Origin of the sequence: Nocardiopsis sp. TSRI0078 (genome assembly GCF_001905145.1) — a bacterium.
GTDB lineage: Bacteria > Actinomycetota > Actinomycetes > Streptosporangiales > Streptosporangiaceae > Nocardiopsis.
Genome location: NZ_LWLB01000034.1, coordinates 228902 through 343635, shown reverse-complemented (window position 1 = coordinate 343635; position 114734 = coordinate 228902). Strand labels below are relative to the sequence as shown.

The 114734-nt window shown below is 72.1% G+C and carries 101 protein-coding genes, 1 tRNA gene and 1 riboswitch (2 of these 103 running past the window's edge); of the genes, 34 read left to right on the top strand and 68 right to left on the bottom strand.

Translation table 11 applies throughout. The features are described from left to right. Positions 1 to 338: the 3' portion of a hypothetical protein gene (locus A6A08_RS22760; protein WP_073704656.1), read on the top strand. 109 nt of this gene lie to the left of the window's left edge; 338 of the gene's 447 nt are visible here — the last part of the coding sequence; its start codon lies beyond the left edge, outside the window; the stop codon is at positions 336 to 338. 74 nt (positions 339 to 412) lie between these two features. On the opposite strand, the gene A6A08_RS22755 is transcribed toward A6A08_RS22760, so the two are convergent. From A6A08_RS22755 to A6A08_RS22630, 26 genes are all read right to left on the bottom strand, one after another. Next, the gene (locus A6A08_RS22755; RefSeq protein ID WP_073704655.1) at positions 413 to 937 is read right to left on the bottom strand and encodes a hypothetical protein; all 525 of its coding nucleotides are present in this window, start codon (positions 935 to 937) and stop codon (positions 413 to 415) included. 49 nt (positions 938 to 986) lie between these two features. Further along, positions 987 to 1286, bottom strand: a complete 300-nt coding sequence (locus A6A08_RS22750; RefSeq protein WP_073704654.1) for an MTH1187 family thiamine-binding protein — start codon at positions 1284 to 1286, stop codon at positions 987 to 989. Positions 1287 to 1336: 50 nt separating this feature from the next. Further along, the gene (locus A6A08_RS22745; RefSeq protein WP_073704726.1) at positions 1337 to 1819 is read right to left on the bottom strand and encodes a DUF2550 domain-containing protein; all 483 of its coding nucleotides are present in this window, start codon (positions 1817 to 1819) and stop codon (positions 1337 to 1339) included. 30 nt (positions 1820 to 1849) lie between these two features. Further along, positions 1850 to 2239, bottom strand: coding sequence for a F0F1 ATP synthase subunit epsilon (locus A6A08_RS22740; protein WP_073704653.1), 390 nt, complete (start codon positions 2237 to 2239; stop codon positions 1850 to 1852). 87 nt (positions 2240 to 2326) lie between these two features. Further along, positions 2327 to 3769, bottom strand: a complete 1443-nt coding sequence (atpD, locus tag A6A08_RS22735; protein ID WP_073704652.1) for a F0F1 ATP synthase subunit beta — start codon at positions 3767 to 3769, stop codon at positions 2327 to 2329. Between the two features lie 5 nt (positions 3770 to 3774). Next, complete coding sequence (locus A6A08_RS22730; protein WP_073704651.1) at positions 3775 to 4665, bottom strand: F0F1 ATP synthase subunit gamma; 891 nt, start codon at positions 4663 to 4665, stop codon at positions 3775 to 3777. A gap of 3 nt (positions 4666 to 4668) precedes the next feature. Beyond that, positions 4669 to 6312, bottom strand: coding sequence for a F0F1 ATP synthase subunit alpha (gene atpA / locus A6A08_RS22725; protein ID WP_073704650.1), 1644 nt, complete (start codon positions 6310 to 6312; stop codon positions 4669 to 4671). A gap of 65 nt (positions 6313 to 6377) precedes the next feature. After that, positions 6378 to 7202, bottom strand: coding sequence for a F0F1 ATP synthase subunit delta (locus A6A08_RS22720; RefSeq protein WP_073704649.1), 825 nt, complete (start codon positions 7200 to 7202; stop codon positions 6378 to 6380). Next, positions 7202 to 7750 (bottom strand): F0F1 ATP synthase subunit B, encoded by a 549-nt coding sequence (locus tag A6A08_RS22715; RefSeq protein ID WP_073704648.1) that lies wholly within the window; start codon positions 7748 to 7750, stop codon positions 7202 to 7204. The genes A6A08_RS22720 and A6A08_RS22715 overlap by 1 nt, the downstream gene beginning before the upstream one ends. A gap of 29 nt (positions 7751 to 7779) precedes the next feature. After that, positions 7780 to 7998, bottom strand: a complete 219-nt coding sequence (atpE, locus tag A6A08_RS22710) for an ATP synthase F0 subunit C (protein ID WP_073704647.1) — start codon at positions 7996 to 7998, stop codon at positions 7780 to 7782. Between the two features lie 107 nt (positions 7999 to 8105). Further along, positions 8106 to 8960 (bottom strand): F0F1 ATP synthase subunit A, encoded by an 855-nt coding sequence (gene atpB, locus A6A08_RS22705; protein WP_073704646.1) that lies wholly within the window; start codon positions 8958 to 8960, stop codon positions 8106 to 8108. A 93-nt stretch (positions 8961 to 9053) separates the two neighbouring features. Beyond that, on the bottom strand, positions 9054 to 9275 hold the full coding sequence (locus A6A08_RS22700; protein ID WP_073704645.1) for a hypothetical protein: 222 nt from the start codon (positions 9273 to 9275) through the stop codon (positions 9054 to 9056). 60 nt (positions 9276 to 9335) lie between these two features. After that, positions 9336 to 9782 (bottom strand): hypothetical protein, encoded by a 447-nt coding sequence (locus A6A08_RS22695; RefSeq protein ID WP_073704644.1) that lies wholly within the window; start codon positions 9780 to 9782, stop codon positions 9336 to 9338. A 225-nt stretch (positions 9783 to 10007) separates the two neighbouring features. Further along, the gene (locus tag A6A08_RS22690) at positions 10008 to 11171 is read right to left on the bottom strand and encodes an MraY family glycosyltransferase (RefSeq protein ID WP_073704643.1); all 1164 of its coding nucleotides are present in this window, start codon (positions 11169 to 11171) and stop codon (positions 10008 to 10010) included. Between the two features lie 12 nt (positions 11172 to 11183). After that, positions 11184 to 11975, bottom strand: a complete 792-nt coding sequence (locus A6A08_RS22685) for an L-threonylcarbamoyladenylate synthase (RefSeq protein WP_073704642.1) — start codon at positions 11973 to 11975, stop codon at positions 11184 to 11186. Positions 11976 to 12065: 90 nt separating this feature from the next. Further along, positions 12066 to 12929: a peptide chain release factor N(5)-glutamine methyltransferase gene (gene prmC, locus A6A08_RS22680; protein ID WP_073704641.1), complete on the bottom strand. Its 864-nt coding sequence runs from the start codon at positions 12927 to 12929 to the stop codon at positions 12066 to 12068. After that, positions 12926 to 13996, bottom strand: a complete 1071-nt coding sequence (prfA, locus tag A6A08_RS22675) for a peptide chain release factor 1 (protein WP_073704640.1) — start codon at positions 13994 to 13996, stop codon at positions 12926 to 12928. Before prfA ends, prmC begins: the two co-directional genes overlap by 4 nt. A 111-nt stretch (positions 13997 to 14107) precedes the next feature. Next, entirely contained in the window at positions 14108 to 14317 is a 210-nt protein-coding gene (gene rpmE / locus A6A08_RS22670; RefSeq protein ID WP_073704639.1) for a 50S ribosomal protein L31, read from the bottom strand. Between the two features lie 199 nt (positions 14318 to 14516). Next, a complete protein-coding gene (locus A6A08_RS22665; RefSeq protein WP_073704638.1) occupies positions 14517 to 16349 on the bottom strand; it encodes an L-lactate permease in 1833 nt (610 codons plus the stop codon). A 249-nt stretch (positions 16350 to 16598) separates the two neighbouring features. Next, entirely contained in the window at positions 16599 to 18587 is a 1989-nt protein-coding gene (rho, locus tag A6A08_RS22660; protein WP_073704637.1) for a transcription termination factor Rho, read from the bottom strand. Between the two features lie 442 nt (positions 18588 to 19029). Then, positions 19030 to 19968 carry a homoserine kinase gene (gene thrB, locus A6A08_RS22655; RefSeq protein WP_242422831.1) on the bottom strand — a complete coding sequence of 313 codons (939 nt, stop codon included), beginning with the start codon at positions 19966 to 19968 and terminating at the stop codon, positions 19030 to 19032. Positions 19969 to 20209: 241 nt separating this feature from the next. After that, entirely contained in the window at positions 20210 to 21268 is a 1059-nt protein-coding gene (thrC, locus tag A6A08_RS22650) for a threonine synthase (RefSeq protein WP_199867017.1), read from the bottom strand. A 265-nt stretch (positions 21269 to 21533) separates the two neighbouring features. Further along, the gene (locus tag A6A08_RS22645) at positions 21534 to 22820 is read right to left on the bottom strand and encodes a homoserine dehydrogenase (protein ID WP_073704634.1); all 1287 of its coding nucleotides are present in this window, start codon (positions 22818 to 22820) and stop codon (positions 21534 to 21536) included. Between the two features lie 64 nt (positions 22821 to 22884). Continuing rightward, the gene (gene lysA / locus A6A08_RS22640; protein ID WP_073704633.1) at positions 22885 to 24270 is read right to left on the bottom strand and encodes a diaminopimelate decarboxylase; all 1386 of its coding nucleotides are present in this window, start codon (positions 24268 to 24270) and stop codon (positions 22885 to 22887) included. A gap of 121 nt (positions 24271 to 24391) precedes the next feature. After that, positions 24392 to 25480 (bottom strand): DALR anticodon-binding domain-containing protein, encoded by a 1089-nt coding sequence (locus tag A6A08_RS22635; protein ID WP_073704632.1) that lies wholly within the window; start codon positions 25478 to 25480, stop codon positions 24392 to 24394. After that, the gene (locus A6A08_RS22630; protein WP_073704631.1) at positions 25477 to 25863 is read right to left on the bottom strand and encodes a response regulator; all 387 of its coding nucleotides are present in this window, start codon (positions 25861 to 25863) and stop codon (positions 25477 to 25479) included. Before A6A08_RS22630 ends, A6A08_RS22635 begins: the two co-directional genes overlap by 4 nt. 130 nt (positions 25864 to 25993) lie before the next feature. On the opposite strand from A6A08_RS22630, the gene A6A08_RS22625 reads away from it, so the two are divergent. Further along, positions 25994 to 26065 (top strand) — tRNA-Arg (locus A6A08_RS22625). A 130-nt stretch (positions 26066 to 26195) separates the two neighbouring features. On the opposite strand, the gene A6A08_RS22620 is transcribed toward A6A08_RS22625, so the two are convergent. The 3 genes from A6A08_RS22620 to A6A08_RS22610 all read right to left on the bottom strand — a co-directional run bounded on the left by A6A08_RS22620 (position 26196) and on the right by A6A08_RS22610 (position 27741). After that, complete coding sequence (locus A6A08_RS22620; RefSeq protein WP_242422820.1) at positions 26196 to 26612, bottom strand: pyridoxamine 5'-phosphate oxidase family protein; 417 nt, start codon at positions 26610 to 26612, stop codon at positions 26196 to 26198. Positions 26613 to 26707: 95 nt separating this feature from the next. Then, positions 26708 to 27205: a helix-turn-helix transcriptional regulator gene (locus tag A6A08_RS22615; RefSeq protein WP_073704630.1), complete on the bottom strand. Its 498-nt coding sequence runs from the start codon at positions 27203 to 27205 to the stop codon at positions 26708 to 26710. A 125-nt stretch (positions 27206 to 27330) separates the two neighbouring features. Beyond that, entirely contained in the window at positions 27331 to 27741 is a 411-nt protein-coding gene (locus tag A6A08_RS22610) for a VOC family protein (protein ID WP_073704725.1), read from the bottom strand. A 251-nt stretch (positions 27742 to 27992) separates the two neighbouring features. On the opposite strand from A6A08_RS22610, the gene A6A08_RS22605 reads away from it, so the two are divergent. After that, positions 27993 to 28493, top strand: a complete 501-nt coding sequence (locus A6A08_RS22605) for an LURP-one-related/scramblase family protein (RefSeq protein ID WP_073704629.1) — start codon at positions 27993 to 27995, stop codon at positions 28491 to 28493. Here A6A08_RS22605 and A6A08_RS29405 read toward each other — a convergent pair. Both A6A08_RS29405 and A6A08_RS29265 read right to left on the bottom strand, forming a co-directional pair. Next, positions 28385 to 28978, bottom strand: coding sequence for a DUF664 domain-containing protein (locus A6A08_RS29405; RefSeq protein WP_073704628.1), 594 nt, complete (start codon positions 28976 to 28978; stop codon positions 28385 to 28387). The genes A6A08_RS22605 and A6A08_RS29405 overlap by 109 nt on opposite strands. Next, the gene (locus A6A08_RS29265) at positions 28962 to 29099 is read right to left on the bottom strand and encodes a DUF664 domain-containing protein (protein WP_338013138.1); all 138 of its coding nucleotides are present in this window, start codon (positions 29097 to 29099) and stop codon (positions 28962 to 28964) included. Before A6A08_RS29265 ends, A6A08_RS29405 begins: the two co-directional genes overlap by 17 nt. A 249-nt stretch (positions 29100 to 29348) precedes the next feature. Between A6A08_RS29265 and A6A08_RS22590 the strand changes: the two genes are divergently transcribed. Further along, a complete protein-coding gene (locus tag A6A08_RS22590; RefSeq protein ID WP_073704627.1) occupies positions 29349 to 30569 on the top strand; it encodes a sensor histidine kinase in 1221 nt (406 codons plus the stop codon). Beyond that, positions 30557 to 31201 (top strand): response regulator transcription factor, encoded by a 645-nt coding sequence (locus tag A6A08_RS22585; protein ID WP_073704626.1) that lies wholly within the window; start codon positions 30557 to 30559, stop codon positions 31199 to 31201. Before A6A08_RS22590 ends, A6A08_RS22585 begins: the two co-directional genes overlap by 13 nt. A 131-nt stretch (positions 31202 to 31332) precedes the next feature. On the opposite strand, the gene A6A08_RS22580 is transcribed toward A6A08_RS22585, so the two are convergent. The 3 genes from A6A08_RS22580 to A6A08_RS22570 all read right to left on the bottom strand — a co-directional run bounded on the left by A6A08_RS22580 (position 31333) and on the right by A6A08_RS22570 (position 34310). Continuing rightward, a complete protein-coding gene (locus A6A08_RS22580) occupies positions 31333 to 31887 on the bottom strand; it encodes an ATP-binding protein (protein WP_073704625.1) in 555 nt (184 codons plus the stop codon). A 220-nt stretch (positions 31888 to 32107) separates the two neighbouring features. Continuing rightward, on the bottom strand, positions 32108 to 33643 hold the full coding sequence (locus tag A6A08_RS22575; protein ID WP_073704624.1) for a glycerol-3-phosphate dehydrogenase/oxidase: 1536 nt from the start codon (positions 33641 to 33643) through the stop codon (positions 32108 to 32110). An 82-nt stretch (positions 33644 to 33725) separates the two neighbouring features. Further along, the gene (locus tag A6A08_RS22570) at positions 33726 to 34310 is read right to left on the bottom strand and encodes a TetR/AcrR family transcriptional regulator (protein WP_073704623.1); all 585 of its coding nucleotides are present in this window, start codon (positions 34308 to 34310) and stop codon (positions 33726 to 33728) included. An 83-nt stretch (positions 34311 to 34393) separates the two neighbouring features. On the opposite strand from A6A08_RS22570, the gene A6A08_RS22565 reads away from it, so the two are divergent. Further along, a complete protein-coding gene (locus A6A08_RS22565) occupies positions 34394 to 35968 on the top strand; it encodes an FAD-binding oxidoreductase (RefSeq protein ID WP_073704724.1) in 1575 nt (524 codons plus the stop codon). A gap of 74 nt (positions 35969 to 36042) precedes the next feature. On the opposite strand, the gene A6A08_RS22560 is transcribed toward A6A08_RS22565, so the two are convergent. Continuing rightward, on the bottom strand, positions 36043 to 36999 hold the full coding sequence (locus A6A08_RS22560) for a hypothetical protein (protein WP_242422819.1): 957 nt from the start codon (positions 36997 to 36999) through the stop codon (positions 36043 to 36045). Positions 37000 to 37172: 173 nt separating this feature from the next. Here A6A08_RS22560 and A6A08_RS22555 point away from each other — a divergent pair, with 173 nt between their 5' ends. Together A6A08_RS22555 and A6A08_RS22550 are read left to right on the top strand one after the other, a co-directional pair. Next, entirely contained in the window at positions 37173 to 39725 is a 2553-nt protein-coding gene (locus tag A6A08_RS22555) for an ATP-binding protein (RefSeq protein ID WP_073704622.1), read from the top strand. Then, entirely contained in the window at positions 39706 to 40401 is a 696-nt protein-coding gene (locus tag A6A08_RS22550; protein ID WP_073704621.1) for a response regulator, read from the top strand. Before A6A08_RS22555 ends, A6A08_RS22550 begins: the two co-directional genes overlap by 20 nt. Before the next feature lie 23 nt (positions 40402 to 40424). On the opposite strand, the gene A6A08_RS22545 is transcribed toward A6A08_RS22550, so the two are convergent. Both A6A08_RS22545 and A6A08_RS22540 read right to left on the bottom strand, forming a co-directional pair. After that, positions 40425 to 41354 carry an aminoglycoside phosphotransferase family protein gene (locus tag A6A08_RS22545; RefSeq protein WP_073704620.1) on the bottom strand — a complete coding sequence of 310 codons (930 nt, stop codon included), beginning with the start codon at positions 41352 to 41354 and terminating at the stop codon, positions 40425 to 40427. 378 nt (positions 41355 to 41732) lie between these two features. Continuing rightward, positions 41733 to 42410: a sirohydrochlorin chelatase gene (locus tag A6A08_RS22540; protein WP_073704619.1), complete on the bottom strand. Its 678-nt coding sequence runs from the start codon at positions 42408 to 42410 to the stop codon at positions 41733 to 41735. Positions 42411 to 43224: 814 nt separating this feature from the next. Between A6A08_RS22540 and A6A08_RS22535 the strand changes: the two genes are divergently transcribed. The 3 genes from A6A08_RS22535 (at position 43225) to A6A08_RS22525 (ending at position 45883) form a co-directional block, all read left to right on the top strand. Then, positions 43225 to 44040, top strand: a complete 816-nt coding sequence (locus A6A08_RS22535) for a nucleotidyltransferase domain-containing protein (protein ID WP_073704618.1) — start codon at positions 43225 to 43227, stop codon at positions 44038 to 44040. Between the two features lie 90 nt (positions 44041 to 44130). Next, positions 44131 to 44685, top strand: a complete 555-nt coding sequence (gene def / locus A6A08_RS22530) for a peptide deformylase (RefSeq protein ID WP_073704617.1) — start codon at positions 44131 to 44133, stop codon at positions 44683 to 44685. Positions 44686 to 44917: 232 nt separating this feature from the next. Continuing rightward, positions 44918 to 45883 (top strand): hypothetical protein, encoded by a 966-nt coding sequence (locus tag A6A08_RS22525; RefSeq protein WP_073704616.1) that lies wholly within the window; start codon positions 44918 to 44920, stop codon positions 45881 to 45883. 205 nt (positions 45884 to 46088) lie between these two features. Here A6A08_RS22525 and A6A08_RS22520 read toward each other — a convergent pair whose 3' ends face one another. The 3 genes from A6A08_RS22520 to A6A08_RS22510 form a co-directional block, all read right to left on the bottom strand. Beyond that, a complete protein-coding gene (locus A6A08_RS22520) occupies positions 46089 to 47339 on the bottom strand; it encodes an MFS transporter (RefSeq protein WP_073704615.1) in 1251 nt (416 codons plus the stop codon). A gap of 63 nt (positions 47340 to 47402) precedes the next feature. Beyond that, positions 47403 to 48197 carry an alpha/beta hydrolase gene (locus A6A08_RS22515; protein WP_073704614.1) on the bottom strand — a complete coding sequence of 265 codons (795 nt, stop codon included), beginning with the start codon at positions 48195 to 48197 and terminating at the stop codon, positions 47403 to 47405. Between the two features lie 17 nt (positions 48198 to 48214). Then, positions 48215 to 49378 carry a CPBP family intramembrane glutamic endopeptidase gene (locus A6A08_RS22510; RefSeq protein ID WP_083609233.1) on the bottom strand — a complete coding sequence of 388 codons (1164 nt, stop codon included), beginning with the start codon at positions 49376 to 49378 and terminating at the stop codon, positions 48215 to 48217. A 177-nt stretch (positions 49379 to 49555) separates the two neighbouring features. On the opposite strand from A6A08_RS22510, the gene A6A08_RS22505 reads away from it, so the two are divergent. Next, the gene (locus A6A08_RS22505; protein ID WP_073704613.1) at positions 49556 to 51703 is read left to right on the top strand and encodes an elongation factor G-like protein EF-G2; all 2148 of its coding nucleotides are present in this window, start codon (positions 49556 to 49558) and stop codon (positions 51701 to 51703) included. A gap of 7 nt (positions 51704 to 51710) precedes the next feature. Here the strand turns inward: A6A08_RS22505 and A6A08_RS22500 are convergent, their stop codons facing one another. Both A6A08_RS22500 and A6A08_RS22495 read right to left on the bottom strand, forming a co-directional pair. Further along, positions 51711 to 52514 (bottom strand): M48 family metallopeptidase, encoded by an 804-nt coding sequence (locus tag A6A08_RS22500; protein ID WP_199867015.1) that lies wholly within the window; start codon positions 52512 to 52514, stop codon positions 51711 to 51713. 6 nt (positions 52515 to 52520) lie between these two features. Then, positions 52521 to 54428: an amidohydrolase gene (locus A6A08_RS22495; protein ID WP_073704612.1), complete on the bottom strand. Its 1908-nt coding sequence runs from the start codon at positions 54426 to 54428 to the stop codon at positions 52521 to 52523. Positions 54429 to 54872: 444 nt separating this feature from the next. Between A6A08_RS22495 and A6A08_RS22490 the strand changes: the two genes are divergently transcribed. After that, entirely contained in the window at positions 54873 to 56033 is a 1161-nt protein-coding gene (locus A6A08_RS22490; RefSeq protein ID WP_073704611.1) for an acyltransferase family protein, read from the top strand. A gap of 110 nt (positions 56034 to 56143) precedes the next feature. Here the strand turns inward: A6A08_RS22490 and A6A08_RS22485 are convergent, their stop codons facing one another. Beyond that, entirely contained in the window at positions 56144 to 57097 is a 954-nt protein-coding gene (locus A6A08_RS22485; RefSeq protein ID WP_073704610.1) for a CDP-alcohol phosphatidyltransferase family protein, read from the bottom strand. Between the two features lie 223 nt (positions 57098 to 57320). Here A6A08_RS22485 and A6A08_RS22480 point away from each other — a divergent pair, with 223 nt between their 5' ends. Beyond that, a complete protein-coding gene (locus tag A6A08_RS22480; RefSeq protein ID WP_073704609.1) occupies positions 57321 to 58760 on the top strand; it encodes a GuaB1 family IMP dehydrogenase-related protein in 1440 nt (479 codons plus the stop codon). Between the two features lie 87 nt (positions 58761 to 58847). On the opposite strand, the gene A6A08_RS22475 is transcribed toward A6A08_RS22480, so the two are convergent. After that, positions 58848 to 59642 (bottom strand): endonuclease V, encoded by a 795-nt coding sequence (locus A6A08_RS22475; protein ID WP_073704721.1) that lies wholly within the window; start codon positions 59640 to 59642, stop codon positions 58848 to 58850. A 232-nt stretch (positions 59643 to 59874) separates the two neighbouring features. Between A6A08_RS22475 and A6A08_RS22470 the strand changes: the two genes are divergently transcribed. The 4 genes from A6A08_RS22470 to A6A08_RS22455 are packed head-to-tail and all read left to right on the top strand — an operon-like array spanning position 59875 to position 63809. Next, entirely contained in the window at positions 59875 to 60588 is a 714-nt protein-coding gene (locus A6A08_RS22470) for an ATP-binding cassette domain-containing protein (RefSeq protein WP_083609232.1), read from the top strand. Next, entirely contained in the window at positions 60575 to 62680 is a 2106-nt protein-coding gene (locus A6A08_RS22465) for a YhgE/Pip domain-containing protein (RefSeq protein WP_073704720.1), read from the top strand. Before A6A08_RS22470 ends, A6A08_RS22465 begins: the two co-directional genes overlap by 14 nt. A gap of 53 nt (positions 62681 to 62733) precedes the next feature. Then, a complete protein-coding gene (locus A6A08_RS22460; protein ID WP_073704608.1) occupies positions 62734 to 63378 on the top strand; it encodes a TetR/AcrR family transcriptional regulator in 645 nt (214 codons plus the stop codon). Between the two features lie 35 nt (positions 63379 to 63413). Continuing rightward, positions 63414 to 63809, top strand: a complete 396-nt coding sequence (locus A6A08_RS22455; protein ID WP_073704607.1) for a DUF3592 domain-containing protein — start codon at positions 63414 to 63416, stop codon at positions 63807 to 63809. Here the strand turns inward: A6A08_RS22455 and A6A08_RS22450 are convergent. Beyond that, on the bottom strand, positions 63772 to 64926 hold the full coding sequence (locus A6A08_RS22450; protein ID WP_242422818.1) for an antibiotic resistance protein VanZ: 1155 nt from the start codon (positions 64924 to 64926) through the stop codon (positions 63772 to 63774). The two genes, A6A08_RS22455 and A6A08_RS22450, sit on opposite strands and share 38 nt — an antisense overlap. Before the next feature lie 502 nt (positions 64927 to 65428). Between A6A08_RS22450 and A6A08_RS22445 the strand changes: the two genes are divergently transcribed. The 7 genes from A6A08_RS22445 (at position 65429) to A6A08_RS22415 (ending at position 73221) form a co-directional block, all read left to right on the top strand. Further along, the gene (locus tag A6A08_RS22445; RefSeq protein WP_073704606.1) at positions 65429 to 68020 is read left to right on the top strand and encodes a nitrate- and nitrite sensing domain-containing protein; all 2592 of its coding nucleotides are present in this window, start codon (positions 65429 to 65431) and stop codon (positions 68018 to 68020) included. 2 nt (positions 68021 to 68022) lie between these two features. Further along, entirely contained in the window at positions 68023 to 68478 is a 456-nt protein-coding gene (locus A6A08_RS22440; RefSeq protein ID WP_073704605.1) for a roadblock/LC7 domain-containing protein, read from the top strand. An 8-nt stretch (positions 68479 to 68486) separates the two neighbouring features. Then, complete coding sequence (locus A6A08_RS22435; RefSeq protein WP_073704604.1) at positions 68487 to 68927, top strand: DUF742 domain-containing protein; 441 nt, start codon at positions 68487 to 68489, stop codon at positions 68925 to 68927. Beyond that, positions 68908 to 69489 (top strand): ATP/GTP-binding protein, encoded by a 582-nt coding sequence (locus tag A6A08_RS22430; protein ID WP_073704603.1) that lies wholly within the window; start codon positions 68908 to 68910, stop codon positions 69487 to 69489. The genes A6A08_RS22435 and A6A08_RS22430 overlap by 20 nt, the downstream gene beginning before the upstream one ends. A 259-nt stretch (positions 69490 to 69748) precedes the next feature. Then, positions 69749 to 70756 carry an oxygenase MpaB family protein gene (locus A6A08_RS22425; protein WP_073704602.1) on the top strand — a complete coding sequence of 336 codons (1008 nt, stop codon included), beginning with the start codon at positions 69749 to 69751 and terminating at the stop codon, positions 70754 to 70756. Between the two features lie 120 nt (positions 70757 to 70876). Then, the gene (locus A6A08_RS22420; protein WP_073704601.1) at positions 70877 to 71857 is read left to right on the top strand and encodes an oxygenase MpaB family protein; all 981 of its coding nucleotides are present in this window, start codon (positions 70877 to 70879) and stop codon (positions 71855 to 71857) included. Then, the gene (locus A6A08_RS22415) at positions 71854 to 73221 is read left to right on the top strand and encodes an MFS transporter (RefSeq protein ID WP_378699528.1); all 1368 of its coding nucleotides are present in this window, start codon (positions 71854 to 71856) and stop codon (positions 73219 to 73221) included. Before A6A08_RS22420 ends, A6A08_RS22415 begins: the two co-directional genes overlap by 4 nt. A gap of 14 nt (positions 73222 to 73235) precedes the next feature. Here A6A08_RS22415 and A6A08_RS22410 read toward each other — a convergent pair whose 3' ends face one another. From A6A08_RS22410 to A6A08_RS28945, 3 genes are all read right to left on the bottom strand, one after another. Then, entirely contained in the window at positions 73236 to 74135 is a 900-nt protein-coding gene (locus A6A08_RS22410) for an NADP-dependent oxidoreductase (protein WP_073704600.1), read from the bottom strand. Between the two features lie 113 nt (positions 74136 to 74248). Beyond that, positions 74249 to 75502, bottom strand: a complete 1254-nt coding sequence (locus tag A6A08_RS22405) for a DHA2 family efflux MFS transporter permease subunit (RefSeq protein ID WP_242422815.1) — start codon at positions 75500 to 75502, stop codon at positions 74249 to 74251. Beyond that, complete coding sequence (locus tag A6A08_RS28945) at positions 75475 to 75693, bottom strand: hypothetical protein (protein WP_242422814.1); 219 nt, start codon at positions 75691 to 75693, stop codon at positions 75475 to 75477. The genes A6A08_RS22405 and A6A08_RS28945 overlap by 28 nt, the downstream gene beginning before the upstream one ends. 118 nt (positions 75694 to 75811) lie before the next feature. On the opposite strand from A6A08_RS28945, the gene A6A08_RS22400 reads away from it, so the two are divergent. Beyond that, the gene (locus A6A08_RS22400) at positions 75812 to 76471 is read left to right on the top strand and encodes a TetR/AcrR family transcriptional regulator (RefSeq protein ID WP_242422812.1); all 660 of its coding nucleotides are present in this window, start codon (positions 75812 to 75814) and stop codon (positions 76469 to 76471) included. Between the two features lie 6 nt (positions 76472 to 76477). Here A6A08_RS22400 and A6A08_RS22395 read toward each other — a convergent pair whose 3' ends face one another. The 4 genes from A6A08_RS22395 to A6A08_RS22380 all read right to left on the bottom strand — a co-directional run bounded on the left by A6A08_RS22395 (position 76478) and on the right by A6A08_RS22380 (position 80570). Beyond that, on the bottom strand, positions 76478 to 77230 hold the full coding sequence (locus tag A6A08_RS22395; RefSeq protein ID WP_073704599.1) for an SDR family NAD(P)-dependent oxidoreductase: 753 nt from the start codon (positions 77228 to 77230) through the stop codon (positions 76478 to 76480). 56 nt (positions 77231 to 77286) lie between these two features. Further along, positions 77287 to 78654 carry an FAD-binding oxidoreductase gene (locus A6A08_RS22390; protein WP_073704598.1) on the bottom strand — a complete coding sequence of 456 codons (1368 nt, stop codon included), beginning with the start codon at positions 78652 to 78654 and terminating at the stop codon, positions 77287 to 77289. After that, positions 78651 to 79574, bottom strand: a complete 924-nt coding sequence (locus A6A08_RS22385; protein WP_073704597.1) for a decaprenyl-phosphate phosphoribosyltransferase — start codon at positions 79572 to 79574, stop codon at positions 78651 to 78653. Before A6A08_RS22385 ends, A6A08_RS22390 begins: the two co-directional genes overlap by 4 nt. Before the next feature lie 72 nt (positions 79575 to 79646). Next, on the bottom strand, positions 79647 to 80570 hold the full coding sequence (locus A6A08_RS22380; RefSeq protein ID WP_073704596.1) for a DUF3068 domain-containing protein: 924 nt from the start codon (positions 80568 to 80570) through the stop codon (positions 79647 to 79649). Positions 80571 to 80741: 171 nt separating this feature from the next. Here A6A08_RS22380 and A6A08_RS22375 point away from each other — a divergent pair, with 171 nt between their 5' ends. Then, on the top strand, positions 80742 to 82052 hold the full coding sequence (locus A6A08_RS22375) for an acyltransferase (protein WP_073704595.1): 1311 nt from the start codon (positions 80742 to 80744) through the stop codon (positions 82050 to 82052). Here the strand turns inward: A6A08_RS22375 and A6A08_RS22370 are convergent. Continuing rightward, the gene (locus A6A08_RS22370) at positions 82049 to 84121 is read right to left on the bottom strand and encodes a hypothetical protein (RefSeq protein ID WP_073704594.1); all 2073 of its coding nucleotides are present in this window, start codon (positions 84119 to 84121) and stop codon (positions 82049 to 82051) included. The two genes, A6A08_RS22375 and A6A08_RS22370, sit on opposite strands and share 4 nt — an antisense overlap. Positions 84122 to 84298: 177 nt before the next feature. Here A6A08_RS22370 and A6A08_RS22365 point away from each other — a divergent pair, with 177 nt between their 5' ends. Further along, complete coding sequence (locus tag A6A08_RS22365) at positions 84299 to 85033, top strand: class I SAM-dependent methyltransferase (protein ID WP_338013137.1); 735 nt, start codon at positions 84299 to 84301, stop codon at positions 85031 to 85033. Next, positions 85030 to 85791, top strand: a complete 762-nt coding sequence (locus tag A6A08_RS22360) for a class I SAM-dependent methyltransferase (protein ID WP_073704592.1) — start codon at positions 85030 to 85032, stop codon at positions 85789 to 85791. Before A6A08_RS22365 ends, A6A08_RS22360 begins: the two co-directional genes overlap by 4 nt. A 54-nt stretch (positions 85792 to 85845) precedes the next feature. Here the strand turns inward: A6A08_RS22360 and A6A08_RS22355 are convergent, their stop codons facing one another. The 10 genes from A6A08_RS22355 to A6A08_RS22310 all read right to left on the bottom strand — a co-directional run bounded on the left by A6A08_RS22355 (position 85846) and on the right by A6A08_RS22310 (position 100140). Further along, positions 85846 to 87330: an aldehyde dehydrogenase family protein gene (locus A6A08_RS22355; RefSeq protein ID WP_073704591.1), complete on the bottom strand. Its 1485-nt coding sequence runs from the start codon at positions 87328 to 87330 to the stop codon at positions 85846 to 85848. Between the two features lie 562 nt (positions 87331 to 87892). After that, positions 87893 to 88771 carry a non-homologous end-joining DNA ligase gene (ligD, locus tag A6A08_RS22350; protein WP_073704590.1) on the bottom strand — a complete coding sequence of 293 codons (879 nt, stop codon included), beginning with the start codon at positions 88769 to 88771 and terminating at the stop codon, positions 87893 to 87895. A gap of 124 nt (positions 88772 to 88895) precedes the next feature. Next, on the bottom strand, positions 88896 to 89840 hold the full coding sequence (locus A6A08_RS22345) for an electron transfer flavoprotein subunit alpha/FixB family protein (RefSeq protein WP_073704589.1): 945 nt from the start codon (positions 89838 to 89840) through the stop codon (positions 88896 to 88898). Between the two features lie 33 nt (positions 89841 to 89873). Continuing rightward, positions 89874 to 90653, bottom strand: a complete 780-nt coding sequence (locus A6A08_RS22340; protein ID WP_073704588.1) for an electron transfer flavoprotein subunit beta/FixA family protein — start codon at positions 90651 to 90653, stop codon at positions 89874 to 89876. 419 nt (positions 90654 to 91072) lie between these two features. Next, positions 91073 to 93391 (bottom strand): protein kinase, encoded by a 2319-nt coding sequence (locus A6A08_RS22335; RefSeq protein WP_242422810.1) that lies wholly within the window; start codon positions 93389 to 93391, stop codon positions 91073 to 91075. 357 nt (positions 93392 to 93748) lie between these two features. Continuing rightward, positions 93749 to 94537, bottom strand: coding sequence for an enoyl-CoA hydratase/isomerase family protein (locus tag A6A08_RS22330; RefSeq protein ID WP_073704717.1), 789 nt, complete (start codon positions 94535 to 94537; stop codon positions 93749 to 93751). Positions 94538 to 94588: 51 nt separating this feature from the next. Continuing rightward, a complete protein-coding gene (locus tag A6A08_RS22325; protein WP_073704586.1) occupies positions 94589 to 95371 on the bottom strand; it encodes an energy-coupling factor transporter transmembrane protein EcfT in 783 nt (260 codons plus the stop codon). Continuing rightward, entirely contained in the window at positions 95364 to 96959 is a 1596-nt protein-coding gene (locus A6A08_RS22320) for an ABC transporter ATP-binding protein (protein WP_073704585.1), read from the bottom strand. The genes A6A08_RS22325 and A6A08_RS22320 overlap by 8 nt, the downstream gene beginning before the upstream one ends. A gap of 3 nt (positions 96960 to 96962) precedes the next feature. Further along, on the bottom strand, positions 96963 to 97577 hold the full coding sequence (locus A6A08_RS22315) for an ECF transporter S component (RefSeq protein ID WP_073704584.1): 615 nt from the start codon (positions 97575 to 97577) through the stop codon (positions 96963 to 96965). 112 nt (positions 97578 to 97689) lie between these two features. Beyond that, a riboswitch (TPP riboswitch) is annotated at positions 97690 to 97797 on the bottom strand. A gap of 96 nt (positions 97798 to 97893) precedes the next feature. Next, positions 97894 to 100140, bottom strand: a complete 2247-nt coding sequence (locus A6A08_RS22310; protein ID WP_083609228.1) for a transglycosylase domain-containing protein — start codon at positions 100138 to 100140, stop codon at positions 97894 to 97896. Between the two features lie 738 nt (positions 100141 to 100878). On the opposite strand from A6A08_RS22310, the gene A6A08_RS22305 reads away from it, so the two are divergent. From A6A08_RS22305 to A6A08_RS22285, 5 genes are all read left to right on the top strand, one after another. Then, positions 100879 to 102849 carry an alpha-1,4-glucan--maltose-1-phosphate maltosyltransferase gene (locus A6A08_RS22305; RefSeq protein ID WP_073704583.1) on the top strand — a complete coding sequence of 657 codons (1971 nt, stop codon included), beginning with the start codon at positions 100879 to 100881 and terminating at the stop codon, positions 102847 to 102849. A 112-nt stretch (positions 102850 to 102961) separates the two neighbouring features. Continuing rightward, on the top strand, positions 102962 to 105007 hold the full coding sequence (treS, locus tag A6A08_RS22300; RefSeq protein ID WP_073704582.1) for a maltose alpha-D-glucosyltransferase: 2046 nt from the start codon (positions 102962 to 102964) through the stop codon (positions 105005 to 105007). Between the two features lies 1 nt (position 105008). Then, positions 105009 to 106400, top strand: coding sequence for a phosphotransferase (locus A6A08_RS22295; protein ID WP_073704581.1), 1392 nt, complete (start codon positions 105009 to 105011; stop codon positions 106398 to 106400). 223 nt (positions 106401 to 106623) lie between these two features. Further along, complete coding sequence (glgB, locus tag A6A08_RS22290; RefSeq protein ID WP_378699555.1) at positions 106624 to 109044, top strand: 1,4-alpha-glucan branching protein GlgB; 2421 nt, start codon at positions 106624 to 106626, stop codon at positions 109042 to 109044. 207 nt (positions 109045 to 109251) lie between these two features. Continuing rightward, complete coding sequence (locus tag A6A08_RS22285; protein ID WP_073704580.1) at positions 109252 to 110679, top strand: APC family permease; 1428 nt, start codon at positions 109252 to 109254, stop codon at positions 110677 to 110679. A gap of 57 nt (positions 110680 to 110736) precedes the next feature. On the opposite strand, the gene A6A08_RS22280 is transcribed toward A6A08_RS22285, so the two are convergent. From A6A08_RS22280 to tsf, 5 genes are all read right to left on the bottom strand, one after another. After that, a complete protein-coding gene (locus A6A08_RS22280; protein WP_073704579.1) occupies positions 110737 to 111918 on the bottom strand; it encodes a pyridoxal phosphate-dependent aminotransferase in 1182 nt (393 codons plus the stop codon). A 114-nt stretch (positions 111919 to 112032) separates the two neighbouring features. Next, positions 112033 to 112965 carry a phosphatidate cytidylyltransferase gene (locus A6A08_RS22275; RefSeq protein WP_073704578.1) on the bottom strand — a complete coding sequence of 311 codons (933 nt, stop codon included), beginning with the start codon at positions 112963 to 112965 and terminating at the stop codon, positions 112033 to 112035. A gap of 3 nt (positions 112966 to 112968) precedes the next feature. Continuing rightward, positions 112969 to 113526, bottom strand: a complete 558-nt coding sequence (gene frr, locus A6A08_RS22270) for a ribosome recycling factor (protein WP_073704577.1) — start codon at positions 113524 to 113526, stop codon at positions 112969 to 112971. Positions 113527 to 113580: 54 nt separating this feature from the next. Further along, the gene (gene pyrH / locus A6A08_RS22265) at positions 113581 to 114306 is read right to left on the bottom strand and encodes a UMP kinase (protein ID WP_242422825.1); all 726 of its coding nucleotides are present in this window, start codon (positions 114304 to 114306) and stop codon (positions 113581 to 113583) included. A gap of 181 nt (positions 114307 to 114487) precedes the next feature. Next, on the bottom strand, positions 114488 to 114734 hold the 3' portion of the coding sequence (gene tsf, locus A6A08_RS22260) for a translation elongation factor Ts (RefSeq protein WP_073704575.1). The gene runs 590 nt beyond the window's last position; the window shows 247 of its 837 coding nt (coding positions 591-837); the start codon falls outside the window, past its right edge; it ends in the stop codon at positions 114488 to 114490.

Below are 114734 nucleotides of genomic sequence, written 5' to 3'. Positions count from 1 at the left end.
CCATGGAGACCGTCGGCTTCGTCGCCGAGGGCGCCCAGGTACCCACCTGGGCCGTGCTGACCGCCGCGGCCATCGGGCTGGTGTACGGTGCGGCGGCCGCCGTCCTGGGCGTCATGGTCGCCCGGAACCGCCCCCGCGCGCGGGCGGCGGTGGTCGCGGTCAACTTCGGCTACGCCGCCCTCATCCTCGCGCTGCTGTTCACCCCGGTCAGCGCCTTCCCCGAGATCGTCACGGCGGCCCTCGCCCTGACCGTGGCGAGCCTGGCCGACTCCGAGAGCGCCAAGGAGTACTTCTCCGGCACGCTCCCGGCCGACCGTGCCCGTCCAAGGGTCGGCTGACCGCCCCGAACCGCGCCCGGCCCGCCACCCCTCCCGCGGGCCGGGCGCGCCCCGCACCCAGGACGCACGGCGCCTCAGCACTCGGGCGGGAAGTCCTCACGGGGGGCGAACTCCGCCTCCGAGGCGCCCTGGGCCCTGGTGTACACGCCCTCGTCGCCGGCCAGCGCCCCGGTCGTGAACACGACCGTGCCGATGTCGTACTCGGTCTCCTCGCCCGGTCCGGCCTCCCCGGACCCCACCCCGACCACGTACTCCTCCCGCTCGGAGAGGGGGACCAGGCGGTAGACCTGGTCGCCGTGGTCGTCGGTGATCCGCCAGTCGTCCCCGGGGGCGGCCAGGTCGACCTCCATCCGGTGCCCGTCGAACTCACGGGTGGCGGTCAGGTGGATCCGCTGGCCCCCGCCGACCAGGTCGATCCGCCGGGGCGCGGCGTCGCCGCACCAGGCCACGACCAGGACGGGGAACTGGTGCCGGGCGGTGAAGTGGCCCGTGGCCACCGCGCCGACGTGGCCGCCCGTCGGCAGGCAGGCGGCGAGCAGGGGGACCAGGAGCGCGAGTGCGAGGGAGCCGAGGAGCCGGGAGCGCCGGAAGGCGAGCATGGAACCGCATCCTGCCGTGTCCGAGGCCCCAGCGGAAGGGGCCCCGTTCCTACTGGAGGTCGTCGAGTTCGCGTTCGAGGGCCTCGACCTTGCCGTGCAGGGCGTCGGTGACGCCCTCGCGGATGTCGGCCTTGAGGGTGAGGCTCACCCGGGGGGCGCCCTCCCCCGCGGCCTCCACGGCACGCCGGACCACGTCCATGACCTCGTCCCACTCACCCTCGACGGTGGTGAACATGGCCGAGGTCTCGTTGGGCAGGCCGCTCTCCCGGACCACCTTCACGGCACGGGCGACGGCGGGGGCGACGGACTCACCGGCACCGAGGGGCGAGACGGAGAAGGCGACGATCATGCGGCCATGCTAGGCGAGGGGGGGTACCGCCGTGAAGCACCGACACGGCCTCAGCCCTCCCAGTGGGTCCCCGGCGGCATCGACTCCAGCCAGGACAGGAAACCGGTCAGGGTGCCCTCGTTCATGGCGATCTCGTACGACGGCTCCCGGGGGTCGGAGCCGTCGGCGCGGAGCCAGCCGACCCGGAGCACGGTGAGGTCGACCGGCAGGTCCTCCCCCTCCTCGGGGGCGCGCCGCCCCACAACGACGAGACCGCGGCGCGACAGCCTCGCTGTCGGCCGCGGTCTGAGGGAGAAGATGGGGAACCAGGCCAGGTTCTCCGTGCCGTACCGGCCGAAACCGATACGCCAGGAGCCCCGGCGGCCCCGTACCCCGACGGAGCGCAGGTAGCACTCCACCGCACCCCCGCGCCGTACGAGGATCCAGCGGCGCAGGGTGACGGCGAGTACCAGCGCCAGGAGGGCGAGGAGCAGGACGTAGAACACCCACTGCGCGGACTCCAACCACGGTGTGCCAGGCAGCAGCCGTTCCATGCCCACTACTCGTTCCGCCGTCCCGGTACGCTAGGCGACTTCCTCGCCAGCAGCGCGCAGGCGGCTGCTCGCACGGCCCAGGGCGTCGGTGTCGCCGGAGTCGGCCGCGTTCTTCAGCGCCGTGCGCGCACGGTCCACATCGATGTCCTCGGCGAGCTCGGCCGTCTCGGCGAGGATGGAGACCCGGCCATCACCCGAGATCGAGACGAACCCGCCGTGGGCGGCGGCCCGGACCTCTCCGGTCTCCCGCGCGCCCAGCACACGAACGACGGCGTCGTGGGCCAGCAGCGACAGCACCGGGACGTGCCCGGGCTGGATGCCGATCTCACCCTCGACGGTCTTCGCGATGATCATGTCGCCCTCGCCCGCCCAAATCTCACGTTCGGGCGAGACGATCTCGACGAAAAGCTTCTTCGACACTGCCACAAACTCCTCGGCTAGTGGGCGGGTTCGGCCGGGTCGGCGCCAACGCGTTACACGTCGGCGCCGACCCGGCCCGAGAAACCCCTAACCCTGCAGCTGCTTGGCCTTCTCGACGGCCATGTCGATGTTGCCGACGTCGAGGAACGCCTGCTCGGGCAGGTGGTCGTACTCACCGTCGCACAGGCCCTTGAAGGAGGCGATGGTCTCCTCCAGGGGCACGAACACGCCCGGGTTGCCGGTGAACTTCTCGGCCACGAACATGTTCTGCGACAGGAAGCGCTCGATCCGGCGGGCCCGGTTGACGACGATCTTGTCCTCCTCGGACAGCTCGTCCATACCGAGGATCGCGATCTGGTCCTGCAGGTCGTTGTTGCGCTGCAGGATCTCCTTGACGCGCTGGGCCACCTGGTAGTGCTCGTCGCCCACGTACTGCGGGTCGAGGATGCGCGAGGTGGAGGTCAGCGGGTCGACCGCCGGGTAGATGCCCTTCTGCGAGATCGGGCGGGAGAGCTCGGTCGTCGCGTCCAGGTGGGCGAAGGTGGTCGCCGGAGCCGGGTCGGTGTAGTCGTCCGCGGGCACGTAGATCGCCTGCATCGAGGTGATCGAGTGGCCGCGGGTCGAGGTGATCCGCTCCTGCAGCTGGCCCATCTCGTCCGCCAGGTTGGGCTGGTAGCCCACGGCCGAGGGCATACGGCCCAGCAGCGTGGAGACCTCCATACCCGCCTGGGTGAAACGGAAGATGTTGTCGATGAACAGCAGCACGTCCTGCTTCTGGACGTCGCGGAAGTACTCCGCCATCGTCAGAGCGGACAGGGCCACGCGCAGACGGGTGCCCGGGGGCTCGTCCATCTGGCCGAAGACGAGCGCGGTGTCCGGGAGGACCCCCATCTCGTCCATCTCCAGGAAGAGGTCCGTACCCTCACGGGTGCGCTCACCGACACCGGCGAACACGGACACACCACCGAAGTTGCGGGCGATACGGGTGATCATCTCCTGGATGAGCACCGTCTTGCCCACACCGGCGCCGCCGAACAGGCCGATCTTCCCGCCGCGCACGTACGGCGTGAGCAGGTCGATGACCTTGATGCCCGTGACCATCATCTCGGTCTTGGACTCGAGCTGGTCGAAGGCCGGGGCCTTGCGGTGGATCGGCCAGCGCTCGGTGACGTTCAGCTCCGAGGTCGGCACGTCCAGGGAGTCGCCCAGGGTGTTGAACACGTGGCCCTTGACGATGTCGCCGACGGGCACGCTGATGGGCTCACCGGTGTCGCGGACCTCGGCGCCGCGGACGAGGCCGTCCTGAGGGGCGAGGGAGATCGCGCGCACCAGGTTGTCACCCAGGTGCTGGGCGACCTCCAGGGTGATGACCTTGGTCTTGCCACCGATCGTCACGTCGGTGTGCAGGGCGTTGTAGATGGCAGGCAGGGAGCCGACGGGGAACTCCACGTCGACGACCGGGCCGGTGACCCGGGCGATCCGGCCGGTGGCGGTGCCAGCCCCGGCCGTCCCTTCAACAGTCGCAGTCACTTTTGTTACTCACTTCCCGCGCTGGCAGCAGCGAGCGCGTCGGCACCGCCGACAATCTCACTGAGTTCGTTGGTGATCTCGGCCTGGCGCGCCTGGTTGGCCAGGCGGGTCAGGTTCTTGGCGAGTTCCTCGGCGTTGTCGGTGGCGGCCTTCATGGCCGCACGACGGGACGCCTGCTGGGAGGCCGACGACTCGAGGAGTGCGAAGAAGATGCGGTTGATGACGTACTGCGGAAGCAGGCGGTCCAACGCCTCCTCAGCGGACGGCTCGAACTCGTACAGGGGCAGGACCTCGTCGGTCGGCTCGGTCTCCAGGGGCAGCACGCGCGTGGCGACGGCCTTCTGGGTCAGCATCGAGACGAATTCGGTCGAGACCACGTAGATCTCGTCCACCCCGCCGTCGGCGGAGTCCTCGGAGAACCTCTCCATGAGGGCCCCGCCCATCTCCTGGGCGTGCGCGTAGGTCGGGCGCTCGGTCATGCCCTCCCACTGCGCCTCGAGCGGGCGGTCGCGGAACTTGTAGAAGCCCACGCCCTTGCGGCCCACCATGTAGGTGAGGACCTCCTTGCCCTCCTCCCGGAGGAGCTTGGTCAGGGAGTCCGTCTCCTTGAGCACGTTGGACGAGAAGGCACCCGCCAGACCCTTGTCGCTGGTGATGACCAGGACTGCCGCGCGGGTCGGGTTCTCGGCCTCGGTCAGCAGCGGGTGGTCGGTCACCCTGCTGGCCAGGGCCGAGACGGCCCGCTCGATCTCCCGCGCGTAGGGCCCAGCAGCCTCCGCCGCCCGCTGCGCCTTGGTGATGCGCGTCGTGGCGATCAGTTCCATCGCACGGGTGATCTTCGCCATCGACTTGGTCGAGCGGATCCTCCGGCGATAGACGCGAAGCTGTGCACCCATCGGCTACTTCTTCCCGGTCTTGGCGACCTTGACCTTCTCCTGGCCGACCTCGTCCTCACCGAGCGCCTCGGCCTCGGCCTCGGTGCCCAGCATGGTTCCGGCAGAGGTCTGGAAGCCCTGCTTGAACTTCTCGACGGCGCTCTCGAGGTTCTGCTCGGTCTCCGACTCGAACTTGCCGCTCTCGCGGATCGTGTCGAGGATGCCGGCGTGCTCCCGGGAGAGGTAGTCCAGGAAGTCCTCCTCGAAGCGGCGCACGTCCTCGACGGGCACGTCGTCGAGACGGCCGGTGTTGCCCGCCCAGATGGAGACGACGGTCTTCTCCATGGAGAACGGCGAGTACTGGTTCTGCTTGAGCAGCTCCATCATGCGCTCACCGCGGCTCAGCTGCTGCTTGGAGACGGCGTCCAGGTCCGATCCGAAGGCGGAGAACGCCTCCAGCTCGCGGTACTGGGCCAGGCTCAGGCGGAGGCTGCCGGAGACCTTCTTGGTCGCCTTGGTCTGCGCGGCGCCACCGACACGGGAGACCGACACACCGACGTCGATGGCCGGGCGCTGGCCCTGGTTGAACAGGTCCGAGTCCAGGAAGACCTGGCCGTCGGTGATGGAGATGACGTTGGTGGGGATGTACGCCGAGACGTCGCCCGCCTTGGTCTCGATGATCGGAAGGGCGGTCATCGATCCCGCGCCCAGCTCGTCGGAGAGCTTGGCGCAGCGCTCCAGCAGCCGGGAGTGGAGGTAGAAGACGTCACCGGGGTAGGCCTCACGGCCCGGCGGGCGGCGCAGCAGCAGCGACACCGCACGGTAGGCCTCGGCCTGCTTGGTGAGGTCGTCGAAGACGACGAGGACGTGCTTGCCCTCGTACATCCAGTGCTGGCCGATGGCCGAACCGGTGTAGGGGGCCAGGTACTTGAAGCCCGCCGGGTCGGACGCCGGAGAGGCGACGATGGTGGTGTACTCCATCGCCCCGGCCTCTTCGAGGGCGCCACGCACACCGGCGATGGTCGAGCCCTTCTGGCCGATGGCGACGTAGATGCAGCGCACCTGCTTGTCGGGGTCGCCCGTCTCCCAGTTGGCCTTCTGGTTGATGATCGCGTCGATGCCGACGGCGGTCTTGCCCGTCTGCCGGTCGCCGATGAGCAGCTGGCGCTGCCCGCGGCCGACCGGGGTCATCGTGTCGATCGCCTTGATACCGGTCTGGAGCGGCTCGCCGACGGGCTGGCGCTCCATCACGGTCGCGGCCTGCGCCTCAAGGTCGCGGCGCTCGGTCGTCTCGATCTCGCCCTTGCCGTCGATGGGGTTGCCCAGGGGGTCCACCACGCGGCCGAGGAAGTTGTCGCCCACCGGCACCGAGAGGACCTGGCCGGTGCGGCGCACCTTCTGGCCCTCCTCGATGCTGGTGAAGTCGCCCAGCACGACGACACCGATCTCACCGATCTCGAGGTTCTGGGCCAGGCCCAGGGTGCCGTCCTCGAACTGCAGCAGCTCGTTCGCCATCGCCGAGGGAAGGCCACCGACGCGGGCGATGCCGTCACCGGAGTAGGTGACGGTACCGACCTCTTCCGCGCGGGTGGCTTCAGGCTCGTACGACTGGACGAAGCGCTGTAGCGCGTCCCGGATCTCGTCCGGCCGGATCGTCAGCTCCGCCATCTCTACGTTGTCCTTGCTCTCAAATGGCGCCGGGCTGGCGCCGTGCGTGCTTGCCTTGCGTTCTTTCAGCCGGCCAGGCGGCGCTGGACCTCGGCGATACGCCCGGCGATGGTCCCGTCGATGACCTCGTCACCCACCTGGATGGACAGGCCACCGACGACCTCGGGGGCGACCTCGATGTTCAGGTGGATGTCGCGGCCGTAGGCGCGCGAGAGCGCGGCCCCGAGCCGGGACTGCTGGTTCTCGCTCAGGGCGACGGCGCTGCGGACGACGGCGACGTAGCGCTTGGCGCGCTCGGCGACGATCTGTCCGAAGTTCTCCAGCGCCTGCTCCAGCGTACGGCCCCTCGGACGGGTGACCGCTTGGCCGACCAGGGTCAGCGTCGCGGGGTTGACCTTGTCCGAGAGCAGGCTCTCCACGAGGGAGAGACGCAGCTCGGGGGCCGCCCCGTCACGGGTGAGGGCTTCGCGCAGGTCGGGCTGGGAGGCGACGATCCGCTGGAAGCGGAACAGTTCGTCCTCCAGCTCGCCCAGACCCGAGGCGCTCTGGAGCGGGGCGACGGTCGCGTAGACCGCCATCCTCTCCAGGGCGTCCATGAGGTCGCGCGCGGTCGACCACTTGGCCGAGACCACGTCGCCGGCCACCATGACGGCCGACGGAGACACCCTGTTCTCCAGCAGCTCTCCGACCAGCGTGGTCTTGCTCTCCACCGGGTTCGCCTGGTCGGCGAGCCACCGGCGCAGGGAGTGCTCGCTGCCGAGGAGGGCAAGGACCTCGAAGAGCTCCTTGCCCAGCGAGGCGCCGCTCTGCGCGGTGCCCGCCGACGCCAGGACGTTCTCGTCCAGGCGCCGGGTCACCTCGATCAGCGACGTGCGGCTTACACCACGCATCAACGCACCTCAGCCTGCTGCGTGTTCCCGCTCTGCTCCAGCTCGTCCAGGAACCGGTCGATGACGCGGTTCTGGGCGGAGCTGTCGCTGAGGGTCTCACCGACGATACGGCTCGCCAGCTCGGCGGAGAGCGCACCGACCTCGTTGCGCAGCTGCACCAGGGTCTGCTGGCGGTCGGCCTCGATCTGGGCGTGGGCCGCCTCGACGATGCGACGGGCCTCTACCTGGGCCTCCTCGCGCGCCTCGGCGATGATCGCCGCCCTCTGCTCCTTGGCCTTCTCCAGCTCCTGGGCGTACTCGCGGTGCGCCTCCTCGAGCTTCTCTCGGTACTGCTGGCGGGTCTCCTCCGCCTCGGCCTCGGCCTTCTGAGCGCGAGCGATGCCACCCTCGATCTGGTCGGCACGCTCGTCCAGCGCCTTCGTCAGCCTCGGCCACATCTTGTAGACGACACCGAGGATGATGAGGAAGGCGATGAGACCGAAGGTGAACTCGTCCCAGTGGATCCGCAGGACGTTTTCTTGCTCGGCTGCCAAATACACGGCTGGCATCCCCTTCGCGTTCTATGGACCGGGTCTGACTAAACGGCGAACGCGAGAACGAAGCCGAGAATGGCCAGGGCCTCGATGACGGCGAAGCCGAAGATCATCTGACCCTGGAGGATGCCGCGAGCCTCGGGCTGGCGGGCGATGGCCTGGACACCCAGGCCGAAGACGAGGCCGACGCCGATGCCGGGGCCGATGGCGGCGAGGCCGTAACCGATGCTGTTCAGGTTACCTTCGATGGCGGCGAGATCCATGTTGATATTCCCTTTACTACACGCCGGCGATCATGTTTGGTGCCGACTGACGTTATGAATCGGACGGGTCGTGAATGCACGTGGGGAAGGACCGGGGGGTCGTTTCCCTAGTGCGCTCCCTCGATGGCCTCACCGAGGTAGATGGAGGTCAGGAGGACGAACACGTAGGCCTGGACCGCCATGATGAACAGCTCGAAGGCCGTGAAGACCAGGAAGCCGATCAGCGCCATGGCCGAGTACCCCACGGAGAGGGCCCCGAAGAGCGCGCCCATCTGGGACAGGGGGTTGAACATGTAGAAGCCGGCGGCCGCGAACAGTGCGAGCAGCAGGTGCCCGGCGAACATGGTCGCGAACAGACGGATCATGTGCGTGGCCGGCCGGATGATGAAGTTCGACAGCGCCTCGATCGGCACGACGAGGGGCAGGATCCAGGCGGGCACGCCGCTGGGCACCAGGCGGGCCTTGAAGTGGCCGCCCACACCGTGGCGGCGGATGCCGACGATGTTCCACAGCAGGTAGACGAAGAGGGCCAGGACCGCGGGGAAGGCCAGGCTGGTGGTCACCGGCAGTTGGAGGCCGGGGACCAGACCCATGACGTTCATGCAGAAGATGAACAGGAACAGGGTCACGATCAGGGGGAGGAACTTGTCCCCCTCCTTGCCCATGGTGGTCCGGGTCACCTGGTCGCGCAGGAAGGTCACCAGCAGTTCGGCCATGCTCTGGCCGCGGCCGGGGACGACCTTGGCCCTGCGCGTGGTGAAGTACCAGAAGGCGGCGGCGATGACGAGCGCGACCACCGCGACCAGGTAGTACTTGTTGACTCCCGCGGCACCGGGGAGCCCGAAGTCGAGCCACGGCGTCGGAGAGAAGAGGCCCACACCCGGAGCCTCGAAACCACAGCCGGAGCCGAAGATATGGCAGCCTGATTCGGACGCCGCGACGACGTTCACGTCAGCACCCACGGCGATCCCTTTCGTCGTGACGCAACATAATCCTTGGTGTTGTGGTCGGTGCGGCTCCACCCTCAGCGCGGGAGGACGCATCCGAGTGTTCGGTCAGGACCGGACGTGCTGGGTGTAGATGAGGTAGATCGAGCCGACCAGGCCCACGCCGAGCCCGATGGGCAGGAAGAGGGCGGCAAAGCCCAGCGCCCAATCCGCGACCCAGCCGACGCCGCCCCAGAAGGCGAGGCCTCCCAGCAGATACGAGACGAGTGTGGCAGCGTTGGCGTTGGGCGACTCCTTCGAGTCGCTCTTCGCGCTCCGTTGACCGTTCATCTCGCTCCGGAAGATAGCAGTAGGTGATCAGGCTCCGCACACCGACCCGTACGCGCGGGCTCACCGGTGCGCCTCACTGTCCTCGGCCCTGTTCCCGTCCTCTTCGCCCTCGTCCGCGGGGACGATGGTCGGCTGCTTGCTCCTCTTGACGGCCACGGCCTGCGCGGTCAACCAGACGAGCACGCAGGCGAGCGCCGTCCACCCGAAGACGTCCTTGTCCAGGGCCGTCGTGTCCCGGAAGAAGATCAGGACGACCAGGAGGATCGCGAACTTCGTCGTGTAGACGAGGAAGGCCACCGGGAGCAGGAGCTCGGGACGCCGACCGCCGGCCCAGGAGATGACGAAGGCCGAGACGGCGAAGGCGCCGATGACCAGAAGCGCGCCGAAAAGCGCGCCGTAGAGTCCCTGGGTACCGGAGACGGCGAAGCCTGCGATCAACGCGACCACGCCGACGACAGCCGTCGGAAGCGCGGCGCCGCGGAGAGTCCGGGCGTCGTGTTCCTGCATCAACGAAGCTCCGTGGGTTCAGTGGTTGCCTGCTCGTGAAAGCTATCACAAGGTTTTTGGTGCTGAATCCGGGGGTTCCTTAACGCGACCTTAACGGGCCGCAAAGTGCCCGCTCCAGGCGCTTTTCAGGCTTTGTGTAGCCTTCGCCACATCCGCTCCCACCATGGTATCCACAGGTCAGCAGCCACTTTCGCCGGGCACTCGGCGCCGCACGCGACCCCTCGCTCACGCACCAGATGACGAATCGTGACCTGGTCCCGTCTTAACGCCTTCCTTGCGCTTCCGGGCCAGCAGTCCGCGCCGCCGCAGCCGGGGCAGCACGATGAGGCCGACCGCACACGTGGCCACCAGGGCTGTCACCGTCAGCACGATCACCGGGGAGTTGAACACCGACAGCGCCACCGCGGCGAAGGACACGATGCCCGCCCACAGGTACATCAGCAGCACCGCCCGCATGTGGCTGTGGCCCATGTCCAGCAGACGGTGGTGAAGATGGCCCCGGTCCGGGGCGAAGGGGGACTTGCCCGCGAGCGTGCGGCGCAGCACGGCGAGCACCAGGTCGGCCAGAGGCAGGGCGATCACCAGCAGCGGCAGCGCGACCGGCAGGAAGACCACCAGGCCGGAGTTGAACTCCTCGCGTGCGGTGTTGGCGTCGAACTGGCCGGTCACCGTGATGGTGATCGAGGTCAGCAGCAGCCCCAGCAGCATCGCCCCGGTGTCGCCCATGAACACCCGGGCCGGATGGAAGTTGTGGAAGAGGAACCCCACGCACGTACCGGCCAGGATGATCGCGATCATCGCCGGGTAGGACTGGCGCACGAAGCCCTGCTCCACCGCGACCACGTAGTAGTAGGCGAAGAACGCGAAGGCGGAGATGCCGACGATGCCCGCCGCCAGCCCGTCGAGTCCGTCGGCGAAGTTGACCGCGTTGATGGTCACCACGATGAGCAGGATGGAGATCATCGCGCCCAGCCACGGCCCCAGCGAGAGCTGCGTGCCGGGCAGCGGCAGCCACAGCAGCTGCACGCCCTGCCAGACGAGGATGCCCGCGGCGGCGGTCTGCCCGGCGAGCTTGCTCAGCGCGTCCATCCCCCACCGGTCGTCGATGACGCCGATGACCGTGATCAGCCCGCCCGCCAGCAGCAGTCCCATCCACGTGTCGGCGACGAAGACGTTCTGCAGGTGCGGGAGCTGGGCCGAGATCAGCAGGGCGGCGGCGAACCCGCCGTAGATGGCGAGCCCTCCCAGGCGCGGGATGGGCTCCTTGTGCACGTCGCGGTCGCGCACCGGCGGGGTGGCGCCGAAGGCGATGGCGAACCGGCGCACCAGCGGAACGAGCAGGTAGGTCACCGCGGCCGCGATGACGAAGGTGAGTGCGTACTCCCGCACGTCCTGGCCCCTCTAGCTCTCGTCGCCCTCGGGGGTGCGCCCCGCCTTGGGAGTCTCCTGCTCGGTCTCGGTGGCGGCCGGTCCCGCCTCGGCCGGCTCCTCCGCCTTCCCGTCCGCCTCCGCGTCCTCGGGCTTGGGCTTGGTGCGGCCCCTGCGCAGCTCGCCGATGACGGTGCCGCACACCGAGCGCAGCTGCTCGATGGAGATGGCACCCGCCCGCAGCACGCGCGGGACCGCGTAGGTGAGGTCGACGATGGTGGAGGAGACCCGGGACTCGGTCTCACCGCCGTCCAGGTAGACCGCCACGTCCTCGTCGCCGAGCTGCTCGATGGCCTCCTCCACGCGGGTCGCGGAGGGCTGGCCGGACTTGTTGGCGCTGCTCACCGCCATCGGCCCGACCTCCTTGAGCAGCTCCAGGGCGATCGGGTCCATCGGCATGCGCACGCCCACGGTCCCCTTGGTGTCGCCCAGGTCCCAGGACAGACTCGGGGTGGCGCTGCACACCAGGGTGAGCGGACCGGGCCAGAACTCCTCCATGAGGTCGCGGCCGTGGTTGCCCAGGTCGTCGATGAGGGCGGTGGCGGCGCGCATGGAGCCGACCAGGACCGGCGGGGGCATCTCGCGTCCCCGGCCCTTGGTGGCGAGCAGCCTGGACACGGCGGTCGGGCTGAAGGCGTCGGTGCCGATGCCGTACACGGTGTCCGTGGGCAGGACCACAAGGTCGCCTCGGCGTACCGCGGACGCGGCGTCGGCGATACCGTCCTTGCGGGCGGTCTCGTCCGCGCAGTCGTAGATGCGGCTCACCTGCGTTCACCTCATTCTCGGATGGAGCCGGCCCTCACGGCCGGGCGGGGATACGGGGGCGGGTGCGGCGGAGCGCGGAGGCGGACACGGTCAGCCGTCCTCGTCGACGCGGCGCATGACCACGAAGCGGTCGCGCCGTGCCATGTCCTTGCGGTTGAGCACGTCGCGCCAGCCCTTGTCCTCGGGGAACAGCCAGGGGATGTCGATGCCCTGGCCGTCGTGGTGCTCGACGGCCATCGCGCCGCCGGGACGCAGCAGCCTGCGGCCGACCGCCTCCAGGTCGCGGATCATGTCGAGGCCGTCCTCGCCCGACCACAGCGCGGGGGCGGGGTCGTAGTCCCGCACCTCGGGCGGGATGACCGCGGCCTCGCCCGTGGGGACGTAGGGCGGATTGCTGATGAGCAGGTCGACGCGGCCGTTGAACTCGGGCAGGGCGGTGCGCATGTCGGCGTGGTGGGCGGTGACCCGGCCGGCGTGGCCGCTGGCCTCGATGTTGCGGCGCGCCCACTCCAGGGCGAGGGGGTCGATCTCCACCGTGTGCACACGCGAGCGCGGCACCTCCTGGGCGATGGAGATGGCGATGGCGCCCGATCCGGCGCCGAGGTCGACCACCAGGGGGTCGGCCACGTCCATGGCGCGCAGGGTCTCGATCGCCCAGTCGACCATGATCTCGGTCTCGGGCCGGGGCACGAACACCCCGGGCCCGACCTGGAGCTCGAGGTAGCGGAAGTAGGCGCGACCGGTGATGTGCTGCAGGGGCTCGCGGGCCTCCCGGCGGGCCACGTACTCCCAGTACCGGGCGTCGAAGTCGGCGTCGGCGACCGCGTGCAGCTCCCCTCGACGGACACCGTGCACGAACGCCGCGAGCTCCTCGGCGTCGGTGCGGGGTGAGGCCACGCCCGCCTCCGCGAGTCTCAGTGTCGCGCGGGCGACCTCGTCGAGCAGGAGGTTCATGATGACTGGGCCGCTTCGAGCCTTTCCTTGGTGTCCGCGTCCACGAGGGCCTTGACGACCCCGTCGAGCTCCCCGTTGAGGACCTGGTCGAGGTTGTAGGCCTTGTATCCGACGCGGTGGTCGGAGATGCGGTTCTCGGGGAAATTGTAGGTGCGGACCCGCTCGGAGCGGTCCACGGTGCGCACCTGGCTCTTGCGCTCGGCCGCGGCCTCGGCGTCCGCGCTGGCCTGGGCCTCGGCGTAGATACGGGCGCGCAGGATGCGCATGGCCTGCTCCTTGTTCTGGAGCTGGCTCTTCTCGTTCTGGCAGGAGGCGACGATGCCGGTCGGCAGGTGGGTGATGCGCACCGCCGAGTCGGTGGTGTTGACGCTCTGCCCGCCGGGTCCGGAGGAGCGGTAGACGTCGATCCGCAGGTCCTTCTCGTGGATGTCGACCTCGATGTCCTCGGCCTCGGGTACGACCAGCACGCCCGCGGCGGAGGTGTGGATGCGGCCCTGGGACTCGGTGACCGGAACGCGCTGGACGCGGTGCACGCCGCCCTCGAACTTGAGCATGGGCCACACGCCCGCGCCGGGCTCGGGGGTGCCCTTGTTCTTGAAGGCGATGGTGATGTCCTTGTACCCGCCCAGGTCGGAGTGGGTGGCGTCGATGATCTCGGTCTTCCACCCCTGGCGCTCGGCGTAGCGCAGGTACATGCGGACCAGGTCCCCGGCGAACAGGGCGGACTCCTCGCCGCCCTCGCCCGCCTTGACCTCCATGATGAGGTTCTTGTCGTCGGCGGGGTCGCGCGGGATGAGCAGGAAGCGCAGGCGCTCGGTGAGGGCCTCGGCCTCCTCGGTCAGGCGGTCGGCCTCCTCCGCGAAGGAGGAGTCCTCGGCGGCGAGCTCGCGCGCGGCGTCGATGTCATTCTCGACCTCCTTGAGCGCGCGGTAGGTCTCGATGATGGGGGTGAGCTGTGCGTAGCGTTTGCCCAGCGTGCGCGCCCTGCCCTGGTCGGCGTGCACCTCGGGGTCGGCGAGCTGCTGTTCCAGCTCGTAGTACTCCCCCAGAAGGTCGTCCAGCTTCACTTTCGCCCGTCCCCGTCTTGTTGTGCTTGCCTCGCCTGTGTGTCCACCCCTCGGGGGGCTACCTGGTCCCGCGGCGCCGGGCGGCCCGGAGCCGCGGGACAGCGGGCAGCGCTACTTGCGCTTGCCGAAGCGCTTCTCGAAGCGGGCGACCCGGCCACCGGTGTCCAGGATCTTCTGCTTGCCGGTGTAGAACGGGTGGCACTCGGAGCACACCTCGGCGCGGATCTTGCCCTCGGTGACGGTGCTGCGGGTGGTGAAGTTGGCACCGCAGGTGCAGGTCACCTCGGTCGCGACGTACTCGGGGTGGATGTCGGCCTTCATGTGTGTCTCCTCATCAGGGGCGCGGCCGCCGGACGCATGACAAGCCGCGCCACCCGAGGGGGTGGGTCGGTCGTCGTGGGTCATGCGCGAACCGGTGCCGCGGCGATCCAGGTAACGGGGCGGCGGATCCCGCCGAAGCAGGGGTGGGCCACTCTCCACCACCAGTTTGCCAGACCCACAACGATGCCGGGACCAGTGTCTATTCCGTCCCCTTCTCACCGGTACCTCCCGCGGTCTTCCGGAACCCGCGCGAGGGGGGCTTGTCCGCGTCCGCCCTGCGTATGAGGAGGACGAGCCCGGCCAGCGCGGCGAGGACGAGGACGAGCATCACGGTTCCGGCGTTGGGGCCGAACCCGTAGACGAACACGTAACTGACCGAACCGGCCAGGAGCACGTAGTAGGTCATGGGCAGGACGCTCTGCCGGATGAGGTCGCCCTCCCTGCCGACCAGGCCGACCACCGCGGAGGCGGCGACCACGTTGTGCACGGTGATCATGTTCCCGGCCGCCCCGCCGACGGCCTGGGTGGCCACGACGGTCTCCGGCGGGATCCCGATGTGATCGGCGGTGGAGAACTGGAAGAGGGAGAACATCAGGTTGGAGACGGTGTTGGAGCCCGCGACGAAGGCGCCCAGGGCACCGATCCAGGGCGCGTAGAGCGGCCAGGTGGTCCCGCCCAGTTCGGCGGCTCCGACGGCCAGGGTGAGCGGCATGCTCTCCAGGTCGGTGTCCCCGAACTCGGCCCCGGTGTTGATGAAGACCCGGACGAGCGGGACGGCGAAGAGCAGCGCGACGGCGGCCCCGGCCAGCTGCGACCCGGCCATCTTCCAGGAGTCGAGGATCTGGCGGGCCTTCATGCGGTGCAGGCCGTAGGTGGCCAGGCAGACCAGGAGGAAGGTCGCGCCGGGCGAGTAGAGGGGCTCCACGGTCTGGGTGATGGAGGTGCCGAAGATGTCGCCGGCCCCGACGCTGACGCCGGCCAGCCAGTCCTTGACGGGGACGATGGTGCGGGTGGCCACCAGCACCGCGGCGACCAGGAGGTAGGGCGCCCAAGCGGTCAGGAAGCCGACCCGGCGGTCGTCGGTGAGCACGGTCTCCCCGCCTCCGGGGGCGATCCTGCCGCTCCAGCGGGCCAGCCAGTCCTCCCGGGGCGGGAAGTCCCACGTCCGCTCGGGCATGAGGAAGCCGCGGCGTGCGGCGAGGACGACGATGACCAGTCCCGTGAGGCCGCCGAGGAGGCTGGTGAACTCCACACCCAGGAAGTAGTTGTAGAGGATCGAGGGGATGGTCATGGCGAAGGCGGCGAAGAGCGCGAACCTCCATACGCCGAGACCGTCGGAGAAGCGGCGCTCGCCGCCGTAGAAGCCGCAGAGCATGCAGCAGATGAACAGCGGGATGAGGGTGCCGGAGACGGCGTGGAGGACGACGGTCTGGAACCCGATGTGGCTGACGAGCCCGGGCATGGTCAGTCCGAGCACGGAGGCGCGTTCGGCGACCTCGGGGGATCCCTCCAGACCGCCGGCGACACCGACGAGGATGGGCGTGCCCACCGCGCCGAAGCTGACCGGGGTGCTCTGGATGACCAGGCCGACCATGACGGCGGCCATGGCGGGGAAGCCCAGGGCCAGCAGGAGCGGGGCGACCACGGCGGCGGGGGTCCCGAAGCCGGAGGCGCCCTCGATGAAGCTGCCGAACAGCCAGCCGATGATGATCGCCTGGACGCGGCGGTCGGGGCTGATGTCGGTGAAGGTGGAGCGGATGGTGGCGATGGCGCCGCTCTTGGTCAGGGTGGAGAGCAGCAGCAGCGCGCCGAAGATGATGTAGAGCAGGCCGAGGGCGAGGATCAGGCCCTGGACCGTGGAGGCCGCGACGGCGACCCAGTCGGTCTGCCAGAACACGACGGCGATGCCGACCACGACGACGTAGCCGACGGGCATCGCGTACATGGCCGGGAGGCGGAATCCGACGAGCAGGACTCCCACGAGGGCGATCGGGGTGAGTGCGAGGAGGCTGAGTAGGGCGAGGTTGTCCATCCAGACTGCTCCCTGGCATGGGGGACTCGGCTGGCGCGACCCTAAATCGTTTTCCTCCTCAGGGACATCCCCCTTTGTGATCCGCAACACACCAGTGATGTTTTTCGTGTCCTGGTCAGCTGCTTTCGCGATCCGAAAGTAAATCGTCGACGGTGCGGATACCGGCACTTCGTGCGCGGTCCGGACACGACAGGGTCCCCTTCCCGGAGCGGGAAGGGGACCCTGTCGTGATTCGTGGCGGCCTCGCGTCTAGCGCTCGGGGCCCACCGTGGTCTTCTGGATCTGGAGCAGGAACTCGGCGTTGCTCTTGGACTCCTTCATCTTGTCCAGGAGCAGCTCGATGGCCTGCTGGGCGTCGAGCGCGTGCAGCACCCTGCGCAGCTTCCAGACGACGTTGAGCTCCTCGGAGGACATGAGGATCTCCTCCTTGCGGGTGCTGGACGCGTCCACGTCCACCGCGGGGAAGATCCGCTTGTCGGCCAGGCTCCGGTTGAGCTTGAGCTCCATGTTGCCGGTGCCCTTGAACTCCTCGAAGATCACCTCGTCTGCCCGCGAGCCGGTCTCCACCAGCGCGGTCGCCAGGATGGTCAGCGAGCCGCCGCCCTCGATGTTGCGGGCCGCGCCGAAGAAGCGCTTGGGCGGGTAGAGGGCGGTGGAGTCCACACCACCGGACATGATGCGCCCGCTGGCCGGGGCGGCCAGGTTGTAGGCGCGGCCCAGGCGGGTGATGGAGTCCAGCAGGACGACGACGTCCATACCCATCTCCACGAGCCGCTTGGCGCGCTCGATGGCCAGGTCGGCGACGACCGTGTGGTCCTCGGCGGGCCGGTCGAAGGTCGAGTGGATGACCTCGCCCTTGACCGTTCGCTGCATGTCGGTGACTTCCTCGGGCCGCTCGTCGACCAGGATCACCATCAGGTAGCACTCGGGGTTGTTCTCGGTGATGGCGTTGGCGATCGCCTGCACCACCATCGTCTTGCCCGCCTTGGGCGGCGAGACGATGAGCCCGCGCTGACCCTTGCCGATGGGCGCCACGAGGTCGATGATCCGCGTGGTGAGGATGTTCGGCTCGGTCTCCAGACGCAGCCGCTCCTGCGGGTAGAGCGGAACCAGCTTGGAGAACTCCTGGCGCCCCTTGGCCTGGTCCGGCGACATGCCGTTGACCGAGTCCAGGCGCACCAGGGCGTTGAACTTCTCCCGGCGCTCACCGTCGCGCGGCTGGCGCACCGCGCCGATGATGTGGTCGCCCTTGCGCAGGCCGTGCTTGCGCACCTGGGCCAGGGAGACGTACACGTCGCTCTGCCCGGGCAGGTAGCCGGTGGTGCGCACGAAGGCGTAGTTGTCCAGGATGTCGAGGATGCCCGCGACCGGCAGCAGGACGTCGTCCTCGCCGATCACCGGCTCGGGCTCCTGGCCCCCGCCGCGTCCGCGTCGGTCGCGACGGTCGCGACGGCGTCCGCGGCGGCGCCCGCCGCCGAAGTCGTCGTCGTCGCCACCCCGGCCCTGGTTCTGGCCGCCGCCTCCGCCCTGCTGGGCGTTGCCGCCGGTGTTCTGGTCGTCGCCGCCGCCCCGGTTGCGGTTGCGGCGGTTGCGCTGGCGCTCGCGACCCTGCCCGGACCTGGTGTCACGGTCCTCGGAGGAGTCGGGGCCGTTCTTCTGGGGGGTGCTGGATGTCTTGGTCACGCTGCTCGCGGAGGTAGTGGAGTCGGCGCCGTCCACCGATCGGGTCTGGTCACCGGACTCGTCACCGCGTCTGCGGGACGAACGGCGGCCGCGGGACGGCTTGTCGCCCCGCCCACCCTGGGTGTCGGTGACGGCCTGGTCCGACGGCCGCTCGGCCACACGCTTGCGCGGAGCCTCGTCCGTGCCCGACGTGTCGGGGACCTGGGCCTCGGTCTGGCCGTCGGTTGCCTCGACCTTACCGGCCTTGGGCACCGTCTCGGCGTTCTTTGCGGATTTGGCCTTCGCCGGACCGCTGACAGGGCCGCCCTGCTTGGCCTCGATCGCGGCGATGACGTCGCTCTTGCGCATGCGCCCCGTACCGGTGATGCCCAGGCTGGAGGCGAGCTTCTGGAGCTCGGGGAGCTTCAGGGCCGCCAGCCCGGTTCCGCGCGACGCCGCGCGGGGCCGCGACGACGCACCTGTCGGCGCGGCTTCGCCAGCCTCCGCTCCGGAGGCGCCGGTGGTGTTGTTGCTGTCGACCGCCGCGTCCGTTCGGAGTTCGGTGGTGTCGCTCACTAAGGGTCCTTCCCAAGGAGCGGGCTTCGGCCGTCAGCGGGTGCTGGAGCGGCCGGCCCGGTGGTGCGAACCGGCAGGGCCGGGTAGGGCGTGCCCCACGTGGATGTCGGAAACCGGTGTGAAGGCGGTCCCCTGCCTACCCAATCGCGGCGGGCTCTGGGTACAGCCAGACGTCGGGGCGGATGGCTCGGTGGTGTTGCCCGTCGATCGTGAAGACACGCTCATCCGAGGAGGAGCGGGCTGCGATGACGTTGGCACAGTCGCGGAAGAACCGCTGACTCGACACGTTGGCCGCCGCTTCCGGGGGGTCGTGAGACGGAACCACCGGAGTATGGGATGCGGAGGCCGCTGTGGCGGATGAGCACTCACCCCGTAACGGGGCACCTGGTGCTTCACCCAGCCTAACATCACCAGAGGCCACAGCTATTCCTCGACACAAGTGCTACGGATGGGGAGATGGGGACCGCACCCCAGCCGGCTCAACGGGCAGGGGGCGTACGTCCCAGTCCTTACCCGCCCTCCGACGGATCAAATCAGTCTGCCGGGTGATTTCCGGTGAATCCGGGAGCGCCTCCCCCTCGTTCACCGAGCACAGCACCAGCACCGTCGGCCCCGCTCCGGAGACCACGGCGGGTAGCCGCTCGTGTCGCCGCAGGTCACGGACGAGTTCGAGGGTGCGCGGCATGGCGGGTGCCCGGTAGGACTCGTGCAGCCGGTCCTCGGTGGCCGCGTACAGGGACTCCGGGTGGCCACAAACGGCCGCGGTCATCAGTGCGGCGCGTCCGGCGTTGAAAGCGGCGTCGGAATGCGGTACGCCCTCCGGCAGCAGGCCGCGGGCCCGCTCGGTGGACAGCCGCCAGGAGGGAACGCACAGCACCGGCAGGATCCGCGTGTCGGGGACCAGGGACACCGCGCCCCAGCGGTCGCCGTCGCGGTAGGCGACCGTGTACCCGCCGTAGACGCAGGGGGCCACGTTGTCGGGGTGCCCCTCGATGTCCGCGGCGGTCCGGTAGATGCCGTCGCGGTCCGGTCCGCCGTCGGGGCCGGTGTGCCCCAGCAGGGCGCTCGCGGCGGCCACGCCTCCGACGATCGCCGAGGAGGAGGAGCCGAGCCCACGGGCGTGCGGGACGTTGTTGACGCAGGCCAGGTCGAGGCCGGGCAGCTTCTCCCCGGCCCGTTCGAAGGTCTCGCGCATGGCGCGCACGACGAGGTGGCGCCCGTCGGTCGGCACCTCCCCGGCGCCCTCCCCCTCGACCCGGACGCGGAGTTCGCCGTCGTCGCGCAGGCGGACGTCGAACTCGTTGTACAGCCGCAGGGCCATGCCCAGGGCGTCGAAGCCCGGACCGAGGTTGGCGCTGGTGGCCGGTGCGAGGACGGACACCCGGGTGGGGCGTGGTGGGGTCACGGTGGGTTCCTTCTGTGTCTGCTTCGGGGCTGCGCTCCGCTTCGCCCCGTGTTCGGGCACCCAGAAGGCGGGAGTGCTTCGTCCTCGTCCGCGCCTGCCGCTCGTTCCTCGCGCGCGGCTTGACTCGTCCTACGGCGTCCTACCGACGCCCTCACGGGTGCCCCCTGGGGTCGAGCACGCAGAAGAGCGGACACCCCCTGAGTAGGAGCGACCGGGATCAGGCGAGGTCGAGGGCCTTGGCGGCGGCGAGTGCGTCCACCGGCACGGTGGTGGCCGAGGAGGCCCCGGCCAGCGCCCAGTCGGGGTCCTTGAGGCCGTTGCCGGTGACGGTGCACACCACGCGGCTGCCGCGCTCGACCTGACCCGCCTCCACGGCCTGCAGCAGGCCGGCCACGCTGGCGGCGGAGGCCAGCTCCACGAACACGCCCTCCTCGGCGGCGAGGAGCTTGTAGGCGGCCATGATCTGGCGGTCGGTGACCTTGTCGATGAGGCCGCCGGACTCGTCGCGCGCCTGCTCGGCGAGCTTCCAGGAGGCCGGGTTGCCGATGCGGATCGCGGTGGCGATGGTGCTCGGGCTGGTGACGGGTGCGCCGTCGACGATGGGCGCGGAGCCGCTGGCCTGGAAGCCGAGCATGCGGGGGCTGCGCGTCGCGACCTTGTCCCTGGCGTACTCGGTGTAGCCCATCCAGTACGCGGTGATGTTGCCCGCGTTGCCCACGGGGATGCAGTGGACGTCGGGGGCGTCGCCGAGGGCGTCGACGACCTCGAAGGCGGCGGTCTTCTGTCCCTGGAGGCGGTAGGGGTTGACCGAGTTCACCAGGGCGACCGGGTAGTCGACGCTGAGCTTGCGCGCCAGTTCGAGGCAGTCGTCGAAGTTGCCGTCCACCTGCAGGAGGCGGGCGCCGTGGACGAGGGCCTGGGCGAGCTTGCCCATGGCGATCTTGCCCTGCGGCACCAGGACGGCGCAGGTCATGCCCGCGCGGATGGCGTAGGCGGCGGCGCTGGCGCTGGTGTTGCCCGTGGAGGCGCAGATGACGGCCTTGGCGCCGTCCTCGGCGGCCTTGGTGATGGCCATGGTCATCCCGCGGTCCTTGAAGGACCCGGTGGGGTTGAGTCCCTCGACCTTGAGGAAGACCTCGCAGCCCGTGAGCTCGGAGACGCGCGTGGCGGGCAGCAGGGGCGTGCCGCCCTCCTGGAGGGTGACGACCGGGGTGCTCTCGTTGACGGGGAGGCGGTCGCGGTATTCCTCGACGATGCCTCGCCACGCCCGTGCCATGCTCACGACAATGTCCCTTTCGGGTGGATGCGGCTTCTCTTGACGCGCAATGGATGCGGGGGCTCGTCCGGGCCGCGCCATGGCGCCTCCGTCGTCCCACCAGCCACGAGTCTATGACCCCGTATCGGGTATCCCGAATCGCGGCCCCTCTGTCTCACTGTACGAGACATCGAGCATGGCGGGCAGGCCGTACGCGCGTCCGTACGGCCTGCCCGCGGACCGGCTCCCGGCCCGGCCCCCGAGCGGACGGAGGTCTCAGGGGACCTCAGTCGGCGAAGCTCTCCACACGCATCACACTGGCCACCTCGCGCACCATGTCGTGCGTACGCAGCTCCTCGACCGTGGCGCTGAGCGCGGCGTCGGGGGCGGGGTGGCTGACCAGCACCAGCTGGGCGTCGTCACCGCTGCCCTCCTGGCGCACGTTCCTGATGGAGACCCCGTGCTCGGCGAAGATCTCCGCGACCTTGGACAGCACACCCGGGCGGTCGGCCACGTCCAGCGCCACGTGGTAGCTGGTGATGGTCTGGCCCATGTCGTGCACCGGCAGGCCGGTGTCGTGCCCTCCCTCGGCCACCGAGGTGTCGGCGAGGCGGTTGCGCGCCACCGCCACCAGGTCGCCCAGGACCGCGCTGGCGGTGGGGATGCCGCCGGCGCCCGCGCCGTAGAACATCAGGCGGCCCGCGGACTCGGCCTCGACGAACACCGCGTTGTAGGCCTCCTTGACGCTGGCCAGCGGGTGCTCGACCGGAAGCATCACCGGATGGACGCGCACACCCACCGAGCGGCCGTCCTGCGAGCGCTGGCAGATGGCCAGGAGTTTGACCACGCAGCCCATCGCGCGGGCGCTGGCGATGTCGCCCGCGGACACACCGGTGATGCCCTCGCGGTGCACGTCGGCGGCGGTCACCTGCTGGGTGTGGAAGGCCAGCCGGGCCAGGATGGCGGCCTTGGCCGCGGCGTCGAAGCCCTCCACGTCCGCGGTGGGGTCGGCCTCGGCGTACCCGAGGGACTGCGCCTCCTCCAGGGACTCGGTGAACCCGGCGCCCAGGGAGTCCATCCGGTCGAGGACGTAGTTGGTGGTGCCGTTGACGATGCCCAGGACACGGTTGACCCTGTCCCCCGCGAGCGAGTCGCGCAGGGGGCGCAGCAGCGGGATGGCTCCCGCCACGGAGGCCTCGTAGTACAGGTCCACCCCGGCGTCGCGGGCCGCGGCGTGCAGGGTCTGGCCGTCCTCCGCGAGCAGGGCCTTGTTGGCCGTGACCACGGACTTGCCGGCCTTGACCGCGGCGAGGATCAGCGAACGGGCCGGTTCGATACCGCCGATGACCTCGACCACGAGGTCGATGTCGGGGCGCGTGACCAGGGCCGTGGCGTCAGTGGTCAGCAGCGCCGGGTCGACGCCGCGGTCGCGGTCGGTGCGGCGCACCGCGATACCGCCGATCTCGATCGGCGTGCCCACCCGCGCGGCCAGTTCCTCGGACTGCTCGTTGACCAGGCGGACGACTTCCGAACCCACCACGCCGCATCCGAGCAGCGCCACCTTCATCGCCATTTGGGCGTGACTCCCACTTCTCTCGTGTCCTGTGTCGGGCGGCCGGGCCGCCGTGGAGGACTGTTCAGCCGACGTCGAGGCGGAGCAGGTCCTCCTCGCTCTCCCTGCGCACGATGACGCGGGTGCTTCCGCCTCGGACCGCGACCATGGCCGGTCGGGGCAGGTGGTTGTAGTTGCTCGCCATGGAGTAGCAGTAGGCCCCGGTGGCGGCGACCGCCACCAGGTCGCCCGGCCGCAGGTCGGCGGGCAGGTAGAGGTCGTGCACGATGATGTCGCCGCTCTCGCAGTGCTTGCCCACCAGGCGGGACAGCATGGGCTCGGCGTCGCTCTCACGGGAGACCAGCCGGCCGGTGTACTCCGAGCCGTACAGGGCGGTGCGGATGTTGTCGCTCATGCCGCCGTCGACGCTGACGTAGGTGCGGATGCCCTCGACGTCCTTGACGGTACCGACCTCGTAGAGGGTGACCCCGGCCGGACCGGCGATGGCACGGCCCGGCTCCACGGCGATACGGGGCACGGGCAGTCCGGCCTCCTCGCACTCGCGGCGCACGATGGCGGTGAGGCTCTCGGCGATGGTCTTGGGGTCGAGCGGGTCGTCGCCCGAGGTGTAGGCGATGCCCAGGCCGCCGCCGAGGTCGAGCTCGGCGAGGGTGACGCCCAGGTCCTCGTGGACGCCGGTGAGGAACCGGGTGACGCGGCGGGCGGCGACCTCGAAACCGGAGGTGTCGAAGATCTGGGAGCCGATGTGCGAGTGCAGGCCGACCAGGTCCAGGTGCGGGGCGTCGAGTACGCGGCGGACCGCCTCGGCGGCGGCGCCGGTGCTCATCGCGAAGCCGAACTTCTGGTCGTCGTGGGCGGTGGCGACGAACTCGTGGGTGTGCGCCTCCACTCCGGTGGTGACCCGGATGAGGACCTTGGGCCGGGCGCCGAGTTCGGCGGCGATGGTCCCGAGGCGCTCGATCTCGTCGAAGGAGTCGATGATGATGCGCCCCACCCCGGTCTCGACGGCGCGGCGCAGCTCGGCGGCGGACTTGTTGTTGCCGTGCATGGCGATGCGCTCGGCGGGGAACTCCGCGGCCAGGGCGACGGCGAGCTCGCCGCCCGAGCTCACGTCCAGCTTGAGGCCCTCCTCGGCGACCCAGCGGGCGACGGCCTTGGTCAGCAGGGCCTTGCCCGCGTAGTAGACGTCGGCGTCGGAGAAGGCGGTCCGGTAGTCGCGTGCGCGGCCCCGGAAGTCCTCCTCGTCCATGACGAAGAGGGGCGTGCCGTGGGTGGCGGCGAGGTCGCGCACGCCGACACCGCCGACGGTGAGCTCGCCGTCCGCGCGGCGCGCGGTGGCGGGCCACACCCGGGGGTCGAGCTCGTTGAGGTTCTCGGGCGGCAGCGGCGGGTTGTCCTCCGGCAGGATCTCCGCGTGGCGGGAACCTGCGGGATGGGCGTAGCGGCTCATGATGGGCTTTCGGCTGGGACTGTACGGCTGTGCGGGTTGGCGGCACCCTCCCCCCATTGTCCACCAAACAGGTCGGGACGAAAGGGTTGGGTGTGCTCCACCGGACGCCGGCACGGGGTGTCTACAGCCTTGTGGGCGCTGACACTCCGAGCAGGAAGAGCCCGGTACGGATGACCCCGGCGACGGCGGCCGGCAGGGCGGGGTCCGTGACGGTCCGTTCCGCGGGTTCGGAGACCGCGGTGGGACACGTCCGCCACTCATCGTAGGCACTGGCCAGCGTCTCCAGGTATCGAACCAGGATATGGGGTTCCTCTCGGCGCGCGGCCGTGTCCAGGACGCTGGGGCCGTCGAAGAGGAGGCCGCGCACGGACGCGGTGTGCTCGGGGCGGACCGCGGGCGTCGGGGCCCCCTCCGCGGCCCAGCGGCACAGGCTGACCGCGTGGGCGTGGGCGTAGCGCAGCCGGAAGGCGGGGTTGGCGTCGGTCAGGCGGGCCCAGGCCCCGGGGTACTCGGCCGAGGGCAGTACCGGAAGGTCGCGGCCGGTGGTCTCGGTGTCCCGGGGACGCTCGGGCACCGAGCGGCAGAAGGCGACGCGGGCGCTGTCCTCGCCCACCGCGCCGAGGGCGCGGGCCGCGGGGGTGATCAGCTCGCGGTGGCCGCCGTCCAGGTAGGGGTCGCGCCAGGAGACCTCCCCGGCGGGGCCCGGCGGCGGGGTCCGCGGCCCGACGGCCAGGCCGATGCGGGCGCGGGCGTCGGCGCGGGCGAGCCTGCGGGCCTGGGCGACCGGTCCGGCCTCGTGCAGGGCCGAGGAGGGCCACTCCCCCGGGCCGTCCCACTCCCGGCCGGTGAGGAAGCGGGGGGCGTCGGCGGCCGCGGCGAGAAGGGCCTCGCGCTGTCGGCCGGTGAAGGTGACGTTGAGGAAGCCGCGGCCGTCGCAGGAGACCCGGTCGAAGTCCACCAGGCCCTCGTCGCGCATGTCCGCGAGCACGTCGGCGACCCGGGCGGCGACCACCGCGCGGCGGTCGCCGCGGGAGGCGTCCAGCCGGTCCCCCACACTGCCGGCCAGGCGGGGCGGCAGCGCGGTGGCGGCGTCGGCGCCCTCGCCCGCGTGGTCGTTGCGGGGCCACACGAACGGGATCCGGGCCGGGTCCAGTCCGAAGGCCCGCGCGGCGGCCCCGCGAACGGCCGCCTCCAGTCCTCGGGGGGTCACTCCCGGCCCCCGTCGACCAGTCCGCGGATGACGTCGACGAGCACGTCGGGGTCGAAGGGCTTGGTGAGGTAGGCGTCGACGCCGATGCGCTCACCGCGCCGCTGGTCCTCCTCCTGCGTACGCGCGGTGACCAGGATGATCGGCCGGTCGCGGGTGCGCGCGTCGGCGCGCAGGCGTTCGGCGGCCGTCCACCCGTCCATGCGGGGCATCATCACGTCCAGGGTGACCACGTGGGGGTCGATGTGCGCGGCCTGGTCGAGGCAGTCCTGTCCGTCCACGGCCGTGAACACCTCGAACCCCTCCAGTTCGAGGTTCAGGCGGATGAGTTCCCGGATCACGTCGTCGTCCTCGACGACGAGAACCCGTGTGGGTAGGGCGTTCACGGGCGCGACACTACCGCCGCGGGGTGACACGGCACCACCGGATTGCGGGTATCGGCGGGCGCGGCCGGGCCTGCCCGCAACGAGTGGACGAAGGGCCCGGAGCCCCTGCTACAGTTGTTCTCGCAAGCCAGCCCCCTTAGCTCAGGGGATAGAGCAACGGCCTCCGGAGCCGTGTGCGCAGGTTCGAATCCTGCAGGGGGCACCCACGGCGGACCAGCGGGACCGCCCAGCTGATCAGCCGAAACGACGCCGACCATCACGGTCGGCGTTTTTCGTTTCACCCGCCGCCTCTCCCGGAACCTCCGTGGTCGGGGGTGTTCTGCCTGCGGCGGTCAGCCGAGCCAGCGGCCGTCGCGCATGAGGTCGCGTCCCCGTCTCTCGTTCGCCTCACGCCAGGCCTGGACGCGCCGCGGCCGGATCAGGAAGTACTGGTAGGGCTCGTCGATCCCGCGCGGGTCGAAACCGTTCCTGGCCGCGAACGCGTCGCCCGTCCCCGGGGCGAGGTCGGCGATGTCCACCGGCTCGGCGGTGCCGTCGACGATGACGACGTCGCGGGTCGGTCCGAGGCCGAGCCGCACCCGGCCGTCCGCCGGCAGGTTGCGGCCGGTGGCCGAGGCACGCGGCGTCGAGACGAGGAACGCGGTCCCGTCCCAGAGGTAGGAGAGCGGGACGAGGTGGACGCCTCCCGATGAGCCCGACGTCGCCCTCCAGCCTCGCGTGGGTGTCCCGCAGCCTCTCTTCGTGTCCACGCGGCGGCGTGTCCGTCATGCTTCCTCCGGTCGTTTCGTCAAGAGCCCGCCCACCGGGGGCGGGCTCCGTCGGGCGGGGACGTGCGGCGGTGAGGTCAGGGCACGGGTACCGGGGAGGCTGCCTCCCACGCGGGCCCGTCCGGCCCGGTGATCGGCGCTTCTCGATTCCTGACCGGTCTGGTCACCTGCTTGGCCACGCACGAGGGCATCCCCGCCGTCGAGCGCTCCGCCCGGCGCCGGTAGACGCTGGGCGGCACGCCGACCAGTTCGGCGAAACGGGTGCTGAAGGTGCCCAGCGACGAGCAGCCGACCGTGAAGCAGACCTCGGTCACGCTCAGGTCGCCCCGGCGCAGCAGCGCCATCGCGCGCTCGATGCGCCGCGTCATCAGGTAGGAGTACGGCGACTCCCCGTAGGCCTGCCGGAACCGGCGGCTGAGGTGCCCGGCCGACATGTTCACACCGCGGGCGAGCGCCTCCACGTCCAGCGGCCGCGCGTACTCCCGGTCGATCCGGTCGCGGACACGGCGCAGCAGCGCGAGGTCGCGCAGGCGGTGCGCCTCGGCGCGTGCGCGTCCCCATGAGGGGTGGCACATGGGAGGACTCCGTTTCGTCGGTGTTCGTGGGCGTCCGGGCGCGTGCCGGGACAGACGGCGGTGACCGGCGGGCCGGGGCACCGCCCGGCGAGGGCGGGGCCGCGGGGCCGACGGGCCGAAGGGGCTCAGCGCACTTCCTGGATGCGGACCAGGTTGCCCGCGGGGTCGCGGAAGGCGCAGTCGCGGACGCCGTACGGCTGCTCGGTCGGCTCCTGGACGACCTCGGCGTCGCCGGCCTGCACCTTCTCGAAGGTGCCGTCGAGGTCCCGGGTGGCCAGCAGGATCCAGCCGTAGGTGCCCTTGGCCATCATCTCGGCGATGGCGCGGCGCTCGTCCTCGGTGATCCCGGGATCGGCCGCCGGCGGTGCCAGGAGGATGGACGTGCCGGGCTGGCCGGCGGGGCCGACCGTGATCCAGCGCATCCTGCCCTGTCCGACGTCGCCGCGGACCTCGAAGCCGAGGGTGTCGCGGTAGAAGGCCAGGGACGCGTCCGGGTCCTCGTGCGGAAGGAAGGTCGTGTGAATGGTCAGGTCCATGACAGTCATGCTAGGGACGGCCCCGTGGCCCGCGCTTCTCGATTCCTGACCGGTCCGGGCACCCGTGGAGCCCTCCGCGCCTCCGGTCGTCCGGCTGCCGGGAGGCGGGCCGGCCTCCGGCGCACCGGAAGGCTCCGCCCCCGGCAGCCCTCCCGGCGGTCGGGTACGGGCGCCGCGCGTTCTCCGGGCGGCCCTCCACAGGCCGACGGGGCCCCTGGTGCGCCGGGCGGACGTGCTCTAGCGTCGAAGGTATGAAGTTCCTGGTACGCGAGCGCGTGTTCGACATCGGTGACGACTACTGGGTGACCGACGAGGAGGGCGGCAAGGTCTTCCTCGTGGACGGCAAGGCGTTGCGGGTGCGCACGACCTTCGAACTCAAGGACACCGAGGGCAACGTCCTGGCGGTCATCCGCAAGAAGCTGTTCAGGGTGCGCGACCAGATGCGCGTCGAACGCGAGGGCGGCGCCTCGGCCACCGTGCGCAAGCGCCTGGTCAACCCCGTGCGCGACAAACTCACGGTGGAGGTGGAGGACGCGCCGGACTGGGAGGTGACCGGGGACTTCCTCGGCAAGGAGTACGTGATCAGCGACGAGCACGGCACCGTCGCGCACGTGTCCCGCAGGTGGTTCCGTGTCCGGGACACCTACGCGGTGGACGTCAACACCCACCGCCACGACATCGGCGGCGATCCCGCGCTGGTGATCGGCGTCGCGGTGGCGGTGGACGCCCTGACCGACGACGAGGACGACTGAGCACCGCCGCGCGCCGGCGGGACGTGGGCCCCGCCTCGTCGTCCGGCTGCGTCCGGTGGCGGGGCGGCACGGGGCTGGGTGCGCCGGGCTCGCGGGGAGCCGGCGGCCGCCGCGGACACCGCCCGCACTCCGTGCCGGGACGGACGCGGGCCCTTCCGTCCACGGTGTCGGTGGCCGGTGGCTCCGTCGGGACGCTCGCGCGGCAGGTCGGCATGGCCGTTGTGGCGGGCGTGCTCGGCGATCGGCTTGACCAGGACCACCCGTAGCCGGGGCGGCTCGCCGCTGCGCGCCTCTCGCCCCGGCCCCCTCCGGGGAGGAGGGCGCGGCGACCTCCCGGGCGCGGGCGACCCCACCGCGCCAGGCCGCGAAGTCCGCGGCCGGGTCGCCGTCCAGTCCGTCGAAGCCCTGGTCGGAGTCGTCGCCGGAGTAGTACGGCAGCGGCGGTCCCCCCGCGAACCGGATGCGCGGTCACCACCGCTCGGCACCGGCCAGGTGCCGGACCAGGCCGTGTGGACTCATCCCGGAGGGTTCGACCATCCGGGTGGAGAGCTGTTCGGCGGTGAGCCCCGAGCACTCGGCCTCGAAGGTGGCGCGGTGCCGGTCCAGGTAGGCGGTGAGGACCTCGTGTTCGTCTCCGGTCCGGGGCGGGGGCGGCCGGTCGGCCGCCTCCCGGCCGGATGAGTGGTCTCCGGCGGTATCCGGTACGTGGCCCCGGTGTCCGCCACGCCCGCGACCGTTCCGCGGCGGATCTCCCGTGTTCCCGGCCGACGGTGGGGCTGGCTGTAGTGACCGGCGCTCCCGGACGGGCCAGACTTGCCGTGTCGGCGGATGGCGCGTGCGGAAGGGGTCGTGGGTATGAGGGACGTCTGGGAGCGGAGGGTGCGGTCCTGCACCTACCTGCTGGTGGTCCTGGGTTCCGGGCTGGTGACGCTGGTGATGCTGCCGCTGACCCTGGTCGTGGCGCTGACCATCCCGATCGGCGGGCTCGGGTTCGTGCTGTTCCCGCGCTGGATGGGCCTCGTCGGCCGGTGGGCCGCCTGGCACCAGGGGTGGGCCTCCCGGTTCCTCGGCGTGCCGGTCCCGAGGGTCCCCGGCCAGGAGGCGTCCGGCTTCCGTGAGCTGTGGACGCGGCCGTCCACCCGTCGGGCCCTGGTGTGGATGCCCCCGGCCGCGTTCGCGGGGACCGGTCTCGGGCTCGTGGGGCTGCTCGCGCTCGGGGCGGTGCTGACCGCACTGCAGCTCCCCTTCTGGTGGGCCTTCCCCGAGGACGGGGGCCTCCATCTGCTCTGGGTCCCCGTCGACGACTGGGGTACGGCGCTGGTCTCCGCCGCCGTACACCTCGCGGCCGGGGCCGCGCTGGGCCTGTGGGCGGTCCGACCCGCGGCCGGGGCGCACGCCCGTATGACCCTGCAGCTGCTGGCGCCCACCGAGGCGGAGCTGTTGTCCGCACGGGTGGACGAGCTGAAGCGGACCCGCGCCGACGTGGTGGACGCCCACGGCGCGGAGCTGCGCCGGATCGAGCGCGACCTGCACGACGGCACCCAGGCGCGGCTGGTCGCGATCGCGATGCAGCTGGGCGTGGCCCGGGAGGCGGTGGAGGAGGACCCGGCCGTCGCCGTGCTGCTCAGGAAGGCCCACGAGGGCGCCGAGGAGGCGATGGCCGAGCTGCGCGAGGTGATCCAGGGCATCTACCCGCCGATCCTCGCCGACCGGGGGCTGTCCGGAGCACTGGCCGCGCTGGCCGCGCGCACCACCGTTCCCACCCGTCTGGACGTGGGGGAACTGGGCGCCCTGCCGGTGGCGGCGGAGACCGCGGCCTACTTCGTGGTCACCGAGTCGGTCACCAACGCGGTCAAGCACAGCGGCGCCGGGGAGATCGCCGTACGCCTGGAGCGGACGGGCGGCGTGCTGCGGGTGACGGTGCGCGACGACGGTTCGGGCGGGGTGGACGAGGAGCGCGGCAGCGGGATGCGGGGACTCCGCCGCCGGGTCGCCGCCCTGGACGGTACGGTACGCGTGGACAGCCCGGCGGGCGGGCCGACCGTGATCGACGTGGAGATGCCGTGCGGATCGTGATCGCCGAGGACAACGTGCTGCTGTCGGCGGGGCTGGAGCTGCTGCTCTCCACCAGGGGCTTCGAGGTGGCCGAGGTCGCCGGGGACGCCGCGGCCTTCGCCGGGGCCGTCGACCGGCACCGGCCCGATCTGGCGATCGTGGACGTGCGGCTGCCGCCGGGCTTTCGCGACGAGGGCATCCACGCGGCGATCGGGGCCCGCCGCAAGCATGAGGCGCTGCCGGTGCTGGTCCTGTCCCAGTACGTGGAGCGCGACTACGCCGGTGAGCTGCTGGCCGACGGCCGCGGCGGGGTGGGCTACCTGCTCAAGGACCGGGTGGGCCGGGTGAGCGGGTTCGTGGACGCGCTGCGGCGTGTGGCGGACGGCGGGACGGTCATGGACCCGGAGGTGGTGCGGCAGCTGCTGGCCCGCAGGCCCCGCGATCCCCTGGAGTCGCTCACCCCGCGCGAGAACGAGGTGCTGGCGCTGATGGCGGAGGGGCTCGGCAACGGGGAGATCGCCGAGCGGATCGTGGTCACGGAGAACGCCGTGCACAAGCACGTCGGCAACATCTTCGCGAAGCTCGGCCTGTCGCCCTCCGACAGCGGGCACCGCCGGGTGCGCGCGGTGCTCGCCTACCTCGACGGCAGGTGAGCGGGTCGTCGGCACCCGGCCGCGGCGCGGGTCGGCCGTCGTCCGCCGCGGCCCCCTCGCGCGCCCCGGCGGACGGGCCCCGGTGGACGGGCCCCGGTGGACGGGCCCCGGTCCGGCGGTGGATGGACGCCTCAGGCGGCGGGCCAGGAGCTGCCGGTGAGGTCGTAGGCCAGGTGGAACCACACCTTGCGGATACTGGGGTGCCCGTTGTCGCCCCAGGCGGTGGCGAAGCTGTCCACCAGGGCCAGCCCCCGCCCGCTCTCGGCGGTGAGCCGGTCGCCCTCCATCGGCTCCGCGGTCAGCGGGCCCTCCCCGCCTTCGGGGGAACGGGTCGGCTTCCCGTTGTCGCGGCAGACGAGGGTGAGTCCGTTGGGCGCCCGGGTCACCTTCAGCACGAAGCTCTGGCCCTCCTCGCCGGAGCGGCTGTGCCGGATGGCGTTGGTCGCCAGTTCGGTGCCCAGGAGCGAGAAGACGTACCGGTAGTCGGCGTCCCGGGTGGCGGCGCAGGTGTCCAGGAAGGCGCGGGCCAGCGGCACGCTCGCGGGCTCGCCGGGAAACTCCCAGTGGCGTTTGGTGAACGGGACCGGCGGTCGTCCGCTGAAGTAGTGCCGGTACTCGTCCGGTACACCCGCGAGGACGGTGTCCTCGGCCTTGGTCAGGGCGGGCACGGAAACGAGCGTGGGCATGGGTGACTCCTTCTGCGGGCGGCTCGGAAGGGCAGGAGAACCGCGTGAGGGGGTGGCTGGGGAGCGTCCGGCGACCGCTTCGGGGGAGGGCGGCGCGGAACGGCTACGACCTTACGCGATCAAGTCCCTGCGGGACAGGGGATCCGGGTGTGGTCGGCCGCGAATTCCCCCACGTGCCCGCTCCCGTTCCCGCCGGCCCGGCCGCCGCCCGGCCCCGTCCTCAGTCCTCGGCGCCGAGCGCCTTCTCGGCGGCGGCCTCGGCCGCGGCCCGTTCCGAGGGGACCAGCCCGACGCGCGTGCGCCGGTCCAGCAGGTCCCCGGTGTCCATGGCCCCCTCGTGGCGCACCCCGAACCGGAGTTCGGCGCCGGTGATCCCGCGTACGGCGGGTGCGAGCAGCGCCGGGTCCGCGTCGGCCTCGGCCAGGACGTCGGCGGCCTCGGTGCCGTACCTGGCCACCAGGCGGCGCGGGGCGTCGACGGCGTCGAGTTCCTCGTGCGCGGCGGCTCCCACCAGCGGCAGGGAGCGGGTCCGGCAGGGCCCGGCGGGCAGTCGGTGGACGCGCACGGCGGTGTCCACGGCCTGCTCGGCCATCGCACGGTAGGTGGTGAGCTTTCCGCCGACGACGGTGACCGTACCGTTCGGGGCGACCGTGACGGCGTGCTCGCGCGACAGGTCGGCGCTGTGGCCGTCGCCCTCCAGCAGCGGGCGCAGTCCGGCGAAGGCGCCGAGGACGTCGCTCCGGTCCAGCCGTGTCTCCAGGGCCCGGTTGATCTGGCGGAGCAGGAAGTCCACGTCGCCCTCGGGAACCTCGGGGACGTGCGGGGCGGGTCCGTCCACGGGCTCGTCGGTGAGTCCGGCGAAGACCCGGCCGTCCGGCTGGGGCAGCGCGAACACGAACCGGCTGGCGCTGCCGTCGATCGGCACGGTGAGCGCGGCCCTCGGGCTGCCGAGGGCGGCGCCGTCGAGCACCAGGTGGCTGCCCCTGCTGGGCCGCAGGCGCACGTGCGGGTCGAGCCGGTCGGCGTGGACGCCGGTGGCGTTGACGATCGCGCGCGGGCGCACCGGGACGATACGGCCCGTGACCTCGTCGCGCAGCACGGCGCCGTCGGCGGAGAGGCTCTCGGCCGAGCAGCGCGTGATGATCCGGGCTCCCTCGCGTGCGGCGGTGCGTGCCAGGCCCACCACGAGGCGCGCGTCGTCGACGAGTTGGCCGTCGAAGGAGAGGATGCCGCCGAGCAGGCCCCGCCGGGCGACACCGGGGAGCAGGCGCCGGGTCTGCGGGGCGTTGAGCAGTCGCGGCCCGGGCAGCACGCTGCCGGGGGTGCCGGCCAGGACGCGCAGGAGGTCGCCCATGCCCATGCCCATGCGGACGAACAGGGCCTTGGACAGGTCGTCCCCCCGGTGGACGGGCACCACCATGGGCAGGGGCCGTACCAGGTGGGGCGCGGTCACCCGCATGAGGACGTCCCGCTCGCGGGCGCTCTCGTAGGCGATGCCGAACTGTCCCTTGGCGAGGTAGCGCAGGCCGCCGTGGACGAGCTTGGAGCTCCATCGACTGGTGCCGAAGGCCAGGTCGTGGCGTTCGACCAGCACGGTGGACAGGCCGCGCGAGGCCGCGTCGAGCGCGGCGCCGGCGCCCGTCACTCCCCCGCCGACGACCAGGACGTCCACCCGGGGCCGGTGGTCCAGCGCGGCGAGGTCCGCGGCGCGCCGTGCGGCGTTGAGGGAGGAGGACGCGGTGACTGTGCGGCTCATGGGCGGTCCTGATTCGTTCGTCGGTGGTTGCGGCTGGTCCCGTCCGGGTGCCGCCGGAGGCGGGCCGGACCGGCCCGGCGGCTCATGGGGCGAGGTAGCCGTCCAGCAGGACGGCGAGTTCGTCGACGAGCCCGGTCCCGTCGAGCACGTCGGCGAACAGGCGGCGGGAGGTGACGGTCCCCTGGACCGTGACCAGTACGAAGCGGGCCAGGACCTCGGGGTCGCCCGTGCGTACCGAACCGTCGCGCTGGCCCTCGGCGATGGCCGGCTCCACCAGTTCCAGGGCGGCCCGGTGGCTGGTGCCCAGCCGCTGGAAGGTGTAGGTCGTCAGGAGTTCGGGCTCGGTGTCCACGATCCGGGTGAACAGGGGGTGGGCGAGCATGGCGCGGGCGACCCCGGCCGCGTGCCGGACCAGGCGGACGCGCACGTCCTCCCCGTCCCGGTCGCCGGAGGAGGCCCCCTCCTCCAGCAGGATCCGCCGCAGCTCCCGTGTGAGCAGGTCGGCGACGAGCGCGGTCGCGTCGGGCCAGCGCCGGTAGACGGTGGGTCTGCTGACCCCGGCGCGGCGGGCCACGTCGGTCAGGGTGGTGCGGCGCACCCCGAAGTCCTCGACGCAGGCACGGGCCGCGTCCAGGATCCGGTCATCAACGTTACGTTTTGACGCCATATGTAAAACTGTAGAGCATGACTGACGACACTGTCCCTCCCGGTGGCACCGAGGCGGCCCCCGGCGTCGACCCCGCGCCCGACATGAGCTGGTTCGCCTGGGGTGATCCCGCCAAGGCCGCCACCCTGGACCCCGGGCTGCGCGACCTGGTCTCCCAGGTGCTGCGGGCACCGCTGGAGGACCTGCCCCCGGTGCCCGAGGAGCGGGTGGAGCTTCCCCCCTCGCGTCTGGAGGACCGGCTGCGCGTGGCCCTCGCGGAGGTGGTCGGGGACGGCCACGTGCGCACCGACGACGCCGTCCGGCTGCGCCACAGCGGCGGCAAGAGCACCCCCGACCTGCTGCTGCGCCGCGCGGGCTCGGCCGATCCCGCACCGGACGCCGTCCTGTACCCCGCAGACCACGACGAGGTCCAGCGCCTGCTGGAGGCGTGCTCGGCCGAACGCGTCGCCGTGGTGCCCTTCGGCGGCGGTACCAGCGTGGTGGGCGGTGTGGCCCCGCTGCGCGGCGGCTTCCGCGCCGTGGTCGCCCTGGACCTGCGCCGCCTGGACCGGCTGGTGTCCGTGGACACCACGTCGATGACCGCCGTCCTGGGCGCGGGCGTGCGCACCCCGCACGCCGAGGCGATGCTGGCCGAGCACGGGTGCACGCTCGGGCACCTGCCGCAGAGCTACGAGTACGCGAGCATCGGCGGCTACGCGGCCACCCGTTCCAGCGGCCAGGCCTCCTCCGGCTACGGCCGCTTCGAGGACATGGTGGTGTCCCTGCGCGTGGCCACCCCGCGCGGGACCCTGGAGACGGGCGGTCCCCCGGCCTCGGCCGCCGGGCCGGACCTCGGCCGCCTGATGCTGGGCTCGGAGGGCACGCTGGGCGTGATCACCGAGGTGGGCCTGCGGGTGCGCCGCCGCCCGGAGCGGGTGCTGGACGAGGCGTGGTCCTTCCCCGACTTCGCGACCGGGGTGGAGGCGCTGCGGTCCCTGGCCCAGTCCGATGTCCGCCCGACCATGGCGCGGGTGCTGGACGAGTCGGAGACCTTCGTCGGCGCGTCCATGGGCGGGCGTGAGGCCGCACCCGGCTGCCAGGCGGTGCTGGGCTTCGAGGGCACCGGAGCCGAGGTGGAGGCCCGGGCGGCGGCGGTCCGGGAGGCCATGGCCGCGGCGGGCGGTGCCCCGCTGGGACCGGAACCGGTGGCGCACTGGCGGAGCAACCGGTTCTCCGCGCCCTACCTGCGCGACACCCTGCTGTCCGCGGGGGTCCTCGCCGAGACCCTGGAGACCGCCGCGTCCTGGACCGGCCTGCTGCCGCTGTACACGGCGGTGACGGACGCGCTCACGGGGGCGCTGGAGGACGGGGAGGGCGGCGCGGTGGTGATGTGCCACGTGTCGCACACCTATCCCACGGGTGCCTCCCTGTACTTCACGGTGGCCACGGCCGCCGGTGCCGCACCGCTGGAGAGGTGGGGCCGGGCCAAGCGCGCGGCCTCGGACGCGATCGCGGCCCACGGCGGGACGATCACCCACCACCACGCGGTGGGCACCGACCACCGGCCGTGGATGGCCGCGGAGATCGGTCCGCTGGGCGGCGAGGTGCTGCGCGCGGTCAAGGCTGCTCTGGACCCCGGGGGCGTGCTGAACCCGGGCAAGCTCATCCCCGATCCGTAGGACATGCACCGCGGGCGGCGCGGTGGGCGTCCCGGGGCCGGCCTCTTCGGGCCCCGGCCCCGGGAGCGGGTCCGCTAAGCCCTCTCCCCCTCGCGGGAGAGCCGCCGCTCCACCTGCCGGGCGAAGTCGTCGAGGAAGCCCAGGACCTCGGCCTCGTCGAAGTCCGCCGCGGGGATGCTGTAGGAGACCACGACCTCCACGTTGACGGTGACGAAGAAGACCGTGCCGACGGCCTCCTCGTCGGTGTACCCGTCGTACTCGTAGACGACGGCGTATCCGGCCTCACCCGCCGACACCGGGCTCCAGTCGAGAACCGCCGCGACCCCGTCCTCCTCCTCCCAGTGGCGGCCCTCCTCGCGGTCACGGAGGTCGTCCTCCATGCTCTGGCGCCGGTCGGCGGCGGCCTCGCCGCCGTCCTCGTACTCGAACAGGGAGGCGTTGACGTAGACGGGACGCTCCTCGCCGTCGGCCACCTCGCAGCTGAGGTTGCCGAGGAACCCCTCCTGTCCCTCGCCCGCCCCGTACCCGAACTCGTCCGCGGAGACGTACTCGCCCTCCGCACGGGGCCTGTCCGCGTCGGGGATGCCGTCGAGCACGTCGGAGGGCAGCAGCTCGCGGCACGTGGGCAGGCCGGCGTAGGGGCGGCCGTCCACCAGGTTCCACGCCACGACGCCGAAGGAGGTCATCAGCAGCAGGGCGGCGGCGACGCCGCCGACGACCAGGCCCGTCCGGCGGCGCCCGGGCGGTCCCGGCCGTCCCGGGCCGCCGGAGGCGGGCGGCTGCTGGGGCGGTGTCCCGCCGGGGGCGCCGTGTCCGGGCTGGGCGGGCGGAACCCGGGGCCACTCCGGCCGACCGCCGTGGGGCTGCCCCGGCCGGGGCTCCGGGCCGCCGTGGGGCCGGAGCGGCCGTCCGGGCTGGGGCCGTCCGGGGTGGCCGGGGAACGGCTGCCCGCCGGGCGGGCCGGGGAAGGAACCATCGTTCGGGGGATGGGTCATCGGTCTCGCGGCGTGGGCCATCCGGTGGACGGCCACCGCGCCTCCTCACAGGTGCTCGTCGGCCGCGCGGACCGGCCGGAGATCGCGTCCCGCCCGTGCCGGGCACGCGGGCGTGCGCGTCGGGATGTCGTCCCGAGTATCCCCCGGTTCCAGCCCTCCACCGCCATTTCGGCCGGAAGCGGCCGATGCGGCTCCCCGGTGCCCTGACAATGGAACCCGTGGCACGAGGAAAGCTCCGCATCTACCTGGGATCGGCACCCGGTGTCGGCACCACGCACAACGCCCTGGCCGAGGCCCACCGACGGGCCGAGCACGGCATCGGCGTGGTGGTCGCCGCCGTCCACACCCACCGCCGCAAGCGCACCTCCGCCCTCCTGGAGGGTCTGGAGGAGGTGCCGCCGCACCCGTCCGGCTCCGTGGACACCGCCGCCGTGATCGCGCGCGGACCGGGGACCGCCCTGGTCGACGACCTCGCCCTCGCCAACCCGCCCGGCGCGCCCAACGCCACCCGCTGGCAGGACGTGGAGGAGCTGCTGGAGGCGGGCGTCGACGTACTGTCCACCGTGGGCATCCACCAGCTGGAGTCGCTCAACGACGTGGTCCACCAGATCACCGGCGTGCGCCCGGAGCAGACCGTTCCCGACCACGTGGTGCGCCGCGCCGCCGAGGTCGAACTCGTGGACGTCACCCCGCAGGAGCTGCGCCGCAGGATGGCGCACGGCGACATCCACCCCGCCGAGCGGGTGGACGCCGCCCTGGCCGACTACTACCGCGAGGGCAACCTGGCGGCCCTGCGCGAGCTGGCGCTGCTGTGGACCGCCGACCGGGTGGAGCAGAGCCTGGCCCGCTACCGCGGCGAGCACGAGATCCGGCGGACCTGGGAGGCCCGGGAGCGTGTCGTGGTGGCGCTCACCGGCGGCCCCGAGGGAGAGACGCTGATCCGCCGTGCCGCCCGTGTGGCCGCCCGCTCGCGAGGCGGCCACCCCCAGCCCAGCCACCTGCTGGCCGTGCACGTGGTACCGCCGAACGGGATGGCCCAGGCGCCCAGCGCGGACCTGCTGCGGCAGCGCAGGTTGCTCGCCGAACTGGGCGGCACCTACCACCAGGTGGTCGGCAACGACGTCCCGACCGGGCTGCTGGACTTCGCGAGGGGCGTGCACGCCACCCAGATCGTGCTGGGGTCCTCGCGCCGCCGCGCCTGGCAGTACGTGTTCGGTCCCGGGGTCGGCGCGACCGTGGCACGCGACTCGGGGGACATCGACGTGCACATCGTCACCCACGAGCGGGTGGGGAGCGGCCGGTGGCCGCTGCCGCAGCCGGGCCGGGGACTGGGCGAGCACCGGCGGGTGGCCGGGTGGTCCCTGTCCCTGCTGGCCCCCACCCTGCTGTCGCTGGTGATGGCGCTGCCCGTGTTCGAGAACGTGGGCGCGGCCTCGGACGCGATGCTGCTGTTGCTGGCCACCGTGGCCACCGCGGCGGTGGGCGGTCTGCGCCCCGCGCTGGTGTCGGCGCTGTGGAGCGCGGTGCTGCTCACCGCACTGCTGTCCCCGTTGCACGGACGGCCGCCGGTGTCCCTGGACAACGCGCTGGCGCTGACCGCGTTCGCCCTGGTGGGCGCGCTGGTGGCGATCGTGGTGGAGATGGCCGCCCGCCGGTCGGCGCAGGCGGCCCGCGCCCGGGCCGAGGCCGACGCGGTGACCCTGCTGGCGAGCAGCGTCCTGGCGGGCAAGGAACCCCTCCAGGCCCTGCTGCGGCGGATCCGGGAGACCTTCGGGCAGCGGTCGGCGACGCTGCTGGAACTGCTGGAGGACGGCCGGTGGCGGGCGGCGCACAGCGTGGGCGCCCCCGCGTGCGAGTCCCCCGAGGAGTCGGACGTGCTGGTGTCGATCTCCGACAACCTGGCGCTGGCGCTGCGCGGCCGGGTGCTTCCCGCGACCGACCGGGGCGTGCTGCGGGCGTTCGCCGCCCACATCGGCATCGCACTGGAGCACCAGCGGCTGGAGTGGGACGCGGCCGAGGCGCGCAGCCAGGTCGCGGGCAACCGCATCCGCACGGCCCTGCTGGCGGCGGTCTCGCACGACCTGCGTACGCCGCTGACCTCGATCAAGGCCAGCCTGTCGAGCCTGCGCGCCACCGACATCGCCCTCACCGACGAGGACCGCGAGGACCTGTTGGAGACGGTGGAGGAGTCCACCGACCGGCTCAACCGGCTCATCGACAACCTGTTGGACATGAGCCGGGTGCACACCGACAGCGTGCGTCCCAAGCTGCGCGCGGTGGGCCTGGAGGAGGTCGTGCCCGTCACCCTGCTGGGCCTGCCGCACGGGGCGGTCACGGTGGACGTCCCCGACAACCTGCCCCGGGTGCTGGCCGACGCCGGGCTGCTGGAGCGGTCGGTCGCCAACGTGGTCTCCAACGCCGTCCGCCACAACCCGGACCCGCGCGTGCCGGTCCTGCTCGCGGCCAGCGCGCACGGCGACAGCGTGCAGCTGCGGGTCGTGGACCGGGGGCCGGGCGTCTCCGACGAGGCCAAGCAGCGCATGTTCGAGGCCTTCCAGCGCCTGGGCGACGCCCCCCAGGGCACGGGGGTGGGTCTCGGGCTGGCGGTCGCACGTGGTTTCGTTGAGGCGATGCACGGGAGACTCGACCCCGAGGACACTCCGGGAGGCGGGCTGACCATGGTGTTCACTCTCCGGGCCGTGGAGAAGGACGAGGCGGACAGCGGGGACGAGAGGCGGGTCGATGCGAGTCCTGGTCGTTGACGACGACATGCAGATCATCCGGGCGATGCGGATCAACCTGCGGGCGCGCGGGCACGACGTGGACACCGCGGCCGACGGCGCGTCGGCGCTGCGGCTGGCCGCCGAGCACCACCCCGACGTGATCCTGCTCGACCTGGGCCTGCCCGACATGGAGGGCATGGAGGTCATCCAGCGGCTGCGCGGGTGGTCGCAGGTGCCGATCATCGTGCTCTCGGCCCGGCACTCGGCCGGCGAGAAGGTGCGCTGCCTGGACTCGGGCGCCGACGACTACGTCACCAAGCCGTTCGGTATGGACGAGCTGCTGGCCCGGATGCGGGCGGCCGAGCGCCGGTCGGTGCGCACCGAGGAGGCGCCGGTCGTGCGCACGCCGTGCTTCACGGTGGATCTGGGCGCCAAACGGGTGCTGCGGGACGGCGAGGAGGTGCGGCTGACCCCGACGGAGTGGCACATCCTGGAGCTCATGGCCCGGCACGCGGGACAGCTGGTCAGCCAGCGCCAGCTGCTGCACGAGGTGTGGGGTCCGGCCTACCAGAGCGAGACCAACTACCTGCGGGTGTACATGGCGCAGCTGCGCCGCAAGCTGGAGCCCGACCCCGCGCACCCCCGGTACCTGATCACCGAGGCGGGCCGGGGCTACCGTTTCGAGAAGGCCGGGTCCCCGCAGCCGGAGCACTGACCCCGGGCGGGGCTCCGCCCGGGTCAGCCGGCGAAGGCCAGCCCCTCGGACAGCTCTATGAGCATGTCGAACTCGTCCGTGCCCACGTGGCCGCGGTTGGCCTTGGCCACCGCCAGGCAGGGCGCGAAGGCGCGCACCCACGCCATCAGGCGGTCGCCGTCCACTCCCAGGACGTGGGAGAGCGTGTCCACGCGGTACACCACCTCGGTCAGGCTGGTGGCCTTCCACAGGGCCCAGTCCACGGCGTCGACCGCTCCGTCGCCCAGGCAGGCGCGCGGGTCGACGGCCACCAGGCCGCGCTCGCCGCCGTCCAGCACGTTGCCCGGGTGCAGGTCCCCGTGCACGGGAACGACGTCGACCGTCCCGTTGGCCAGGTCGCGGGCCCGGCAGAACCCCTGGTGCATGGCGGAGGCGGACACCACGTCGGCCGCCGGGCCCTCGGCGCGCTCGCGGCTCCACAGGTCGAAGACGAACTGCACCCGCGAGGTCAGCGGACGCAGTTCGAGCAGTTCCCGGCGGGGCACCTCGACGCCGTGCAGCCGGGCGATGAGCGAGCCGATGGTCTCCATGGACGGCACCTGTCCGCCCGCGGCGATGGTGTCGCCGTCGATCCACTCCATGAGGATGGCGCCCCGGCCTGCGTCCACCCCCCACACCCGGGGCACACTCCCGGACTCCTCCCACATCCGCAGCAGACGGGCCTCGGACACGGCCAGGCCGGTGTCCGGGGACAGCTTGAGCACGGCCTGGGTGCCGTCGGCGCGGGTGACGCAGACGACGACGGAGGTCCGGCCGTGGGGGGCCGGCCCCTCGACGGTCAGCCGCCACTCGGAGGCGAGTTTCCCGACGATCGCGGGGAGTTCGGCCAGCCACTCGTCGACCTGGCTGCCGAAGCGCCGTTCAAGACGCCGGCGCTGCCGGTCATCGACGAACCGCGCTGTGACGTCGTTCATACATCCACCTTAGGTCGCTCACGTCGACGCGTGTTCGGAACCGAACCCCTTCTCGCCGGCCGACGGACCGGGCGGTCCGCGGTGAGCGGTGTTCGAGGCCGGGACCGGTCGCGGAGGGGCCTCCGCGCCGACGTGCGGAGTACGAAGCCGACGGAAGGGATCGCGCCCGGACGCCGCCGCGCCGCGCTGGTGGCGGCACGGTACGGGTACCGCGTTCGTGGGTGCGGGGAGTTCCCGCCCGTTGGGGCCATACCCACCTCCGTGCGTGCGGTAACGGAAACGAAACGGCCCGGGGCCCGCGAACACCCGCGGGCCCGGGGGCCTCACTCTCGGTGGGGGCCGGGCGGATCTCCGGGGTCCGCCCGGGGGCGGTACGGCTCAGGCCAGGCGCCCCTTGATCGCCCGGTGCTGGGCGAGAAGGGTGTCCACGACCAGGTCGGAGGGCCACAGGGGCGCGGTGATGGCGGTGACGTCCAGCCCGCGCAGCAGGTCGAAATCGGGGCCGTCGACCAGTCTCCAGGCGGCGACGGCGACCTTGTCGTGGCCGTGGCGGCGCAGCCGGTCGACGGCGTCGAGCACCGACGGCGCCCAGGTGCGCAGGTAGCCGACCTGGACCGGGGATCCGAGGCGGCGGCTGAGCATGCGCGCCACGTCCATGACGACCTGGCGCTCCTCGGTGCCCGTGGTGCCGTCCGCGGCCAGGACCACGCCGTCGGACGGCCTCCAGCCGGAGTCGGCGAGCCGTCCGGCGAGGTCGGCGACGATGGACGGGACCGCCCCCAGCGGCGCGGTCTGGCAGGAGTTCTCCAGGCGGCCGACGCCGAGCCGGGAGAGCAGGTGCGCGCTGGCGACGTCGCCGCCCGCGACGAACGCCGGGACGACCACCTTGGGACCGCGGACGGAGCGGAGTGTGGCGGTGACGTCCTCGGGGCTGCCGAAGGCCGGGGTCACCGGTACTTCGCCCCTGCTGGCCACCGCCTCGGCCAGGCCGCACAGGGCCTCCCGGCGGTGGGCGTCACGCGAGTCGTCGGCTACGAGGACCATCGTGGGGACCATGCACAGCTCCTTCGTACTTCGCCTGGGAGAACCACCGTTGTCCGCCGAGCGTAAAGCGGCGCAGTTTCAGGGGGGTTCTGCCGTGTTACATGGAGGAAAACAACGGACAATGGCTGTGGTGGTTATCACCGCCGGGAGCCTCCGTGAACCATAACAATCGCCGAAGGAACGCGGAGTGTCCACACCCCGGAACCTGTGGCGTACACCTCACGGCGTCCGGCGGGCACAGCGTTTATCCTTACCCCCAACGAAGTCGACCGCCGTCCACCTGCCCAGACGGGCGCCCTCCACCCTTCTTCCGGCAATTGCCTCGCGACAGGACATGGCGGACACCACATCCCGAATTCGCAGACGTCCAATCCCCGATTTCGCCCGCACACCTCTCTAGAGAAATCACCGGCAAAGGTTTTCTCATGCATTCGCCAAGTGCGGATGCACGTGCCGATGAATGTGCGCTCAACACCCTGCCTGACACGACGCGAATTTCCCGCCTCTCCCGGAGCCGCCGTCCCCCGCGCGGACCGGGGCCGGCGCCCGCCCGACCCCCTGCCACATCGCACCCCTCTCTGTCAAGGGTGCGCACTCCCCCAAGGCGTCATAGCCGCGCACCACCGGGCGTGGGGGGACAGGATGCGGTTCCGGCGTGATCACTTGCCATGGGCTTCCGGTCCACCCACACTTGGTACTGATGGAGCACGTACCTGCAGGCACACGCGCCACAGGACCGCTCCGGGCGACCGCGCCCCCGGTTCTCCTCAGCACCGGCCGGGCCGCGCCCCGAGATCCGCACCGAACCATCCAGACTGGAGTGAGCATGGCTGTCCACCCTCGGGTGCAGACGCTGGCCCAGACCTTTCTCGCACATGCCGACCAGGAGGCCCCCGGCCTGGTCGAAGGCCTCTACCTGACCGGTTCGGTCGCCCTCGGCGACTTCCGCCCCCACACCAGCGACGTCGACTTCGTCATCGTCACCGGCCGCACGCCGGGCTCGCGCGAGCTGGAGCTGCTGCGCGGCGTCCACGCCCGCACGCGCGCCGACATCCCCAAGCCCCAGTTCAACGGCATCCACGTCACCTGGGACGACCTCACCGGCAACCCCGCCTCCTGCGGTCTGGTCGCCTCGGTGACCAACGGCCGGTTCCGCAACCGCGCCGGCGCCGACGTCAACCCCGTCACCTGGCACATCCTCGCCGAGCACGGTGTCCCCGTCCGCGGCCCGCATCCCCTCGAACTGGACGTGTGGGACGAGCCCGAGAGCCTGCGCGCCTGGTCCCTCGGCTCGCTGGACGAGCAGTGGCGACGCTGGCGGGAGAAGGCGGGGCGCCTGGTGACCCCGCGCGGACTGGCGGTCCTCGGATCGCTGGCCCCCTCGTGGAGCGTGCTGAGCGTCAGCCGGCTGCACTTCACCCTCAAGACCGGGGAGATCACCTCCAAGTCCGGCGCGGGCGCCTACGCCCTGCACGCCTTCCCCGAGCGGTGGCAGCGCATCGTCAACGAGTGCCTGCGCGTGCGCCGCAGCGCCAACGCCTCCTCCCTGTACGAGAACGCCCTGGCCCGGCGGCGGGCCGCGCTGGACTACATCGAGATGGTCCTGGACGACGCCCTGCGCCCCGGCCTGGCCGCCGCCTGACGCAGCCGCGCCGTGGCCGGTCCGCCCGCCCCGGGTCCGGATTCTCCACTTCCGTACGACCTCCCGTGAGTCCCGGCTAACCTGTGGTGCATGACCATGCGCCCCATCGTCCGGTTCGGCGACCCCGTTCTCGTCACACCGACCACCCCTGTCACGAAGTTCGACCAGCACACCGAGGCGCTGGTCCAGGACCTGCTGGAGACGGTCGACGCCCCCGGGCGGGCAGGCCTGGCCGCCACCCAGATCGGGGTGGGCCTGCGCGTGTTCAGCTACAACGTGGAGGGCCGGATCGGCTACGTGATCAACCCCGAGATCGCCGAACTGTCGGAGGAGGTCCAGGACGGCGAGGAGGGCTGCCTGTCGGTGCCCGGACTGTGGTACCCGACCAGGCGCGCCGAGCGCGCCGTGGTCACCGGCGTGGACCTGCGCAACGAACCGGTCACCCTGGAGGGGACCGGGCTGATGGCCCGCTGCCTCCAGCACGAGACCGACCACCTGGACGGCGTCGTCTACGTGGAGCGCCTGGACCCGGGAGCCCGCAAGCGGGCCCTGCGCGACATCCGCCGCTCGGACTGGTTCATGCCCGCCGAACCGCCCGAGCCGAAGGGCGCGCGGCTCCCCAGCGCCTTCGGCGGCGCGAGCTGACGGGCCTGTTCCCGCAGGCTTCCTCAGTCACGCCGTCAAGGGCTGATCCGGTCCTTCTCTCCGGGTATCTTCGGACACATCCCCGCGCACTCCCCCAAGTCACGTGAGTCAACGCACTAGGCATGTAACGCCAAGACCTCATATGTTCTGCTGGGTAACTCCCGCCGCCACGGCGCCCCCCATCACACGCCGTCGGCCGACCGGATGTGCTCGGACCATCCTCGGAGAAGACATGACATCCACTCCTCCCTCCTTCCCGCGCGGCAGGCGTGCCGCCCTGTCCCTCACCACCCTGGCCATGGCCCTCGTGGTCGGCCTGCCCGGTACGGCGCACGCCGAGCCGGGCGACGACGACGTGGACATCGACGAGCTGAACCAGCGGGCCGAGGAGCTGGAGGAGACCTACGACGGCGAGCTGCTCCAGTTCACCGAGATCAAGGAACGCGTGGAGAAGGCCGAGGAGGACCTGCAGGAGGTCGAGGAGCGTCTGGACGCCTCCCGCAGCGGGGTGTCCGCCATCGCCTCCACCCGGTACAAGAGCGGCGGCCTCGACCCCGCGTTCCAGGTGGTCTTCTCCAGCCACCCGGAGGACATGTTCGCCGACGCCGCGGCCCTGGAGTACCTCGGACAGAGCCAGTCCGAACAGATCTCCGAGCTCATCGAGACCCGCGACGAGGCCGCTCTGGTCGCCCAGGAGCTGCAGGAGGAGAAGGACGAGGCCGCGGAGCTCATCGACAAGCTGGAGTCGGAGCGCGAGGAGGTCGAGAAGCGCATCGAGGAGTACGAGGCGGAACAGGTTCCCGAGACCTCCGGCAACGGCACCATCCCAGAGAGCGCCAAGGGCTGGGGATGGAGCGGGGCCTCTCCGCGCATGGCGGCGATCCGCGACGAGATCGTCATGAACTTCGGAGCCCCCTACCCGGTGGGCTGCCTGCGCAACAGCGCCGACGACCACGGCGTGGGCAACGCCTGCGACTTCATGATGAGCGCCGGAGGCGCCGTGCCCTCGGCGGACAACCAGGCCCTGGGCACGCAGATCGCCCAGTACGGGATTAACAACGCCGACCGGCTGGGCATCAAGTACATCATCTGGGAGCAGCAGATCTGGCAGTCCACGTCACGCCAGTGGACGTGGATGAACGACCGGGGCAGCACCACCCAGAACCACTACGACCACGTGCACATCTCGTCGTACTAGTGGGCTGACCGGATACGTTGCAGGTGCGACCGGAGTGCTCCACCCCCGGATGATCCCGTACCTATGGCGAGGCCGGGCGCCGAAGTGCGCCACAAGTACAAGATCGCGGCTCCTGGGGCGAGCCGGCTGACCTTCGCGGCCACCGCACCAGACCGTGCCCGAAGGCCCGAGCCCCGGGACGCGGGCTCCGGCCGCGGGACCGGGTTCAGGCGCGCGGCCCCCGCCCGCCGAGGGCGAGCGGGAGGACCGCCAGCAGGGCCACGGCCGTGACCGCGAAGGCGGGACCGTAGCCGAACAGCTGGATCAGCAGGCCCAGGGCCAACGCCCCGGCGCCCGCGCCCGCGTCGTAGCCGATGTTCCACACCGCGCTGGCCCGGCCGTACCCGGCCGGACCGGCCCGGTGGAGCATGAGGGTGACGGTCTCGTTCTGGACCGCGCCGAAGCCGAGGCCGAACACCGCCGATCCGAGGAGCACCAGCAGCGCCGTCCACGCCCCCGGGGCGGCTCCCCCTCCTCCGTGCGACCACAGGGCGGCGGTGACCAGGGCCATGCCGAGGACCGCGCCGACCATGCCCGGCAGCAGCAGGAGGGTGCGCCGGTGGCGGTCGTGCAGTATCCCGGCGGCCCAGCGGCCCACCACGACCGCCAGTGCGTAGGTGGCCAGGGCGCCGCCCACCAGCCACGCCGCGTGCTCCAGGGGGATGGCCAGGAAGGTGATGATCGCGCTGGCCGACGACGCGGTCAGCAGCATGAGTACCAGCGGTGCCGCCAGCGCCCGCATCAGCGGAGGTGCCGGGGACGCCGCGGAGGCGCTCCCGGCCGACCGGCCCGTGCCGCGCAGCGCCGGGCGGTTGCGGCCGCCGTCGGCGAACCAGATGCCCCAGGACAGGACCGCGCCCAGCACCGAGCACAGCCCGGTGATCCAGAACGCGGTGTCGAAGCCGATGTGGAGGGCCAGCGCCACCCCGCCGGGCAGGATGAGCACCTGGGGCAGGCCGACCGCAAGTCCGTAGTAGCCGGTGGCCCGGCCCACCTGGTGGTGCGGGACCAGGCGGGCGGCGAGCACCGTTCCGGCGACGCTGACCATGCCGAAGCCGACGCCGCGCACCGCCGAGACGGCCACGAGCGGGCCCAGGTCGGTGGTCAGGGCGAACAGCGGGGCGGGCACTCCCAGGATCAGTGACCCGACCGGGAACGCCCACCGGTAGCCGCCCCTCTCCAGCAGCCAGGGCATGGCGAGCTGGGTGAGCACGGTGGTGAGCATGAACGCGGCCGTGGTGCTCCCGGCGCCGAACTCGCCCGCGCCGCCGCGGGAGGCCCACAGCGGGACCAGCGGGAGGACGGCGGCGAAACCGCACAGCCCGATCGCCGTGGCCGCGATGAGTAGGGCGAAGCCCCTGCCGCGCAGTCCGGGCAGGGCGTCATCCCTCGGCTCGGGCGAACGGGATCGGATCATCCGTCCTTTCTAGCCGACACGCGCATACCTGTCGAAACCGGCGCGTCCGGCTTCCGGATCGCGCTAGCCGTTCTTCTCCGGACCGGTCCTCTCCGTGAGCCAGTCCCGGATGCGCACGGCCAGCTCGGGTGTGACGGCGCGCTCGGCGTGTCCCATCCCCGGGATGATCCACAGGTCGCGGGGCTCCCGTGCGGCGTCGTGGATCGCCGTGGCGTGGGAGACCGGGAAGTAGGTGTCGGCGTCCCCGTGCACGACCAGCAGGGGCGCCGGGGAGATCTCCCCGGCGACCTCGCGGGGTTCGGCGGGCCTGGGGTCCCAGTGCTGGTCGATGACGCGGACCTTGCGGAAGCTGCGCAGGAGGAAGCGCCCCACCCTGCCGCCGATTCCGAGGTGGAGCAGGCGCATGCGGCGCGTGCCCCTGTAGTACCAGCGGCTCGGGCCGCTGACCGCGACCACCGCGGACATCCCGCCGTAGATGGCGGCGTGCCGGATCGCGACGGCGGCGCCCATGGAGAAGCCGACGACGGAGACGGAGGCGTAGCCGAGTTCGCGCAGGCGGGCGGCGACCGCCTCCAGGTCGTGGATCTCCGCGTTGCCCACGGTGCTGAGCCCGCCGGAGCCGTGGTGGCCGCGGAAGTCGAAGGCCATCACGTCGCCGACGGGCAGCAGCGCCTCGGCGAGGGCGCGGGTGCTCGGGTTGCGGTAGGTGCCGGTGAACCCGTTGGCGAGGACCACGGCGGTGGTTCGGGGCTCGGCACCGCGCAGGAGCACGGCGTCGATGTCGACCCCGTCGGAGGTGATCAGCCGGTGGCGGTCCTCCGAGGGCTGGGAGAGCGGATGGTCAATGGCGTCGGACACCCCACCATCGTGCCCGATCAGATCCGGGGTCCAAAGCCCGGCCCCGCGGTGTCGGCCCCGTCACCGTACCCGCCTTCCCCGTACCCCTGGCCGGGGTGGGGCCGCCGCCCGCCGCCGGAGGAGGGAGGCTCCCCGTGGCCACCGCCGAGGAGGTCGCCGCCCGGATACCCGGTCCGCGCGTACCCGCTCCTCGTGTACCCGTCGTCGTGTCCGGCCTCCGCGTACTCCTCGCCGTACCCGTCGTCGTGTCCGGCCTCCGCGTACTCCTCGTACCCCTGCTCCTCGTACCCGTGCTCGTCGCAGTCCTGCTCCCAGGCCTCGCGGACGGCGGCGGGCGGAAAGACCAGGGAGCGCAGGTCGAGCGCGACGTGGACGAGGACCGGAACCCAGACGCTTCCGGTGCCCAGGTAGAGGACGGTGAACAGGGTGCCCGACGCACCGGCGCTGACCAGTCCCCACCAGCCCTGGTAGAGGTGCGCGACGGAGAACAGCGCCACCGACAGCACCGCGGCGATCCACAGAGGCACGCCCATGCTCGCCACCAGGACGATGAACAGCCCCCGGTAGAGCAGTTCCCCGAACACGCCGCCGGTGACGGCCACCCCGGCCGCCAGCACACGCTCGGCGGTGTTGCGCGGTACGAGCAGGCCGCGGTGGCGCTCCGGCTCGGGCAGGGAGACGGGTGCGGCGGAGGCCCGCCGACCGCGGTGGCCCGAGGACCGCCTGCCGCGTGTGCCGGGCCCCGCCTGTTCCGCGGGTTGCCCGGGACCCCGGCCCCTCCTGCCGCCGCGGCCGCCGCCCCGGCCCGCGCCGAGCGGGGGCGGGCCCTTCGGCAGACCGTTGGCCAGCACCCACAGCGCCGCCAGGGCCGACAGTCCGCCGACGGCGCCGCCGGCGATCGGCCCCCAGGCATGGGGTGCGCGCAGGCCCAGGTCGGCCGCGGCGAGGTCCGGCGAGAGCACCAGCACTCCGAGCACCGCCAGGCCCCACAGCACGTGGATGCCCACCGTGGCGGCGTGCATCAGTGTGAGGGCGCGCGCGTCGCCGTCGCGCCTGCGGGACAGCCAGGCGAAGGCCCTCCTTCCGAGGAAGGGCTCGCCGACCGCGGCGAAGAGGAGCAGCAGGACCGTCAGAACGGTCCCGGCGAAGCTGAACTGAGGGAGGGACTCCGACCATGGCACGGGGCAATAGTAGAGGGCCGAAATGAGTCATAGTGCACATGCCAGATTTCGGACCCGGTCACCCCTTGCCGTACGGTCCGCGAAGGGTGACCGTGGAAGTGTCACAGGTCACACCATGGGCGGTGACACCCGGCCCGCGTGACCACCGCTCGGACCCCGAAGGGCTGGGTAGTAGGGATGGCAGACCGAGCCGTAGAGGTACCGGGGGCCGACGGGCCCCAGAACATCCGCAACGTCGCGCTGGTCGGCCCGTCCGGTGCCGGGAAGACGAGTCTGGTCGAGGCGCTGCTCCTGGCGGCCGGGGAGATCGGACGCCCCGGCAGCGTGGAGGAGGGCACGACCGTCAGCGACCACGACGAGGTCGAGATCCGGCAGAAGCGTTCGGTCCACCTCACCGTCAACCCGGTCATGGTCGGCGACGTGAAGGTCAACCTGCTGGACACGCCCGGATACGCCGACTTCATCGGGGCGATGCGCGCCGGACTGCGCGGTGCCGACGCCGCCCTGTTCGTCGTCTCCGCCCTGGACGGCGTGGACGGCCGCACCCGCGTGCTGTGGGAGGAGTGCGCCGCCGTGGGCATGCCCCGGGCGGTCGCCGTCACCAGGATCGACCACCCCCGAGCGGACTACGACGAGGTGGTCGCCCAGTGCCAGGAGGCGTTCGGCCCCGGTGTCCATCCCGCCTACGTCCCCGCGGTGGAGGGCACGGGGGACGGCCGCCGCGTGGTCGGTGTGTGGGGACTGGTCTCCGAGCGCTACCACGACTACTCCGACGGGGGCGGATCCGGGTCCGCGCCGGACTGGCTGCGCGAGACGGCGGGCCCGCTCCGGCAGACCCTCATCGAGGAGGTCATCACCGAGACCGAGGACGAGGCCCTCATGGAGCGTTACATGGAGGGCGGTGAACTCGACCCGGACCTGCTCATCGCCGACCTGAAGCTGGCCGTGGCGGCGGGCGGCTTCCACCCGGTCCTGGCCACCAGCCCCGTACGGGGCGTGGGCGTGCGCGAACTGCTGCGCGAACTGCCGCTGTCGTGCCCGGATCCGACCCGCCGCCCGTTCCCGCCGGTGGCCGCGCCCGACGGGAAACCGGTGCGGGGCATGTCGTGCGACCCGGACGGCCCGTTCGTGGCGGAGGTCCTCAGCACCGTCGGCGATCCGTACGTGGGCCGGATGAGCCTGGTGCGCGTCTTCTCCGGGACGCTGCACCCCGACACCCGCGTCCACCTGCACGGGCACGGCGTGTCCTGCGGACTGACCGGATCGGAGGAGCTGGACCGTACCGGCAACGACGAGCGCGTGGGCCCGCTGTCCGTGCCGCTGGGCCGCGGGAACCGCCCGGTGGACCGGGTGGTCGCCGGCGACCTGTGCCTGGTGGCGAAGCTGCCGGACGCGCGTACCGGCGACACCCTCTCCGATCCGGACCGGCCGCTGCGGGTGGTGCCGTGGCACTTCCCGCAGCCGCTGCTGCCGGTGTCGCTGGCCGCCGCCTCCCCCGGGGACGAGGACAGGCTGTCGCAGGCGGTGGCCCGGCTGGTGGCGGAGGACCCGTCGCTGCGGGTGGAGGTGAACCCGGAGACCCACCAGATGGTGCTGTGGAGCCTGGGCGAGGCGCACCTGGACGCCGCGCTGGACCGGTTGGAGCACCGCCACGGGGTGCGGGTGGAGACCGGCCCGGTGCGCGTGCCGCTGCGGGAGACCTTCGCGGTCCCGGCACAGGGCACCGGGCGCAACGTCAAGCAGAGCGGCGGGCACGGCGAGTTCGGCGTCTGCCGGATCAGGGTGGAGCCGCTGGAGCCGGGCGCGGGCCTGGAGTTCGTCGACGAGATCACGGGCGGGATCGTGCCCCGCCAGTTCGTTCCGTCGGTGGAGAAGGGCGTGCGCGCCCAGATGGCGGACGGCGTGGACTCCGGTTACCCGCTGGTGGACATCCGGGTGACGCTCTACGACGGCAAGGCGCACTCGGTGGACTCCTCGGACATGGCCTTCCAGAAGGCGGGCCGCCTGGCGCTGAAGGACGCGGCGGCGGCCGGGAGGCTGGCGGTGCTGGAGCCGGTGGACGAGGTCTCCGTGAAGGTGGACGAAGCCTACCTGGGCGCGGTCATGAGCGACCTGTCGTCCCGGCGCGGCCGGGTGGTGGGCACCGAGACGGCCGGCGGGGGGCGGGCGGTGGTGCGCGCGGAGGTACCGGAGCTGGAGATCACCCGGTACGCGGTGGAACTGCGATCGCTCTCGCACGGCACCGGGGTGTTCAGCCGCGGGTACCTGCGCCACGAGCCGCTGCCCCGGCAGGTCGCCGACAGGCTGCCCGTCCCGCAGGGCTAGGACACGCCTACAGGACGCGGCCCGGCCTGCTGCGGTCGGCGAGGGCCGCGAACCGGAACGTGTTCACCGGATGGCTGGACAGGAGGTTGACCAGCAGCACGAAGAAGCCGGTGTCGGTGTGGGCGCGCGCGGCGATGTCGTCGAAGTCCACGGCCCGGTACAGGTACTTGCCCGCCGCGAGCACCCGGAGGCCCTGTACGCCCTCGGGGCAGAACTCGTGGGCGTGGTTGTCCGCCGTGTACTCCTGCGCCCGGCTCAGGGTGGTGCCCACACCGGGGATCACGTTCGCCACCGAGACGCCGAACTGCCGCCAGAACGACGTGTGCCCGGCGGCGATGTGCCCGACCTCGTGGCCGATCACGAACCGCAGCGCGTCGGGGTCGGCCAGGCGCCCGCCCACCTCGAACAGGTCGCTGTTGACGGCCACGTAGCGGCGGAAGCCGTGCCCCGAGGCGAACGCGTTGATCACGCCGTTGCCCAGCACGATGTAGGCCTCGGGCACATGGCGCATGCCGAACGCGGCGGCGGCCTCGGCCACCATCCGGTGCGCCTCGGGGAACTGCTCCTCGGTGATGCGCACCCCGTTGACGCGCTGGCGCGCGTACAGCTGCCCGCGCACGAAGTACACGAGCAGGGGGATGCTGAGCAGCAGCAGCGGCTCGTTCGGGTCGCCGGAGTAGGCGCGGCTGACCGCGCCCGCCACGGTGAACAGGGTCACCCCCACGCACGCGACGAGGAGGGGGATCTCCCGGGGATGACGCAGCGACCTGCGCAGGCGGCGGTCGCCCCAGCGCCACGGGAGGACCCCCATCCGCGGTCAGGGACGGTGGTCGGGGTCGGAGCGGTCGTCGTCGTGCCCGGAGGGGGGCGGCGCGTCGTGGGCCCCGCCCCGCGGCGGAGGGCCGCCGTAGGACGGACCCGAGGGCGGGCCGGACGGCGGGCCCTGCGGCGGGCGCAGCCCCTGCGGGAGGTCGTCCTCGTCCAGCAGCGCGGCCATGTCGGCGGACAGCGTGGACTCCTCGGCCTTGTCGCTGCGCCACTCCTCGCGGAGCTCCTCGTCCTGGGATCCCATCACCGCCTCCATGTCGGCGTCGTGGGTGGACTTGGCCCGGTCCTCCCCCGGGTCGGACCAGGAGGAGGCCAGGTAGGCGCTGTCGTAGGCGTCGTTGGACTCGTGGAGGGGCTCGGAGGGCCCGGTCACCGGGGACCCGGACGGCGGCGGGCCGAGCGGATCGGCGAGCGGGTCGGCGAACGGGTCGCCCTGCGGTGCGGGCGCGTCGAACGGGGCGCCGCTCGGGGGGTCGGCCGGACCGCCCGCGGCCGCGTGCGGGTGCGCGGGGGCCTCGGGCGCCGGTCCCGGGAAGGCCGTGCCCGCCGTGGGGGCGCCGAGGGCCTCGGGCACACCGTCGTTCTGACGCCCCAGGTAGGACAGTGCGGCGACGGTGATCGCGGCGAGCCCGGCACGCAGGGCGGGCTCGCGGGCGGGCGCGAAGAACGGCGAGTGGTTGCTGGGGACGTTGCCCATCTTCTCGTACGGGGTGTCGCCGGGCGCGGCCTCCCACACGTCGTGCGGGGTGGCGCCGACGAACCAGAGCACGTACGGGATGGGCTGCGGGTCGCCGGGCAGCCCGAAGTAGCTGAAGTCCTCGGTCGCCGGGGAGGGGTCGGGCAGGTGGATGACGTAGTCGTCGCCGAAGTAGGCGTGGTGCGCGGCGGCCACGTCGGCGGTGCTCTGGGCGTCGTTGAAGGTGACCCCGGCGTCCTGGAAGCGCTCGACGTCGGGCTCGCGCGTGGCTCCGGAGGCGGCGGCCTCGGCGCGCACGATCCGCTCGATGGCGGCCTCCAGCTGCGCGGAGACGTTGTCGTTGAGGGCCCGGGTGTTGATCTCCAGGTACGCCTCGTCGGGGATGATGTTGGCCTTCGTCCCGGCCTGGATCCTGCCGACGGTGAGCACCGCCATCTCGCTCGGGCTGACCTCGCGGGAGACCACGCCCTGCAGTCGGGTGACGATGTTCGCGGCGATGAGCACCGGGTCCACCGTCGTGTTCGGCTGGGAGGCGTGGCCGCCCTCCCCGTACACGCGTACGCGGTAGGAACTGGAGGCGCCCAGGATGACCCCGGCGCGGTGGGAGATCAGCCCGGCGGGCTGCGGGCCCAGGTGCTGGGCGAGGATGACGTCGGGGCGGCCGAACCGGTCGAACAGCCCGTCCTCCAGCATGGCCTGCGCGCCGTCGAGGGTCTCCTCGCCCGGCTGGGCGACGATCATCACGGTCCCGGACCACTCGTCGCGCGTCTCCGAGAGCAGGTCGGCCGCCCCCACCAGGCAGGCGGTGTGGGCGTCGTGCCCGCACGCGTGCATGACCGGGACCTCCAGGCCGTCGTCGTCGACGGCACGGGTGGTGCTGGCGTAGGGCAGTCCGGTCTTCTCCTCCATGGGGAGCGCGTCCATGTCGGCGCGCAGCATCACCGTGGGGCCGGGCCCGTTGCGCAGGATGCCGACGACCCCGGTTCCGCCCACGCCCTTGTGGACCTCGTAGCCGGTCCGGGTGAGCCACTCGGCCACACCGCTGGCCGTACGGTGCTCGGCGTGGGAGAGCTCGGGGTTCTTGTGCAGGTCGACGTAGAACCCCTCCACGAGCGGGAAGAGCTCGTCCAGGAGTCGCATGACCACGTTCCCGTGCTGGGCGGCACGGTTGGGGTCCACCGCGTGCGGCACGGCTTCCACCGCCTTCTTCCGTATCTCTGCTGGGTCGGAACTGCCCAGCGGGCACCCGTCTGACGGCACAGCCTATCGGCGCGCCTCTGACCGGCACACACTGGCACGTTCACCTATGGTGCGCCATGGTGTGACGTATGGGTTAGGGTCTGCACACGGAAAGCGATCCCCTGCCGAATCGCTCACGTCACGTGTGTCTCGTGCACCCCCGGTCCCCCCGGGTGAGGAAGGACTCCGGCGACTTTCCACCAAGTACGGACGAACCGCTGGCATCCCTTGCTACATCACAGTAAGGTAACGCAGCACATGTCCACCGATTCGACCCTGCGGTGCTCCCCTCGCGCACCACGCGGCACCGCCCCGTACGTGTCCCTGCCCACGCACACGGCCGGGGAGAAACACGCACACGCCCCAGCAGCCGAATGATCTCGGAGTCCACTCGTGGCCTCATCCATGACCAGTCCGGCAGACCGGAGTCCGGAGCCCGGGCGGGGCGCGACCGTCCCGGCCCCGGACAGGAAGACCGACGCGGCGCCCCCGGCCCCCGGCCGTGACGCCCGCCTGGACAACGCCAAGTTCGTCCTGATCGCGCTCGTCGTGATCGGTCACGCGATCGGCTCACTACGCGACTACGGGCCCGCCAGTGCCCTGTACTACTGGATCTACTTCTTCCACATGCCCGCGTTCATCCTGATCAGCGGCTACCTCTCGCGCTCCTTCGACGCCTCGTCCAAGCGCGTGGAGAAGCTGGTCCTGACGCTGGCCGTTCCCTACCTGATCTTCTGGACGATCCACCAGGGCATCTACACCGTCGAACGCGGCGGGCTGCCCGACTCCCTGTCGGTGCTGCAGCCGACCTACGCCCTGTGGTTCCTCGTGGCCCTCTTCCTGTGGCGGCTGAGCGTGCCGCTCTGGCAGCGGCTGCGCTGGCCCGTGCTCATCGCGGTGGTCGTCTCGATGTTCGCCGCGACGGCCGACCTCGGCGGGACGCTCTCGTTGGGCCGCGTCGTCAGCTTCCTGCCGTTCTTCGTACTGGGCCTGAGCCTGCGGCGCGAGCACTTCGCCCACCTGGACAGGCTGTGGGTGCGGATCGCGTCCGTGCTGGTGCTCGGGGTGACGGCGGTGCTGGCCGTGCCCATCTCCGACCACATGAGCCGGGACTGGCTCTTCTGGACGAACAGCCTCACCGACCGGGACATCGACCCGCTCCTGCCCAGCCTGGGACTGCGGGTGGCCTTCATGGGCCTCGCGCTGGTGATGACCGTCGCCGTGCTCGCGCTGATTCCGAAGCAGCGCACGTGGTTCACGCCGCTGGGCGCCTACACCCTGTACGTGTACCTGGGCCACTCGGTGGTCATCGTCCTGCTCCAGGCCTCCCCCTGGTACGGCGTCATGTCCGGAGCGCCGGAGATGGTCGTCATGATCGCCTTCGGCATCGGGCTGACGCTGCTGCTGTGCACCCCGTGGGCGCGCAGGAGCATGCGCTGGGCGGTGGAACCGCGGCTGACCTGGTTCCTGCGCGAGGACTCCGTGCTGCGCGACGCGAAGGAGGCCGGGGGTCCCGGCGGCGGTGAGCGCTCCGGCGCCGGAGGCAGGGAGAGGGCCGGGGTCTGATCCGGTCCCTCCTCCCGCCGGCCCACGGAGGAACACGACGAGGACGGGGGCGGTGCGCCGACGCGCACCGCCCCCGTCCTCGTCAGAACCCGTTCCGCGGTGGGAAGGGGTCAGCTCCCGCTGCCCGCCTCCGCGCCGGAGGCGGCACCGGCGCCGACGCCGGTGGCGGCGCTGGAGGCGAGCAGCCCGCGGCGGCGCACCTCGAACCTGCGCGTGTCCTTCCACAGCCGCAGCACCAGGACCAGCTCGAAGAAGCCCAGCGCGAGCACGGAGAACACCGCGACCGGGATGATCAGGCTGTTCAGCGGGGTGAAGAGGGCGACCAGCGCGGTCACCGGCGCCAGCACGCACAGGAACATCTCGAACTCGATGCCGCTGAACAGGTGCGGTCGCACCCGGTGCCGCATGAGCATGTCGCGCACGCGCGGGTAGAAGCCGGTCGGCGCCGGGGCGTCCGGGCGCACGGGGACGTCCGCCGTCTCGTCGTCCTCGGGGTCGGCGTCGCCCTGGACGGCCCGCAGCCGGTCGGTGTCGCCGGTCAGCTCGGCGAGGGTCTGGTTCATCGTCCTGCGGGTCTTGGCGACCTGCGAGCCGTTGAGGTAGCGCAGCAGGTCGAAGAAGACCACGACCGGCGCCACGATCAGGTAGGCCGTGTTCCCGGTGACCGCCCACTGGCCGATCAGCAGGGCCATCACGCAGCCGAAGAACCGGATGCGGTCGAAGACGAAGTCGACCCAGGTGCCGAAGACCGAACCGGTGCCCTTCAGCCGGGCGATCTTGCCGTCCATGCAGTCCAGCACGAAGCTGAGGTGGAACAGCAGGGCGCCCAGCAGGAGCCAGGGCCAGCCGCTGCCCGCGACCAGGGGCGGAGCCGCGAAGCACAGCGCGGAGAACAGGCCGAGGATCCCGGCGCCCAGCGTCAGCTGGTTGGGGGTGATGCTGGTGCGGTTCGCGGTCCAGACGACCAGGCGTCCGGCCAGGGGGTCCACCAGGAAGACCGTCCACCAGGCGTCCTTCGCCTTGTAGGTTTCTTCCTTGACTTGCGCGAAAGTGAAACGCGGCATGCGGGCTCTCCAGGAATGCCCTCCCGGGCCCCGGCGCCCGACGACGCGCTGACAGGGGCGGGGAAAGGCTGTGTCGGCTGGGATCCGGGTCATCATGCCAGATCAAGGGTCGTCCGACCTAATCAGTGACGGCATACTTGACTGGTAAGAGGGGGATCAACAGGCGGTCGCGCGGTAGCAGCGGATGGTCCACCCCCTTCGGTCTCGACCAAGGTATGAGGCATTGCGTTTTCTGAACGACCAGGTACCCCAGCAGGACCTGACCTACAGCGACGTGTTCATGGTCCCGGGCCGCAGCGCCGTGGGATCCCGGCTCAGCGTGGACCTGTCGTCGTCGGACGGCACCGGCACCACCATCCCGCTGGTGGTGGCGAACATGACCGCGGTCGCCGGGCGCAGGATGGCCGAGACCGTCGCCAGGCGCGGCGGAATCGCGGTCATCCCGCAGGACATCCCCATCGAGGTGGTCTCCGACGTCGTCGCCTGGACCAAGCAGCGGCACCTGGTCCACGACACCGCCATCACGCTCAACCCCGCCAGCACCGTCGGTGAGGCGCTCAACCTGTTGCCCAAGCGCGCCCACAACGCCGTGATCGTGGTCGACGGGGGACGCCGCCCCGTCGGCGTGGTCACCGAGGCCGACTGCGCCGGCGTCGACCGCTTCGCGCAGCTGCGCGACGTGATGTCCACCGAGCTGCTGACCATCCCCGCGGACACCGATCCGCGCGAGGCGTTCGGGACGCTGCACGACTTCCGGCACCGCCTGGCACCGGTCGTGGACGGCGACGGCGCCCTGGTGGGCGTGCTCACCCGCACCGGCGCGCTGCGCTCCACCCTGTACACGCCCGCGGTGGACGGCGACGGCCGCCTGCGGGTGGCCGCCGCCGTCGGCATCAACGGCGACGTGGTGGGCAAGGCCGCCGAGCTACTGGCCTCCGGTGTGGACACGCTGGTGATCGACACCGCGCACGGCCACCAGGAGAAGATGATCGCCGCGGTCGCCAAGGTGCGCTCGCTGTCGCCGAAGGTGCCGATCGTGGCGGGCAACGTGGTCACCGCCCGGGGCACCCGCGACCTGATCGAGGCGGGCGCCGACATCGTCAAGGTCGGTGTGGGCCCGGGCGCGATGTGCACGACCCGCATGATGACCGCCGTCGGCCGTCCGCAGTTCTCCGCCGTGCTGGAGTGCGCCGAGGCCGCGCGCGAGCTGGGCAGGCACGTGTGGGCGGACGGCGGTGTGCGCCACCCGCGCGACGTGGCCCTGGCCCTGGCGGCGGGCGCGTCCAACGTGATGGTGGGCTCCTGGTTCGCGGGCACCTACGAGTCGCCGGGCGACGTCATGCGCGACGCCGAGGGCGGGCAGTACAAGGAGAGCTTCGGCATGGCCTCGGCCCGCGCGGTCCGGCTGCGCACCGCCGAGGACTCCCCCTTCGAGCGGGCCCGCAAGGCCCTGTTCGAGGAGGGCATCTCCACCGGCCGCATGTACCTGGACCCGGAGCGGCCGGGCGTGGAGGACCTGATCGACCAGATCGTCGCCGGTGTGCGCAGCTCGATGACCTACGCGGGCGCCACCTCGCTGGCGGAGTTCCACGAGCGCGCCGTGGTGGGCGTGCAGAGCGCCGCCGGCTACAACGAGGGGCGCCCGGTGCCCACCAGCTGGTAGGAAGACGTCTTCGGCGCCCTCGCGGGCGCGGCCGGAGCTCGGCCCGGGGCGGGTGGGTCGGCGGACCCGCCCCTCCCGGGGCCGCGGCTACCGGTCCCCGGCCGGCTCCCCCTCCCGGGCCTCCTTCTCGGCGAGTACCGCCTTGCGGTGCTCGCCGCACAGCTTGTCGGCGTGCCGCACCGGCTCGGGCACCCGGTACTTGGGGGACATCCGCAGCACGAGCTCGGCCGACCCCTCCAGGTCCACGCGGTGGCCGACGGACACGTAGACGGGCTTGACGCCCTCGCGGGTGCGCAGCACGCGCCCGAGGACCTCCCCGCCTCGCTCGGCCAGGGCGAAGGAGTCGGGGACCACCTCCGAGCGCCCCGCGACCATGGGCGTCCACGACCCCCGCTCGCTCCCGGGCACGCTGTGCTTGCCGTAGAGCACCGACTTGGCCGACCCCACCACCGGCAGGTCCAGCAGGACCCCCAGGTGGGAGGCGACCCCGAACCGGCGCGGGTGCGCCAGGCCGAAGCCGTCGCACAGGTACACGTCGGGCGTCACCCCCAGCCGCCCCAGCGCCTCCAGGACCGGTGGGGACTCGCGGAACCCGAACAGCCCCGAGATGTAGGGGAAGGACGGTTCGGAGGAGATGGCGACGGACTCCACCACCTCCATCGTCCGGATGTCCATGACCACGGCCGCCGCCGAGAGCGCCGTGTTGTCCTTGGCGTAACTGACGTCCAGCCCGGCCACCAGCCGCACCGAGTCCACGTCCAGCGGCTCCTCGCGCACCCGGTCGGCCAGGCGCCGCTGGAGCGCGACGGCCTCCTTCGGGTCGCTGGGCCAGTTCTCGGGGTCGTCCAGGACCCGTGCGACCCGCTCGGCGATCTCTGACACCCTGATCCTCCCGTTCGTCCGGTGCTCCGCAGCCACCATCCCACCCCTTCGCGCCCCTTCGGCGTGCACCCGCTCCGGCTCCTACCCGTTCCCGGCCGCGCCCCGATGTCCGGGCGCCGCGCTGTGCGCCACTCCACAGGCTCCGGTGCCCGGTCCGCCCGGGCCGGCGCAGTACGGTGGTGACCGCAGTTTTGCACTGACCAGTCAGTTCAAAAAATGGAGGGGACCAGGAATGCGTCGGGCCACCGGAGCTCGTGTCCAGGCCGAGGGCCTCACCCTCGCCACCCGGGAGGGTCCCGTCTACACGGACGTGGGGTTCACCGCGGTGCCGGGCACACTCACCGTCTTCCAGGCCGACTCCGGCGGCGGCCGCAGCGCCCTGCTCCTGACCCTGACCGGACGGATGCGCCCCTCGGAGGGGAGTCTGCACGTGGACGGCCACCCCCTGCCCCGCCGGGCGCGCGCCGTCCGGCGGATCAGCTCTCTCGGGCTGATGGACGGCGTCAACGCCCCGGACGAGCGGCTCCGGATCCGCGAGCACCTCTCCGAGGGCCTGATGCTGCGCGCGAGCCCCGCCGCGCGGGGGCTCGCCGACGAGGCCATGGACGCCGCCGACCTGGGCGGGCTCGATCGCAGAGCGCTGGTCAGGGACCTGTCGACATTCGAACGGCGCCGCCTCGGCGTGGCCCTCGCCCTGCTGTCCGAACCCCGGCTGCTGGCCGTCGACGACGTCGACGGCGGGCTGGGCCCCGACCACCAGGCCGCCATGTGGCGCACCCTCCAGCGACTGTCCGAGGAGGGGCTGACGGTGGTCGCCGCCTGCGCCGACGCCGATGCGTGGGAGGAGGTCCGCGGGCCGGGCACCCGGAAGCCGGTACCCCTGTCCCAGGGCTCCGGGAGTTCCGGTACGCCGGAGAAGGCGGGTGGTCACCGTGGCCGGGCGTAGGCGCTCCCCCCTGGCCGGGCTGCTCGCGGTCCCCCGGATCGGCCTGCTGACCGTGCGCTCCTTCCTGCGCTCGCCGCTGCCCGCCGCGGCGCTGGCCGCGCTCCTGCTCATCCCGCTGCTCTACTCCGGCATGTACCTGTGGTCGTTCTGGGATCCGTTCGGCAGGATGGAGCACCTGCCGGTGGCCCTGGTCAACGAGGACCGGCCGGTCGAGGTGGAGGGCCGGGAGGTGAGCGCGGGGGACGGGCTCGCCGACACCCTCCTGGAGGGCGGCGACCTCGACTGGCACCTGGTGGACGCGGAGGAGGCCGCGCGCGGCGTCGGCGACGGCACCTACTACGTCTCCCTCACCATTCCGCCGGACTTCAGCGCCGACCTGGCCTCGCCCTCCCGGGACCGGGAGTCCCCGACACCGGCGACCCTGGAGGCGCACTACAACGACTCCAACAGCTTCGTCGTCCGCCAACTGGCCGGAAGCGCGTTCGGGGAGGTCCGCGACGCCGCCGCGGCGTCGGCGGTCGGCGACTACCTCGACGAGATCTTCCTGGGCTTCAACGAGATCCACGACCGCACCGAGGAGGCCGCCGACGGCGCCGACGAGCTCTCCGGCGGAGCGGGCGACGCCGAGGAGGGGTCCGGGGAGCTCTCCTTCGGCCTTGGTGAGGCGCACACGGGCGCCGGGGAGCTGAGCGGCGGCCTGAGTGAGCTGTACACCGGTTCGCAGGAGCTGGCCGACGGCGCGGCGACCGCCTCCGAGGAGGTGTCCGCCAAGGTGGACGAACTCGACGAGCTGGCCGACGAAGCGCTCCCGCGGCTGGAGGAGGACATCCCCGCCATCCAGGAGTACGCCGAGTCCGCCGCCGAGGTCACCGGTGCCCTGTCCACGGCCCTGGCGGAGCTTCCGGAGACGGACACCGAAGCGCTGTCCGGGTTGGACGGGCGGCTGGAGGCCTACCTGGAGGAGCACCCGGACCTGGAGACCGAGGACCCCCGGCTGTACACGCTGCTGAGCGACCTGCGGGGAGCCGTGGACACCGCGCTGTCGACGGCCGGGTTCGTCGAGGACCACCGGGACGGCATCGAGTCGGCCGCCGGGGACGCCGCGGCCCTGAGCGAGGACGCGGCGGCGCTCTCGGAGGACCTGCCCGACATGGTGGGCGAGGCCGAGGACGCACGCGACAAGGTCGACGAACTCGACGAGGGCCTGGCCGAACTCGCCACGGGCTCGGCGCTGCTGCGCGACGGCCTGGAGGACGCGGTCGGGGGCGCCGACGACCTGGACGCCGGCCTGGGCGAGCTCAGCGGCGGCGCCGACGAGCTGCACGAGGGACTGGGCGACCTGGCGGCGGGCTCCGGCGAACTCACCGAGGGGCTCGAAGAGGGGGTGGACCGGGTCCCCTCCTACTCCGACGAGGGGCGTACCGACGCCGCGGACGCGATGAGCCGGCCGGTCCGGCTGGACAGCGCGGTCTCCAACGAGGCGCCCGACTACGGGACCGGGTTCGCGCCGTTCTTCGTGCCCCTGTCGCTGTGGGTGGGCGCCATGGTGGTGTTCATGGTGCTGCCGCCGCTGTCCTCGCGCGCCCTGGCCTCCTCCGCCCCCTCCTGGCGGGTGGCGCTCGCCGGACGGGTGGTCCCGCTGCTGCTCGGTGTGGGTCAGGTGCTGGTCATGATGGCCGCCCTGCACCTGCTGCTGGGCCTGGAGGTGCGCGACTGGCCGCTGCTGATCGCGTTCCTGGTGCTGACCGCCGCCGCGTTCGCGGCGACCGTGCAGTACCTGAACGTACGGCTCGGCGCGGCGGGCCGGGTGGCCGCGCTGGCGCTGCTGGTGCTCCAGCTGACCTCCGCGGGCGGCACGTACCCGATCGAGACCAGTCCGGCGTTCTTCCAGGCCGTCGGGCCCTTCCTGCCGCTGCACTGGGCGGTGGGCGCGCTGCGCCGGCTGGTCGGCGGCGGTGACATGGCACTGGTGTGGTCGGCGTTCGGGGTGATGTCCCTGTGGTTGCTGGTGCCCCTTGTGCTCACGTGGTGGACTGTGGAGCGCAAGCGCGTGTGGACGATGGGCGCGCTCCACCCGGCGCTGAAGCTGTGAGGCCCGGCGGTGGGACGGCGGGGCGTGGCGCGGCCGGTCCGGACCCGGGCAGAATGGAGCGGATGAGCGCGAACACCCCCGACCAGCCGATGAGCGGCCGGCGAGAGACCACCCGGCGCCGCCTGTTCGAAGCGGCGGTCACACTGATCTCCGAGCAGGGGTACGGCGCCACGACCGTCGACGAGATCGCCGAGCGCGCGGGGGTCGCCAAGGGCACCGTCTACTACAACTTCGGCGGCAAGGGAGAGCTGTACGCGGCCCTGATGGAGTGGGGCGTGACCCGGCTGGCCGACACGCTGAAGGAGGCGGTACCCGCTCCGGAATCCGCGGCCCCGCCCCGCGAGGCGCTCGCGGCCGTGCTGCGCGCCGGGGTGGTCTTCATCGGTGAGCACGAGTCGCTCGCCCGGCTGCTCATGGCGGAGGCGTGGCGCACCAACCGGGCCTGGTACGCCACCGTCCGCCAGATCCGCACCGAGGCGATCGGGGTCATCAGCGGCCTGCTGGACAGGCTGGCCGGGGAGGGCCTGCTGCGACCGGGACTGGACACGGGCCTCGCCGGGTCGGCGCTGTTCGGCATGGTGGTGACGGTGGCCCTGGACTGGCGCACGCTCCAGCCCGAGCGGCCGGTCGAGGAGATCCACACCGCGCTGGCCCACCTGGCCGACGGCCTGGTCGGGTCCCCGGCGCCCCCGCGCTGAACCACGAACCGACGTCTGAGAGGACACCCCCCACGATGGTCCACCTGTACCCCCTGCTCCCCCTCCTCGCCGGGGTGGTCATCCTCTGGGTGGTGGCGCGCGACACCCGTCTCGAACTACGCCTGGTCCGCCACGGGATGCGTGCCAAGGCCCGGGTGATCGGCTACCACGAGACCTCCACGGCCTCACGCATGATCGTGCAGTTCCGTACCGAGGACGGCGAGGAGGTGCACGCCGAGCACGAGAACACCGGGTGGACCGCCTCCCGCGCCGGGGAGATCGTGACCGTCGCCTACGACCCCGACCGGCCCGCGCTGGCCCGGATCGTGTCCGCGCCGTGGCTGTCGCACTGGGTGCGGGGGCTGTTCGGGGGGCTGGGCGCGGTCCTGGTGTTCACGGGGCTGCTCCTGGGCTACCTGGAGTGGCGCTGACCGAGGGGGCGGAGCCCGGAAGGGGCGCCGCCGGGTGCCCGGCCAGTGCCTCCTCACGCGGCTCGGCGTAGCGGACCAGGCGTGAGGGCAGGCCGCCGTCCAGTGTGGAGCGGGTGCTCACGCGCACCCCGCACAGCAGGTCGGCCACGCCCGCGCGGTCGGGCCGGACCAGGGCGCCGGCGGCGTGCACCGCGGCCACGGCGAGCGCGGGCCAGGGCAGGCCCGCGGCGGTGAGGGCGGCGACGGGCGCCTGGAGCAGGCAGGTCCGCACCAGGACCCTCCACCGGGCGGCCGGGCGCGGGTATCCGGCTTCGGCCAGCGCCAGCCGGACCGAGGCCGCACCCGGCGTGGCCCGGTCCCGGCGCAGCTGCGGCAGGACCACCACGAGGACGGCGGCCAGGCACAGCATCGCGGCCGTGCGCCCCTCGGCGCCCACGATCCCGTATGCGCGCAGCAGGGCGGCCAGGGTCGCCGCGCCGAACCACCACAGTCCCAGGTCCAGCAGCCCGCCCGCCAGCCTCCGGGCCAGGCCGGGCACGGCGCGGTCGGGCACGGCGGCGGGCCAGCCCCGGGGCGCGCCCGGCCACAGCGGCGGCACCCACCGGGCGAGCAGCCAGCCGGCCAGGGTTCCCGCGGCGGCCGGGGCCACGAGCGCGGACGTGGCCTCGGCGTAGGCGCACGGGTACAGGCCCAGGAGCCCGGTGGCGCGGACGGCGGTGACGGCCAGGGCCAGGACCGCCCCGGCCAGGAGGGTGGCCGGGAGGCCGCGGCGGAAGCGGTGGCGGGCCAGCAGCCCGACCAGCGCGAAGAGGACGAGGGCCGGAGCCGTCTGCCGGAGGCCGGGCCCCTGGCCTCCCCCCTCGCCGGCGGCGCCGGGGGCGGCGGTGCCCGCGCACAGGCCGTCGACGGAGGCGGGCAGCGGCCAGACCGCGTACGCCGCCAGTCCCACGCCGGTGAACAGCGCCGCCATGGTGCACACGCCCGGCCAGCCGCGCGGGCGCCCGTAGCGGCGGTACTGCCCGCACAGGTAGAGTGCCGCACCGGCGACCACGAGCAGCGGCACGGCGGCGACCGCCGTCTCCACCGCGGCCTGTCCCCCGCCGAACAGCCGGCCCATGGCGCCTCCCCCGTCCTGCGGCTGCGTCGCCGCCCGGTCACGGCCGGCAACGCTAGTACGCTCCACGGCGGTGTGCGGACCGAACGCGGATATCTCCTCCAGCCGCGTCCCGGGGCGCTCCCGGCGGGGCGGACGCACGGAGCAGGGGGTTGCGCGCCCTCTTTGCCTTATGTGACCTTTGCCCTATTGTCACAATGGTTCACAGGAGACAACGCCTCTACCATCCATCCAAGAAGTGGACATTCTCGCCCTTCGTGGCAGACTGCTTCCTCACCCGGATATTTCAGCGTTTCATCGGCGAGATACGATCCCCACGCCGAAATGCCGTGTTTGTGGTTACCCTGCGGTACGTCCCGCGTCGAGAACCCCCGACGGACGCCGCCCCGCGGGGCAGGAGGCCGCGCTCAGCGGGCCGAGAAGTGCCGGATCCCCCGGCGCCCGGCGCCCGCGGCCCCGCACCGCACCCCCGACAAGACTCCAGACGCGGATCGACAGGAGAACCGTGCAGGCAGTACCCAAGCGACGCAGGCGGACGATCACCGCCCGTATCCGCGCAATGGTCATGATCCCCACCACCGCCCTGGTGGTGCTCTGGCTGGTCCTCACCTTCGCCCTCACCGGCGACGCGGTCATGCAGCTCATCCGCGCCAAGGCCACCGACGACCTGGTCACTCCCGCCGCCGTCGGCCTCGTGGACGTGATGCAGGAGCGGTCGCACACGATCGCCTTCCTCGAACACCCCGAGGACGCCGAGCTGGAGCGGCAGCTGTCCGAGGCGCGTGACCGCACCGACTCCTCCCTGGGCATGGTCGTCGGGGAGCTGATCGGCTTCGCCGACATCGCTCCCGGCGAGAGCGGCCACCACATCGAGATGCTGCACATGCAGTACGGCGAGATCGGCGCGATGCGCGAGTCGGTCGACGCGGGCGAGGCGTCCAGGAGCGACGTCCTCGACTACTACAACGAGCTGATCCTGCACGGAGCCGACAGCTTCGACAGCCAGGCCCGCGAGGGCCTGAACGGACCGAGCGCGGTCAGCCCGGGCTTCACCGCGACCTACATGTTCCGCACCGTGGACCTGTTCGCGCAGTCCGACGCCCAGCTCGCCCGCGCCTTCGCCAACGACGAGCTGACCCGGGAGGACCAGAACAGGTTCACCGAGCTGGTCGGCTCCTACGAGAGCTTCCTCGCCGCCAACGGACACTACCTGGAGGGCGAGGGGCAGGAGGAGCGCCTCGACGCGGTGCTCGCGGGCCCCGAGTACCAGCGGCTGCAGGAGATGCAGCAGGCGATCATCGACCGCCAGGTCACCACCGAGACGGTCACCGATCCGATCACCCTGGTGCCCACCGAGGTCGAGGACCTGTCCATGCCGGTGGACTCCACCGAGTGGTCCGAGGCCCACGACCACGTGCTCTCCGAGTTCACCGCCATCGGCGCCGACGAGGCCCTGCACGCGGCCCAGAAGACCCGCGAGAACGCCAACCAGGCCGTGCTGGTCGCCGTCGCCGGCAGCCTCGGCGTCGCCGTCGTCATCCTGGGTGCGTTCTTGCTGGCACGCCGCTCCTCGGAGGCGCTCACCCAGCGCCTGCTGCGCCTGCGCGACGACTCCAACGACCTGGCCGAGCACCGCCTGCCCGAGCTCATGGGTCGCCTGCACCGGGGTGAGCGCGTGGACACCGACGCCGCCCTGCCCGGCCTGGCCGCCGACGACGACGAGATCGGCGACGTCGCCAAGGCGTTCAACACCGCCCAGCGCGCCGCCGTCCAGGAGGCCGTGCAGCAGACCGAGCTGCGCCAGGGCGTCAACCGCGTGTTCCTCAACATCGCGCACCGCAGCCAGACCCTGGTCCACCGCCAGCTGCGCCTGCTGGACCGGATGGAGCGCGAGCAGGAGGACCCGGAGCAGCTGTCCCAGCTGTTCAAGCTCGACCACCTGGCCACCCGCTCACGCCGCAACGCCGAGAACCTGCTCATCCTGGGCGGCGAGGCGCCGGGCCGCACCTGGCACCGTCCGATGCCGCTGATCGACGTGCTGCGCGGCGCCATCTCCGAGTCCGGCGACTACACCCGGGTCAAGCGCGAGCGGATCGCCCGCGTCCACCTCAACGGCCCGGCCGTCGCCGACGTCATCCACCTCGTCGCCGAGCTGGTCGACAACGCCGCGATGTTCTCCCCGCCGCACACGCACGTGCGCCTGAGCAGCGAGGACGTGCCCAACGGCGTGACGATCGAGATCGAGGACCGCGGCCTGGGCATGACCGAGAGCGAGCTCGAATCGGCGAACGCGCTGCTGGCCGACCCGCCCGAGTTCGACGTGATGCGCCTCAACGAGAAGATGCGCCTCGGCCTGTTCGTGGTCTCGCACCTGGCGCACCGCCACGGCATCCGCGTGCACCTGCGCCCGTCGCCGTACGGCGGCGTGCAGGCGATCGTCCTGCTGCCGCACGAGCTGATCTCGGGCGACCGCGCCCCGCTCACCTCCTCCGAGGACGGCGACGAGGACGTGTGGGAGCCGAAGGGGCTCCCCGGCCGCTCGCTCCGTGAGCCGGAGTCCGGCAACGGCACCAAGCCCGTGCTGACCCCGGTGTCCGCGCCGGCCGAGGACGTCGAGGACGTCACGGACGAGGAGGAGGCCGAGGTCCGCCCCGCGTCCGGCCCCGAGGCCAGCCCGGTGCCCGGCTCCATGAGCTCCCCGGCCGACGGCGACGACCTCCTGAGCCCGGGCACGGAGGGCGACCGCCCCTCCCTGCCCACCCGGACCCCGACCATCAGCGCGGTCCCCGGCCCCGATTCCGGTGCCAGCGCCGGTTCCGGTGCCGAACCGCCCGCCACGGTCCCGACCGGCGGGGGACGGCCTCCGCTGCCCAAGCGGCGCCCCCAGGAGAACCTGGCCCCGCAGCTGGCGACCGACCCCGAGACCGACGCCCCGACCGGACCCGCGGCGGGTGGCACCCCCTCCCCGGGAACGGCTCCGGGCAGCGCGGAACGGCTGGCGCGCCTGCGCCGGAACATGTCCGCGTTCCAGAAGGGAACCGACCGCGGACGGCGCGAAGGCAAGCAGCAGACCAACGACACCGACAAGGACGCGTAACCGTGACGAGTACTCCCGAAAGCGCCCAGCGTGACAGTGGAAACGGCGCGGGCAAGAAGGACATCAACTGGCTGCTGGACGAGCTGCTCGATCGCGCGGTGGGCTCCCGGCACGCGATCCTGCTGTCCGCGGACGGCCTCCTGATCGGGCGCTCCCACGAGCTGGTCAAGGAGGACGCCGAGCACCTGTCCGCGGTGGCGTCCGCGTTCCAGAGCCTGGCCAGGGGCACCGGGCGCCACTTCGGCGGCGGCGAGGTGCTCCAGACCGTGGTGGAGATGGAGAGCGCGTACCTGTTCGTCACCGGGGCCGGACGGGGCGCGTGCCTGGCGGTGCTGGCCGAGGAGAGCTCCGACGTCGGCCTCATCGCCTACGAGATGAACGTCCTGGTCGAGCAGGTGGGCCGTTATCTGGACGCCGCGCCCAGGCACGAGGGCGCTTCCGGGGAAGCCACACGTTAGGGGACGTCATGCAAGCGCACAGCGAGTTGCCACCCGACGGGATACCGCACGGCCTGCCGCACCGCGACGCGGTCGGCGGATACGACGAGGGCGCGCCCGGAGCGCAGGAAGCCGGGCCGCTCGTACGCCCGTACGTGATCGCGCAGGGCCGCGACCACGCCGACACCGTCCAACTGGACATGATCAGCGTGGTGATCGCGGCCAAGCGCGCCGAGGTCGACGAGATGGCACTGGAGCCGGAGCAGATCCGCATCCTGGAGCTGTGCCGTCGCCCCCAGTCGGTCGCCGAGGTGTCCGCGCACCTGGACATCCCGGTGGCCGTGGTCAAGGTCCTGCTGAGCGACCTCCTCAACCGCGGCCTCGCGTTGGCCCGCGCCCCCTACACAGCGAAGAGCCCGGTGAGCCGGGACGTACTCCAGGCGGTTCTCGATGGCATCCAACGACTCTGACGACACGCAGGCGCACGTTCCGGCGGCGCTGAAGATCCTGGTGGCCGGGGGGTTCGGGGCCGGTAAGACCACGTTGGTCGGATCGGTCAGCGAGATCGCGCCGCTGAGCACCGAGGAGGTGATGACCGAGGCCAGCTACGGGGTCGACGACCTGTCGGGGGTGGAGTCCAAGACGACCACCACCGTGGCGCTGGACTTCGGGCGCATCACCATCAACCCCACCCTGGTGCTGTACCTGTTCGGCACACCCGGGCAGGAGCGGTTCTGGTTCATGTGGGAGGAGCTGTCGGAGGGCGCTCTGGGCGCGGTGGTCATCGCCGACACCCGCCGCCTGGAGACGTGCTTCGCCGCGGTGGACTTCTTCGAGCGGCGGGGCGTGCCCTTCGTGGTGGCGGTGAACTGCTTCGAGGGCGCCCACACCTACGAGGCCGACGAGGTCCGCGACGCGCTGAGCCTGGATCCGGCGATCCCGGTGGAGCTGTGCGACGCGCGGGAGCGCGAGTCGTCCAAGAACGTGCTGGTGACGCTGATCAACCGGGTGGCCGAGCAGATGGCCGCCTGACACGCGTGCGCTGGAGGGGGTTCGGGGCCACCGCCCCGGGCCCCCTCCTTCCTGTGCGCCCGCGTCCCGGAGGCGGAACCACAGAAAAGAGAACATTCCGGACACACATGGGGGTTACGGACAGGCTTGGGCCACCCGGAACCGCTGTACACAAGGGCCTTCCAGGTAAAGTGCGCCCCGTGGGACGCCATCGGGCGTCACCCCCGCAGACCATGGACCCGTCTGGGGCGGGCCCACACGAAGGTGACTGGAGTTCTCCATGAAGCGGTTCGAGTGGTACGACCGGATCCACGCTCTGGACGCCGAGTCCGACTGCGAGCAGATCGTGCGCATCCTCAGCAGCCACGAGTTCCCCTGGGACATCGAGCAGGCCCTGGGCCTGGCCCTGTACCGCACCTACGCCGTGCCCAGCATCGGCGAGCTGCTGGCGCACACACGCGAGTTCACCGAGCGCACGCAGCACCGCTACGACGACACCGCGCTGATCCTCAACGACATCCTGGAGCACGGCTTCGGTCCCGGCCGCGGACGGGACGCGCTGCGCCGGATGAACCAGATGCACCGCTCCTACGACATCAGCAACGACGACTACCGGTACGTCCTCAGCACGTTCGTGGTCATGCCCGTGCGCTGGCTCAACGACTACGGATACGGCTGGCGCAGGCTCAGCGACCACGAGATCAGCGCGTCCACCCACTACTACCGCAAGCTCGGCAGGCACATGGGGATCAAGGACATCCCCGAGACCTACGAGCGCTTCCGCGAGCTCATGGACTCCTACGAACGCGAGCACTTCGCCTACACCGAGGGCGGACGCGCGGTCTCCGACTCCACCCTCGACCTGATGGTGGACTTCTACCCGGCCTGGCAGCGGCCCCTGGTGCGCCCCTTCACCAAGGCGCTGCTCGACGACCGGCTCATCCGGGCCTTCGGCTACCCCCGGCCCTCGGCCGCCTGGCGCAGACTCAGCGACGCCGCGCTGAAGCTGCGCGCCGGGGCCGTGCGCCGGATGAAGCCGCGCGAGGAGCCGCGCTGGGCCCGCCAGAGCCCCAACATCCGCAGCTACCCCGGCGGTTACGACCCGTCCAGGATCGGCACGTTCCCGAAGGGCTGCCCGGTCCCGCACGGCATGGCCACCCGGGAGGTCGCGGACACGGGCGCCCACGTGCCCGCACCGGGCCAGGCCGTGGCGCCGGCGTCCTCCCCGGGCGCCGTCCCCGCCGACGGCACGGGCACCGCGGCCGCCCCCGAAGCCGCGCAGGGGTAGCACCCCGCCCGTTCCCCGTACATCCCCCCGCACGACGCGCGGTCGCCCGCATGCCCGGGCCCGCGTTCCCCGCTCCCCCACCCCCGCCGCATCCGTCCCCTTCGCCGAAGGAACCCCCGAATGAAGCGCTTCGCCTTCCGAGACGAGATCCACCGCCTGGACGCCGAGTCCGACTGCGTACGGATCATGCAGATCCTCAACGCCCACGAGTTCCCCTGGGACATGGGCCGGGCGCTCGGCATCGCCCTGTACCGCACCTACGCCGTGCCCAGCATCGGCGAACTGCTCGGCAGGACCAACGAGTTCACCGGAAGCACCCAGAAGCGCTACGACGACACCGCGCTGATCCTCAACAACATGATGCGGTACGGGTTCGAGCCGGGCAGGGGGCGCGACGCGCTGCGCCGGATGAACCAGATGCACCGCTCCTACGACATCAGCAACGACGACTACCGGTACGTCCTCAGCACGTTCGTGGTCATGCCCGTGCGCTGGCTCAACGACTACGGATACGGCTGGCGCAGGCTCAGCGACCACGAGATCAGCGCGATCACCCACTACTACCGCAAGCTCGGAAAGTACATGGGGATCAAGGACATCCCCGAGACCTACGAGCGCTTCCGCGAGCTCATGGACTCCTACGAACGCGAGCACTTCGCCTACACCGAGGGCGGACGCGCGGTCTCCGACTCCACCCTCGACCTGATGGTGAGCTTCTATCCGGAGCGTGTGTCCGGGCTGGCCCGGAAGTTCTCCATGGCGATCCTGGACGAGTCGCTCATCGAGGCCTTCCGCTACGACCCGCCCAGCAGGGCGTGGCGCAGGGCCGCCGACATCGCGCTGAAGCTGCGCGCCGGGGTCGTGCGCCGGATGAAGCCGCGCGAGGAGCCGCTGTGGGCGGACGGCAACCCGAACATCCGCAGCTATCCGCAGGGGTACGACGTCAACCGCATCGGCACGTTCCCGACGGGCTGCCCGGTGGCGCACGACGTGGACCCGGTCGGCCACGAGGAGCTGTACGGCACGGGGACCCGGGAGGAGGAGGGTGCCGCGCCCGCGGACGGCGTACGGACCGAGGCCCCCGCGGAGGGCCGCCCGTGACCGCCACCGTCGGCCCCGTGCCGCCCGGCGGCGGCGTGGACGGCGGACGACGCGCCGTGCCGCTGCCCCGGTCCGTGCACGCCTGGTACGGCAGTGGAGCGGTGGCCACCGGCATCTTCAACACGGTGCCGGGGCTGCTGCTCCTGATCTACCTGACCGACACCCTGGCGGTGAGCCCCGCACTGGCCGGGCTGGTGGTGTTCCTGCCCAAACTGGTCGACCTTCTGGTCAGTCCGTATATCGGCATCTGGTCAGACAGGACGCGCTCGTCGTGGGGGCCTCGCCGTCCGTGGATGCTGGCCGGGGCGCTGACCCTGCCGGTGCTGTTCGCCGCGATGTTCGCCGGCCCTCCGTTGGAGGGCGACGCCGCCGCCGTGTACGTGGCGGTGGTGTTCGTGGCCGCAGCGCTGGCGTCGTCGGTGTTCCAGGTGCCGCACACCGCCATGCCCGGGGAGATCACCTCCGACTACCACGAGCGGTCCACGTTCAACACGTGGCGGACCGCGTTCGTGGGGCTCGCCCTGTTGCTGGGCGGCGCCCTGGCTCCGGTCCTGCAGTCGGCCCCCGAGGACGCCGTGGCCGGGTACCGGATGATGGGCCTGGTCATGGGCGGCGTGGTGCTGGTGTCGATGCTGGGTTCGGTGGCCGGGACGCGCCGTGCGCCGCGTCCGGTGTTCCCGCACCGCTCCGAGGGCCTGCTCACCCAGCTGCGTACGGCCCTCGCCCACCGCCACTTCCGGGTGCTGTTCCCCGCCAACCTGCTGATGGCGACGGCCGGAGGCACCATGGTGGCCGGTGTGCCGTACGTGACGGCCAACGTCATGGGCGAGCCGAGGTACACGAGCGTCCTCATGGTGTGTGTACTGGTGCCGCTGATCGCCTCGGCCCCGCTGTGGAAGCGGCTGTCGGTGCGGGTGGACAAGCGCCGCGCCGCCGGGTACTCGGCCGTGGTGTTCGTCCTGGGCGCCCTGGGACTGCTGATGATCCCCCTGTGGGGCTTTCCCGGCGCGGTGTTCTCCTCCGTGCTGGTGGGCGTGGGCCTGTCCGGGACGACGCTGCTGCCGTGGTCGATGCTGGCCGACTGCCTGGCCGCCGCCGACACGTCGGGGCGGCGCCAGGGCGGTGTGCTGTCGGGTGTGTGGACCTCGGGCGAGGCCATGGCCCAGTCGGTGGGCACCGGCCTGCTGTCGCTGTCCCTGGCGCTGAGCGGCTACGTGGAGTCCGGCGCGGGCGAGGCGGTCCGGCAGAGCGGCGGGGCGCTGCTCGGCATGCTGGTCGGCAGCACCCTGGTACCCGCCGTGGTGATGCTGTGCTGCCTGGTCCCGCTGGCGTCCTACCGGCTGACCGCCGAGGACGCGGGATAGCCCCGCCGCCCGGGTCAGAGCGTGAGGACGATCTTCCCCCGCCCGTGGCCGGTGTCCAGGTCGCGGTGGGCCAGGGCCGCGTCCCGCAGCGGCACGGTCCGGCGCAGGTGGACGCGCACGAGTCCCCGCTCGTACAGGTCCACCATCTCGGCCAGGCGGGCGGCCGAGCGGGGCCCGGCCGGCTTCGGCAGGCCGAGTTCGCGGGCGGTCCCGTGCGAGACCATGCTGACCACGCGGCGCGGGTCACCGACGATCTCGACGGCCTGGCGCAGGGAGTCGTCGTCGAAGGAGTCGAGGGCGGCGTCCACCCCCTGCGGGGCCAGCGCGCGCACGCGCTCGACCATCCCCTCGCCGTAGAGGACCGGCACCGCGCCCAGTTCCCGCACGTGGTCGTGGTTGCGCTCGCCGGCCGACCCCAGCACCACGGCGGCGCCCCAGGCGCGGGCCAGCTGCACGGCGACGGTTCCCAACCCGCCGGCCGCGGAGTTGTCGCCGGGGCCGACGCCGACGGCGCTCAGGGCCATGTGGGCGCCCTGGGCCTGGGCGGAGAAGCCGCCCGCCACCTCCCAGGGCATGGCGGCCGGTTTGGGGACCACCTGGTCGGCGGGGACCACCACGTACTCGGCGTAGGCCCCGAACGTTCCGAATCCCAGCACCTCGGTCCCGGGCTCCGGTCCGCCGGTGTCCGGGCCGACCGCGTCCACCGTCCCGGCGAACTCGTTGCCCGGGACCAGCGGCAGGGCGAAGGTGCCGGGCAGGGGGAGCTCGCCTCGCCGGACACGGGCGTCGATGGGCAGGGCCCCCGCGGCGGCCACGCGTATCCGCACCTGCCCGGGCCCGGGCTCGGGTACGGGCAGCTCCACGGTGGTGAGCACCTCGGGAGGGCCGAACCGGGGGATCGTCATCGCGTACATGGGTTCTCCTTGACATCCTCTCCCGTCTGAAGGCGGGAGAATCCAGCCAACGGAACCTGTCCGCCGCTGGTGGGTAGGTCGTCGGGCGGCCCCGGCGGGCCGGTCGGACACGGTCATCGGACGGCTTTGCCCGGCGACCGCGCCGTGTCGCGGGGCGGGGCGGCCGGAAGGAACATGGCCGGGACCACGGCGACGGCCGTCAGCGCGGCCATCCACCAGAAGGCCGCCTGGAAGGCCGGCGCGGGCCGGTCCGCGCCGGCCAGGGCCGTGGCCAGGACGAACGCGAGGCCGGCCGTCCCCGCGGCCGCGCCGATCCGCTGCATCACGTTGAGGGCGCTGGTGGCGCGGGGGACGCGGTCCGGGACGATCCCCCGGTAGGCGGCGGCCAGCATCGGCACCGACGCGGTCCCCAGTCCCAGGCCGCGCACGAACAGGGAGGCGCCGAGCAGCGCTCCGGAGGCGTCGGCGGTGGCGAACCCGAGGGGGACCGTGGCCAGAGCGGCCAGGGCCAGGCCGCCCACCACCAGCACACGCGGCCCGGTCCGGTCGGCGGCCGGACCCGCGAACAGCACCGCGACCGCCACACCCGCGCCCATCGGCGCCACCAGCACACCGGCCGCGAGTGCGTCGGCACCCGTGACCTGCTGGTAGAAGAGCGGCAGCAGGAACATGCCGCCCCAGACGCACAGCCCGAAGACGAACATGAGGAGCGCACCGATCCGGAACGGCCCCTCGGCGAGGAGCCGCAGGTCGATCACCGGAGGAGGGCCTCCGGGACGGTGGCGCAGGGCGTGGACGGCGAATCCGGCGAGCAGCAGCGCGCCGGCGGCGGCGAGCAGCGGCCCGTGCGGGCCCCCGCCCAGGACCGAGAGCCCGTACAGCAGTACCGCCAGCCCCGGGGAGAGCAGTGCCAGGCCCACCAGGTCGAGCCGCTCCCCCTCCCGTTGTTCGTCCCGAGGGATGCCCCGGACCGCCAGGGCGAGCGCCGCCGCGGTGAGCGGAAGCGTGGCCAGGAAGACCCACCGCCAACCCAGGGAGTCCAGCACCAGGCCGCCGAGCACGGGACCCAGGACCGGCGCCAGCTGGCCGGGGACGCTCACCAGGGCCAGCGCCCGGCCCGTCCGGCCCGGTCCGGCCGCCCTGACCAGGATGGTCATCGTCAGCGGCAGCACCATCCCGCCGCCCAGGCCGGTGAGCACCCGGAAGGCGACCAGGCTCTCCACCGACCAGGCCGTGGCGCACAGTGCCGACCCCGCACCGAAGAGGGCGAGCGCGCCGATCCAGGCCGCGCGCTGGCCGTGGCGGTCCACGAGCCAGCCGGTCACGGGGATGACCGCGGTCATGGCCAGCAGGTAGGCGGTGGCCACCCACTGGACCGTGGCACAGGCGCGTCGAAGGTCCAGGAGAGCCGGTCGACGGCCACGGTGACGACGGTGCTGTCGAGCAGCGTGGCGCACGCGCCGACCAGGAGCACGCCGGAGAGCCTGAGCAGGGCCGCGTCGAGGCGCGGCGGCACCTCGGACCCCGTCCGGGGCCGGGGGGTTCCTCGCTCTTCCATGTATGTAAACTACACCGTGCAGTGCAATATGGTCCAGAGCACGGCCGCGCGAAAGCGGCCCGGTCCCGCCCGCGCGCCGTCCGGGGGAGAATGGGACGAGATGTCCGGAGGAAGGCCAGTGAAAGTGGAGGAGCCGATGGACGTCCGGCCGACGGCTCGGCGCGGTTCCCCGGCCAAGCGCGCGGCGATCACCGAGGCCGCGCTCCGGGTGTTCCTGCGTGAGGGCTACGCGCGCGCGAGCGTGGACGCCATCGCCGCCGACGCGGGGGTGTCCAAACGGACCATCTACAACCACTTCCGGGACAAGGAGGCGCTGTTCGCGACCATCGTCGCCCAGAGCAGCGCCGCGGTCGCCGAGGACTTCGCCGAGATCGCGGCCCGCCACCTGGACGCCCCCGCCGACGCCGCGTCCGCGCTGGCCGCCTTCGGCCGGGAGTGGACCTCCCCCGGAGCCCGCCGCCCCGACCACGGTGCGCTGGTCCGGCTGCTGATGGCCGAGGCCGCGCACTTTCCCGGCATCATCCGGGTATGGCTGGACAACGGCCCCGAACCCGTGCGCCGGGGCCTGGCCGAGCGGCTGCGCGCCATGGCGGACCGCGGCCTGCTGGACATCGCCGAGGGCGAGGAGGAGGACGCCACCGGGCACTTCGTGGCGCTGGTGCAGACCCCGGCCACCAACCGGTCGTTCTTCAACGCCCTCCCCCTGCCCGAGGCCGAGCACCGGGAGATCGTGCACTCGGGCGTCCGCGCGTTCATGCGGATCTACGGCCCCCGCTGACCGGGTTCAGCGGCCCAGGCGGCGCCACAGGGCGCGCGGCATCATCCGCATGCCCGCGAAGAGCGGCTGGAGCACGCGCGGGGCCCACACGGTCGTGGCGCCCGAGCGCAGCCCGGCCGACACCGCCTCCGCGACCTGGCCCGGGGTGGCGGGGAACGGGGCGGGCTCCACGTGCGCGGACATCCGCGTCGGCACGTAACCCGGCCGCACCACCAGTACCCGCGCCCCGGACCCGTGCAGGGAGTCGGCCAGCCCCTGCGCGAAACCGTCCAGGCCCGCCTTGGCCGACCCGTACACGAAGTTGAACCTGCGCACCCGCACACCCGCCACGGAGGAGAGCACCACCAGCGCCCCGTGCCCCTGTTCGCGCAGGCGCGCGGCCACGGCCAGCCCGACGGACACGTGGCCGGTGTAGTTGACCGCGGCGGCGCGGGCGGCGGCGGCCGGATCGGCCTCGTACCCGGACTGCTCCCCGAGCACCCCGAAGGCGTCCACCACCACGTCCAGGTCGCCCACCAGCGCCACCGCCTCCGCCACGGTGCCGGTGTGGGTGCCGGGCAGGTCGGCGTCGAAGTCCAGCGAGTACACGGAGGCACCGAGTCCGGTGAGCGCGGCCGGCGGGGAGGACACCCCGCCCCGGGCCGCCAGCACCACCTCGCGGGCGCCCTCGCGGACCAGCCGTTCGACGATGGCCAGGCCGATCTCACTGCGGCCGCCGAGCAGCAGCACGCTCCGTACCGATCCCACCGAGTCGCGCACGGCACTCCCCCGCCTTCCCCACACAGTCGTCATCGTGTCCTCGCCCGGGCCCGGTGTCACAGGAGCCTCAGGCGGCGGGCCATGTCGGAGACCAGTACCCCGCCCGGGTCGGCCCGCGCACGCACCCGGCGCCACGCGGGCAGCTCCGGGTACATGGCGTGCACGGTCTCGGCACGGGCCCGGCTGTCCTTGGCCAGGTACAGGCGTCCCCCCGCCTCGACCAACCGCTCGTCGAAGCCGTGCAGCACCGCACCGAGCCCGGGCAGGTCGGCGGGAAGGTCCACGGCCAAAGACCACCCGGGCCGGGGGAAGGACAGCGGCCCCGGCGTCGGCTCGCCCATCCGCTTGAGGACCGCCAGGAACGAGGGCACCCGCGCCCGGGACAGGCCCTCGGCGATCCCCGCCAGGGTGCCCTCCTCACCGAAGGGCACCACGAACTGGTACTGCACCACCCCGGGGCGCCCGTACATCCGGTTCCACCCCCGCAGGGCGTCCAGAGGATGGAAGTAGGCGGTCAGCGGCTGGGCCTGGCCGCGCCGCCGCCGGGGCGCCCGGCCGAGGTAGAGGGCGTTGAACGCGCCGACGCTCCACCGGTTCACGGTCCCCACCGGCGGGGTGAGGGGCGGTACGGGCACGCCCCCGCTCCGGTACCGCAGCGGCTGCCGGCGCAGCGGCGGGGGCAGGTCCGCCACCCGCGCGTGGCGGGCCCGGGTGACCACTCCCCTGCCCAGGGCCCCGCCCCGGGCGAACAGGTCCAGCCAGGCCACCGAGTACCGGTCCTCGGCCCGCGCCATCAGCTCCAGGGTCTCCTCCAGGCCCCCGGTCCGGTCGGTGTCCACCCGCATGTAGGAGGTCTCGACCGGGAACACGGCCAGGGTCGCCTCGGTGACCACCCCGGTCAGACCCATGCCGCCGACGGTCGCCCAGAACAGCTCGGGGTCCCCGCCGCCCGGCCCCGGCCCCAGGCGGCGCGTGCGCCCGTCCGCCGTGACCAGGGTGAGGGAGCGCACGTGCGCCCCGAGGGAGGAGTCGGCGGGGTGGTTCTTGCCGTGGACGTCGGCGGCGATCGCCCCGCCCAGGGTGACGTGGCGGGTCCCGGGGGTGACGGGGACGAAGCGGCCGCGGCGCAGCAGGTGGGCGAGGAGGCGGTCCATGCTGGTGCCCGCCGGGGCGGTGACCTCGCCGCGCGCGGCGTCCAGGCGCACGGGTCCGGTCAGCCCCGTGCAGTCCAGCACCAGCCCCCCGGCGTCCTGGGCGGCGTCGCCGTAGGAGCGGCCGAGTCCGCGCGGCAGCGCTCCGCGCCCTCCGGCCCCGGCGAGCGCCTCGGCCACCTGCTCGGGGGTGCGGGGACGCACCACGCGGGCGGCCGTGGGCGAGGTGAGTCCCCAGCCGCTCAGGAGGGTCCGCTGTTCCGGTCGGCTCACAGGTAGATCCCCAGTCCCACCAGGACCACGAGTGCGCCGAGGACGAGTTGCAGGGGACGGTCGCGCAGGGCGATCTCCTCGGGCTCCTCCCCCACGCCCCGGTCCACGAGCAGGTTGTAGCGCAGGACGAACATGATGAACGGAACGATACTCACCGCGTGGAAGAGCGTGCGCGGGCCGTCGCCCTGCTCCAGCGCCCACAGGCAGTAGGTGACGATCATGGCGCCCGACGCCATGGTGCGTGTCTGGGACAGGTAGGCGGCCGTGTAACCGCGCAGGGCCGTGCGGACGGCGTCCGCGTCCCCGCCCGCGCGCAGCTCGGCCTCGCGCTTGCCGACCACCACCAGGAGCGCGGCCAGTGACACCACGATGACGAACCAGGAGGTCAGCGGCACGCCGACGGCCGCCCCGCCCGCGACGGCGCGCAGCACGTGGCAGGCGGCGACCGCGACCAGGTCGCACACCACCACGTCCCGGAGGTGGCGCGTGTAGGCCAGCGTGAGCAGCACGTACCCGGTGATCAGGGCCGAGAGCGGGGGGTTGCCCAGCGGCAGGGAGGCCAGCGGCGCGGCGGCGCAGAGCAGGATCCCCGCCGTGGCGGCCACCGGAATCGGGAGTGCGCCGGAGGCGACCGGCCGGTGGCGCTTGCGCGGGTGCGCGCGGTCCCGGTTCACGTCGTGGACGTCGTTGAGCAGGTAGGTGCCGCTCGCGGCCACACAGAACAGGACGAACACCGCGGCGCAGGTCGGCAGCGCGTCGGGGCGGGCGAGCGCCCCGGCGGCGGCGGGGGCGGCCAGGACGAGGAGGTTCTTGAGCCACTGCCGGGGCCGGCACGCCCTGGCCAGCGCGGCGGCCGTCCCCCGGTCGCCGCGCGGCGCACCGCCCGCCGCGGGCCCGGTGGCCTGCGTCCTCTCCGTCACCGGAGGCGCGGGAGGGAGGGACACGCACCGGCGCGCCCGGTCGGGCGCGCCGGTGAGGGGCGTGTGCGGGGGTCAGCTGTACTGGTCATGGCGGCGGCCCGTGAGGAACAGCACGACCGCGACGCCGACGAAGCCGGCACCGACGACGAGGAAGACGACGGGCAGGGTGGTGCGCAGCAGGGGAAGCATGGTGCGTCCCTGCTCGGCGTTCTCGACCGCGTTCTGGACCGACTCGTCGTTGGAGACGAGCTCGGCGTCGAACAGGGTCAGCACCTCCTCGCCGTCCACCACGACGACGCGGTTCTGGTCCTCGCTGATCTTGAGGGGGGAGCCGGTGACGGGCTCGATCCAGTAGGTGCGGGTGATGGAGAAGACCTCGTCCCCGGTGACGTCGCCCTCGCCCTCCAGTCCGGCCACCGAGCGCGGCAGGGTGCGCTCGCCGACGGTGGAATCGTCGACCTCCTGGACGAACTTGTAGGTCTCGACCCCCTTGACCTCCTCGGTCCCCTGGAACTCCATGGGGACGACCTCGCCGACGGTGGTCTCGAAGAAGTCGTGGTCGCGCTCCTCGGTGAAGAAGGGGAACTTCCACGCCTGGCCGCTCTGGGCGACGGACTCGTCGTTGACCATGGCGTCGCAGCAGTCGACCGCCTCCCCGGTGACGCGGTCGTGCCCCGCCCGGCGGCTGCTGGAGGTGATACCGAAGCCGGTCTCGGCGTCCTTGACCCAGGTGAACTGGTCCCACACCACCGTCTCGTCGGTACTGGAGGCCACGTCGGCCCGGATGGTCGACGTGGCCTCCAGGGTGGCGTTCTCGACGAGTTCCACGTCCTCGATGTTGAAGTAGGTGGCCCCCTCCGCGGTGAGCACCGTTTGGCTGTAGTAGTCCAGAGGGGTCTTCATCAGGGAACTCGACAACCACGTGCGCGCCATGGGGGCAAGGGCGAGGAAGAAGACCCCAAACGCGACGAGAACGACCGCAACGGTACGGCGCATGTGCCCTCCTGGGCGTATGAGAGTCCAGATCTGGAACTGGGTCTAGTGGAACTAGGTCCAGTTCCGGGTAGAGTACTGCCCAGTAGGGAACGACGTCACCAGGGCGTGTCGAAATTTTTATAACACGTTCTAGTGAAACGCGTTCTGGATTCTCCCCTACCTGGAAGGCCCATGGCGCCCCATCCCTCCGCGCCCGGGGACCACGACGTGCGCGTCCCCTCCCGGACCGCCGACCCGGCGCTCGTGCTCCCTCAGGTCGACGGCCGCCACGAGGCCCTCGACGGCATCCGTGCCGTGGCCGCCCTGATGATCCTCGCCTTCCACCTCGCCTCGGAGACCGGCGAGGCCCTGGCCCCCGGTGTGCTCGGCGGGCTGCTGGCCTCCCTCGACCTGGCCGTGCCCCTGTTCTTCGCCCTCTCCGGCGTGCTGCTGTACCGGCCCTGGGCCCGCGCCGCCCTGGACGGCGTGCGCGGACCGCGCGCACGCCCCTACCTGTGGCGCCGTGCCGCACGCGTGCTCCCCGCCTACTGGGTGGTGGCCGTGGCGGCGCTGCTGGTCTACTCCCGGGACGAACTCGGCTCGCCGAGGTACTGGTGGGAGGTCCTCACCCTGACCTTCCCCTTCAACACCGACCCCCCGTGGTTCGGCACCGGCCCCTACGGTCTGGGCCAGGTGTGGAGCCTGTCGGTGGAGGTCAGCTTCTATCTGCTGCTGCCGTTGTTCGGCCTGGTCCTGGCCCTGTGGGCGCGCCGCGGCCGGGATGTGGACGCCCGGGGCGGACGTCTGCTCATCGGCCTGGCCGTGATGGCGGTGCTGGGCCTGGCCGCGCTGGTCCCGCAGTTCTATCCCGAGACGCGCTCGTACATGCACACCTGGCTGCCCCGGGCCATGGGCCTGTTCGCGGCGGGGATGGCACTGGCCGTGCTCTCGGAGTGGGCGTGGCGCGAGCCCGGCGCGGACGGCCCGGTGCGCCGCTTCTGCCGGACCGTCGCCGCCTCCCCGGGAGTGTGCTGGCTTCTCGCGGGCGGGTTCTACGCCCTCAACACCACCGACGCCGCGGGAAACCGGTTCGTCGGCTCCGGCGACATCTGGACCTCGGCCGTGCACTCGCTGACCGGGATCGGCTTCGCGTTCTTCCTGATCGCACCCGCCGCGCTGGCCCCGCGCCCGGACTCGGCACCGCCTCCGCTGCGGCGGGCCGCCGCCTGGCGCGGCGGCCGGTGGATGGAGGCACTGCTGCGGCACCGGGTGTGCCAGTTCCTCGCCAGGATCTCCTACGGCGTGTTCCTGTGGCAGTTCATGGTGCTGTACCTGTGGCGCGACTTCACGGGGCAGGAGATCTACACCGGGTCGTTCTGGTTGGACGCGGTGCCCGTGACGATCGGGACGGTCCTGCTCGCCATGGCCACCCACCGGTGGGTGGAGGAGCCCGGCCGCCGCTGGTCCCGCCGGTTCCTCCGTCAGAAGGGGCCGAGGCCCTAGCCCCCCGCGCGGTCGTCCTCCTCCGAGACCCACGGGTTGCCCTCCACCGTCGGCGCCATCTGGCCCACCGACACCCAGTTCAGGCACAGGCCGCCCCGGTCCTCGGGCTCCTCGGGCAGGAACACCGTCAGCCTCTCCCCGGGTGCGCCCACCGGTACGTACCAGGTGCCGTTCTCCTCCGCGGCGGGCAGGTCCACCTCGATCCAGTCGTTGCCCAACGCCACCACCACCCCGACGTCCTCCTCGGACGTGTAGCCGAGGGTGGCGACCTGGGAGGGTCCGCCGTGCGCCCGCACCGGCCAGGACACGAGCCCCTCCCAGGGCTCCAGGCACTCGTCCTCCGGCCCGGGTGCGAACATGTCGCTGCCGTCGGAGGGCCGCGCCGGGACCAGGTAGCCCGCGTCGTTGAACACGTAGGCGGAGTCGGACTGCTCGGGCTCGGTCATCCGCCGCGCGACCTCGGGCGACGCCAGCGGCGTCAGCACCCACGAGCTCAGGCGGCGCGAGCCGTTCCACTCCAGGACCACGTCCTCCGGGACCGGGCGCGAGTACAGGCCGCCCTCCTCCGGGACGTCCGCCAGCGACGCCCGTACCGTGTCCAGGTACCACTGGAGGCGGTCACCGCTCAGGGTCTGCGCGTAGGCGTGCGTGGAGTAACCCGCCGCCGACGCGTACACCACCGTCGCCAGCACCGCGGCGGTCCGGGCGCCGCGCCTGGGGCGCCTCCGGTAGGGGTCCGCCCGCGCATCCGGGTCCTGCCCCGCTCCGCCGACCAGGGCGCGCGCCCTCTCCTCCCGGGTGGGCAGGTAGGCCAGGGCCAGGCACAGCGCGAACACCAGCGCCGCGTCCGCCACGTACCGGGGGTCGGCGGCGGCCACGTCCTGGAAGCGGCCCCGCGCGATGACCGTCGGGAGGACGTCCACGAGCACCACGTAGCCCAGCAGCAGCGCCCACGCCCGCCACGCCCCGCGCCGCATCCGCAGGCTGACCAGCACGATCACCGCGAACACGGCCCAGCTGCCCAGCACCACCACACCGCGCGGATCGATGAGGCCGCCCGCCGGGGTGACGGGGCCCCACTCCAGCGGTCCGCCCAGGGCGCCGACCGGGAAGACCTCGGTGAGCAGCCCGCGCAGCATCGCCAGCGCGGGCCCGCTCTCGGGCACGCCCGCGCCCTCGCCGCCCTCCTCCACACGCATCCGCAGCAGGTAGAACACCGTGTAGGCGGCGAGGAGCCCGCCCATCGCCGCCCAGAACGGCCGGTGCAGCGCCCAGGCCCGGCGGGCCCCGGCGACCGGGCCGCCCGGGTAGAGGTGGGCGGCGGCCACCGCGAACAGCACCAGCGGCAGGAACATCGCCTTGACCGTGAACAGCATGCCGAACACGACGGCGCCGCCCGCCCACCAGGCGGCGCGCTGGTCGCCGGTGCGCAGGTGGCGCACGGTCCACAGCAGGGCGAGCACCAGGGCGAGCTGGAAGGGGACCGCGTTGAGCGCCGCCGACCACCAGCCCAGGACGGGGACGGTCAGCGGGGCCAGCGCGTACACGGCCAGCGGGACCAGCAGCGCCCGGCGGCGGCCGAACACCTCCCACAGCAGGCGGAGGAAGACCAGCATGGCGGCGGCCTGGAGGGCCAGCATCGAGCCCGCGCTGACCCACCACTCGTAGGGCCAGAACGTGGTCTGGAGGTAGACCAGGAACAGGGCGCCCGGCATCAGGTGGCCCTTGTGCAGGCTGAAGAGGTAGTCCGGCCCGAGGTCGCTGGCGTGGGCTCCGGCGAAGAAGAGGTAGTCGTCCTCCACGAAGTAGGACTCACCGAGCACATAGATCCTGAGCCCCACGGCTACCGCCACCACCAGCAGCCCCGCCAGGACCAGGCGGTCGCGGGCCAGGCGACGCACGGTGGTCAGCGCGGCCCGGGCCAGTTCGCCGAGGCCGGGCCCCTGCTCGTCGGGCTCCTCGACCGGACGGCGTACCCTGGGTGGCCCGTCCGCGGTGCCGGCGTGCGCCGCCGGGGCCCCGGCACCGGGACCGTCGTGCCCACTCGCCGTGGGAGGAACAGGCGACATCGATTTCGCTCCCGCCGCAGAGATTGGCCAACCCGGAAGATGGGTGCCAGAATACAACACGTTCCACTTTCTTCCCTGACCCTTGTCGCAGGCCGTTCGGGCCCGTGCACCCAGAACAGGAACACGATTCAGAACCGTGTCCCGCCAGGGTCGTGAGCACCGTGGAGGTGATTGCCGGTGGGACTCGAACAGGTCCGCCGTGACTGGACCCGGCTGGGTTCCACCGAGCCCCTGTGGGCGGTGTGCGTGGATCCCGGCAAGCGGGGCGGCGGCTGGGACGACGACGAGTTCCTCTCCTCCGGACGGGCCGACGTCGACCCCTCCGTCGCCCGCATGGAGGAGCTGGGCATCCGCCCCCGGGGCGGCCGGGTGCTGGACTTCGGGTGCGGCGCGGGACGGCTGTCCAACGCGCTGGCCGCGCACTTCGACCAGGTCGTGGGGGTGGACATCTCCGCGCCGATGCTCGCGGAGGCCCGCCGCCTGGACCGCTCCGGCGGCCGGATCAGGTTCGAGCTGAACGAGCGCCCGGACCTGTCGGTGTTCGAGGACGACTCGTTCGACCTGGTCTACACCGACCTGGTCCTGCAGCACCTGCCGCCCGACCTGGCCGAGGGCTACGTGCGCGAGTTCGCGCGGGTGGTGCGCCCCGGCGGCGCCATGGTCCTGGGCGTGCCCGAGGCCGAGCGGCGCACCTTCAAGGGCATGGTGTTCCGGTACGCGCCGTGGCCGCTGGTGGCCCTGGCGCAGCGGACGCTGCTGCGCTACCCGGCGCCGATGCGGATGCACACCCTGCCCGCGGCGCGCATCGCCGAACTGGTCCCGGACGGCCGGATCGCCGCCTCCGACGAGTACTGGGGCGGGGACCACTGGCGCCACCTGCGCCACTACGTGGTGCTGGAGGGCCCCGCGTGAGCACCGAGACCGCCCGCCCCGACGGCACCGTCCCGTTCCGCGCCACCCTGGGCCGTTCGGTGGGACTGTTCGCCGCCTTCCGCAGGGAGCAGACCGACCCCGCCCGCTTCTACGGCACCCTGGCCCGGGACACCGTCGCCCAACTGCGCTCCTACACGCCCCTGGACGGCAGGCTCGTGGTGGACGTGGGCGGCGGTCCCGGCTACTTCGCCGACGAACTGCGCGCCGCCGGGGCACGCTGCCTGTGCGTGGACTCCGACGCCCACGAGATGACCCTGCACGGCCGGGAGGCCGACACCCACGGCATCCAGGGCAGTGCCCTGGAGCTGCCGCTGCGCAGCGGCTCGGTGGACGTGTGCTTCTCCTCCAACGTGCTGGAGCACGTGCCGGACCGGATCCGGATGGCAGACGAGATGGTGCGTGTGACCCGGCCCGGCGGCCTGGTGTACCTGTCGTACACGCTGTGGCTGTCGCCGTGGGGCGGGCACGAGACCTCTCCGTGGCACTACCTGGGCGGCGCGTACGCGGCCGAGCGGTTCGCCCGGCGCCACGGGAGGCGGCCCAAGAACGACTTCGGCCGCACCATGTACGCCGCCCACGCCAAGGAGATGCTGCGCTGGACGCGCGGGCGCTCCGACGTGGACGTGGTGGACATCCGCCCCCGGTACCTTCCCGGGTGGGCCAAGCCGGTCGTGCGCGTGCCCCTGCTGCGCGAGGTCCTCACCTGGAACCTGCTGCTGGTGCTGCGCAGGCGCTGACGGGCCCGACCGTGTGGCGCACGGGCTCCGGGCACCGGCTCGGGCCCCTCCGGATCACCCGAGCCCGAAGGGCAGGCTGCGGTGCGTGTGCTGGAGGCTGACCCAGTGCTCGGCGGTGAACTCCTCGATCGCCCACTCACCGCCGAACCGGCCGAGTCCGGAGTGGTTCTCGCCGCCGAACGCGGTGTTGGCCTCGTCGTTGAGCGTGGAGTCGTTGACGTGGGTCATGCCCGCCCGGACGCGGCGGGCGAACCGCACCCCCCGCTCGGCGTCGCGCGTGTACACCGCGCTGGACAGGCCGTACTCGGTGTCGTTGGCGATGCGCAGCGCGTCCTCCTCGTCCTCGGCACGGACCACCGTGGCCACCGGGCCGAACACCTCCTCCGACGCGCTGGGCATGTCGTTGGAGGCGAGCAGCAGGTGGGGCGGCAGGCACCTGCCCGCCGGTCCGGACGGGTCCCCGGACAGCAGGAGCCGCGCGCCCTGCTCGACGGAGCGGGCGACCAGGTCCCGGATGCCGTCGCGCTGGTCGTCGTCGATGATCGGACCGATCCGGGTGGCCGGATCGGCGGGGTCGCCCACCCGCAGTCCCCTGGCGCGCACGAGCATCCGCTCGACCAGGTCGTCGTGGACGGCGGCGGTGGCCACGACCCGGTTGGTGGCCATGCAGATCTGGCCCTGGTGGTAGTAGGAGCCGAACACGGCGGCGTCCGCGGCCAGGTCCAGGTCGGCGTCCTCCAGCACCACCAGGGGGCCGTTGCCGCCGAGTTCGAGTGAGTGCCGCTTGAGCGGCGCCTGCCTGGAGATGTGACGGCCGACCTCGGTGGACCCGGTGAACGAGATCATCCGGGAGGTCTCGTGGGTGGCGAGCGCGTCCCCGATCTCGCCGCCCTTGCCGATGACCACGTTGAGCACGCCGGGGGGAAGCCCGGCCTCCTCGTAGATCCGGGCGAGCAGGAGCCCGCCCGTGACGGGGGTGTTCTCGGCGGGTTTGAGGACGACGGTGTTGCCGAGGGCGATGGCGGGCGCGATGGAGCGGTGGGAGAGCTGGAGGGGGAAGTTCCACGGGCTGATCACCGTGACGACGCCGAGCGGCTCGCGGTAGACGCGGTTCTCCTTGCCCGGGGTGATGCCGGGCAGGATGCGGCCGGCGACCCGCGTGGGGTAGGAGACGACCTCGACCATGCCGCTGCGCACCAGCTGCCACTCGAACTCGGCCCGTTCGCGGACGGCTCCGGCCTCGTGCACGAGCCAGTCGACGATCTCGGTCCGGCGCGCGTCGAGGACGCGGACGGCCCGCAGGAACAGCTCGGCGCGGTCGGTGGCCGGCGTGTCGGCCCACCCCGGCCACGCCCTCGCCGCCTCCCGGTAGGCGAGGTCCACGTCGCTCTCGTCGGCCAGGCGGATCTCGGTGAGGACCGTGTCGTCGTAGGGGTCGACGTCCTGGAAGACGGTCCCGGAGGACCCGTGGCGCCACTGGTCCCCGATGGGCATCCGGTCCAGGCCCGTGTAGGCGCTCGGCCGCTGGTCGGCGTGCATCGGCTCTCCCCCGCGTAGGCGTCGCTGCCTGCCACGGTGACCCGGAGCCCGCACTCGGACAACGGGACTTGCCGCTTCTTGGCCAACTGTTCAGCCACTTCCGGGGCCGCGCGGGTACGGCCTCAGCCCTTGGGCCCCCGGCGAGCACCGCGCGGAGCCACCGCATATGGGCCCGGGCCTCCTCCACGGTCGCAAAGCGCGGCGGCTCGCCGGACACCGCGCCCGCCGCCTCCGAAAGGCAGCGCGTCCGCATCCGCAGGAACCGGGCACGGACGTCGTCGATCTGCCGGTGCATCGCGTCCAGCGTCCGCTGCTCCTCCTCCGCCCGGAGCCGCTCCGGTGTCCTGGGGACGGATTCCCTCCGCCCGCCGAACCACTCCCCCAGGCGTTCCCTCAGCCCCATGCCCGCCGCCTCCCTCCGAACCCGCCAGAAGGGTCCACGGTAACGCGGCCCGCCGAACCGGAGGAGCGGCGCGGGGCCCTCGTCGCCGCCCGCGACGGCCCCGCCGGCGGCGGGCCCGGGAACCGTGCCGTTGCGCACGAGGGGCTCCGGGCACCCGCCTCAGCCCAGCCGTTCCAGGGCCCTGCGCGGGGACCGGGCGTGCCGTCCCATCCCCGCGAACGGGCACTCGTCCCGTTCCAGGTCGATCGTGAACGCCCCGGCCGACTCCAGCCCGTCCAGCTCCTCCCAGGTGATCGGCGCCGCGACCGGCGCCCCCGGCCTGGCCCGCACCGAGTACGGAGCGACCGCGAGCTGCTCGCGGCCGTTGCGCAGGTAGTCCACGAACAACCGCCTCCCCCGCGACGCCTTGCGCACCTCGGTGGTCAGCTCCTCCGGACGCCGGGCCGCCACCCGGTCCGCGACCGCCTCCGCCAGGCGGCGGACCTCCTGGTCGCCCACCTCCGGGCGCAGCGGCGAGCGCACGTGCAGTCCCCTGGACCCGCTGGTCATCACGTACGCGGCCAGGCCCAGGTCGTCGAGTACCTCCCGTGTGTCCCGGGCCGCGGCCCTGCACGCGGCGAAGGCCTTCGGGCCGTCCCCGGCGGGATCCAGGTCGATCACCATCCGGTCGGGGCGACCCAGGTCCGGCTCCCTGGACTGCCAGGCGTGCACGGTGATCGCCGCCTGGTCGGCGCACCACACCAGCGCCGCCGCGTCCTGGCACACCATCATCCGCCCGCCGCTGGTCTCCACGGTGCGCACCCAGTCCGGGACCGACGGGTGCTTGACGAAGAAGCCCTGCGCCCCGATCCCGTCCGGGAACCGCTCCAGGGCCACGGGCCGGCCGCGCAGGTGCGGCAGCATCAGGGGCGCGATCCTGGCGTGGTACTCCGCCAGGTCCTCCTTGGTCGCGCCGCCCTCACCGAACAGCGGCTTGTCGGGCCTGCGCACCCGCACCACGCGCCGCCCGGCACGCACCTTCGCCGTGCCCGTCGCCATCGCCCCTCCCCGGTCTCCGCCGTGCGGCCCGCCTACCCGGTCCGTACCGGCGGAAACGGTCCCCGCGAGCGCGAACGCCCGGCCAGGAGGACCTGGCCGGGCGTTCGGGGTCGGGCGCGCGGTACTACTTGCGCTTCTTGATCTCCTCGGTGAGCTGCGGAGCGACCGTGTGCAGGTCGCCCACGACGCCGAAGTCGGCCAGCTCGAAGATCGGGGCCTCGGGGTCCTTGTTGACCGCGACGATGTTCTTCGCGGTCTGCATGCCCGCGCGGTGCTGGATCGCGCCGGAGATACCGAGGGCCACGTACAGGTTCGGGCTGACCGTCTTACCGGTCTGGCCGACCTGGAACTGGTTCGGGTACCAGCCGGAGTCGACGGCGGCGCGGGAGGCGCCCACGGCCGCACCGAGGGAGTCGGCCAGGTTCTCGACGACGGAGAAGTCGTCGGAGCCGACGCCGCGGCCACCGGAGACCACGATCGCGGCCTCGGTGAGCTCGGGGCGCTCGCCCTGCTCCTCGGCGACGCGCTCGACGACCTTGGCGGTCTTGGCGGCCTCGGAGACCTCGACCGACACGGCCTCCTCGGCGGCGGCGCCGGATGCGGCCTCGGCCGGGACGGAGTTCGGACGGACGGCGACGACCGGCACGCCGGTGCGCACGCGGGCGTGGGTGATGGTGGCACCGCCGAAGACGCTGTGCTCGGCGACGACCTCGGCGTTGACGTCCACGACGTCGGTGAGCACACCGGAGCCCAGCTTGACGGCGGTGCGGCCGGCGATCTCCTTGTTCTCGGCGGTGGCCGAGACCAGGATCGCGGCGGCGCCCTTGTCCTGGGCGAGCTTGGCGAGCAGCTCGGCCTTGGGGGCGACGACGTAGTCGCCCAGCTCGGCCGGGGCCACGTAGACCTTCTCCGCGCCGTACTCGGCCAGCGCGCCCTTGCCCGACTCCGCACCGTCGCCGATCCACACGGCCGCGGGCTCGCCGATACGGCGGGCGGCGGTGAGCAGCTCGGTGGTGACCTTCTTGACCTGTCCGTCGACGTGGTCGACGAGGACGAGGACCTCAGCCATAATCCTTGAACCTTCCTGAGTCTCTCGCCGGACCTACACGAACTTCTTCTCGACGAGGAAGTCGGCGATCTTGGCGCCGCCGTCACCCTCGTCCTTGACGACCGTGCCCGCGGCGCGCGGCGGCGCGGCGGCGAAGTCGACGGTCTCGGTGGCGGCGTTGGCCAGGCCGACCCGGCCGGTGTCGATGCCCGCGTCGGCGGCGGACTTCTTGTCGACCGGCTTCTTCTTCGCCTGCATGATGAGCTTGAAGGACGGGTAGCGGGGCTCGTTGATCTTCTCGACCACGGAGACCACCGCCGGGAGCTGGGCCTCGACGACGTCGTAGCCGTAGTCGGTCTGGCGCTGGATCCTGATCGTGCTGCCGTCGATGTCGACCTTGCGCGCGAACGTGAGCTGCGGCAGGCCGAGGTACTCGGCGAGCGCGGCGCCGACGACGCCGGTACGGGCGTCGGTGGACTCCGAGCCCAGGACGACCACGTCGTACTCGATGGTGCCCAGGGCCTGCGCGAGCGCGTAGGCGGTCTGGAGCGCGTCCGAGCCGTGGAGCGCGTCGTCGTTGACGAAGACGGCCTTGTCCGCGCCCATCGACAGGGCCTTGCGGATGGACTCCGTGGCCTTCTCCGGTCCCATCGTCAGGATGGTGACCTCGCCGCCGTGCTTCTCCTTGAGGAGGAGGGCCTCCTCGATCGCGTACTCGTCGAGCTCGTTGATGACGCCGTCGGACGCTGCGCGGTCGAGCGTCTTGTCATCGGCGTTGAGCTTCCGTTCGGTCGCCGTGTCCGGGACCTGCTTGACCAAAACGACAATATTCATGGCCGGTGGCCGACCTCCCTGCACTCCATGGATCCGCCGTGCGGCGGTCGGACGCTGGCGCGCCCCGTACTGCCAACAATGCCGAATGCCGTTCGGTCATCCGACGGCGGGGCCGCCTTCACGTCCAGACAGGTCCCGCAGTGTGCTCATACAGCCAAATGTTACTGGCTAGTAGCTTGGAGGCCAACCCGTGGCCCCCGGTGTGACTGAGGCAACCCCGAACGCCCCCCGCGGCACCGGACCGCCGACGTCCCGCCGCGGTGCACGGCACCGGACGGGGATCCGGTCCCCGGTTTCCACCCTAGTCGCCACGGGCCCCTCCGGAACCGGTCACACCACCGGTGACGGTCAGAAAAAGGACGACGCCCTCCCCCCGCGAGGGAGGGAGGGCGTCGGCGGGTCCGGTGCCGCTGCGCCGTCTAGGCGGACTCGGAGGGGCTGGAGGTGTCGGATCCGAACCAATCCGAAGGCCCCTGCAGCGTCCCCCAGGACCAGGACGGAGCGGCTGTCAGGCCGATGGACATGATGAGCATGGTCAGCAGCAGGATGCCGATGACCACGCCGATGTACAGGTACAGGTTGTGGAACCGCACCCGCTCGACCAGCCACACCGCCTGGTGCCGGGCCCCGCGCCCGCTCGGCATGATGTAGCTGAGCAGGATCATCACGAAGACGGCGAACGAACCGGTGTAGTTGGCGCCGTAGTTGCCCGTCTCCACGATCTGCGCGTAGACCATGCCGACCAGGATCCCGGCCAGTAGGTAGATCAGGCCGAACCCGACCGTGCGCAGCACCATGCGCCCGAAGGCCCACGGGAAGCTCAGCGCCACCACCATGCTGTCGGAGTTGCGCGGGCCGCGGGTCTGCAGGCGTCGGGCGTGCTCGGCCTTGACCACGTCCAGGGCGCTCAGCCCGGCGATGATCACGATGCCCAGCAGGATGCCGAACCAGGGAAACCACAGGGCCACACCGGCCAGCGAGAGCATGACGGGGATGAGCACCAGCGGGTGCATCCGCCACACCTCGGCCTCGTGCTCGTCGTCGTAGTACTCGTCGTACTCGTCGCCGCCGCCCCGGAGGTAGTCGCCCATCCGGTCGTTGCTGCCGCGCCTGAACCGGCTCAGCCAGCCGCCGCGCTCCTCGTAGTCCTCCTCGTCGAACTCCTGCGTCCGGCCGCTGTGGCGGTTGTCGTCCACGGGGGTGAGGATGTCGGCGAAGTCGCCCTTGTGCAGCGGGGTGTTGAAGAACTGGGTCTGCGGAGCCTGGTAGCCCTCGTCCTCCGCGACGGGGCGACGCCCGTGGTCGTCCCAGCGGCCGTTCCCGTCCACGGGGTCCATCATCATGGTGCCCCGCGGCTCGTCGCGGGACAGCTCACCCGGCTGGAAGCGCCGCGTGCCCTGCATGTCGTCGGGGTCCTCCCCGGCGCCGACGGGGTTGATCCGCATGGTCCCCTGCGGGTCGTCCAGGTCGTCGGAGCCGCCGGGGGTGATCCGCTGGGTGCCGCCCCCCAGGTCGTCGGTCGCGTCCTCGCCGGCGTCCCAGCCCCGCCGGGCGTCGTCGGCGGCGCCCGACAGGTCGTCCGTGGCCTCCGGATCACCGTCCAGGCCGTTCGCGTGGGCGGCGGAGGCCTGGCTCGGGGGCTCCTTGGGCAGGGACCAGGAAGCGGCGGCCTGGTGGGACCCGCTGCTCGTGTGCGGGGGACCCCATCCCTCGTCGCCCCCGGACGCGCGTCCGGCCAGGTAGCCGGCGCCGAGAGCGGCACCGGCGGCCCCCGCCGCCGCGGCGCCGCCCGGGCCGCCGCTGCCGCCCGCCGCGGGATCGGACTCGGGAAGGCCGCCCACGGACGGGTTGTACACGGTGTGGGTGCCGGTCAGCCCGGTGGGCCGGCCGCCGGCGTCCTCGGTCCAGGGCAGGTCGAGGTTGAGGCGGCTGGTCTCCTCGACCAGCCGCTCGGCCGTGGGACGGCTCGCCATGTCGCGGGAGACGGCGCGGTTGACCAGCGGACGCAGCGCCTCGTGCATCCCGTCCATGTCGATCTCGCCGTTGAGGATGCGGAAGAAGATGACCTCGAAGGAGCCCGCGCCGTAGGGCGGGCGGCCGGTGGAGGCGAAGGCGACGGTGCCGCCCCAGGCGTGGATGTCGGTGGCCGGGCCCAGGTCGGTGCCCTCGATGACCTCCGGGGACAGGTAGCTGGGCGTGCCGACGAACGTGCCCGTCTGGGTCAGCTTGGCGCCGTCCACGGCGTGCGCGATGCCGAAGTCGATGACGATCGGCTCGCCGTTGGAGATGATCACGTTGCCGGGCTTGAGGTCACGGTGGATCACCTCCACCGCGTGGATGTCCTTGATCGCCCGGGCCAGGCCGGTCACGAAGCGCGTGAGGGCGCGGCCGCGCAGCGGGCCGTGGTCGGTGACGGTCGAGTCCAGGGTCGGGCCCGGGATGTACTCGGTGACCACCCACGGCAGCTCGGCCTGGGTGTCGGCGTCGATGACCTCGGCCACGTTGGGACTGTGCACCCGGCGCATGGTCTCGACCTCGCGTGCGAGCCGTGCCCGGGCGATGTGGTCCCCCGCGACCTCGGGCTTGAGGACCTTCACCGCGACGAACTGCTCGGTCCGGGGGTCCTCGGCCTGGTACACCACGCCCATGCCGCCCTGCCCGATACGGCGGCGGATCACGTAGTGGCCGATGCGCTCCGGCAGCTCCTCGCCCGTGGGGAAACCTGCCGACATTGCCATCGAGAACTCATCCCCTCAAAAGACCGCATACCGCCACGTCCAGCTTATCGGCCGGGGGGATGGGTCAACCTTGGCTTGTGTGGCCCGTCCGGGGCCCGTGCGGTCGCTTCCGCGCCCGCCGGGGTGTCCAGGGGGCTCCGGCGGCGCGTCCGTCCTGGAACGACCACCACGAGTATGACGGAAAACTCGCGTGCGCGGTTCCCTCCTCCGTGTCCGGAGTGGCCGGATGCGGACGTTCGGCCGGATCCGCCCCGTCGCCGTCCGGCCCGGCGGGGAGGGGGCCCTGCCGGGTGCCGGGGAGACGGCGGGAGGGGGAGGCCCGGCCCCGCGGCGTCCGGCCTCCCCCTCCCGCCAGGCTCAGCGCCCGCTGAAGGAGGCCTTGCCCGGCCCCTGCTCGACGAAGCTGCGCATGCCGCTCTTCTGGTCCTCGGTCGCGAACAGCCCGGCGAAGTGCAGGCGCTCGATCTCCAGACCCGTCTCCAGGTCGGTCTCCAGGCCCCGGTCCACGGCCTCCTTGGCGGCGGCCAGCGCCACGGCCGGACCGTCGGCGTACCCCGCGACCCGGGCCACGGCCGCCCCGTAGACCTCCTCGTCCGGGACGACCTCGTCCACCAGGCCGACCTCCCGGGCCTCGTCCGCCTTCACGTGGCGGCCGCTGAAGATCATCTCCTTGGCCCGGGACGGGCCCACCAGGCGGGGCAGGCGCTGGGTGCCGCCCGCGCCGGGGATCACGCCGAGCTGGATCTCGGGCACGCCCAGCCTCGCCCCCGCGCCCGCGACCCGGAAGTCGGCGGCCAGCGCCAGTTCCAGGCCGCCGCCCAGCGCGTATCCGGTGACGGCCGCCACGACCGGCTTGGGGATGCGCGCCACCAGGGTCAGCGCGTTCTGCAGGTTGCGCGCGTACTCGCGCATCTCTGCGGCGGTGCGGTCCGCCATCTCCTTGATGTCGGCGCCCGCGACGAACACGCGCTCACCGCCGTAGAGGACCACGGCGCGCACGTCCGGGTCGGTGGCCACCTGTCGCGCGGCATCGGCGATCTCCGCCGTCAACGCCGCGTTGAGCGCGTTCACCTTCGGTCGGTCCAGCCTGATCACGGCCACCGCCGGGTGGTCCGGGTCGGTCTCCACGCGAACGAACTCGCCCACGATCCCCACCTTCCATTCGACGTCGATGTCCTGAACTGCCTACCACCCGGTTCAGGAGAAGAGCAGCACCAGGGTCCCCAGCCGCGCGGACAGCGCGTACGCCGCCGCCAGGAGCAGGGCCGCGCCCGCGATCAGCAGCGTGTCCGCCCGGCGCCAGCGGCTCCGCCTGGCCCGGGTGCGCGGCCCGGTGCCGAACGCGCGGGCGTCCATCGCCGTGGCCAGGAGCGTCCCGGTGCGGATGGACCGCACCAGGAGGGCGAACAGGCGGCCGAAGAACAGCGTGACCACCCGTACGGGGTTGCGCCCGGCCTCCAGCCCGCGGGCCCGCCGCGCCAGCGTGATGGTGCGCCACTGGTCGGCCAGCAGCGGGACGAGCCGCAGCGCCGCCAGCACGCCCATGGCGGGCCGCTCGGGTACCCGCAGCCGCTGCACCAGCCCGTCGGACATCTCCGTCGGGTCGCTGCTCACGGCCGCGATCAGGCCCGGCAGGGCGATGGCCAGCAGGCGCACCGCCGCGCCCAGGGCCCCCTCCGCGCCGTGTTCGCCGTACAGGTAGTTGACCAGACCGTTGGAGAGGCCCATGAGCAGGAAGGGGCCGCCCAGGACGAGCAGGGTGCGCCGGTCGATCCCGCTGAACGGCAGGAGCAGCACGACCCCCGCCAGCACCACGCCGCCGGTCACGGCGTCCACGGCCGGGACCAGGCCGAGCCCCAGGAGCAGGGCGGCGAGCAGCTTGGCGGCGGGGTTGAACCCGACGAGCCAGTAGCGGAACCCGCCCTCCTCCGGCGTGTCCAGGGTCAGCGTGTCCCCGCCCGGAGTCCGTCGGTCACCCACGGGGCCTCCTCCCCGCCGCCTCGCCCCAGGAGGCGGGCTCGGGTGCGCGCCCGCCCGGGAGGGCGGCCTCGTACACGGCGCGGCCCTCGGCCACGCGCACCCGCGCGTCCGCCAGGTGCCGCAGCAGCAGGCCGTCGTGGGTGGCCATGACCACGGCCCGCCCCTCGGCCCGCAGGGCTCCCAGCAGCTCCACCAGCTCGGTCCACGTACGGGTGTCCTGGCCGAAGGTCGGTTCGTCCAGCACGAGCACGTCGGGGGCGTGCGAGGGGCCGGAGCTGAGCGCCGTGGCCACCGACAGCCGCCGCTTCTCCCCGCCCGAGAGCGTGTAGGGGTGCACGTCGGCCAGACGGGTCAGGCGCAGCCGCTCCATCAACTCGTCCACCCAGGCGTCGGTCTCGGCCTCGCCCATCCCGGCGCGCAGCGGGGCGAACCGCAGTTCGCCGCGGACGGTCGTGGTGACGAACTGGTCCTCCGCGTGCTGGAAGACCGTGCCCACGTGCCGGGCCAGCCTCCGGGCGGGCCAGCGCGCGAGCGGGCGCCGGTCGGCCCCGGCCAGCGGCCCGCGCGGCAGCACCCGGCCCCGGTACGGCCTGGACAGCCCGGCCAGCATGGTCAGCAGCGTGGACTTGCCCGCGCCGTTGGGTCCGGTCAGGGCGGTCGCGGTCCCTGCGGACACGGTGGCGTTCACCCCGTCGAGCACCACGCGCCGGGGCGCGGAGCGCACGCCCAGCTGGAAGGGGGTGCGCGCGGCCACGTCCACGGCCTCCAGCAGGGCCCCTCCCCCGGGCGCCGGAGGCAGTTCGGGGGAGGGCTCGTTCCCGGGCATCCACACCCCCTGGTCGGCCAGTGAGCGGCCGTGCCCGGCGAACACGGCGGCCGGATCCCCGTCGGCGATCACGCCGCCGCCGGGCTCCACGACCACGACCCGGTCCACCAGGTCGACCACCTCGGCCACGCGGTGCTCGACGAGCACCATGGTCGCCTCGGTCTCGGCGAGCAGGCGCGCGAGGACGCCGCGCACCAGCGCGGCCCCCGCCGGGTCGAGGTTGGCGGTGGGCTCGTCGAGCAGCAGCAGGCGGGGGCGCATGGCCAGCGCCCCGGCGATCACCAGGCGCTGCTTCTCGCCGCCCGACAGCGCGCCGGTGGAGTGGCGCGGCCCGTACGGAAAGCCCACGGCGTCCAGGGCCTCGTGCACCCGCGGCCAGATCAGTCCGGGCTCCACGCCCAGGTTCTCCGGACCGAAGGCCACGTCGTCGCCCGCGCGCGCCATCACCAGCTGCGTCTCGGGGTCCTGGCTGACCAGGCCGACCGCGCCCCGCCCGCGGTCGGCGGGCCTGCCGTCCACGAGCAGGGTGCCCTCCTGGTCGCCGCTGATCGCGCCGTCCTCGCCGGTCAGGCCGGCCAGCGAGTGCAGCAGGGTCGACTTGCCCGCCCCGGAGGCGCCGAGCAGCAGCACGCGCTCACCGGGCTCGACGACCAGGTCCACGCCGCGCAGGGCGTACTCCCCACGCCCGGAGTGCCGCCAGCCCCAGCCCGACAGCTCCACGCGCGCGCCGGGGCGGGCGGACCGGCCGTTCGTCTCGGCCACGGGTCAGCCCCTCGCCGACGGGAAGGGCGCCAGCGCCCCGGACCGGGCCAGGGCGGTGGTGAGGAGGCGGGCGCCCACGCCCGCGATGACGGCGGCGCTGATCACCACGATGACGCCGTACGCGACCTGGAAGTGCAGCGGCCAGGTGACGTTGTAGGCGATGTTGTCGCGGATGGCGGGGGAGAGGCCCGCGACCGCCGCGGCGAGCACGGCCACGCCCATGCCCCACCGCCGGTAGCCGAAGGCGAGGAAGACCAGCTCGGGCAGGATGCCCTGGAGGGTGCCGTCGAGGATGACCATGATCCCCCACTGGGTGCCCAGGACCGCGGACACCGAGGCGGCGGCGACCGAGGTGAGCAGGGCGGCCCCGGGCTTGCGGATGATCAGGCCGCCGAGCACGCCGGAGATCAGCCACATGCCGTAGACGACGGCCTGCGCGGGCGGGAACCCCACGAACAACGGGGTCGTGGCCGTCCACACGATGTTCCACAGCCAGAAGACGACACCGACCGCGACCCCGATGACGGCGGCCACGACGATGTCGACGGTGCGCCAGCTCCGCAGCCGGCCGAGGACGTCCTGCCGGAATCCGGTCTTCTCGGCGTTGTCCTTCTTCATGTCCTGTTCGTCCCTTCGTCGGGGGTGACGAGGGGCATGTGGCCAAGAGCGGCACCGACGGAGTGTGCCGTGCGCGACCGGAGCGTTCCGGTGCGCGGGAGCACGCCACCGGTGACGAGTTCCTACGACTTCCTTCGCTGGCATGACCCAGATCAGGTGTGTAAGGGTCTGCGGCCTGGTGCCGCACTCTCAGCGCTCACGCGCTCCCCTGTCGGTTCTTCACCAGTATGGGACACAAAGGAGGATCGTGGGGCGCTTCGCCCCCACGATCTCCTCTTTTTCGGATTAATCCACCCGCAAGCACCTCGGAACGGCGTCAGGCGTCACCCCCGTCGCCGCCGGATCCGGACGGCTTGGGCGACGGATCGCCGAAGGCCTTCGGCGACGGCGCGAACTTCTCCTTCGGGAGCTCGGACGTGGCCTCCTTCATGGTGGCCTGCCAGATCGGTCCGGGCACCGTGGCCCCGTAGACGATGCCGTAGTAGCGGTCGCCGATCCTCACACCCTGGAGCGGGTGCTGCTCACCGCCGCGGATGTCGCCGACCGCCACGATCCCGACCAGGTTCGGGGTGTACCCCGCGAACCACGCGTACGCCGAGCTGTCGGTGGTACCGGTCTTGGCCGCGGCCGGGCGCCCGATCTCCAGGCCGGTGGTGGTGCCGCCCTTGAAGGTCTGCTGGAGCAGGTGGCTGACGCCGTCGGCGACCTTGGTCTCGATCGCGCCCTCCTCGCAGTCGGGGGCCACCTCGACCTCCCGGCCGCCCTCGCCGTCGAAGCGGATCGAGGCCACCGGGGCCGGCTCGCAGCGGGTGCCCCGCGCCGCGAAGGTGGCGTAGGCGCCGGCCATGGTCAGCGGAGAGACCTCCTGGTCGCCCAGGGTGAAGGAGTTCCACACCCCCATCTCCTCGCCGTCGGCTCGGTGGACGCCCAGGCGCTCGGCCATCTGCGCGGTCTCGCACAGGCCGACGCGCTTCTGCAGCTGGGCGAAGTAGGTGTTCACCGATCCCTTGGTCCCGCTGATCATGTTGTGCCGGCCCCCGTCGCTCTCACCGGCGTTGCGCACGTCCCACGTGGCCATCCGGCCGCCCTCGCAGTTCCTCATCCCGCTGACCGAGGTGCTCTTGGGCGCGTTGAAGCTGGTGCCGTACTTGAGCCCGGCGTCCAGGGCGGCGGCCAGCGTGAACGGCTTGAACGTCGACCCCGCCTGGTAGCCGTGGGAGCCGCCGTCCTCGTAGTCCACGGCCAGGTTGATCGAGGTGGTGCCCAGGTCCTCCTCGTCGAAGCCGTAGCGCATGTTCTGGGCCATCGCCCGCACCCGTCCGGTGCCGGGCTCCACCAGCACCTCGGCGGCGAATTTGGCGGAGTCCCCCGCCGGGACGTACTTCTCGATCGCCTGCTCCGCGGCCTCCTGCATATCGCTGTCGAGCGTGGTGCGGACGGTGATGCCGCCCCTCTCGATGATCCGGTCGCGCTCCTCCTGTGTGTCGGCGAGCACGTCGGAGTCGCGCAGCCAGTGCATGACGTAGTCGCAGAAGAACGGCTGCTCGCCGTGGAAGCAGCTGCCCGCGCGCGGGGTCACGTCCACGTTCAGTTCCCGGTTCTTGTACTCCTCGGCCTCCCGCGCCTCCAGGTGTCCCGTGTCGACCATCCGGTCCAGCACCAGGTTGCGGCGATCCCGCGCGGCCTCGGGGTTGGCCAGCGGGTCGTAGAGCGACGGTGCGCGCACCAGCCCCACGAGCGTGGCGGCCTGCGCGGGGTCCAGTTCCGAGGCCGGGACGGAGAAGTAGCGCCGCGCGGCGATCTCGATGCCGTACGCGTTCTGGCCGAAGTAGGCGAGGTTGAGGTAGCCCTCCAGGATCTCGTCCTTGGTGAGCCGCTCCTCGATCTCGACGGCGTAGCGCAGTTCCTGGACCTTGCGCGCCAGGGTCTGCGCGGTGGCGCTCTCCACCTCCTCCTTGTCGTCGGCCTGCTCGACGAGCAGGTTCTTCACGTACTGCTGGGTGATGGTGGAGCCGCCCTGGGTGTTGCCCATGGCGGTGCGGACCGCGGCGCGGAACGTGCCGCGCAGGTCCAGCCCGCCGTGCTCGTAGAAGCGTTCGTCCTCGATCGCCATCAGCGCCGCCGGCGCCCAGGGGCCCATCTCGTCCAGGGGCACCACGTCGCGCTCGCGCTCGGCGACCTCCGCGATCGGGTCGCCGTCCGCGTCGGTGAGCAGGATCCGCTCGGTCAGGGGCAGCACCTCCAGGTCACCGGGCATGGCCATGAAGGCCGCCGCCGTGTCCTTGGCCACCAGCCCGGCTCCTCCCACCCACGGCAGCACCAGTGCCGCGGTCAGCAGCCCGGCAACCGCGCTCGTCCCCGTCAGGCGCAGGACCGCCTCCCGCCGCGTCCCCTCCCGGACCGGTTCCGACAGTCTCCCGCGCAGGACCGCGGCCCACCGCTGCGCACCCGGGACCGCGCCCCACAGCCTTTCGAGCCTCCCGCGCGAGGAGGCGGCCCGCCCGCTCCCCCGCTGCGCCTCCTGCCGCCGTCCGCGCGGCGGACGCTGGTTCGACTCCGTCACGTCGCCCCCCTACGGCCGTGTACCGCCCGGCCCGCGGAGCACGCGGGCAGGACCGTCCACCGACCACGCTCGCAGGAGTAACGCAAAGAACAAACCGTGACAACGGGCGTGTCAGCGAAAAGATTCCCCAATCCCGAGCAAAGCCCCTCAGAACGAACATATTCCATCAACCGCCACGAAACAGACGCATCACAAGCTCGACATCGAGAGAAACGAGGGGTTTCCGAGGGGTGCACAGACTACGGAAGGGACAATCCGGGACGAATGCTACTTCGGAGACAATTCGGCCACACCGGGATGTCCGGAATACGGCCGCACACCCCGAAGGTGCATTCGGTCATCCCTACCCACCGCGCCACAGCGCCCAACATGACCGATGAGTTTTTCGGCATTTCCCCAGAACCCCTCGGAAAACAACCACAGAGACCCCTGAATCAGGTGTGACCTTATGACCGTTTTGAGAGGTTTACCCAGGTGAAACCTGGAAAATACTCACTCTTAGCACGCAAGGCAAGTGTGATCAGCATCACATAAATTATTCGGCCCGGCCACTCCGCCAAACACCGCAAGAGGGCAGACGATAGACAGCGGAGGGCGCCGAAGCCGCAATCTGGACAGGTTCCGTTCCAGATACTTCGTTGACTCCATCTCGTCTTGGATTAACCCCCGGTTATTTCCGCCTGCCGAAAATCAGCACGTTTACACAACGTCCAAACCATGACAATTACGGTGTAGCCAGTGATCGGACGCCTGCCCATACTCGACATCTCTCCAGACAACGACCTGGGCCCGGTGAAAGCCGTTCCCGGAGAACGCTTCACCGTGGGCGCCACGGTGATCCGTGAGGGCCACGACTCCCTCGCCGCGGGCGTCGTCGTCTACTCGCCCAAGGGACGCCGCGAACGCCTCGTCCCCATGCGCGAGCGCGCGCCCGGAACCGACCGGTACGAGGCCGAGATCAGCCTCCCCGCCGAGGGGCGGTGGTCGTTCGCGGTCGAGTCGTGGACCGACCCCTTCGCCACCTGGCGCCACACCGCACGGGTCAAACTCCCCCTGGACCAGGACACCGACCTCGTCCTGGAGGAGGGCGCCCGGCTGCTCTCCCGCGCCGGCCGACGCGTTCCCCGCAAGCCCGCGCTCGCCAAGGCCGCCAGGACCCTGCGCGACGCCTCGAAGACCCCGGTGGAGCGCCTCGAGGCGGCGCTCACCCCGCAGGTCCTCGACGAGATGGCCCAGGCCCCCCTGCGCGAACTGGTCACCAGGTCCCGGCGCACCAGCGTGGTCGTCCACCGCGAGCGCGCGCTGTTCGGCTCCTGGTACGAGTTCTTCCCCCGCTCGGAGGGCGCCCAGACCGGCACCGCCCCCGGCCAGGAGCGCTCGGGCACCTTCGCCACCGCCGCCAAGCGCCTGCCCGCCATCGCCGACATGGGCTTCGACGTGGTCTACCTGCCGCCCGTCCACCCGGTCGGCACCAGCCACCGCAAGGGCGCCAACAACGCCCTGAGCGCAGGCCCCGGCGAGCCCGGCTCGGTGTGGGCCATCGGATCGGCCGACGGGGGCCACGACGCCGTCCACCCCGACCTGGGCACCCTCGCCGACTTCGACGCCTTCGTCGCCGAGGCCGGCGAACACGGCCTGGAGATCGCCCTGGACCTGGCCCTGCAGTGCTCGCCCGACCACCCGTGGGTCGCCGAGCACCCCGAGTGGTTCACCACCCGGGCCGACGGTTCCATCGCCTACGCCGAGAACCCGCCCAAGAAGTACCAGGACATCTACCCGCTCAACTTCGACAACGACTTCGAGGGCCTGTACGCGGAGATCCTGCGGGTGGTCGAGCACTGGATCGGCCACGGCGTGCGGATCTTCCGCGTCGACAACCCCCACACCAAGCCGGTCGCGTTCTGGGAGAGGCTGCTCGCCGACGTCGCCCGCAGGCACCCGGACGTGCTGTTCCTGGCCGAGGCCTTCACCCGCCCCGCCATGATGCGCACCCTGGCCAAGGTCGGCTTCCACCAGTCCTACACCTACTTCACCTGGCGCAACAGCAAGGAGGAACTGACCGACTACCTCACCGAACTGAGCCGGGAGAGCGCCCACTACCTCCGCCCCAACCTCTTCGCCAACACCCCGGACATCCTGCACGCCTACCTCCAGCACGGCGGCCGCCCCGCCTTCGAGGCGCGCGCGGTGCTGGCGGCGCTGCTCTCCCCCACCTGGGGCATCTACTCCGGCTTCGAACTGTGCGAGAACACCCCTGCCGCGCCGGGCAGCGAGGAGTACCTCGACTCGGAGAAGTACCAGTACCGGCCGCGCGACTGGGCCGCCGCCGAGGCCTCCGGCGAGACCCTCATCGGTCTCATCACGCTGCTCAACCGGCTGCGCCGCGAGCACCCCGCGCTGCGGGAGCTGCGCAACCTGCGCTTCCACCACGTGGACCGGCCCGAGTTGCTCTGCTTCTCCAAGTACCGGCCCGGCGACGGGCCCGACGATCCCGACGACGCCGTGATCACCGTCGTCAACCTCGACCCGCACCACGCCCGCGAGGCGACGGTGCACCTGGATCTGCCGTCCATCGGCCGCACATGGGAGGAGGAGCTCAGGGTGACCGACGAGCTGACCGGTCGTTCCTACACCTGGGGCGCGGACAACTACGTCCGGCTCGACCCCGCGACCGGTCCCGCGCACGTGTTCACCGTCAACGGCAGATAACGGCCCCCGGACCAGGGCACGGGGTTCCGGCGGTTCACCCTCCGCCGGAGCCCCTCCCATGTCCGAAACGCCTGTTGATCCGACGTCGAACATTCTTGGTGGGGAGCAGTAGATGAGCAAAGACGAGCCCGGCCCCGGCGGACACGGTCACGCCGAACACGGTCCGCTCGCCCCAGCCACCGGGGCCGCCACCGGCCCGCTCATGTCCTCCGGTGGTACCAGTGATCCCCACTGGTACAAGCACGCCGTCTTCTACGAGGTACTCGCCCGGGGTTTCTTCGACTCCAACGGCGACGGCACCGGCGACCTCGCCGGACTGGTGCAGAAACTGGACTACCTCCAGTGGCTCGGGATCGACTGCATATGGCTGCTGCCGATGTACGAGTCCCCTCTGCGCGACGGCGGATACGACATCTCGGACTACTTCAAGATCCTCCCCGAGTTCGGCCGCACCGCCGACTTCGTGGAGCTCCTGGACGAGGCGCACCGGCGCGGCATCCGCGTCATCACCGACCTGGTCATGAACCACACCAGCGACCAGCACCCGTGGTTCCGGGCCTCGCGCGAGGACCCCGACGGCCCCTACGGCGACTTCTACGTGTGGTCGGACACCGACGACCGCTACGACGAGGCCCGCATCATCTTCGTCGACACCGAGACGTCCAACTGGACCTACGACGAGGTCCGGGGCCAGTACTACTGGCACCGGTTCTTCTCCCACCAGCCCGACCTCAACTTCGAGAACCCGGCGGTGCAGGAGGCGCTCCTGGAGGTCCTGCGCTACTGGCTGGACCTGGGCATCGACGGATTCCGCCTGGACGCCGTGCCCTACCTGTACGAGCGCGAGGGCACCAACTGCGAGAACCTCAAGGAGACGCACGAGTTCCTCAAGCGCGTGCGCGCCGAGGTGGACCGGCTCTACCCCGACCGCGTACTGCTGAGCGAGGCCAACCAGTGGCCGTCCGACGTCGTCGACTACTTCGGCGACTTCGAGTCCGGCGGCGACGAGTGCCACATGAACTTCCACTTCCCGCTGATGCCGCGCATGTTCATGGCGGTACGGCAGGAGCAGCGCTTCCCGATCTCGGAGATCCTCGCCCAGACGCCGCCGATCCCGCGCAACTGCCAGTGGGCGATCTTCCTGCGCAACCACGACGAGCTGACCCTGGAGATGGTCACCGACGAGGAGCGCGACTACATGTACTCCGAGTACGCCAAGGAACCCCGCATGCGCGCCAACGTGGGGATCCGCAGGCGGCTCGCGCCCCTGCTGGACAACGACCGCGACCAGATCGAGCTGTTCACCGCCCTGCTGCTGTCGCTGCCGGGCTCACCCGTCCTCTACTACGGCGACGAGATCGGCATGGGCGACAACATCTGGCTCGGCGACCGCGACGCCGTGCGCACGCCCATGCAGTGGAGCTCGGACCGCAACGCCGGGTTCTCCAAGGGCGACCCCGCCCGCCTGTACCTGCCGCTGATCATGGATCCGGTCTACGGCTACCAGGCGCTCAACGTGGAGTCCCAGCGCGACAACCCCGGCTCACTGCTGCACTGGACACGGCGCATGATCCAGATCCGCAAGCGCCACCCGGTGTTCGGCACGGGCGCGTTCACCGAGCTCAACGCCTCCAACCCGAGCGTGTTGGCGTTCATCCGCGAGCACGGCGACGACCGCATGCTCTGCGTCAACAACCTGTCGAGGTACCCGCAGCCCGTGGAGCTGGACCTGTCCCGGTACGCCGGGGTCAACCCGGTGGAGTGCGTGGGGGGTGTGCGCTTCCCGGAGGTCGGTGAGCTGCCCTACCTGCTCACCCTGCCCGGGCACGGCTTCTACTGGTTCCAGCTGCCCGCGTTCGCCGAGCCGGCTCCCGCGCGCGGGAGCCGGGACGCCATGCCGTCCTACGGCCTGCCCGCCGCCGGGGTCCGCGTGCACTCCCTCGACACCTCCGCGGGGCGTGCGGCCCCATCCCGGTCGCACGGCCCGAACCACCCAGTCAGCACGACGTCCAGCATTCCGGCCGGGTTCGTCTCCACGTTCGGCGACAGCGCGCCCGGCTCCTCCTCCAGGACACCGACGCGCGCCGCGGGCTCCTCAGGACCGGTGGCCGAGCGCACGGACCGGGGTGGTGGCGAGAAGGGAAACGGGCAGCTCTGACATGTCCCAACTCGAAGAACTCCTGGCCGTCTGGCTGCCCCGGCAGCGCTGGTTCTCCGGTAAGGGGATCCCCATCCGGCAGATCCGGGTCGAGAGCAGGTACACGCTGGTCTCGGCCGGCCCCGAGGGGCCGGACCTGCACGTCCTCGTCATCCAGGCCGGGCAGCGGGGCCTCAGCTCCCGCTACCAGCTGCTCCTGGGCTCCCGGCCGCCGCGCTCCCTGCCGCCCGACCTGGCCCGCGTCGCCATCGGCGTGTGCCACGTGTCGGGAGGCAGGCCCAAGGTGATCTACGACGCGGCCCACGACGCGCAGCTGACCGGGCTGCTGCTCGAACGGTTCACCGCCCCCACCGGGGCCGAACCCTCGGGCAGAGTACGCTTCCGGACCCTGCCCGGCGGCCGTATACGCGTCGGGTCGACCGGGCGCGTGCTCACCGGAGAACAGTCCAACACGTCGCTGGTCTACGGCGAGGACTACGTCCTCAAGACCTTCCGCAGACTCTGGCCCGGCACCAACCCGGACCTGGAGCTGAACATGGCGCTGTCCGGGTCGCCGTACGTGGCCCGGCCGTGCGGGTGGATCGAGGCCGACCTGGCCGGGCACTCCACACCCACGACGCTGGCCATGCTCCAGACCTACATCCCGCAGGCCACGGACGGGTGGGTGCTCGCCACCGCCGACGTGCGCGCCCTGCTGGAGGGGTCGGAGAGCGGACGCGAGCCCGGGTTCACCGGGGAGGCCGCCCAGCTGGGCCGGACCACCGCCGAGGTGCACCGGTCGCTGGCCCGGGCCCTGCCCACGGACGTGCTCACGCCCGCGGGGGCCGCCGAGATGGCCGACGCCATGGTCGAGCGCCTGGCGATGGCCAGTGCCGAGGTGCCCGAACTGGCCGAGCACGCACCCCGGGTGATGGAGGCCTACGCCGACTTCTCCGAGGTGGACGAGCCCCTGCCGATACAGCGCATCCACGGCGACTACCACCTGGGCCAGGTGATCCGGACCGTGCCCGGGTGGGTGGTGCTGGACTTCGAGGGCGAGCCCACCGTGCCGGTGCGGGACCGCCAGCGCCTGTCCAGCCCGCTGCGGGACGTGGCCGGGATGCTCCGCTCCTTCGACTACGCGGCCGGGTACCTGCTGGTCGGGCACCCGGGCGACTCCGGGCTGGAGTGGGCGGCCCGCTCCTGGGCCCGGCACAACCGGGAGGCGTTCTGCCGGGGATACGCCGACGGGGGCGGAGCCGACCCGGAGAAGCACCTGAAGGTCCTGCGGGCCTTCGAGTTCGACAAGGCCGTGTACGAGGTGCTGTACGAGGCCAGGAACCGGCCCAACTGGCTGCGTGTCCCGCTGGAGTCCATCGCCACCGCGGCCGCGGCGCCGCCCGTCCCCGGATAGTCCACCGGCGGCCGCCTTCCACGTGGGCGGCGGCCGCCACGACCACCATCCACCCCCCGACCCGTCCGCCACGAGAACCACGGAGCCCGTATTGACCTCGCCTCGCAGCGAACAGCATCCGCGTGCCAGCACCGACAAGGACGCGACGACCGCGAAGAACACGAAGAGCACGAAGAAACCGGTGATCCCCGAGGCCGCCGGCGCCGGAGCCGCCGACGCCGGCATGCCGGTCGTGGAGGAGTTCCCGGTCGAGGGGACCGAGGCCGCGCCCGCCAAGAAGGCCGCCACCGCCAGGAGTTCCACGGCCGCCGGGAAGCCCGCCACCGCCAAAGCGGCGGCCAAGGGCGGCAGGAGCGCTTCGGGGAGCAGGGCGGCCTCCGCGAAGGCCCCGTCGGCCCGGTCCGCCGGGTCCGGTGCCAAGGCAGGAGCCGGCGGCAGGCCCGCGGCCCGGCGGAAGGCGGCGCCCGACCCCGGGCTGATCGCCGAGCTGGACCGGCTGGTGGACGGCCACCACCACGACCCGCACGCGCTGCTGGGCGTCCACCCCGAGGGCAGGGGCACCGTGGTGCGGGCCCTGCGGCCGAACGCGCTGGAGGTGCACGCGATCCTGGCCGACGGCTCCCGGCTGCGCCTGGACCACCTGCACCGGGGCGTGTTCTCGGCCAAGGTGTCCAGGAGCAGGCTGACGGCCGCGCCCGACTACCGGATCGCCGCACGCTACGAGGCCGACGGCCCCGAGCACGTGGCCGCGGACCCGTACCGGTTCGCACCCACTCTGGGCGACCTGGACCTGCACCTGATCGGCGAGGGCCGCCACGAGGAGCTGTGGAACGCCCTCGGCGCGCACACCCGGGTCGAGGACACCGCGATGGGCGAGGTGGCCGGAACCGGCTTCGCCGTGTGGGCTCCGGACGCGCGCGGTGTGCGGCTGATCGGCGACTTCAACTACTGGAACGGCGTCGGCCACCCGATGCGCAGCCTGGGCGCCACGGGCGTGTGGGAGCTGTTCCTGCCCGGTGTGGGCGACGGCGCCCTGTACAAGTTCCAGATCCTGGGCGCGGACGGGCACTGGCGGGACAAGGCCGACCCGATGGCGCGGTGCACGCAGATGCCGCCCGCGACCGCGTCGGTGGTCACCACCTCCACACACGCCTGGAGCGACCAGGAGTGGATGGCCGAGCGCAAGGGCGTGGAGCAGCACCGGGCGCCGATGAGCGTGTACGAGGTGCACCTGGGCTCCTGGCGGCCCGGCCTGGGGTACACGGAGCTGGCCGAGCAGCTGGTCGAGTACGTGACCGACATGGGGTTCACGCACGTGGAGCTCCTGCCCGTGGCGGGGCACCCCTACGACGGGTCCTGGGGCTACCAGGTGACGTCCTACTACGCTCCCACGCCCCGCTTCGGGTCACCGGACGAGTTCCGCCACCTGGTGGACTCCCTGCACCGGGCGGGGATCGGCGTGTTCCTGGACTGGGTGCCCGCGCACTTCCCCAAGGACGACTGGGCGCTGGCCCGCTTCGACGGGACGGCGCTGTACGAGCACCCCGACCCCCGCCGGGGCGAGCACCCGGACTGGGGAACGCTCATCTTCAACTACGGGCGTACCGAGGTGCGCAACTTCCTCATCGCCAACGCCCTGTACTGGCTGGAGGAGTTCCACATCGACGGCCTGCGGGTGGACGCGGTGGCCTCGATGCTCTACCTGGACTACTCGCGCGACTCCGGCGCCTGGGAGCCGAACGCCTTCGGCGGCAGGGAGAACCTGGAGGCGATCGCCTTCCTCAAGGAGCTCAACACCACCGTCTACCGGCGCAACCCGCACGCGGCGATGATCGCCGAGGAGTCCACCGCCTACACGGGCGTGACCACCCCGGTGGACCACGGCGGGCTCGGTTTCGGATTCAAGTGGAACATGGGGTGGATGCACGACACCCTGGAGTACGTCAAGAAGGAACCGGTCCACCGGCAATACCACCACGACGACGTCACGTTCTCGATGGTGTACGCCTACAGCGAGAACTACGTGCTGCCGCTGTCCCACGACGAGGTGGTGCACGGCAAGCAGTCGCTGTTCAACAAGCCGCCCGGCGACGAGTGGCAGCGGTCGGCGACCCTGCGCGCGCTCCTGGCCTTCATGTGGTCGCACCCGGGCAAGCAGCTGCTGTTCATGGGCGGGGAGATCGCCCAGGGGGACGAGTGGTCGCACCGTGAGGGCGTGCCGTGGTGGCTGCTGCAGTTCGACCACCACGCGGGTGTGCAGCGCCTGGTGAAGGCGCTCAACGAGGCCTACCGGCCGAGGCCCGCGCTGTGGTCGCAGGACACCGACCCGGCGGGCTTCCGCTGGCTGGACGGCGGCGACCACGAGGGCAACACCCTGTCGTACCTGCGCCACGGCGACGACGGGTCGGTGCTGGCCTGCGCGGTGAACTTCTCACCGGTGCCCCGCCCGAACTGGCGGATGGGACTGCCCTGCGGAGGACGGTGGAACGCGCTGCTCAACACCGACGAGGCGCGCTTCGGCGGCTCCGACCACCCGGCGCCCGCGCACGTGGACGCCGAGGACGTCCCGTGGCACGGCCAGCCGTTCTCGGCGGAGGTCACCCTGCCGCCGCTCGGCGCGGTCTGGTTCGAACCCGGGCACTAGCCACGCGACTCCGCCCGAGGGCCCCGGACCGACCCGGGGCCCTCGGCCCTCCTGCGGGCCGGGTGCGTCGACGCGCCACCGGGCGCCCGGACCGGGGCCGGAAGGGCGGCGGGGACGAGGAGGATCCGACCGGGGCGGGCCCTTCCCCGTCGGCCACGCGTGTGCTTGTGTGTCCTCCACCGCCGTAGGCGACCGCTGGAGGCTCCCATGTCCGACAACAGGCAGAGTTTCGTCCGGGTCCTGGGAAGGGGTGACGTCCTCGCCCTCGGCTTCGGCGCGATGATCGGCTTCGGCTGGGTCGTGCTGGTGGGCGACTTCGTCGGCGCGGCGGGCACCGCGGGCGCCGCCCTGGCCTTCGTGGTCGGCGGCGTCATCATGGCCTTCGTCGGCCTCGCCTACGCCGAACTCGTCTCCGCGATGCCCCACGCGGGCGGCGAGCACCACTACGCCATGCGCGCCATCGGGCCCAAGGGCGCCTTCGTCGCCTCCTGGGCCATGGTCCTCGGCTACGTCTCCGTGGTCGCCTTCGAGGCCGTCGCCGTTCCCCGGACCCTCGTCTACCTCCTCCCCGACATGGCGGTCGGCCACCTGTGGACCGTCGCCGGTGCCGACGTCCACGCCGGCCTCGTCGCGGTCGGGGTGGCCGCGGCCGTCCTGATGACCGCCCTCAACTACGTCGGGATCAGGCCAGCCAGCGTCTTCCAGACCATCGCGGTGCTGTTCCTGCTGGTCGCGGGGGCGGCCATGGTCACCGGCGCGTTCGTCGGCGGGTCCGTGGAGAACATGCGGCCCCTGTTCACCGGCGGCGTCTCCGGCATGTTCGTGGTCCTGGTGGCGGTCCCGTTCCTCTTCGTCGGCTTCGACGTCATCCCGCAGTCGGCCTCCGAGATCAGGCTCCCGTACCGCATGGTCGGCACCCTGCTGATCCTGTCGGTGTCCTGCGCGACCGCCTGGTACGTGATGGTCATGCTGACGGCGGGCTCGGGCCTGTCCGCCGCCGAGCTGCTGGACTCCGAGCTGGCCTCCGCCGACGCCGTCGCCGCGGTGTGGGGCAGCCCCGCCATGGGCAACCTGCTGGTCCTGGGCGGTGTCGCGGGTCTGCTCACCAGCTGGAACGCCTTCCTCATCGGCGGCAGCCGCCTCATCTACGCCATGGCCGCGTCGCGGATGCTCCCGGCCTGGTTCGGCCGCCTGCACCCGCGTTTTCGCACCCCGTCCAACGCCGTCCTGTTCGTCGGCGCGCTCTCGCTCGTGTCCCCGTTCTTCGGCGAACCGATGCTGGGCTGGCTCGTCAACGCGGGCGGTCTGAACATCGTGGTCGGCTTCGTCACCGTGGTGGTCGCCTTCCTCGTGCTGCGCCGCCGCGAACCGGACATGGAACGCCCCTTCACCGTTCCGGCGGGCGTTCCCGTCGGCGTGGTGGCCCTCGTACTGTCCCTGGGCCTGTTCCTGCTCTACCTGCCCGGCATGCCCGCGGCGCTGAGCTGGCCCAACGAGTGGCTGATGGTGCTCGTGTGGTGGATGGCGGGCGCCGCCCTGATGTGGCGCCTGCCCCGGGTCGCCGCGGGGCCCGACGCCGAACGGCGCCTGGTCGAGGCGGTGGACGCGCGCTCCCGCCGGGCGGCGGGGACCTGACGGGCGGGCGCCCCGCCGTGGGCCCCCGTCGGAGGAGCGCACGGCGGCGCGGCGCCCCTACGCCTCGCGCTTGTGCCAGCCGGTGAGGCGGGAGATCGCCTCGTCCAGCACCTCGTCCCTCTTGCAGAACGCGAACCGGAGCAGGTGCGCGCCCTCCTCCTGGTGGTCGTAGAACACCTGCGCGGGCACCGCGGCCACTCCCGCCTCCCTCGGCAGGGCGCGGGCCACCTCCACCCCGTCCGTGTATCCGAGCGGACGGATGTCGGCCATGAGGAAGTAGGTGCCCTCGCACACGTTCACGTCGAAACCGGTACCGGACAGCCCCTCCGCCAGCCGGTCCCGCTTGTCCTGGAGCGCGGCGCGCTGGGCGGCGACCCACTCCCCCTGGTGGTCGATGGCCTCGGCGGTCGCCAGCTGCAGCGCCCCGTTGGCGGAGAAGGTCAGGAACTGGTTCACCGTCCGCACCGCGCCGACCAGCGGCGCGGGCCCCATCACCCAGCCGGTCTTCCATCCGGTCACGGCGAACATCTTGCCCACCGACGACACCGACAGCGTCCGCTCGCGCATCCCCGGCAGGGCGGCCAGCGGCACGTGCGGCCTGCCGTCGAAGGTGAGGAACTCGTACACCTCGTCGGTGAACGCGATCAGGTCGTGCTCGCGGCACACCTTCGCGATCTCCTCCAGCTCCTCGGCGGTGAACACGGTGCCCGTGGGGTTGTGCGGCGTGTTCACCAGGACCATCCGGGTGCGCGGCCCCACGGCCGCGCGCAGCTCCTCGGGATCGAAGGCGAAGCGGCCGGTCTCGGCGTCCGGGCGCAGGGTCACCGACCTGCGCACCCCGCCCGCCAGGGTGATCATGGCGGCGTAGGAGTCGTACATCGGCTCGAAGACGATCACCTCGTCGCCGCGCTCCACCAGGGCGAGCATCGCCGCGGCGATCCCGGCGGTGGCGCCGACGGTGACGTAGACCTCGGTCTCCGGGTCCAGCTCGATGCCGTAGTGGCGGGCCCGGTAGCGGCTCACCGCCTGCCGCAGCTCCGGCCGCCCCGGCCCCGGCGGGTACTGGTTCACCCCCTCCAGGATGTGCCCGGAGGCGGCCTCCAGCAGGGAGCGCGGACCGTCGGTGTCGGGGAAGCCCTGTCCCAGGTTGACCGATCCGGTCTCCACCGCCAGTTGGGTCATCTCGGCGAAGATCGTCTCGCCGTACACGCGCATTCGTTCGATCAGCGGTTCTTCCACCCGTCGAGCGTATCCACCCGCCCGCCGCCCGGGCCATCCCCACCCCGGGCCCCGTGCGCGAACACGAAGGGGGCGGACCGCTCAGGTCCGCCCCCGTCCGGCCCGCCGTCCTCCCTACAGGAGCAGGCTGAGCACCATCCACGCCACGGGACCGGCGATCAGCAGCGAGTCCAGGCGGTCCATCAGCCCGCCGTGTCCCGGCATGAACCGGCCCATGTCCTTGACCCCGAGGTCGCGCTTGAACAGCGACTCGATGAGGTCGCCCACGGTGGCCGCCAGCACGGTCGCCAGCCCGAGGACCACACCGACCCACCACGGCCCGTCCAGCATCAGCACCACGCACAGAGCACCGGCCACCGAACAGCCCACCACGGAGCCGCCGAAGCCCTCCCAGGTCTTGTTGGGACTGATCACCGGCGCCATCTTGTGCCGTCCCAGGAGGATCCCGGCGAAGTAGCCCCCGATGTCACTGGAGATCGTCACCACGATGAACGTGATGAGGCGGTACTGGCCGTCCTCCGGGTGCGCGATGAGGAGCAGCCACGTCCCCAGCAGGAACGGCAGGTACACCAGGGTGAACAGGTTCGCCGCGACGTCGGCCACGAACCCCTCCGTGCCACCGCGCAGCCGCCACACCAGTGTGACGATCGCGGTCAGCGCGGTCGCTCCCACCAGCCATTCGGTCCCCCCGAAGTAGGCGGCGACCTGCATGGCCACACCGCCGACCGCCAGCGGGACCACGGCCAGGCCCATGCCCTTGCCGGCGAACGCCCGGTTCACCTCCCGCAGGCCGATCAGCACCGCGAGCGAGGTGATGATCGTGAACAGCTGCGGCCACGGGAAGATCGAGAAGAACACGAGCGCGCCCAGAACGCACCCGCTGGCGATGGCCACCGGGAGGTTGCGGCCGGTCCGCACCGGCTCACCCCCCGGCTTGTGCAGCACGAAGCGCTGACCGGCCGGGTCGGAGTCGTCCCGGAGTCCGCCGGGTCTGTGCTCGGGCGAGTGGTCATCGCCTTCGGAGCCGCTGGAGGAAGGAAGGGTCACCGACTAAACCTCGAGCAGTTCCGATTCCTTGTGCTTCAGGAGTTCGTCGACGGAGGCGACGTACTTCTGAGACAGCTCGTCCAGCTCGGCCTGGGCGCGGTGCGCCTCGTCCTCACCGATGTCGCCGGCCTTGACGGCCTTCTCGAAGCTGTCCTTGGCGCGGCGGCGGACGTTGCGGATCGAGACCTTGCTGTCCTCGGCCTTGGTGCGCGCGACCTTGATGTACTCCTTGCGGCGCTCCTCCGACAGGTCCGGGAACACCACGCGGATGACCTGGCCGTCGTCGGAGGGGTTCACGCCCAGGTCACTGTTGCGGATGGCGTTGACGATCTCGCTGCGGGCGCTGACGTCGAACGGCGAGATGACCATCATGCGCGGTTCGGGAACCGAGAAGGAGGCCAGCTGGTTGATCGGCGTCCGGGCACCGTAGTAGTCGACGGTGATCTTGTTGAAGGTCGCCGGAGTCGGGCGGCCGGTGCGGATCGTGGCGAAGTCCTCCTTCGCGACGACCACGGCCTTCTCCATCTTCTCCTCGGCTTCGAGGAGTGTCTCTTCGATCATGTGGGCGCTCCCGGTTCGGACTGTGGTGTTCTTGCTGTGGTCGCGGGGGCCGGCTCAGGCGGGGGTCGGCCCGACGATGGTGCCGATCTTCTCACCGCGCACCGCGCGCAGGATGTTTCCCTGGCTCATCAGGTCGAACACGACGATGGGCAGCCCGTTGTCCATGCACAGGCTGACCGCGGTGGCGTCCATGACCTTGAGGCCGCGGGTGAGGACCTCGTTGTAGTTGAGCTTGTCGAACTTGACCGCGTCGGGGTTGCGCTGGGGGTCGGAGTCGTAGACCCCGTCGACCTGGGTGCCCTTGAGCACCGCCTGCGCGCCGATCTCCAGCGCGCGCTGGGCGGCGGTGGTGTCGGTGGAGAAGAACGGCGCGCCCAGGCCCGCGCCGAAGATGACCACGCGGCCCTTCTCCAGGTGGCGGACGGCGCGGCGGGGGATGTAGGCCTCGGCGACCTGGCTCATGTGGATCGCGGTCTGCACGCGGGTGTCCACACCGAGCCGCTCCAGGAAGTCCTGCAGGGCGAGGCAGTTGATGACGGTGCCGAGCATGCCCATGTAGTCGGCGCGGCCGCGCTCGATGCCGCCCTCGGTGAGCTGGGCGCCGCGGAACATGTTGCCGCCGCCGACGACCACGGCGACCTGGATGCCCTCGGAGACCGCCTCGGCGATGGACTCGGCCACGTACTGGACCACCTCGGGGTCGATGCCCAGTCCGCCCCCGCCCGCGAACGCCTCTCCGGAGAGTTTGAGCATCACACGCTTCCAGCCGGAGTCGTGCATGGCGGGTTGGGTGCTCGTCGCTTCGTTCACGGCCTGTGGCCTCCCTTGTCGTCCCCGAGCGGCACAGGGTCCCCCGAGTGTTCCTGTCGCGGGCCGAGACTGACGCACACCCGGAACCCGCCCATATCCACCGAAGGTGCCGGGGAGCAGTCTCCCCGGCACCTCCATCATCTCAAAACTCTCAGGCCTGGCCGACCTTGAAGCGAACGAAGCGCTTGACCGTCACCCCGGCCTCTTCGACGACCTTCTGGACCGTCTTCTTGTTCTCCTTGACGAACGGCTGGCCGAGCAGCGTCACGTCCTTGAAGTAACCGTTGAGGCGGCCCTCCACGATCTTGGGGATGGCCTGCTCGGGCTTGCCCTCCTCGCGGGTGGTCTGCTCGGCGATGCGGCGCTCGTTCTCCACGACCTCGGTGGGAACGTCCTCC

Bases quoted from the DNA above. Each gene is read 5' to 3' on its own strand.
- A6A08_RS22755 (WP_073704655.1), bottom strand. From the start codon at position 937: ATGCTCGCCTTCCGGCGCTCCCGGCTCCTCGGCTCCCTCGCACTCGCG.
- A6A08_RS22750 (WP_073704654.1), bottom strand. From the start codon at position 1,286: ATGATCGTCGCCTTCTCCGTCTCGCCCCTCGGTGCCGGTGAGTCCGTC.
- A6A08_RS22745 (WP_073704726.1), bottom strand. From the start codon at position 1,819: ATGGAACGGCTGCTGCCTGGCACACCGTGGTTGGAGTCCGCGCAGTGG.
- A6A08_RS22730 (WP_073704651.1), bottom strand. From the start codon at position 4,665: ATGGGTGCACAGCTTCGCGTCTATCGCCGGAGGATCCGCTCGACCAAG.
- atpA (WP_073704650.1), bottom strand. From the start codon at position 6,312: ATGGCGGAGCTGACGATCCGGCCGGACGAGATCCGGGACGCGCTACAG.
- A6A08_RS22720 (WP_073704649.1), bottom strand. From the start codon at position 7,202: ATGCGTGGTGTAAGCCGCACGTCGCTGATCGAGGTGACCCGGCGCCTG.
- A6A08_RS22715 (WP_073704648.1), bottom strand. From the start codon at position 7,750: ATGCCAGCCGTGTATTTGGCAGCCGAGCAAGAAAACGTCCTGCGGATC.
- atpE (WP_073704647.1), bottom strand. From the start codon at position 7,998: ATGGATCTCGCCGCCATCGAAGGTAACCTGAACAGCATCGGTTACGGC.
- A6A08_RS22700 (WP_073704645.1), bottom strand. From the start codon at position 9,275: ATGAACGGTCAACGGAGCGCGAAGAGCGACTCGAAGGAGTCGCCCAAC.
- A6A08_RS22695 (WP_073704644.1), bottom strand. From the start codon at position 9,782: ATGCAGGAACACGACGCCCGGACTCTCCGCGGCGCCGCGCTTCCGACG.
- prmC (WP_073704641.1), bottom strand. From the start codon at position 12,929: ATGAACCTCCTGCTCGACGAGGTCGCCCGCGCGACACTGAGACTCGCG.
- rpmE (WP_073704639.1), bottom strand. From the start codon at position 14,317: ATGAAGGCCGACATCCACCCCGAGTACGTCGCGACCGAGGTGACCTGC.
- A6A08_RS22665 (WP_073704638.1), bottom strand. From the start codon at position 16,349: ATGGACAACCTCGCCCTACTCAGCCTCCTCGCACTCACCCCGATCGCC.
- thrC (WP_199867017.1), bottom strand. From the start codon at position 21,268: ATGGCACGGGCGTGGCGAGGCATCGTCGAGGAATACCGCGACCGCCTC.
- A6A08_RS22645 (WP_073704634.1), bottom strand. From the start codon at position 22,820: ATGGCGATGAAGGTGGCGCTGCTCGGATGCGGCGTGGTGGGTTCGGAA.
- lysA (WP_073704633.1), bottom strand. From the start codon at position 24,270: ATGAGCCGCTACGCCCATCCCGCAGGTTCCCGCCACGCGGAGATCCTG.
- A6A08_RS22615 (WP_073704630.1), bottom strand. From the start codon at position 27,205: ATGTGCCACCCCTCATGGGGACGCGCACGCGCCGAGGCGCACCGCCTG.
- A6A08_RS22610 (WP_073704725.1), bottom strand. From the start codon at position 27,741: ATGGACCTGACCATTCACACGACCTTCCTTCCGCACGAGGACCCGGAC.
- A6A08_RS22605 (WP_073704629.1), top strand. From the start codon at position 27,993: ATGAAGTTCCTGGTACGCGAGCGCGTGTTCGACATCGGTGACGACTAC.
- A6A08_RS22590 (WP_073704627.1), top strand. From the start codon at position 29,349: ATGAGGGACGTCTGGGAGCGGAGGGTGCGGTCCTGCACCTACCTGCTG.
- A6A08_RS22580 (WP_073704625.1), bottom strand. From the start codon at position 31,887: ATGCCCACGCTCGTTTCCGTGCCCGCCCTGACCAAGGCCGAGGACACC.
- A6A08_RS22575 (WP_073704624.1), bottom strand. From the start codon at position 33,643: ATGAGCCGCACAGTCACCGCGTCCTCCTCCCTCAACGCCGCACGGCGC.
- A6A08_RS22570 (WP_073704623.1), bottom strand. From the start codon at position 34,310: ATGGCGTCAAAACGTAACGTTGATGACCGGATCCTGGACGCGGCCCGT.
- A6A08_RS22565 (WP_073704724.1), top strand. From the start codon at position 34,394: ATGAGCTGGTTCGCCTGGGGTGATCCCGCCAAGGCCGCCACCCTGGAC.
- A6A08_RS22555 (WP_073704622.1), top strand. From the start codon at position 37,173: ATGGAACCCGTGGCACGAGGAAAGCTCCGCATCTACCTGGGATCGGCA.
- A6A08_RS22550 (WP_073704621.1), top strand. From the start codon at position 39,706: ATGCGAGTCCTGGTCGTTGACGACGACATGCAGATCATCCGGGCGATG.
- A6A08_RS22545 (WP_073704620.1), bottom strand. From the start codon at position 41,354: ATGAACGACGTCACAGCGCGGTTCGTCGATGACCGGCAGCGCCGGCGT.
- A6A08_RS22540 (WP_073704619.1), bottom strand. From the start codon at position 42,410: ATGGTCCCCACGATGGTCCTCGTAGCCGACGACTCGCGTGACGCCCAC.
- A6A08_RS22535 (WP_073704618.1), top strand. From the start codon at position 43,225: ATGGCTGTCCACCCTCGGGTGCAGACGCTGGCCCAGACCTTTCTCGCA.
- def (WP_073704617.1), top strand. From the start codon at position 44,131: ATGACCATGCGCCCCATCGTCCGGTTCGGCGACCCCGTTCTCGTCACA.
- A6A08_RS22525 (WP_073704616.1), top strand. From the start codon at position 44,918: ATGACATCCACTCCTCCCTCCTTCCCGCGCGGCAGGCGTGCCGCCCTG.
- A6A08_RS22520 (WP_073704615.1), bottom strand. From the start codon at position 47,339: ATGATCCGATCCCGTTCGCCCGAGCCGAGGGATGACGCCCTGCCCGGA.
- A6A08_RS22505 (WP_073704613.1), top strand. From the start codon at position 49,556: ATGGCAGACCGAGCCGTAGAGGTACCGGGGGCCGACGGGCCCCAGAAC.
- A6A08_RS22500 (WP_199867015.1), bottom strand. From the start codon at position 52,514: ATGGGGGTCCTCCCGTGGCGCTGGGGCGACCGCCGCCTGCGCAGGTCG.
- A6A08_RS22490 (WP_073704611.1), top strand. From the start codon at position 54,873: ATGACCAGTCCGGCAGACCGGAGTCCGGAGCCCGGGCGGGGCGCGACC.
- A6A08_RS22485 (WP_073704610.1), bottom strand. From the start codon at position 57,097: ATGCCGCGTTTCACTTTCGCGCAAGTCAAGGAAGAAACCTACAAGGCG.
- A6A08_RS22470 (WP_083609232.1), top strand. From the start codon at position 59,875: ATGCGTCGGGCCACCGGAGCTCGTGTCCAGGCCGAGGGCCTCACCCTC.
- A6A08_RS22460 (WP_073704608.1), top strand. From the start codon at position 62,734: ATGGAGCGGATGAGCGCGAACACCCCCGACCAGCCGATGAGCGGCCGG.
- A6A08_RS22455 (WP_073704607.1), top strand. From the start codon at position 63,414: ATGGTCCACCTGTACCCCCTGCTCCCCCTCCTCGCCGGGGTGGTCATC.
- A6A08_RS22450 (WP_242422818.1), bottom strand. From the start codon at position 64,926: ATGGGCCGGCTGTTCGGCGGGGGACAGGCCGCGGTGGAGACGGCGGTC.
- A6A08_RS22435 (WP_073704604.1), top strand. From the start codon at position 68,487: ATGCAAGCGCACAGCGAGTTGCCACCCGACGGGATACCGCACGGCCTG.
- A6A08_RS22430 (WP_073704603.1), top strand. From the start codon at position 68,908: ATGGCATCCAACGACTCTGACGACACGCAGGCGCACGTTCCGGCGGCG.
- A6A08_RS22425 (WP_073704602.1), top strand. From the start codon at position 69,749: ATGAAGCGGTTCGAGTGGTACGACCGGATCCACGCTCTGGACGCCGAG.
- A6A08_RS22420 (WP_073704601.1), top strand. From the start codon at position 70,877: ATGAAGCGCTTCGCCTTCCGAGACGAGATCCACCGCCTGGACGCCGAG.
- A6A08_RS22410 (WP_073704600.1), bottom strand. From the start codon at position 74,135: ATGTACGCGATGACGATCCCCCGGTTCGGCCCTCCCGAGGTGCTCACC.
- A6A08_RS28945 (WP_242422814.1), bottom strand. From the start codon at position 75,693: ATGGAAGAGCGAGGAACCCCCCGGCCCCGGACGGGGTCCGAGGTGCCG.
- A6A08_RS22380 (WP_073704596.1), bottom strand. From the start codon at position 80,570: ATGCGCCGTACCGTTGCGGTCGTTCTCGTCGCGTTTGGGGTCTTCTTC.
- A6A08_RS22375 (WP_073704595.1), top strand. From the start codon at position 80,742: ATGGCGCCCCATCCCTCCGCGCCCGGGGACCACGACGTGCGCGTCCCC.
- A6A08_RS22370 (WP_073704594.1), bottom strand. From the start codon at position 84,121: ATGTCGCCTGTTCCTCCCACGGCGAGTGGGCACGACGGTCCCGGTGCC.
- A6A08_RS22355 (WP_073704591.1), bottom strand. From the start codon at position 87,330: ATGCACGCCGACCAGCGGCCGAGCGCCTACACGGGCCTGGACCGGATG.
- ligD (WP_073704590.1), bottom strand. From the start codon at position 88,771: ATGGCGACGGGCACGGCGAAGGTGCGTGCCGGGCGGCGCGTGGTGCGG.
- A6A08_RS22345 (WP_073704589.1), bottom strand. From the start codon at position 89,840: ATGGCTGAGGTCCTCGTCCTCGTCGACCACGTCGACGGACAGGTCAAG.
- A6A08_RS22340 (WP_073704588.1), bottom strand. From the start codon at position 90,653: ATGAATATTGTCGTTTTGGTCAAGCAGGTCCCGGACACGGCGACCGAA.
- A6A08_RS22335 (WP_242422810.1), bottom strand. From the start codon at position 93,391: ATGGCAATGTCGGCAGGTTTCCCCACGGGCGAGGAGCTGCCGGAGCGC.
- A6A08_RS22315 (WP_073704584.1), bottom strand. From the start codon at position 97,577: ATGAAGAAGGACAACGCCGAGAAGACCGGATTCCGGCAGGACGTCCTC.
- treS (WP_073704582.1), top strand. From the start codon at position 102,962: ATGAGCAAAGACGAGCCCGGCCCCGGCGGACACGGTCACGCCGAACAC.
- A6A08_RS22295 (WP_073704581.1), top strand. From the start codon at position 105,009: ATGTCCCAACTCGAAGAACTCCTGGCCGTCTGGCTGCCCCGGCAGCGC.
- glgB (WP_378699555.1), top strand. From the start codon at position 106,624: ATGCCGGTCGTGGAGGAGTTCCCGGTCGAGGGGACCGAGGCCGCGCCC.
- A6A08_RS22285 (WP_073704580.1), top strand. From the start codon at position 109,252: ATGTCCGACAACAGGCAGAGTTTCGTCCGGGTCCTGGGAAGGGGTGAC.
- frr (WP_073704577.1), bottom strand. From the start codon at position 113,526: ATGATCGAAGAGACACTCCTCGAAGCCGAGGAGAAGATGGAGAAGGCC.
- pyrH (WP_242422825.1), bottom strand. From the start codon at position 114,306: ATGCACGACTCCGGCTGGAAGCGTGTGATGCTCAAACTCTCCGGAGAG.